Origin of the sequence: Thermoanaerobacterium sp. CMT5567-10 (assembly GCF_030534315.2) — a bacterium.
Taxonomy (GTDB): domain Bacteria; phylum Bacillota; class Thermoanaerobacteria; order Thermoanaerobacterales; family Thermoanaerobacteraceae; genus Thermoanaerobacterium.
The window spans coordinates 1890857-2006199 of record NZ_CP130558.2 but is presented as its reverse complement, the minus strand read 5'-3'; the positions used below and the strand labels follow the sequence as shown (position 1 = coordinate 2006199).

The window sequence follows — 115343 nt, the reverse complement described above, 5'->3', positions numbered from 1 at the left end:
GCTATAAATATTATGATGCACATTACAAGCGCCTGCATAACTGCAAGTCGTGCATTGTCTTCGTCCTCTTCACCTATAAGCCTCGCTACGATTACCGTACATCCAGTAGAAAGTCCTGCAAAGATCGATTGAAAGAAAAACACCAGCGTGTTAATCATGCCTACTGCTGCTATAGCTGCAGTGCTGATGTGTCCTACAAATATTGTAGATACCATGCCTACCATCATTATAAGCATCTGCTCAGTAATAGAAGGCCATGCCAACTCTAATATTTCCTTTTGAAGACTAAATTTATGTTCGCTTTTCTCCATTTTGACCCCCCTACATGTCGCTTCCTTTTTTCACAAAATATCCGCCAAGCTTTTTATTTACCTCATAGACTATCTTATCGATCTTTATGTTTTTTCTAATTTCTGAATCAAAAAGCGACAACTGCTTTATCTTAATTGTGCTTAAATTTGAGACAGATAGTCCAATAAGCCTTACAGGCTGACTAATATTTGATTCTTTTAAAATAGATGATGCTACATTGTAAATATCCTCAGGTGAATCTATATATTCATTTAATGTTCTACTTTTTGTGTGGACTGTAAAATTCCACGTCTTGATTTTTACCGTAACAGTTCTGCAATAAAGTTTTTCTTTTTTTAGTTCTAATGATATTGTCCTTGAAAATCCACCTAAATATTTTGATAATAGCTCAATATCATCAGTATCCTCTTTAAGTGTAGTCTCTTTGCCGATTGATTTCGTCTCCCTGTATGTTTCGACAGGTCTTAAGTCAATTCCTCTTATCCTGTCGTATATCTCTTTACCGTACTTTCCGAATATATTTGTAAGCTCTTCTTCGCTTAACTTCAGTAAATCATCGACTTTCTCTATGCCGATCTTTTTTAGCCTTTCAGAAGATTTCTCGCCGATGCCATATACTTTGGACACGTTAAGAGGTCTCAATATATCAGGCACCATATCTTCAGTTATAACCATAAGCCCATCCGGTTTATTCCAGTCTGATGCTATCTTTGCAAGAAATTTGTTATATGAAACACCTGCAGACACAGTAAGCCCTGTCGTCATATGCACTTTTTCTTTTATTTCCTTGGCAATATCTTCTGGATTTTTGTCGATATCTGTTACATCAAGGTATGCTTCATCAATTGAAAGAGGCTCCACAATATCAGTTACTTCATACAAAATATCAAATACTTTTTTAGACACTTCCCTGTACCGCTGAAACCTTACAGGCAAAAAAATGCCATTGGGGCATAGACTTTTTGCCATGTACATAGGCATTGCTGAATGGATTCCATATTTTCTGGCCTCATAAGAGCATGTAGACACAACGCCTCTACCAGATAATCCACCTACTATAACCGGCTTACCTTTAAGCTTTGGGTTATCATGTTGCTCCACAGATGCAAAAAAAGCATCCATATCGACATGGATTATTTTACGCATCATCTTTATCCCTCATAACTGAATTACTAAAATATATTATAGCACAGCATCACATTAAACCATAATGAGCATATGACACTCTCTATTTTATTTTCTCCTACTACTTGATAAAACGCAGTTGACATATTCTGAAATAAATTATAAAATATATATGAACAAATATTCATATATTCAATCATCGAGGTGTTTTTATGAAAGACAATAAGAGCAACAATGACGTATGTGAAATAACTGTAATACACGAAGATGTTGTTGACAAAGTAAAAAAATTAATGCCTGAAGAAGAAAAATTGTACGACCTTGCTGAGCTTTTTAAGATATTCGGCGACACAACAAGGATCAAAATTTTATGTGCTTTATTTGAGTCTGAAATGTGCGTATGCGATATTGCGGCGACACTTGGCATGAATCAATCTGCAGTATCTCATCAGCTAAGGATATTGAAGCAAAGCAAACTTGTAAAATACAGAAAAGAAGGCAAAGTCGTATACTATTCTCTTGCAGACGACCACGTCATAAAGATATTTGACCAGGGATTCAGCCATATAGAAGAATAGCCTTTATTTGGCTTAAATTTATATGAAAGAAGGGATAGTTTTGGAGGCAAATAACATGAAAGGCTCAAAGCAGACATTTCTGTTAGAAGGATTAGACTGTGCTGTATGTGCAGCAAAAATAGAAGACAATGTGAAAAAAATAGATGGTATATGCAATGCCAATGTAGATCTTATAAATACAAAATTGACTGTTGAATTAGAAGATATAAATAAGATAAATGATATAAATAAAACTATAAAGAAAGTTGTAAAAGATGTGGAGCCAAATATTCATATTTCTGATTTTGAAGGCAAGATCGTAAAAGACAAAGACAGCCATTTTAAGTGGAAAATCATGCAATTACTATCTGCAGCAGTTTTATTTGTTTTGCCTGTTATTTTTAAACTTCCGGAATACGCAAAGTTATCCTTTTTCTTCATAAGCTACATTATTTCAGGTGGAGAGATAATTACACTGTCCATCAAAAAAATCTTGAAAGGTCAATTGTTTGATGAAAATTTTCTCATGAGCATATCCACAATAGGTGCCTTTGCAATCGGCAAATATGAAGAAGGCGTATCCGTCATGCTTTTCTATCAAATAGGCACACTTATTGAGGATTACGCTGTAGACAATTCTAGAAAATCAATAAAAGATTTGATGGATATAAGGCCTGACTACGCAAACTTAAAGATTGAAAATAATATAAAAAGGGTACCGCCAGAAGCAGTAAATATAGGCGATATCATCTTAGTAAAACCAGGTGAAAAAATACCGCTGGATGGAAAAGTAATAGATGGTAAATCATTTGTGGATACATCATCACTGACAGGAGAATATTTGCCAATGGAAGTTACAATCGGTTCTGATGTATTAAGCGGCTTTATAAACAAAAACGGCCTTCTAACCGTTAAAGTCGAAAAGAACTTTAAAGAATCAACCGTATCAAAGATTCTTGATTTGATAGAAAATGCCGGCAATAAAAAAGCACAAGCCGAAAATTTTATAACGAAATTTGCAAAATACTATACACCAATCGTAACACTATCTGCATTATTTATAGCTACAATCCCTCCTCTACTTTTAAATGAGAACTTCTCAAATTGGATCTACAGAGCGCTGGTATTCCTAGTCATATCATGTCCATGTGCCCTTGTTATATCGATACCGTTAAGTTTCTTCAGCGGCATCGGATCTGCGTCAAAAAGCGGCATCCTTATAAAAGGCAGCAATTACTTAGAAGCTTTAAATGATGTTAAAACAATAGTTTTCGACAAAACCGGCACATTGACAGAAGGTACCTTCAAAGTGACAGAAATCAATGCAGAAAATCCTTTAAAAAGCGATGAGCTGCTTAAATATGCTGCATACGGAGAATACTACTCAAATCATCCTATAGCATCATCTATCATAAATGCTTACGGCAAAGAAATTGACGCAGGAAAAATAAAAGATTATGTTGAGCTTGCCGGCAATGGCATAAAAACTATTATCGATGATAAGGAAATCCTTATAGGAAATTCAAAATTGATGAAAAGTCATAATATAGCATTTAAGGATGTCAGACCGTACAGTGCTGTCCATATAGCAGTAGACGGAAAATATGCAGGATACATCGTCATATCTGATACAATAAAAAAAGACTCCAAAGATACTGTAAAAGCACTTAAAAGCTTAGGTGTAGAAAAACTCATAATGCTTACCGGAGATAAAAAAGAAATAAGCGAATATATATCAAATGAGTTAGGACTTGATGGTGTTTACTCAGAGCTTCTGCCTGATGAAAAAGTTAATGTCGTTGACGAACTGTGTAGCAATACTGATTTAAAAGGCAAAGTAGCTTTTGTTGGAGATGGAATAAATGATGCTCCCGCTTTAACAAGAGCAGACATCGGAATTGCAATGGGAAAAATCGGCACTGATGCTGCTATAGAAGCGGCAGACGTGGTGCTGATGACAGACGAGCCTTATAAATTGGTTGACGCCATAAAAATAGCAAAGAAAGCTCATAAAATTGTTTTAGAAAATATAATTTTTGCATTAGGCGTTAAATTATCTGTCCTCACCTTAGGAGCATTGGGTCTTGCAACAATGTGGGAAGCAGTATTTGCAGATGTGGGTGTAACTGTGCTGGCGGTGCTTAACTCCCTTAGAATCTTGGCAAAATAAACTTACACGCTTTTTCCTAGATTATTGCTCTTTTTCTGCTCTTACTGATATGCACAAAAATCTATTTTTATAAAAAATCTATAAAGGAAAATATATTCCAATATAAAGTTTGTATAAGAATGAGCGAATTTCATATTTTAAATAGCTTGATATTCTTAACTTTTTAAAAGATAAAAAAAGGAAGTTCACCCCAAATGTCGAATATATAAGTAGCAACCCAATTTTAACAAAAGAGGTGAACCTACTTATGTATATTCGACAAGAATGCTTATTTTCCTTCGACGAATTAATAAAATTTCAACCAGAGACAAAACTTGAAATGGTTTTTTCACAACTTGATTTCTCAAATGTTGTGCTTTCACTATCAAGATCTGAATATAAAAGAGGACCTAAAGGATATGATCCACTGCCTTTGCTTTATGCCTTAGTTGCTATGCAACTTGAGAAAATTCCCAATATAGCAAAGCTTGTAGATAGATTAAAATCAGACCCTGTATTTAGATATAACTGTGGCTTTAGTGTATTTGGTCCTACTCCATCTGCATCAACCTTTAGCAGATTTTTAAACCTAATATCAAAGTCGGAAGCTCTTGAGGAAGACTTTAAGCAATTAATACTTAAAGCTAAAGACCTCAACATAATTGATAGCACTAATATAGCTATTGATTCAACTAAATTGAACGCTTTTGAAAAACCAAAACCTAAATCCAAACTAAAGGATGATGGTAAATCTCCTAACTGGGGAAAGAAAAAAGATACTGATGGCAATGATATAAAATGGTTTGGATGGAAGCTACATATAATAGCCGACTGCAAAAGTGAACTTCCACTTGCCATAGAAATTACTCCTGCAAGCGTAAATGATAGTATTTTAGCAATACCCTTATTAAAGAAGCTAAAAGAGTTCTACGGCAATACATTTGATGTAAAACACTGTATTATGGATTCAGGCTATGATATAAAAGAAAATTACGATTATATTATGAACGAATTTCATGCACAACCAATCATAGCCTACAACAAAAGAGGAAGTTTTGCTCCACCAGAAGGATTAAATGAAAGGCTTCACCCAATTTGTTCTATGGGATATGAACTTGTATATTGGGGTAAGGACGGTGATTATTTAAAATTCAGATGTCCACATGTATTAGGAAAGATAGATTGTCCTCATGGTTCTTCTTGGTGCAGCAATTCAAACTATGGGTATTGCCTTAAAATCAATTACAAGAAAAATAACAGATATTTTAGCTTTCCAATAAGGAGTTCTGATGAGTGGCAAGAGATATATAACCTTAGAACTTCTATTGAAAGATGTAACAGCCGATTAAAAGACTATTTAAATACTGACAATCTGCGCTCAGCGGGTATTAAGAAAGCTAAAACCTTTGCTTTATTAAACTGTATTACACTTGTTGCAGGTACTATTGCTGTTAATGTTACTAAATCATTGCCAAAAGTAGCTTAATTAACTACCTGTGTTTAACCAGCTGTATAACCATGGGATGAAAATTATTTTATAAACTATTTTTGTTAAATTTTCAAAGTTCATAAGTTATCCACAGGCATTAATATGCTTAGCTTTGCTATTGCCTTTTTTGGTTCAAAAATTAAAAGCTTAATTGTGCAATTTCCTCGAATATTTAAAATTTTTAAAATTAACTTTAAGAGAAGTATAAAAAGGTTTTAAAAAAGTATAAAAAAAGAAATTGGCAATATTGACAGTATAGAATAAGTGAAATATAATATTTATAGAGATGTTGGAGTAAAGGTTAATGGATTACTTGGAAAAGAGCATTCCTGTGCAGAGGTTAATGCTCTTTTTTGTTTTGTCCGATTTCTATTTTAAATTCTAAATGGAAATTGTTGCGATTTAAAATTAGGGCGACGATTGCTAAAAGTGTTGATGCTACTATAGTTATTATCTTTGGTATATCCACCTCGCCCCACCCCCTTTTTTCCCTTTACCTCCAACATCTCACGATTTAGGGAGTGGCGCTCTTTCCAACCATCAACCTTAATGACATTATACCATAGATAATTATTCCATTACAACAAAAAACAGCAGATATCTACTGTTTTTGTCTATATTTGTCTATATTTTATTGCGTTATTACAGGAGCATCATCATACATAGAGCCAACAATGCGGTGCTTAACTTCCTTAGAATTTTGGCAAAATAAAGCAGCAAGTTTTGCTGCTTTATAGTTTTACGTATTCATCGTAAACCATCTTTGATATTTTCCCTATGGCCCTTCTACCATCTAAATTTGTACTCAAATTATTCGTCATTACACTTATTATGTATTGGCAATTTTTTAGAAACACTATCCCTACATCATGCTCTAAAAGCTTTAGCTCCCCTGGCTTATGTGCAATTAAGACGTCTTCTGGTAGATACAAATCAAGCCTTCCTAAATCCTGCTGCTTCTTTAATATATCAAGCATCATGTTGCTATACTCTTCATCTACAACTTCTCCATCATGTATAAGCTCTAGAAGATGCGTCATATCTTTCGGGCATGTGTAGTTATCTTTCCCGGATTTTGCTGCTTCAAAATCCATCATCTTTCTCTGTATCTTTGTATGTAACATTCCAAGATCCTCTGCCATCTTATTTATATTTTTCATGTCTGCTATGTCAATCAGGACATTTGCAGCTGTATTGTCGCTTATAATTATCATCAATGTTATAAGTTCTTCTATGGTAAATTTATGCTTGCTGTTAAGCTGATAAAGAATCCCGCTACCATTTGTTTTCATAAAGTCAGATAGAACGATATTATCAGTTAACCTTATGTAACCCTCTTTAGCCATTTTATATATCTGTGCCATGATGAGTATTTTTATCGTGCTGGCAGATGGAAACATCATCTCTTCATTTACATCTATTCTTTCACCTGTCTTTAGATTTTTTATTGAAACACCTATGTTTCCATCTGTATTATTGATAAACCTTTTGATGTCATCATACAAGCTCATGATCCAACACTTCCTTCTATATAAATTCATACGTTTTAATAATATCATTTTTTAAGAAAAAATCCAGTAACTTTTACTAGACAAAAAAATAAGGTGAAAGCGATCACCAAATTGATTCTGTTACTTTTCATATATGCCATGTTTAAGTATGTCTATACAATCTTTCAAATCATCAATAATTTTATCTTTATCTGCAACAAGTTTATCAATGTCATGCTTATACATCTCCAAATATTTGTTGCCAATGGCTTCAATGGATGTCATAATAAAGCTCAAAGCTCTATCAATATCTACATCTTTTCGAAATCGTGACAAATCCAAATTTTCCATAAATCTCTTCATGACTTCACTGCTTATTCTCTCATATCTTTTCAATATATCCTCTTTTAATTCTTCTGGTGAATCATAAATAGATACAGTCAAAAATCTATACTCTACTGGTTTTTTAAAATACAACTTGAACTTTATTATTGTCCAGTTCATAAGCCTTTCAAATATATCTGATGGCGAATCATCTATAAATTCATAAAAAGCAACAACAAATTCCTCTACAATGCGATCAAAAAGATATATAAATAAATTCTTTTTACTTTTAAAGTAGTGAAAAAGAAGACCTTTTGATATCCCGGCATTTTTCACGATGACATTTGTTGAAGCCCTCTCGTATCCCTTTTTAGCAAACTCCTCTAGGCTTGCTTCAATTATTTTGTTTCTTTTTTCATCGCTTAAATTCTCAAAGCTTTCGTACAAATGGATCCCTTCCTAATATTTCTATATTTCTAAATCTCTCTTTTTGTAAAATACATATGTTACACAAATAAACACTGAAATAATTAAAATAGATAATACAATGTATATTATCTCAAATCCTTTTCCGTATATTAAACTCTTTGCATCAAAATATTTAAACGGTGTAAAGTACTTAAGGCCTGAAAGATTACTATCTATGTCGATTGCCAATGACAAGACATATGTCACAAGCATAACTCCAACTGTAACTGGAGAAGCTAATTTTGAATTTTTAAATAAAGCTGATAGACCTATACCTATGGACATGAATATCATCTGCAGTATAAACATCCCAATCATCAACTTCAATATGTCATCTGTCACATTTTCTCCTTTGCTGTAGTAATTGACAAGAAACAAAGAAGATAACAATGTAACAATATTAAATATAGCTATATTCGTAAATGATGCAAGAAGCTTTGATGTGATTACATTGATTCTAGATACTGGCTTTGACATCAAAAATTCTGCCGTCTTGTCATCTTCTTCTTTTGAAATTATATTAGCCCCAATCATGGATGCGTGTATTGCAGCCATCAACACAACGTATATAAACATAGCACCGTAAAAGCCTATGGCCTTTGACAAGTCAAACGTGCCAGCTCCAAACATGGATTTTACTGCGTCAGGCATCTTTGAAATAATATCATTTAGGGATTGACCAGAAATATACGAACTTGCGGCGTACTTTCCCATCGATGCAGCTACGAATGCGATCATGATTATGCACCATATAAATAAGGACTTTCCATTTGCTTTTAGCTCTCTTAAATAAATATTCATATCTAATCCCCTCAAACAGCATGAATATCTCTTTTTAAGAATACAGCATAGCTTAGAAAAATTGATATAAGCACAATCAATATGGATATGATGACAAAGGTAATATCATAGGAGGAATTTTTAATGATGTACTGTGTGTCAAAGTACTTAAATGGCGTTATATACTTCATTGCTTTATCATTTAATGTAGCTTGAAGCATCCCAATGATATAAAAGGTAAATACTACACCCAAAGAAAGAGATATCGTTGACTTAATCTTTCCCACAACTGCTGATATTAATACGCTTATTGACATGAATATGACCTCAACAAAGAAAAGCGTAACAGAAACCATGAAAAAGAGTTTAATGTTAAACGATTCTTTTGTTACTGATTCTGCTGTAATGTATGCAGTAACCAAATAAATGATATCGGTTATAACTATTGATGTCAATGACGCTAGCAATTTTGATGTCAAAATTTCATTGCGTGGTATAGGCTTTGTCATGAGGAAATCCGCTGTCTTTAGCTTTATCTCCTTTGATATTGTAGATATACCATAATTCATTGATTGTATCGCACCGCCCAAAACAACAAAAGAAAATACATATGAATAGAATCCCAAAAACTTTGTAATGTCATCTATAGAAATCCCAAATGCTTTTCTGATGGGTTCAGGATACCCCTCTAAAATCTTTTTCACTAAAGATGCACTACTTGAAAATGAAGGATACATAGATAGAAAAAATATTATCAATGCAGCCATGGATATGGACCATATTATCGTAGATTTTCTGTAGGACTTTAACTCGTGTAAAAACACATTCATGTCTTTCTACCCCCTCATATAGTAGTGCATGAATATTTCTTCAAGACTTGGTTCTTCAATCGTAACATCAGTTATGCTTATTTCTGCTATCTTTTTCATTATCAAATTGATATCCCCCTTGAATAAAAAGCTCACCGTATTGTCTTTTATCTCTATATTGCTTACGCCATCTATCTTGAAATAATCACTTCTTACATCTGCCGCTGTTTCAACATTTATCCTTTTGTAGCTGTTCTCTCTAAGAGAGCTTATCTTTTCAAGGCTTATTATTCTGCCTTCCTTTATGATGGCAACTCTATTGCACAGTCTTTGAACTTCGCTTAATATGTGAGACGAAAACAGGATAGTAACGCCTTTCTTGTTTTCTTCTTTTAATAGATTGAAAAATCTCTGCTGCATCAGCGGGTCAAGTCCGCTTGTTGGCTCATCTAATATTAGAAGCTTAGGTTCATGCAAAAGTCCTTGAACGATTCCAACTTTCTTTCTATTTCCATATGAAAGATCATCAATCCTTTTATTTAAATCTAAATCCATCATCTCCGATAATTCCTTGATCCTCTTGCTGCAATCCTCTTTATAAAAACTTGCTGAATACTTTAAAAGGTCAATTACCTTCATGTTGTCGTAGTAAAACACTTCTGACGGCAGATATCCAATATCCTTCTTTATTTCAGGCCCATACTTTATACAGTCTTTGCCAAAGATTTTAGCACTGCCAGATGTAGGGTAAATAAGCGACAGAAGGGTCCTTATGGTGGTAGACTTTCCAGCACCGTTGGGTCCGATGAATCCAAATATCTCACCTTCTTCCACATCAAAGCTTACATCGATTATACCTCTCGACTTGCCGTAATACTTTGTAAGTTTATCCACCTCAATAACATTCATGATAAATACCTCCTTTTTGACCACTAGGTCAATTTCTTTTTAAATTGTAGCGTTTATTGACCATATAGTCAATATAGATTTAAAAAAATATGGAAAAATTTCAGAGGTACATAGATTTAATAAATTCATCCTGAAATATCGACACATTTGAAAGCTCAATGTACTTTATCTTATCCCTTACAATTTTTGCCCTATTTAGCTCATTGTCTGAAAGAAGCGCTAAAGATGCACCTAAACCTGCAGCATTTCCTATCTGTATCGTTCTATCTTTTAATTCACTTGGTATAAGCCCTATTGTAGCAGCGCTCTCTATACTTATGTAGCTGCCAAATCCACCTGCTAAGTAGACTCTTTTTATATCCGTTTCAGAAATACCCACCTCATTAATAAGTATATTGATTCCCGCTCTTATAGCTGCCTTTGCCAACTGTACCTGCCTTACGTCCTTTTGAGTCAAGAAAATCCCATTCTCATCATCTATCAAAAATGCTGGCATTTCATTGTACTGTACAATGCGATCTAAAAACTTTTTACCAACTGCGCTTGTCACTTCATCTTTATCCAATATCCTTCCAGTATTATCAACTATTCCGTGCTTAAAAAGCTCTGCTATCACATCGACAATGCCTGAACCGCATATGCCTTTTGCTATTTTCCCTCCAATTGTTGTAAAAATAGGATCTCTCTTTAAATCAACATGGTCAATGGCGCCTTCTACACCGCTCATACCAAACGTTATGTCAGCACCCTCAAAAGCAGGTCCTGCTGCAGCAGAACATGATATAAGAAAGTCTTTATTCCCCAAGACTATCTCGCCGTTTGTCCCTATGTCCACAAGCAAAGTAATATCGTCGCCTTTATACATGCGGCTATGTAAGACTGCCGCCACTGTATCTGCTCCAACGTACGATGCAACCATAGGAAGTGTCACAATGTATCCTTCTTTATTTATGTTTATCCCTAATGTATTAGCTTTTAGTTCCATCGTATATGTAAAGGCTGGTATGTAAGGCGAATTAGCGATATTTTTAACCGTAACACCTAGAGCTAAGTGAATCATTACAGTATTGCCAACTATGACAATTTCATATATATTTTCTTTAGATATAGCATTTCTTGTACAAAAAGCATTTACGATCTTATTTATCTCGTCAACTATAATTCTGTGCAATCTAAAAAGCCCGTCATCTTCAGTGATTGTATAGTTTATCCTTGATATGACGTCTGCTCCAAATGATTTCTGAGGGTTCACATCAGAAAAAACATCTATCCTTGTCCCTGTCTTAATGTTATATAGGTATGCCGCAATTGTCGTAGTGCCTATATCGATAGATATGCCGTAAACACTGTCAATTGAATCTGCGCCTTCTACTGAGATTACCTCATTATTCCTTAACGTAATAGCAACATTGTAATCATGACTTTCTAATATGTCAGGAAGCGCACTTAATACGCTTAAAGGCATCTTGGCATCAAACCCTAATGAATCACTTACTCTCCTAAGGTCATCCCTCTGGTCATCTAATGTCGGCAAGTCTAGCCTTACTATTTTCTTTTTAACTCTTGGACTTAAATCATCTAGATTAAATGTATCAATGCTGTCTGTGAGTATCAAAGCATCGCCTTCATCTAAAACTGTAACATTAAGGTCTCTGTCTATATTTAAAAAGCACGAAAGCCTTACGCCTTTTTCTAACTCAATATTACTAAGGTGCTGCCTTTCTTCATCAGTTATCGGAAGTCTTTCCTTAACAATGACTTTACACTTTCCGCATGTGTGATAACCGCCGCACGAATTAGGAACTGACACACCGTTTTCCACCAATGCTTTAAATAGATTTGCTCCATCGTAGACCTCAATTCCCTTGTATATTCCGCCGTAGTTGACTTTTACAATGTGCTTGTTCCTTTTCACCATGCGGTAGATGCATTGAGAAAAATCGCATTTGCTGCAGTCGTGATGCGATTCACTTGATCTTAAACCCTTGCCAACTCCTAAAACAAATGAAAGTGACTTCATAGGGCGCATCGTGTAATTCTCATCCAGTATGACACCTATTTTTGACGTATCGAGATTTTTAAATATTATTTTCTGCGCATTTATATTCCACTTGCTATCACCAGGGAATATCATCTCAGTTGCACCAAGCCCTTCTTTTTTTAGCTCATCTATCATATCGCAATAGAATTTCTGGCATAGATTCTCCAGCGCTGCGTTTCCTACAGCATCAAATATCATACCTTTCATGTACTTTCCATCGCCAAAAAAATGAGATGACATACTTTCAATTTTATCTTTTATCGTTGCAACAGCCATAATAACATATTTTGTACCTTTTAATTTATCCACTATATAATCGTCATCTAATGTATCTTCAGAAGGAACAATTATCTCATCCCTTATATCGTTGTACTTAATGGCAAACCTGTCAAAGCATACAGTAGGAACTACAAGCTGACGGACTTCATCTATTGCATTTCTCACTTCATTTAATAAATCTTCATCTACTCCGACATCTTTATATCCTAAATATCTCAAAACAGACCTTTCATCTATCTCCACATCGTAAGATTTTATAACCATCTTCTCCTCCTTTTCATCAATACAAAACTGATAAAATCCTCTTTTCTATATCATATATTACAGCACAACAAATTTCAATAATTTAAATTGATACAGTATTCTGAATTTTTATTGCACTATTGATTATCAATCAATTTAGTGCTATTATTTTTATAAAAGTAACACACAAGGAGATGATTTGTCTGGAAGAAATCACCCGCTTCGGAGTCTCAATGGAAGCAAGTCTGCTTTCACAGTTTGATAAATTGCTCGAATCAAAAAACTACAAAAACAGGTCTGAAGCTATAAGAGATTTGATAAGGAATTACATAGTCGAAAACCAGTGCAAGTCAGATGAGGCCGAATCAATTGGCACAGTTACGTATGTTTACAACCATGAAGTAAGGGAGATAAGCGATAAACTTGTTGACATACAGCATAGACACCATGAAAACATAATATCCAGCATGCACGTCCACCTTGATGAGCACAACTGCCTTGAAGTAATGGTTGTAAAAGGCACTTCAAAGATTATATCAGCTATAGCAGACAAGATAATAAGCACAAAAGGCGTAAAGCATGGAAAGCTTGTCATGACGACGACAGGCAAAAACTTATAAGGAGGAGTTTTTATGCATATACCAGATGGATATTTAAGTCCTTCCACATGTGCTGTAATGGGTGCTGCAATGGTGCCTGTACTAGCTGTGGCAACGAAGAAAGTAAATAAAACTTTTGACAAAAAAGATGTCCCTACAATGGCAATAGGCTCAGCCTTTGCTTTTACAATAATGATGTTTAACGTGCCAATACCTGGTGGCACAACAGCACACGCAGTAGGTGCAACGCTTTTAGCCATTGCTTTAGGTCCATGGGGCGCCACCATTTCACTGACGATTGCCCTTTTAATACAGTCGCTGTTTTTTGGCGATGGAGGAATTCTAGCTCTTGGAGCAAACAGTTTCAACATGGCTTTTTTAGCGCCTTTCGCAGGATACGGTGTATACGCGCTGCTTCAAAAGCTAAAGGTTGGAAAAGTCATATCATCTGCTGTCGGTGCATACATAGGCATAAATGCAGCAGCACTTGCAACTGCAATAGAATTAGGTCTGCAACCTGTGCTATTACATGCAGCAGACGGCCGTGCCTTGTACTTTCCCTACGGGCTCAGTCAATCGATACCTGCTATGATGATAGCGCATCTAACAGTGGCAGGATTAGTAGAAGCAGTTATAACTGGACTTGTAGTGTACTACTTAATGAGAGCCGGTGAAGACAACATACTTTACAAATTCTCTTACAGATTAAGAGGTGAAGCTAAGTGAAAAAATTTTTGATAGCTGCAATAGTTTTGATACTGCTTACACCAATAGGACTTTTGGCACCTGGATCTGCATGGGGCGAATGGGGCTTAGACGAGATAAAAAGCATGGTAGGATATATACCAAGCGGAATGAAGCATTTCTCAGATACAATAAAGGCTTTATTTCCTGATTACAGCATACCAGGCTTTGATAAGAACTTCCTTCAATTATCAATAGGGTATATATTTTCGGCTGTCGTAGGAATAGCCGTAATTGCTTTAGTATTCTTTATACTTAGCAAAATAATTGGTAAACCAGAGGAGAAAAATGAGTAATTTTATTGAGAAGACAGTTTTAGGTATACAAAGTACATTTCAAGATATGTTTGAATCAGATGAAATTGCAAACAAAAAAGGGTTGATGCAGTCACTTGACCCAAGAGTCAGACTTCTTTCTATCATGCTCCTAATAGTAATAGCCAATTTAGGCAACTCATTGTACTATATGGAAGTAATGCTGGTGTACTCACTTATACTAGCTGTGCTTTCAAAGATTCCTATGAAATCTTACATAGCAAGGATTTCAGCAGTGTCTATAGTATTTACAGGCATTGTCCTAATCCCTTCATTGTTTAACGTAGTAAGGCCTGGCAAACCGCTTATTTATATAACCGGAAGTCTCTACATCACAAGGGGTGGTACTTTAAGCGCATTGATTTTCATTATGCGCTCTTTTATTTCGCTGTCTTTTATATACATCTTAACTTTATCTACAAAATGGATCGAAATATTGAAAGCCCTAAGATATTTTAAGCTTCCAAAGGTATTTTCCGCTACACTTGATATATCACTAAGGTATATAACGCTGTTTCTTGATGTAGCATCAAATATGTTTCTGGCTAGAAAAAGCAGAAATGTAGGAAAGTCTAAAGGCAAAAGCGAGAGAAAATTTGTGGCGTCGTCAATGGGAAATCTCTTAATAAGATCTGAACATCTAAGCAGCGAAGTCTACAGTGCCATGATTTCTCGCGGATACAAAGGCGAATACAAGACAATAAGCAACTTCAAATTCGACATTTTTGACGTAGTCTGGATATTGTTCAACATATCATTTTTCACGGCAACTTTTCTTGTAAAAGGAGGAAAACTTTGGATATAATATTCGAACTTAAGAACGTCTCTTACTCGTATATAAAGTCAATACCTGCACTTATTGATATAAGTTTTAACGTAAATAAAGGGGAAAAGCTCATCATTTTAGGTGCAAATGGTTCAGGAAAGTCTACACTTTTAAAATTGATGGATGGCCTTATGAAACCTGATAGTGGCCACATCCAAGCTTTTGGCAGATCAATATTAAACATGAAAAATGATGAGGAATACGAATTTAGAAGAAAAGTTGGCTATCTGTTTCAAGACTCTGATGTTCAGCTTTTTAATACAAGCGTATTTGATGAAGTCGCATTTGCACCGCTTCAAATGGGACTAGAGATAAAAGACGTAAAATCAATGGTAGACAAAACATTGGAATCATTTGGACTTGAAAAATTGCGGGACAGACCTCCCCATAGACTTAGCGGCGGCGAAAAAAAGAAGGTAGCATTAGCATCAATAATGGTTACAAATCCGGATGTCTTGCTTTTAGATGAGCCTACAAATGGACTTGACCCAAGATCTAGGAAGTGGCTTATTAATGAGTTAAGCAATTTAAGCAATAAAGGCAAGACACTGGTAATATCAACACATGACTTGGACTTGGCAAGAAGCCTTGCTGATAGAATAGTCATAATAAATGAATCTCACACAATTGAAACTGTAGGAACTCCTGACAAAATACTTGATAATGTCAAGCTTCTTGAAAGTGTAAACTTAATATAAAGTCAAAACTCCCAAATACGGGAGTTTTTTATTGCGAATACGACTTTAAAGATGACGACAATACCTTCAGCATTACAATTACAAGCACCATGAAGATAACGATAAAAGAAAAACCTATAAAGACACCGAATATATCGCTTAGTTTTCCTATTATAAAATTGGCTACCATGTTTATAGATGAGCTTACAGTAACTATGACGCTTATGATAACGCCTGTATTTTCTTTGAAGCTCTTCATAGCTAATGCCATTGTTGTGGGATATATTATGGAGTAGAATAAGCCCGCAATCGACAGTAAAATAGACAAATTTTGATTCGCCATACTTAAAGCGACAGAAGAAGCTGCCAATGAAGCAAATATGAAAATACTTTTCACATAACCTATCCTTTCCACCACAAATCCGCCTAAAAGCCTGCCTATCGTAAACGCAGCAAAGAATAGAGATAAGTACATAGAGCTTTTTACGCTGTTCATGCCGTAAGCTCCTTTAAGATAAGTGACAGCCCAGTTTCCTATGCCAACCTCAGATGAAATGTAAAACCCCAACATAATTGAAAACAAAATAACATACTTATCTTTTAAAACATCTATAAACCTAACTTTATCTCTGTTTAAATACCTTGCGGCACCAGGAAATCTCGTTAAAAGCACCACAACCAACATTGCTGCAGTTATCATTCCGCCTAAAAGATATATATTTTGCCAAGGATATCTCATCTCAATAAGCCTTCCTACTGCGTTTGGTGATATCGTGGCGCCAGCTCCATAAAAGAAATGTAAAAGGTTCATCATTATCGCCTGATTTACAACAAACGTTACCGCGGCAGTGGCATTAATGCCTATCTCCAACATCCCTAAACCAAAATTCATAATGAAGAAAAAGACTGCAAAAACGAAGAAAAACGGCGACACAAAGTACCCAAGTATACCTAATATGATAAAAATGAGGCCTCCCGATAAAGCTGCCTTACTGCCGTACCTATTTACTATTATTCCGCCAATAAAAGAAGCTATGATAAAGCCGAGGCTTCCGATAAATAGCAAAAGACCTATATAAGTGTAATCAATGTGGTAGAAAGATTTTATCGGCGCTATTACAGGGCCTTTTATGTTGTCAACAAGACCTATAAAGAACATCAAAAAATAATTTAGAGCGACAATGAATATCTGCATTTTTTCCTCCCTTATCAATATGCTTATATAATTATATAGCATAGTGAACTATAATACAATGAAACTATAATTGCAGTAAACGAGTAGGAGCTGAATAATTATTTTATTCAGCGTCCTCGCATACCACCGTACATACCGTTCGGTATACTGAAGTTCATTAAGATTTAATGTTCAATAAGATATCTTTTTGATAAACTTTTATAACCTATGCCTTCGAGGTATTTATTTGTAAGAGTCATATTGAGTATTGGGCTATTAGATTATTCTCCAATAGCCTTTCCTCGTATTGACGTATTCCCAGGCTTTTTGTTTTTCTACTCTTAATTTATCAGATTGTTGTACTTTGTTTTTATCTTCTTACATTGCTTCCATATACATGCCATTAGTCTTCGCCTTATCCATTCGTCAAGGGTTTTCATTGTTCTTTTTGCATCTGCTAATCCAAAGTAGTTGACTATCCTGTTATTATTTGTTATACAGCAAATTATTTCAATATAAACAGTGAGATAAAAAGAAAAATAATTTAACCTTATCCATTATGTAAAACTAATTAATTTTCATATTCATGTATAAGATTGGTTAATCTTGCCTACAATTATAGCAAAAAAATAATGGGGCGGTAAAATTAATTACCGCCCCAAGAAAGGTATCATAATGATAATTATAACCTTTCCAGTTAAAAATATACATGAATATATCGAAAATGAATCATATTTGTACATAGATACATCATCTGGATGTCCTAACTGCACTTACGACGGTAAATTGCACAGGCATTGTTATTACTGCAGGGGTGTCTTTATCGATAATAATTGCGTAGATATTACCATAGCAAGAGTTATTTGTCCTGTATGTCATAAAACACATGCTTTAATACCGGATTTTCTTGTGCCATATTTATCCTTGAGACCTCCCCGAGTAAGGACGATAACTTTCCTCTCATATATCTGCCAGATTTACTGTATGAGATTCGGGTAGTGTTGGACTTCGTTTTGTTAAGCAAACTCGTCTGCCCCGATTCAGCCTCTTATCTGGTTTTTGTTCATCAGACCGAGATTTTGCCTGTCGCTTCCTTCAGATTCCACCTCACGATGGACACCCTTGCTTTTGGCTAGTGGTTCACACTACCAAGCTCACAACGGACTTTCACCGCCTAGCTATCGCCAATGCCGGGCGTACATGAAAAAGCCATGGTATATAACCATAGCTTTTTACATTTTCATAAATCTGTCTATATCAATAACTTTATGTTTAAGCCTCGACTCTTCAGCTGCAAATGCCATCACATGGCCCATTAAGGAATTTTCTGCTGACGTTAGCACATCTTCATCATTGTTTTCTATCTGCTTTATAAAATATTTCATAAGCCCAGTATCACCACCACTATGGCGTCCATTCATGCTTTTAACGACTATAACATCTTTTTCCCCATTATATTTATTTATCTCAATCCTGTTATCTGTCAAGTTTCCACTTAAATCGCCGAGTGTCCCCATTATCTTTACTTCTCTAGTCAAGTCATGTGTAAAAGCAGATAATGTAAAACTCGCTGTTTTTCCATCTTCAAATTCTATGTTCACAACTTGATGGTCACAGACATTATTGTTACATCTGTATACACATCTGCCATAAGGTCCCTCTTTAAGTGCTTTTAATCTACCTTCTATTGAGTGGTCAGTTGATATTACGCTAACTGGCCAATCAGTATTTTCACCTAAATATATTTTCTTTGCTGAATATGGGCAGTCATATTCCGCCGCGCAGTCTATGCATCTATCGGCAGAACCAATGGGAGCATTTTCTTTATTAAAATATTTCAAAGAACCAAATGATGATATCTTCTTCGGTCTTTCATTCATCAGCCAGTACAGTATATCCATATCATGAGAGCTCTTGGCAAGTATAATTGGTGATGAAGTATTAACATTTGCCCAATTTCCCCTTACATAACTATGTGCAAAATGCCAATATGCAATATTTTCATTTAGGTCAATATGAATAACATCGCCAATTTCATCTGAATCAATTATTTCCTTTATCTTCTTGAAGAAAGGCGCATACCTTAAAACATGTGCAACAGTCAATATCCTCTTATTCTTTTGAGCTGTTTCTGTAATCTCAAGGCATTCTTTAAGATTGTAGGACATCGGCTTTTCTAGAAGTACATTATAGCCCTTTTCAAGGGCGGCAATAGTCGCTTTATAATGCATTCTATCTTGTACACACACAAAAACTGCATCGCAAAGTTTCTCTTTATTTAGTAGATCCTCCCATGTCTCGAATGCCATTTCGTTTGATATAGCATGTTCTGTAACAAATTCTCTTCTTTTATCATCATTTGGTTCCGCAACAGCCACAAATTTTATCTCATCGGGATAATTTAGCGCATATTGTCCGTATACATCTTTTCCTCTATTACCAGCACCAATTAATGCTCCTGTTATCATAATTTCATCCCTTTCAAATTATTAAATACATTTATTATTTTTACGGAACGGAGATTTTTTACTTGTTCAGAAGACACTTTACAAAATTTATATATAATTAAGCCCGTGTGTCCAAACAAAATTGAGAGGAAGCACTTTATTTAAAAGTTCATTCTCTTTAACATCTTCTGTATCACAAAACATCAATTCAGTAAATTCTGGGGAATTTTGTTTATAACTTTTTACTAGATTTAGGAAATTATTATAATCATCATCTTTTAAATTTTCTTTAAGATATAAAGACATTTTCTCTAAAAATCTTTCTTTATTGATAATTTTTACAGTCCCTGGTAGACTTTCTTCTTTTGCATCAGATATGTTGAGAAGTCTAAAATCATCTTTAAAAAACCAAAATTCTAATTTATCAATATCATCATTTTTCATTATATACGATATTGCAGACATTACTCCATCTATATTTCCCACATACTCAATCATCTGCCCCTTTTTGTCATCAAGTCTCGAATATATTATATATGACACGGGAATATCATTCTTATATGCAATATATATCCTTTGTTCACCCATTATAACATTTGAAAAAGAAGCGGCTTTTAATAAATCTTCAAATTGCGTCAATGGCCTTACAAATCTTATTGGCTCATTTTCATATATTTTATGAATTATTCTAACGGAATCTTCGTTAATATCATCTATTTTTTTGATGTCATATCCGGAATCATTAAATTCACATTCTTTATTAAATGTCACGTGATACACCTTGCCAATCTTCTTATAGCCGTTATTTACATACAAGCCTCTGCCACCGGATATTATGCATATATCAATGTCATCATTGTCCATCTTATCTTCGCAGGCTTTAAGAAGCTTTGTCGCAAGACCATTACCTCTATACTCCGGATCTGTACAAACAGAGCCAAGACATGAAATTTTTAAATTGCATCCATAATAAATCATATCATAGTAATACATTGCCATCATTGAGGCAACGTTATTATTATCAAAAAAAGCCATTATATTTCCTGCATTATCCTTACTAAAAAGATGCGGAAACTCTAAATGCATTGTAGGCTTTCTACCAGCATTTATCCTAAAAACACTGTTAGACAAATTAATAGCACTGTTTAGCTCATTAAATTTTATCGTACGTGGACCTTCCATGTATAGTCATCCTTTCATACATATAATAAAGAAATAGTTGTTTAAACCCCCTTTCTTTGTCATACATACACTTTATCATATTTAGAATTTTTCTGAAAGCTAAACCGTATTAATAATGTTTTTCACTACATCTTTTGTTTCAGCTGCTTTATATGCTGAAAGTGTTATCTCAAGCGCTCTTAAACCATCTATACCCGTAACTTTTGGCTCTACATCTTTTTCAACTGATTCTACGAAAGATTTAATCATCTCATAATCAGAATTTGTACCCCAGAAATCCCATAATCCTTTCATCCTGTCGTTATTGTAAATTGAAAGACTTTGTGCAAATGCGTCAACATATATAATGCCTTTTGTCCCGACAATCCTCATAGTCACATCACCCCATGTAGGAAAGGACCTTGGTCTAGACCAACTTGCATCAAGTGTCGCAATAGCGCCATTATTAAACTGGAATGTGAGTAGACCGCAGTCCTCGACATCTATGTCTTTATAAATCAAGTTACCTATCTCAGCATATACCTCTGATACTTCATCATGAATAAACCACCTCATAAGATCTGCAACATGTACAGTATGGTCCATTACAGATCCGCCACCGGATTTCGTTTTATCGATAAACCAGCCACCTGGCATTGTACCATGATTTGTACCTGTTATTGACAAGATATCACCTAAATCACCACTGTCCACTATCTCCTTTGCCCTTATTACAGGCTCATTAAATCTTATTGGGAATGCCGTCATAAGATGTACTCCATTTTCACGGCAAGCCTTTATCATTTCAAGAGCATCGGCAGTATTTGTTGCAAGTGGTTTTTCGCTCAAAACATGGACCCTATTTTGCGCCGCTAATTTAGTGTATTTAGCATGTTCTATATTTATTGTACATAAGATTACAGCATCAAGTTTTGATAATAGTTTTCCAACCTCATCATAAAAATCAACGCCAAATTGTCTTGCTGCATCCTGCCCTCTTTTTAAGTCTTCATCAAATACGCCTAAAAAATTAACATTTGATAATTCTTTTAGAGCTTTTGCATAGCTATATGCATGCATATGCGCAAAACTTATAATACCAACATTAATCATAACTTTTCACCTACTTCAATAACTTTATTTTTTTCTGCTGACTTTATTGCTAAAAGAGCCAATTTTACATCCCATGCAGCATCATATGGACTTACAATTGGCGTTACACCATTATCAATTATATCTAAAAAGTGTTTTAATTCTGCTGCGTATGGCTCCAGCTTAAGAGGCGATTCTGGCACTTGAACGCCAGTATTTAATTCATTATTATTTGATATCTCTTTTAAAACTGGCATGGTTCTTTCAGAATTAAAATCTATCATACCATTAGTACCTACTATTTCAAAATTATATGTGAAACTTGATGGTCTAGCCCAGCTTCCCTCTATATGAACCATAACACCATTTTTCATCCTCATTGTAATTAATGCATGTTCTTTAAATTTTAGCTTTTGGTCTGTCAATGTCTTAGCATAAATTCTTTCAATATCGCCAAAACACCATCTTGCAAAATCTATATCGTGTATTGACATATCAAATATTAGCCCCTTACTTTTAGTAAAATCGGCATACCAATCGTTCCAACCATGTGGAAACTGTGATAACCTTTCAAATCTGGCAATTGCCGGATTTCCGATTTCCCCTCTTTCTATAGCTTTTTTGGCATTAGCATATTGTGGGAAAAATCTGACTACCTGCCCCACCATGAATTTTACATTATGTTTTTCGGCCGTCTTGATTATTTCAAGTGAATCTTCAACAGTTAATGATAGAGGTTTTTCGCAGAAAACATTCTTATGGGCTTTCATTGCGTCAATTGCATATCGTTTATGCAAATAAGTTGGAACACATACATCTACAATATCAACTTCATCATCCTTCAAAACATTTTCAAAATCATCTGGTACAATAATATTTCTACCATCAACTAATTGTTTTACAATATCCTTTCTAATATCATATTGATATTTTACATTTGCCGAATCAATAGATGTCCATGACAAAAGATGCCTTTTTCCCATTGTACCCGCACCAATTATAGCTACATTGTGCATTAATATCTCCTCCTCAGCTTTATTTTAGGGGTATCAAAAATTTTGATACCCCACTAAGTCATTATTTCTCTGATAACACTTGATTTACTTCATCATTAATTTTTTTGCCCGCATCTTGTGCTGACATCTGTCCTAGTCTTACTAAATCAAAGTATTTATTGTATATATCTAATACCTCTTGTAAATTTGGTAATGTTGGTATAGGAGTCATATACTTTGTTTGTTCAGCAAATACTTTATCATTCGGATCACTTGAATCTGCAAAGAGCTTTTTCTCGACAGATAATCTTGATGGAACACCAAAGCCTATTTTTACTGCCATTTCCTCCTGTATCTTTGCAGATGAAAGCCAGTTTACAAAATCCCATGCTTCTTTTGGATGTTTAGTCCCAGCAAATATTGTATAACCAGAACCACTTACAAAGGAATTTCTATTTACTTTTCCTTTAGGAAGCAGTGCTACACCCCAGTGGAAATTTTGTATAGATTTTAGGCTCGGCGCTAACCACCTTCCAAAAGTAGCCATTACAACCTGACCATTTTTAAACATTGTTGATGTTCCTTGATCTCTAATTGTCGATGGATCAGGTGATACCTTATATTTCGTTATTAAATCTGATAACCATTGCATCGCTTCAATTGTTTTTGGATTATCAAATTCTGCTTTTTTGCCATCACTCGATAGTATTTTACCGCCATTTTGCCATATAAACGGAAATGACACATAATCACCAACAGATAGAAAACCGTATTGATCAATCTTTCCGTCTCCATTTGTATCCTTTGTCAGTTTTTGTGCTGCCTGGAGTAGGTCATTCCATGTCCAATTCTCGTCAGGATATTTCAAATTCGCTTTGTCAAACATATCCTTATTATAATAAAGCACAACATAGTCCAAATCTCTTGCAATCCAATACACTTTATTATCATATGTCCCTGCTTTTAACAATACTGGATGAAAATCTCCTTTGTCAAAATCTTTATTATTAACATTTTTTGATAAATCTAACAAAACTCCCTTTGATGCGAATGCCGGAAACCACAGCTGACTCATATAGATAATATCAGGCGCTGCGCTGCCAGCAACCATTGTGTTAATTTTATCCTGATATCCATCCCATGGTACCTGTTGAATTTTTATATCTATATTAGGATTGTCTTTTTTATATTCACTTATTAAATCTTTATACATTTGCTCTTCTGCACCTGTTGCCCAGTTAACGAATGTGAGAGTAACCTTTTCGTCTTTACCACTTTTTTGCTTTGTCGCATTTCCATTATTAGAATTTGAGCACCCTGTTGTCAATACAGTAATCAACATAGCAATAATGATTACCGTTGACATTAACTTTTTCATTAATAACCACCCTTTCTAATTTTGATATTTAACCTACATAACCATAATGATTTAAATTTTTCTCATCACCTCACTCTTTTAAACCTGATAATGCTATACCTTCTATGAAGTATTTTTGAGCAATGATAAATATTAAGATAATAGGTAAAATACTAAGCAATGATGCCGCCATAAGCAATGTCCACTCTGTTTCATGGACACCTTTAAATAATGATAATCCTATTGTTAAAGTGAAATTTTTTTGACTCTGTAAAAATATCAGCGGACCCAGGAAGTCATTCCATGTACCAAGAACAGTAAATATTACCAGTGTTAATAAGGCAGATCTCGATAGTGGTAAAATAATTTTTGTGAAAATAGTCCATTTATTTGCTCCGTCTATAATTGCAGCTTCCTCTAATTCTACGGGTAATGTCATAAAAAATTGTCTTAAAAGAAATGTCCCAAAAGCAGATGTAGCACCCGTCAGTATTAAAGAATATAACGTGTCTATTAGCTTTAAATATCTCATCAATATAAATGTCGGAATAATCGTTACTTGATAAGGAATCATCATTGTTGAAAGATATAGTATAAACAGAGCATCTCTTCCAGGAAATTTTAGCCTTGAAAAAGCATATGCACCCATCGAACACGTAATAAGTCTGCCTATTGTGACAAATATAGTTATTTTTAGTGTATTAAGAAAGAATAATCCAAATGGAGTTTTTGTCAAAACATTAATGTAATTATTAAATGTTATTGGTTTTGGAATCCATTTCGGTGGAAATACAAATACTTCACTGGGCACTTTTAATGATGTTGATATCATCCACAAAAATGGAACCACCATTGTGACTGCGCCAAGGAATAAAATAATATATGAAAAAATTAACCCATAATTTATACTAAAAGATTTACTATTTGCATTTCTTTCAAACATAGTGTTCATCATTAATAACACTCCCTATCTACTGATAGTTGATTTTTCTACCGGAATATTTCCACTGTATTATTGTCAATATTAAGATTATTATAAACAAAGCCCAAGCAACAGCCGACGCATAGCCCATTTTATAATAACTAAATCCACTCCTATAAAGATAATAAACTATCGTCATTGTTTTATTAGCTGGTCCTCCATCTGTCATAACATATGCTTGATCAAATACTTGAAAAGAACTAATAAGAGATATTATTGTTACAAAAAATGTTGTTGGCGATAATAAGGGTATTGTAATATATCTAAAAAGCTGAAAACCACTAGCACCGTCAATTTTTGCAGCTTCGTAATATGAATTAGGAATCCCTTGTAAACCAGCTAAAAATATAACCATATCATAACCTAAGCTTTTCCATATGCTCATCAATATTATCGCAGGCATAGCCCATGTTGTTGAACTAAGCCAATTTACCGTTGGCAAATGAAGTTGTGATAACAATGAATTGAGTATACCATAATCATTGTTATACATCCATCTCCAAACAAGAGCTATTGCAACCATTGATGATACAACAGGCAGAAAATAAATTGTCCTAAATAATGTCAAGCCCTTTATTTTTTGGTTTAAAGCAACAGCTAAAATTAATGAAAGCACAATACTAAATGGAACACTTCCAATTGTGAAATAGATTGTATTAAATAAAGATTGCCAAAATGTATTGTCATGTAATATTTTAACATAATTTCCTACTCCCACAAAATTAGGAGTATTGAAGAGATTCCAGTCATAGAAGCTCAAAATTAAAGAAGCTAATGCCGGGCCTAATACAAATATAAGAAATCCTATTATATTTGGAAGTAAAAATAAATATCCAGCTACAATGTCTCCTTTTTTATTCATTATATACTCACCCCATTTCTATTGGCAGCTTAAAGCTTTCTTCAATAACAAGAATTGCTGCACCGGCTAATTCCGGATTTTCTACACGGCTACTTTCGAATTTGAGATTATTTGTAGATGTTTCAAGAGCATAATCATAGACTTTCTCTTTAAGTAAATTAAAATAAAAATTGCATTTCAATAAATTATTGGCACCTATAACTATCATTTCTGGATTGAATAGATTTAAAATATTTGCAATACCTATAGCAAGATTGTTTGTTGCTTCATTTATTGCTTCAATTGATACTTTATCACCTCCATTTGCTGCATCTATTATATTTTTTATATCTAAATTATCTTCCTTGATAATAGTCTTAAATCCCATTTTAATATGTTTTAACATATATGTTTCAATAAATGTCTCTGATGCATATGTATATAGGCAACCATAGTTACCGCAAACACATCTATCGCCATTTTTATTTATGCTTATATGCCCAAATTCACCCGCACTCCCATTAAAACCTGAATAAACTTTCCTATTAATAATAATGCCTGTACCAATACCTTTCCCTATCGATATATAAATTAGGTTATCAACTAAATTATTAAATCCTAAAACTTTCTCAGCTAATGCAGCTAAATTTGTATCATTTTCAATAAATACAGGATAACCATACTTATCTTCAATTATTTCCTTTAAGTTTATGTTATGCCAATTAAGATATGTTGAATACAGTACAGAACCTTTACTTTTATCAATAATACCTGGTATCGAAATGCCTACGCCTAATATTTCACTGGTTTTTGCATTCACGATTATTTCCTCAATCACTTCTTCAATGCTACTTATTGCATTAGTTGATTCAAGGTTTTTTAAATCCTCATGAATTTTATATTCCATAATCCCATTTAAATCATATAATGCACCATTTATAGCCGATCTATTAATCTCAATAGAAATCACATGTCTTCCCTTGGGATTAAATTCAATAAGTATTGGTTTTCTTCCACCACTTGAATCGCCAACACCAGTTTCTATTACAAAACCATCTTCCATAAGATTAGTTACAGCATAGCTAACAGTTGTAGGGCTCAAATTAGTCAATTTGGATATCTCCGCTCTTGAAATAGGTCCTTTGCATCTTATGATATCCAGCACTGTTAATCTATTTAATTTCTGTACCAACTTTAAATCTGCCGATGTAGTTATCATTGCTCATCCAACTTTCTTTAATTATTAGTTTAAGTTTAAAGTTTACATTATTATCTATTAGTTATTTTGTACGATATCATGTTATTAATTTTGGTCAATAATTTATACTTTATTTGTTCATTGGATTTATATTATAAATATTCGACATAAATTTGAATATTCCTTCTATGATCATAAAAATTTTTTTATTTTTTTCTGTATAAATTACTTTATTAGAATCTGGAGTTATGCCAAAGCATGCTAAATATATGCAATAGTTGGATTATATTGAAAAACTTTTCTCAAAATAGGAGTGGACATCAAAACCAAAAATATTATGATTTAATTGAAAAGGATGAAATGATTATGAATGATGTTATTAGAACATTTTCCGGTAGAGAATTCACTTCAGAAGATATAGAATGCATCAAATGGACGCGCAAAGCATTTGCTTTATGACAAACAATATTTAATTCATATTTCCATTATTTTGTTAATTCGGATAATTCAAATCTATACTTCAACCTGATTATTAGAAGGAAAAGAAAAATGGAATGGATGGATAAAAAAAGATTGGCTCTGCGAATGCTGTTATACCTTTACTCTTAGAAGCATTCGTAAACTTAGAGCATTTCCAAAGTATATGCTATAAAACCGCTAACTGGATTTATTGGGTAAAACAAAAAGAAACCTTTTAGTGGTAAGCAATTTTATGAGTAGATATGTCTATTATTACTTATAGTAATACCATTAATTGCTAATGATATTTTGCCAATAGATATTATGCCTTCTCCTACAAGTGTTTCGTTAAGCAACTTTGTAGTAATATTTGGATATTGATTCTTTTTACCGCGTATTTTCTCTGCAAGGACATGATCAATTTTTCTGTACTTGCCATGTCGTTCCTGTAACTCGGTTTTAATGCCTCTATACCGTCTTTTAAGTATGAACTTAGCCAATACTGGATTCTTTTCGGCGCATACTTCTTTGTTTCATAATTTTGTAAATAATCTTTGGTTAATGATATGGATAATCTCATTAATTTTGGGCATTATTGCTACTTCTTCTTCGGAAGGCGGTAATGGTTTGTAGTAAATACTTGTATGATTAATGCTGACAAATCTGCCTGTTCAGCAATTGAAAACTCTTTATTGTTTGATTCCAGTAAAGTCAATCGTTCTCACACTGGAGGGGTGATTCCAGATTTTTATTGAACCACTCCAGTAAAATGATTAACCATCCTATTCTTTGTAGAGTTCAACTTCCTATCTCTGTAAGAATTTTCTCTTTTCTTCGATCTTTTTGTCATTTTCCTAATTTATGAGTTCATTATAAACAACGCTATTTTACAATACGCTTTATATATATTGTAAGATATATTAATTCACCATTTGGAAGATTTATACCCATAGACTTAGTAATATATGATGCTATTTTTTTTGCACATTCATATTCTTTTTCATATTTATTTACAATTTGTGAAAATAAAAAGTCATCCTCAGATTCAATAAGTTTATTCTGGATTAAGCGGTGTGTAAAAAATCGCAAATGAGTAATAAACCTTGTATAATCTAAAGATTCTTCATCAATTTTATTGGGAAAATGATAGTTAACAATTGCTAAAATATCTTTAACCATTTTCACTTCTCTAATAGTATTGTTCATATTTTGTTCATCTGATTGAGCATTAACTAAATGAAATGCAATATTTCCTGCCTCCTCTTCAGGCAATTCTATCCCAAGTTTCTTATTAATATATTCAACTGCAGCTTTACCTATAGAAAACTCTTTAGGATAAAATTTTTTCACTTCCCATAACAAATGATTTTGTATTACTACTCCTTCTTTATACCTTTGAACTGCAAAACTAATATGGTCAATTAAAACAATAAAAACTTGATCATGCAGTTTTCCATGTAAAACTTCATTTGCCTTTTTAATGATTTTTTGTGTTATATCTACATAAATCTGAGGCGTTTTTTCTATTAATTTAATATACTCACTGGTATCCTTTTTATTGTCTAAAACGTAAATTTTTTCAATTTTTTCTTCTTTTATTTTTTGTCCAACTTTTCCTTCGTAACCAATAGCCTTGCCACCAACAATCACTTCATTTCCTTGATCATCTTTAGCTAATACTAAGTTATTATTTAATACTTTAACGATTTTCATACACCCTAGTACCCTCCCGTTCACTATACACATTATTCCATAGATAAACCCTTTCGTCAAATTATTTAATACAAAATATAATATTAAAAATGTGATATACAAATAGTGCAATAAATACTGCTATTATTAAAGCAATTCCGTCATCTAAGCCACTCATAAAATTTCCAACGCATTCGTTGCATTTAATTGTGTAAACAAATATCTCTACGGCTACAATTGGATCCACGCATTTTAAACATCTTACATAAATTTGTAATAAAAGTTAACAGTACTGTAATGGACACAATACATTATAACTGTCTTAAAACTTTTATCCCAATTGGGGTTGTTACTGATTTTGGAAATATAGATTTCTTACAACCCCAAATAAGGATAATAGGTCTACACCAGACGGAATAGCATTCATAAAATAATCATCTTTTAGCCAAATCTACTTATTATAGCTCTGCTCCATTTGTAGCGATTACTTTTTTATACCATTCAAAACTCTTTTTACGTGAACGTTTCAGTGTTCCATTGCCATAATCGTCCTGATCTACATATATAAACCCATATCTTTTGGACATTTCTGAAGTAGAATAGCTAATTGAATCAATTGGTGACCATGCTAAATATCCCATCATATCTGCACCGTCTGCAATTGCCAAACCCATTTGTTCAATATGTGATTTTAAATATATAATCCTGTAATCATCATTTATACTTCCATCTTCTTCTACAACATCTTCAGCACCTAAACCATTTTCTACACAGAACAAAGGAATGCGGTACCTATCATACATATCGTTGATTGCAATCCTAAGCCCCATAGGATCAATTTGCCAGCCCCAAGCCGTTGTTTTTAAATAGGGATTTTTTACTCCGCCTGTAAGATTTCCTCCAACCTTCTCCATCTTCTCTGAATTAATACTTGATACTAAAGACATATAGTAACTAAATGACAAGAAGTCAACTGTATGCTGTTTTAATATTTCATCATCGCCTTCAACCTTTTTAATTTCAATTCCCTTTTCTTTTAGTATTGACTTTATGAATAATGGATACTCTCCAAGTACTTGTACATCAGAAAAGAAATAGTTCATACGGTTTTCCTTTTGTGCCAATAAAACATCTTCTGGATTGGGAGTTGCCGGATAAGTTAAAGTTCTAGTTATCATACATCCAATTTTCGAATCAGGTATAATTTCATGACAATATTTAACAGCCAATGCACTAGCCACAAATTGATGATGTAAAGCTTGATAAATAACCCCTTCTAATTCTTCCTTTCTATACCTGTCCATAACAATTCCCGCTGATGAAAATGGATGTCTAATAATACTATCTATTTCATTAAAAGTAAGCCAATACTTCACTAAGCTCTTGTAACGTTCAAATACTACCTTAGCATACTTTACAAAGCAGTCAATAACTTCTCTTCCAAACCATCCTCCATAAGTATTTACCAAATATATAGGCATTTCATAATGAGAAAGTGTTACTAAAGGCTCTATTTTATTCCTATGCATTTCCTTGAATAAATCTTCATAAAATTTTAATCCTTCTTCATTTGGTTCATCTTCTACCCCGGTTGGAAATATACGAGTCCATGCAATAGACACACGTAAAACCTTAAATCCCATTTCTGCAAATAATGCTAAATCCTCTTTGTATCTGTGGTAAAAATCAATTCCTCTTCTTTTAGGATAATTTTTATTTGATGAAGGGTTCATTGCCTCTTTAATTTGTTCGCTGGTTATTTTATTATGGCCAGCATAATCATTTCTTTCTAAACGGTCATTAAAAATTGCCACGTCTGCTACGGATAATCCTTTTCCACCTACATTCCAAGCTCCTTCAACTTGATTTGCTGCAAGAGCACCTCCCCATAAAAAGTCCTTAGGAAAATTACTTTTTTTTATGCTTATATTACCAACTCCTTATTGATCAAAATATTTTTCATAGGTACATACCCATATGGCTTTTCATATTATTTAATTGCTTTGATTAACACTTGATCCTTAGTTACAGATGTAGCTTCTGTTTCCAATACATCTAAATATTGTTCACTATTTGTAATAATAACTATTGTTGTAATATCATAACCAGCTTCTTTGATTTTATCCTTTTCGAATGTGATAAGTAATTGTCCTTTTTTAACTTTATCTCCTTGTTTAATTTTTGCTTCAAAATACTTACCCTCTAATTGAATAGTGTCAATTCCAATATGAATCATAACCTCAGTTCCATCATTAGCAGTTAGCCCAACTGCATGCCCGGTTGGAAATAATGCTGTTACTACTCCATCAACCGGTGCATATATTCTTCCTTCCTCAGGAATAATTGCTACGCCTTTTCCTAAAGATCCTGTTGAAAAAACAGAATCATTTACATTTGCAAGTGGAATAACTTTTCCTTTTACAGGTGCCATAACTTCATATTGTTTGATCTCATCATGGCTTTGTACCTTTATATTTTGGTTTTTTTCTAATAAAGTTTCACTTCCGACAGTTTCATCCTTTTCATCAATTCCGAAAAAATAAGTAAGTACCGCTGTTAAGAAGAAAGCTACAGTAATACCAATAATATAATATATAAATGTATTAGTCATAAATGCCGGTAATGTAGTTAAAGCCGGAAAAACGTATACCATTACAGTTGTTTTCATTGCACCTACAAACCCACCGGCAATAACACCACTAATAACTGCTGCATACATCGGTTTTTTGTATTTCACAGAAATACCATATACTATCGGCTCTGTTATACCTCCTAAAAGAGCCGGCAACATAGCTGAAACTGCAAAGGATTTAGTTTTCTTATTTCTCGATTTCAAGAATACACCAAAAGCTGCACCTGCTTGCGCAAAGGTTGCTGTTGCAATAGCAGGACGAATTGTATCAAATCCATATAATGCAAGATTGTTAAGCATAATAGGTACAATTCCCCAATGCACGCCAAACATAACTAAGAAAGTCCAACCAGCACCAATGATTGCTCCTGTTAAAAATCCACTCTTGCTGCTCAAAAACTTGATTGCACTACCAAGCCCATTACCTATGTGAACACCAATTGGTCCGATTACAATTGCTGTAAGCGGAACCATAATCAAAATTGAAATAAAAGATATTGTAAATAATTCTATATTTTTAGGAATAACTCGTTTTAAAAACTTCTCTACATAAGAATAAACCCATATTGCTAAAATAGCGGGTATAACAGTTGAACTATAGGACATTAACACAACCGGAATATTAAAAAAATGCGTTACATCACCTGTAGCTTTCATCAAAGAAGTAAAGTTTGGTTCTAACAAAGCTCCCATTATAGCGGCCGCTGTAAATGTATTTACCCCAAAAGTCTTAGCTGCTGAAAAAGCAATGAAAATTGGAAAGAAATAAAATACACTATTACCTGTTGCCGTCAAAATTTTATAGGTACTGCCTGTATTACTCATGCCAGCATAAGTTGTTAGAATAACCAATAGCGCCTTTAACATACCGGAACCAGCTAATATCGGAATAATTGGTGTAAATACAGAAGACATTACATTGAATAACTTTCCAACTATATTGCCTTTTTTTGTTTGATCTTCTTGTTTTTCACTGATAGCACTCTGAATGTTGTAAAGGCTCAAAATGTTTTTAAATACCTCTTCAACATGATTTCCAATTACGACTTGAAATTGACCGTTGCTTTCAATAACACTGATTACACCATCAATAGCTTCTACCTCTTTTTTATTCGCTTTATTTATGTCCTTTAGCTTAAATCTTAATCTCGTCATACAGTGATAGAGGCTTAACACATTCTTCTCTCCACCAACTGCATCAATAATTTTTTTAGATAATTGATCATATTTCATATACTAAGCTCCTTTCTATATTTATTATTTTTCCTTACTAGTATCTGTAAAAATAAAAAAGGCCCGTTCTAAGAGATATACAATAACTCTTAGAATAGGCCTTGCCTGCATTACCAGTAACACACCTAAAATGATTCACTAATATTTAATTATTACACTTTTATTATATATTAAATTTAAAAATTATGCAAGACTTTTTTAGTTAATGCTTTTTGCTTTGTAGCACTTTTTTAAAAAATTTATTAAAAAACTGAGGCCTAAAGAACTAAACCCCTTTTAATTTTTTCACTCGGAGATATTTTCTCCTTCAAAAAATACATAAACTCAGAGTATATGTCCTCATCCTTTCTGAAAAAGACAATAACCCCCTAACCCTAACCCCGACATTAAATGACAGGAAAGAGTTTTTTCGCGTGTCACACCACATCCTCGGCAATGTTTCATTGCATTCCGCTGATGTTTCTTGTACCTTTTTTGTGGATCATTTATTCAAATCTCTGTAGATTTTTTATGCCGTTTTTACCAGGCTTCTCATTTTTTCCTGCTGCTTTTCTTTTATCCTGCCAACTGCCATAGCAAGCATTATACATAATGCAATCCCACATCTTACTGTCATTTTCTTTTTACCTCTTATGTAATGCTTCTCGAATCCGAATGTTTCATCTATTCTGCTATTTACTCTTTCTACTGATGTACGCTTGTTATAGTACTTTTCCCATTTGTAACTGGCACGGTCTATTGGTGTGAATATTCTCCGGTCTACATCCAGCTTGATTCGGATTCCTTTTTTCGCAGAACACCTATCTATGTATTTACATTTTAATCCATACTGTTTTGCAGGGCATAGTTTTTTTAATGTCTTCCTATCTTCTTCAAAACCTCCTACTGCCATTTCTCTCTTTTCGCCTGTATCAAGGCAATAACAGTATACATTGCCTTTATAGTTATATACTACGTTCTCATGTCCTTCTAACGGCCTTGTCCCGTCAGGATCTTTCCATTTGTTGCAGATATCTATTACAGGCTTTATTTTGTATTCATCCCATAGCTTTTTTATCAACTTTGTATCATCATAACCACGGTCTGCTTCCATCGTTTCACACGCTTCAAGTATTTCAGGTCTTTCTTCCGCTATTTTTTCAATTATCCTGTGTGCTTCTTTTACATCAGCTTGAGAAGCTTTTGTTACACTGAATGCCACCGGCAGTTCGTAGTTAGCATCCACTATTAGGTGCAGCTTATATCCAAACCATTTGACTATTTTTTCCCAAGCAGTTCCGTCTTCCCTGATTCCTCGATACTCCTTTTTGCCCCAGTCGGCATCTTTGTCCCTTCGTCCATCAGTTTTCCTATTTTTATTCTCTCTTTTCGCCAGTGATTTTATTGCCTTACTGTCTATAGCCAAATCCTTGCCAAAGTCCGGTAGAAGCCTTTTTAGCTCTTCTACAAGTTTTTCGAATATCTTGTTTATTTCTTCCTCATGTTCATAAAGCTTTTTTAAAAATCTTGTGAATACCCATGCTGGTGGTACTATTTCCGTCTTCTTCTCACCTCTATATTTTTTCGTTTTTGCAGTGTGAAATCCACACATAATCCTTAGTTGCCCATTCCGCGATAGCTCTCGTCTTAAGCTTTTCACGGATATATGTTGGTATACTACTCCTGCCAATATGGCATTCCACATTGCTCTCACGGGATAATCATCTCGACCGTTCTTGCGTTCTTTTTCAAGCTTTTCCATCAGTTCTTCATCGGGCATATACTCTATTACCAATCTTAATCTTTCCAGATCGCCTGAATTTTCAATTTCATTCCACACAAATAGTGTTTGTTGTGGTATAATAGCCATATGTGAAACCCCTTTGCTTTAGTGTTTATTTTTGTTTTCAACTACCATTTTACACTATAGAAAAGTGGGTTTCACACTTTTAGAGAAAATTTTTTGTTCCTGGGTGTAATTTTTACGTTTTTCATTCTTCATGCACTTCAAAGTTGCATTTCTTTACGTTTTTTTGGGGTAAAATTATTTTGTTGGCGTCTTAAAACATACTATTTTAGCACGTTCTTCAACATCGCAAATAACTCAGTTAACGATCGTGTCAAGTATTTTTAGGTTTTTTTGAAAAAAAGACCTCACTATCACTCTAAGGATGAGCATTGATAGCTAAATAACAAAAGTATTTTAATATTGAAGTTTCTTAACTTCTCGATAGCATAAAATCGCTACTCCTCATAATAATAACTAAAACTACAATCTTCACTATATAGTACTTTGTATATGTAATATGCATACTTTTAAATGGCACTTCTCAATAGTAATGATTTTATAGCCTGACTTGTTAATGTTTTTTTATTTTGCAATATTGGCAAGCTTATTATGTTTTCATAAGTTGATTTTATTTTCTTTAGTTGTTGTTTTGCTTTATATATTGTTTGCTTTGGTATTTCTATTGGTTTTAAGCATTCATATTGCTGCTTCAATATAACGTCTTTGAGCAATATGCCGCTTGCTTTTATTGCTCTTAATTTTGCCATTTTGTGAGCTCCAACCTTGCTCCATGAAATTGGTCTGCTTGATAGCCTCTCTGAAAGTACATGACTTACATGACTTTCTGCACTGCATCCTGTTATTTCTTTTTTGTAAAGGCTGTATGAATTTATTCCATCCCAATTGTTATTTATATAGGTTTGGCACTTCGTTACGGGATTTTCTGTGCCGTTTAATTCTAGTTCTTTGTATTTTTGTGTTAAAAGCTCATTGACTTTTTGTTTGTCTGCTTTAAATATGGCTTTCCATAATTCTCTCTTTGTTTTTTTATCTTCTTTTATTGCAGCTGTTATATATTTTTGTAGATGAAATAGGTCTAATACGTATACCGCGTTAGGCAGATATTTTACTCCGAATTTTATCCATTCTGCTCCATCTCCAGATACGTATATGCGTTTTATTTTGTCTTCGTTATATGTGCTTACAATGTACTCCCATACTTCTTTCCATAATTCTTCTACTTTTTCTCCTTCGTATACACCTGAAAAGTATACAGCATTTTTTAATTCATTTCTGCCTTTTGTTATTGTTTGTTTTCCTTCGTGTACGTATATTAATTTTACAATGTCTGGTTTGCCGTTTTGAAGATGTATATGGTCTTCATCAGCTTCTATGTATAAAGTTTCTATTTCTTTTTTAGTCTTTGGCTTTTCATATGTTTGAAGGTTGTCTATTTTTCTTAGTGTGTTCATTACTGTTTGCCGGCTTACATTGCAGTTAGCTCCATTTCTTTTAAGCTCCTGAGTGGTTTTTTGATATGAGAGTATTGTAGAAAGATCCGTTATATCAGCTTTAAGCTCATCATCTATTCTTTCATATTTTTGGATGCCAGCAGCTTTATCTACAAGATATGCCTTCTCTCCTGTTTCTTTGTTTTTATAGTACCGTCTTTTGTATGTGATATCTCCAAATACAGTTGTTATTGTCCTTTCACAATCTTTTTGGACTACCACCCAGTTTTTTCTTTTAGTTTTTTCTTTATATATGCTTTGATCAAGTTCATGAAGTACATCTGCACAAATCTCTTTTCCTAATTCATTTAGAATTTTTTTAAGTTCTCCTTCAAATTCCAAATAGGTATATTTTCCATCAAGTAATCCAATAATTTTTTCTACAACAAGCAGGAATTTTTGAAGTGTATGTTGAATTATTTTCATAAGACCTCACCTTCCTATTTATTTTCTAACTCATCCTTTTGGGAGGATGGTGAGGTCTTATTTCTACATATTATCGCTATTTTCCTGCTTTTTCATCTAAGAAAATTTTACACTAAGAAAATAAGTACATATCTACGGAAAAAGACGGGAAATGCACTCCCGTCTTTTTCTATTACTAATGTCCACCAACAAAGATTATTACCACACTTTTATTATAACACAAATTTATGGCTTGTAAACCAAAAGAAATAAAAAAAAGAAATAAAAAGCAGTCATGAAAGATGAGACTTCTTAAACAGATACTATAATCTGTACAATTAAGAAAAAGAGCGCCTTAATTACTCAAAAAAGGCGCTTATCTTACACCTATCTCACTATATAGCTTTCAACCATTCTTGATATAATTTCCTTCATCTCAGCCAAAAGATCAGTCTTTCCGTCTTTTAAGCACCAGTCAAAGATGACACCCCTTGCAACAACAAATAACTTTTCCGTAATTTCCTCACAGTCCAGAGTTTTGGGTATCTTGCCTTTTTCTTGCTCATTTTTTAATATTTGAATAAGCATATTCTGCATTAAACGGCCATGCGTCAAAAACATCTTATTTGTTGGGATATAGAGATTTTTTGCCATCTCCACCCCATCGTTTATTGAAAGCCGAGCGTACACTAGGAAATACTGCACTAAAATATCTTTACAGTCTTTATACTCATCCAAAATCTTCGGCACTTCCGCCTCAAAGAATTCATCGCCGTGTTTAAATATTTCCACCAAAAGGTCATATTTAGACTTAAAGTAATGGTAATAATTTCCTATAGAAACATTTGCCTTTTCTGCTATTTCTTTTACTGTTATGTTGTCGTATCCATATTTCTTAATAAGTTCTACTCCGCACCTGTATATCCTTTTTTTAGTAGCAATTGCCTGTTTTTCTCGAGAAGTCAAACTTTCCGGCACCAAATTTCTCTCCTATTCCCTATTTAGTCTATATTTTTTGCAACCTCAAAAGCATTCCATATTGCATACATGATGTTAGAAACATTGCGAGCATCACCAAGAAGATATATGTTTGAAATTTTATCTTTCACTTCTTGATAGATGGAATTAGACGGCGTATACCCAACAGCAAGTATCACAGTGTCTGCTGTAACTTCTATGTCACCATCAGGTGTACTTACTTTCAATACCCTGCCGTCGTATCCTGTAGCTTTTGCAGATGTTATAGTCTTTATTCCTTTAAAAGGTATTAATTCTTTCAGCATTTCACTATTTGCATGGCACAATGGTCCATTCACAGCTAAAAGCTTTGGAAGTGCCTCAACAATCGTCACATTCTTGCTCATATCTCTAAGCCACAGTGCTGTTTCGCACCCTACAAGTCCACCGCCAATTATGACCACATCATTTCCTATATCAACTTTGCCTAGCAAAGCATCTTGAGCAGTGTAAACCGGTCCTTCTCCCAGTGAAAATACTTTTGGCTTTGACCCTGTCGCAACTATTACGACATCTGCACCGAAATTAATAACATCATCAGCATCTAATTCTGTATTGAGATGGACCTCTACGTTTAACTTCTTAAGCTCATTCTCATACCAAGCTACAAGCGCATGATCATCTTCTTTAAACGACGGCACGCCGCCGGGAATCAGATTTCCACCTAACCTATCAGTTTTTTCATACACGATTGGCTCATGCCCGCGAAGTGCTAATACGCGAGCTGCTTCACAGCCTGCCACACCGCCACCTACTATCAGGACTTTCTTTTTGTGCTGTGTCGGTATAAGCCGTTCAGAACTTTCGCGGCAAGCCTGAGGGTTTACTGCGCAGTTTAATGCAGAATACTCCTGTATGCGTCCCATACATCCTTCGTGACATGATAAACACGGACGTATAGAAGCGGTATCTCCTGCCTTTAGCTTATTTACATAATCAGGATCTGCCAGAAGAGGACGACCTAATGAAACTATGTCACATGCTCCATCTCTTACAGCAGCTGATGCAAGGTCCGGGTTGTCCATACGTCCTGCGCAGATCACAGGGACGTCTACTGCATCTTTTACCATCTTTGCATATGGGATGTAAAGCCCTTTTTCTTGGTACATTGGCGGATGATTCCACCACCATGCATCATAGCTTCCAACATCTACATCCAAAGCATCGTATCCATATTTAACAAGCAGTTTGGCTGCCTCTATTCCTTCTTCAATATCTCTTCCTTTTTCTACAAACTCCTCACCCGGAAGGCCTCCTTCTCGCCAATCTTTAATGAAGCTTTTTACGCTGTATCTAAGCGTCACTGGGAAATCATCGCCGCACGTCTTCTTTATCTCCTCCAAGACTTCCCTTGCAAAACGCAGCCTGTTTTCAAGGCTTCCGCCGTATTCATCGGTGCGGCTGTTGAACATAGATATAGCAAACTGGTCTAGAAGATATCCCTCATGTACAGCGTGGATCTGTACGCCGTCAAATCCTGCTCGCTTCGCATTGTAGGCACCTTTGCCAAACTGCACTACTATCTCGCGAATTTCTTCTTTTGTAAGAGGACGGCATGTCTTGTCAAGCCAGCGATGTGGGATAGGAGACGGCGCTACAGGCGGATGCTCTCCTAAATTTGTAGGAATTGTGACTCTTCCAAATCCTGCTGACAATTGAAGAAATATCTTAGCATCGTATGCATGAATTTTCTCTGTCATCTCGCGAGCAGTTCGTATAAAGTGAACTGGATTGTGTGTGGAACAAGGGCAATTAGGCATGTCATGCTGTTCAACTTTGTTGTCAACAAATGTGACACCAGTAATGATTAATCCTGTGCCTCCTTTTGCCCGCTCAACGTAATAGTCAATGCCCCTTTGGTTGAAACCGCCTTCTGAATCACCAAGGCCTAATGGTCCCATAGGAGCCATGGCAAAGCGGTTCTTTATCTCGCAGCTTCCAATCGAAACCTTCTCAAATAGAATACCATATTTTTTGTCCATAAAAAGTCCCCTTCTTATTTAAATTTTATTGAACATGTTCACCGAATGCATTCTACGAAAATAGTATATCAGTATGTTAATTAATTGTCAAGAAGTTTTGTGATTTTAAATCATAATCTATAAAAAATTTATGCGAAATAAACACGATTGAATCATCATTTATATTTACTTGATAAAATAAATTTTAAAAGTTTGTATACATTTGTTTGTTCAGTTTGTTATATTAATGAAAGAACAAAAACGGCGCCGTTATATAGAATACATCTGATATTATACTGGGGAGGTCAGTCATGAAAGATGAGAGGTTTGAAGACTTCTTAATAAATAAGATGGCCATAATTTACAAATATCTCATTAAAATCGGTGCATCTTGTGAAGATGCAGAAGATATCGTACAAGAAACCATGTGTAAAGCTATTGAGTATGTTGATTCCCTAAACGTTGATAACATCTACCCATGGCTGTTTAAAGTATCATTGTACAGATATTATAATCTGTACAATAAGAAAAAGAAGGAGGAAGTCGGTATTGATGATAAAATTCTCTCAAGTCTGTATTCAGATGGAATTATAGAAGAACATGTGCTTCATGAAGAATTAAAGGCAAACGTTCATAAAGTCCTTGGTCTATTAAAAGAAAGCTACAGAACCCTCTTAATTTTCAAATATTTTATTGGATTATCTTATAAAGAAATAGGCGATATATTAAATCTGGATGAAAACAAAGTAAAGACATATCTTTACCGTGCAAGGACTAAATTTAAAGAATTGTGGGAGGTATCGAATTATGGCAGATGAAAAAAATATAAACGTAAACGACAATAATGATGAGAAGGAACTTGATGAAATTTTTGAAAGCGCTAAGAAAGATAAATTTGATAAAGCGGTTAAAAAAGCAAAATGGCGCTCTATTTTAAGAACTATAGTTATAAGTTTGATAGTCATAGTGATTGTTTCAATAAGCACTATCTTTATAGGAATCAAAGTAACACAGTCGGAAAGTTCTGATATAAATTTTGCCCTATCAGTATTCAATGATCTCACCGCTCCTGATATGTATATAGGTAAATCAATCAGGTATGAAGGAATTTTGGGAGGCAAAACAGTTTATTCAACTTACAAGATAATAGAAGGTAAGGTAGTTTATACGGGTCAGCAGGAATACAGCTATGGGCTTTTCAACACTGTCGATGTACAGGCTATCAATTCACCAGCTATAGTATGGGGAGAAAGTTTTGATGAAGACAGTTTAAAAAAGCCGACTTACAACGAACTTGGTCAGAGGGAAATGATTTTTTTCTATCCATATGTAAAATACAAGACATACAAGAGTGACTTAAATTTACTGGAGGACATAGGAAATGACAAATATATAGAGATGTCATTATCTTTTGATAAAGCGTACAGCATCGACGAAGTAAATAAAATGATGCCAAAAAACGTAACTTTAACGTGGTATTGGGTTGACGATCTAAATAGCAAAGAAAAAGAAGCACATAAACCAAATAAAAATAAGCAAAAGCTTCCCGATGGAAAGACAATTGATGTAGATAATCCAGCAGATGTATGTTCTGAAAAAGCGGCATACGGTATAAAGGTCTATGACAGCAACGGAGACAAATTAAAAAATCCAGAAGAACTTTTCATAGCCGTCATTGAAAATAATATAAATGAGATAGAAAAACTTAAAACAGATAATCATAAGGTAAATGGCATCAAATCGGAGGTTAAAAGAATTTACGATAATCTAAAAGACAAAAATGGAAAAATAAAAAAGGAAAACTTAAAGATACAAGGCGTCGTTGTAACAGGTACTGCAGAAACCTTAAAATCGCTTAGAGGTTTACCTTTTATAAAGGCATCATCATTAGGTGTTGTCACGGATAAGTATTGATAAAGATACCTCATATGTCAAATTTAAATTGAAAAACTTATAATTAAAACTAGACTCACAATATAGATAATTTAGGCTGAATAGAGTAAAAAATTCAGTAAGTAAGATGAAAACTAACTTTTAGAGAATCATATAGCGACTGTAGAACTACTTGTGATTTGTCAAGGATAAAGGCCTTCACTTCTTTATTCCTTGACAAATCCATACATACACTTAAATTCTTTAATTTGTACGTGATTTAGATTAAGTTAGCATTTCCTTACAATATTCAATATGATTCTTCACTAAGTGTAGAATTGCAATTCATGCTTATATACTATATCGTTTTTAATCCTCGTTAATCTCTTTAAATGTCCCGAATATTAATTTTCTATAATACAAGTCCAGCTCATAATATAAAGACATAATATCTTCTATATCTTTTTTCTAAAGCACACCTTTGCCTAAACATAATATTGAACCTAACATAACCGTGTCACTAACTTATATCATAAAATCTGTAATTGTAGACAACAGTAAAAATTAGCGCCTGTTTTCTCTTATATAGAAAAAACAGACACATCATATTTGGTTTGCAGTCTTATGGTAATAGTCATATTACTCCACTTTTTTCAATAATACACTATTTTCTATTTGAACTACCTAATATATCTATTTTATCTTCAATAACCTTCTGAACAGCAAAATTCGAAGGTATTAATAGATCTCTACAGGAGTCATTAACTTTTGCCTTCCCGAAATTTTCCTTTGCTGCAGTAACCCATGCCACATTTAGCTCAGTTCCTACATTAACCTTAGATATTCCACCTAAAATACATTTTTTTAAATCCTCATCAGAAACGCCAGTTCCTCCATGAAGTACTAGTGGAATATCTGTTGCATCATAGATTTCTTTTAATACATTGAAATTAAGCTTTGCTTTTGATTTATACTGTCCATGTGAAGTACCAATAGCTATAGCTAAAGCATCTATACCTGTTGCTTCTATAAATTTTATTGCATCTTGTGGACGTGTATATATAATTTTTCCATCATTAAGAGCTACCCCTTCTTCAGTACCTCCAATAGTTCCTAGTTCTGACTCCACTGATACACCACGTTTCGATGCATATTCCACTACTTCCTTCGTCTTCTCAATGTTTTCCTCTAAGGGCAGTGCTGAAGCATCAATCATTACTGAAGAAAACCCATTATCAACGGCTTCTTTAATTGTATTAAAATCCTTTGCATGATCCAAATGCAGTGTGACATTAATATCAGCTTTATTAGCTAAATATTTTACTAAATTGCTTAACAACGAAGCACCTATATATTTACATGTAGTTGGCGATACTTGTAATATAATTGGTGAATTTTTAGCTTTAGCAGCTTCTATCATCGCAGGAACCATTTCCAGGCAATGTATATTAAATGCACCTACTGCAAACTTATATTTTCTAGTATTTTTCAAAATTTCTTTTAGTGTTACATACATATTAAACAACTCCTTAATATTTTTTCTATCTTTAATTTAAATCCTTAATAAATACATAAGATCACTAATTTTAATCATGTATTTTCATTAGTAAATTGTATATTTCCCAAATTAAGGATAAGCTTAGCCAGATATGAAGATTTACTCCAAGCTTTGTCCAGTGTTGCACGATTATTTATTAGCACAATTTTATCAATTTAATGATATTTGTGTGCAAAAGAAGGTACTACCTCAGTTTATTTGAGGTAGCAAAACCATCTTCTGCACCGCCATATCCATATCTTCCCTACTAAGCAAAATATTGCATTGTACTAGATTTATATATTTATAATCTTAACCTCTTCCCCGAATTACATCCTTCGATAGTTGCAGTAAACGATCAATTTTCTCCATATATTGCTTCATGCTCTCATCATCTTTTTTGCTTATAGCTTCTTTTCGTTTGATATTATACAGCTTTACTAATTCTGTATATGCTTTGCCAAGAGATTTATTTTCGCTAATGCTAATTTCATAGTACTTTATAGCATCATCTATTTTATTTGCTTCAAAATACAAACTTCCAATCCTGTTTAATACTTCAATCCTCTCATCACCTGACACTGAATCGATAGTATTGATTAAATCTTCTGCTTCATCTATTAATTCCCTTTTATCTAATTTTCTAGTATCTTCTCCATTTGCCATTGATGAAGTTTCTTTTTTCTTATTTTTCTTAAAAAACATCAATATCCCCTTCTATATACTATAATGCTTTAAGAATTGGAGTGATAATCCATGCATAAAGTAGTGCTGCTGTTACAGTATCTACATCTGTTGCTGTTGCATTAATAAAGCCCATTTTATTAAAGCTTATCACTAATAATGCTGGAAGCAATGTTATAAAGAATCCATGAGCTATGGTAGAAATTATAGCCCCTCTTCTACCTCCAGCTGCATTAGCAAAGACACCCGCTGTACCACCGGCGAAAAAGTTTGTTAGCATTCCTGGTAATATCATTGCTAACCCAAACATAGGCAAAACGAACATTGCAATAACACTGCCTATTGTCGTCCCTACAAAGCCAATCGTTACAGCATTTGGTGCATACGGGAATAATACTGGGCAATCAAGTGCAGGCTTAGCGTCTGGTACAACTTTTAATGCAATTCCTCTAAACGCTGGAACAATTTCAGCTAACAAAAGTCTAACACCTGCTAATAACACATAAACTCCTACAATAAATTGAACTCCTTGTAAAAATGCATATACAACATAGTTGACATTTCCTGAAAGCTGAGAACCAAATTTAGCTCCTGCAAATAAAGCTGTTACAATGTAAAGAGGTATCATAACAAGTCCAACAGAAAGGTACGTATCTTGTAAGAATTCAAATCCTTTTGGTAATTGGATATCTTCAGTTGACTTAGTTTTATCACCAACCAGTTTGGACACTCCTGCTGCAAAAATATATCCAATTGTGCAAAAATGTCCTAATGCAATATCATCGCTACCAGTTATTTTGCGAACAATAGGTTGAGCGATAGCTGGCATCGCTACTGCAAAAATTCCTCCAACTATTCCACCGACAATTACTAATGGTGCTCCGCTTAATCCAGCAAATTTTCCGAATACAGTAGTCATCGTAGCCATCCACAGTATAGCTTGCCCAGTTAAGAATATATATTTCCATTTGGTAAATCTTGCAATGATTATATTAACAATGAATATTGCTAGAAACGTTAAAGCAATCTCATTTCCAAGATGTAAATTATTCATTGCTTGCCCATTAATTGCTTCGATAGATGGCACTATGCCTTGAAGTCCAAATCCCTTTGTAAATATTTTGCCAAAATAGATTAATGATTGTACTATTATCCCAGATCCGGCAGATAATACTAAGAAGCCTAACAATGTTTTAAATGTCCCAGATATAATTTCTCCTACTTTTTTCTTTTGTAGAATTAACCCAATTAATGATATTAATGCAATTGTAATAGATGCTTGTGTTAAAATGTTTTTAATTATGAAATTTACTATTACCATGATTATCCCCCTTATTAAATTTATAATTCGCCTTTTTCTTTTAAAACAGGAATCAGCTTCTCTTTTATTTCCCTTTTATCAACTAGCCCGTTTAAAAATATAACGGTAGCATCAGTGTTGTATCTTTTTACCTGTGGTTCAAAGTTTTTTGCAGAAATAATGATATCTGCATTTGAACCGCCAACTGAAGAAATATCAGCATGATCTAATATTGCAGAAACATTAAGCTCCTTTAATACAGATTCGACACTCATTTGGCAAGCAAAGCTACTTCCTAATCCTGCTCCACAAACCATTAGTATCTTTAACATTTTCTTACCTCCTCGTATAATTATCATTAAAGACAATAAATTTATCTTGCATCTTAAAATTTAATAAAATGCATTAATAATTCTACTTAATTTTAAATAATTATATTATTTTTCATTTATAAATTTACTAACACTTCCTTTAGCTCTTTAAATTTTTTTCAGTTTAATTAATTCCACTTCTCCTCTATATCTTTAATAATATTGTGATAAATCTGTAAACATTTAAATCTTAAATTGATTTTACAAGTGGTATTTCATCTTCAAAATTGCTGCCAAATCCATTCAATCTAAAATAAATAGTTCAAGCTACTTAATTTTCTTTCCAATTATCATTCCTTTTTCTAAAGCTATTTTTAACAAATTATTATCAAGTTCTTTTCTATTTGATACTACTTTAAATAGCGGAACCAAAACACACCTGCCACGATCCCATCCAACCATATATCCTGACTTTCCATTCTTGATACTTTCTATTGCAAAACTACCCATTTGTAATGCTAACAATGAATCAGCTGGATCCGGATCTCCTCCTCGTTGAAAATATCCTAACACTGAATGTCTTACCCTCATGCCTGTAAGTTCCTCTATTTTTTTGCCTATTTGCAAGGATATTCCTTGATCACCAGGAATATAATCTCTGGTATCATATACAGACTCTGAGCAAACTATTATTACATAATCATTTTTACTTTTTAGTATTTCATTGATCCTATTTACAATATCTTCAGGCCGTCTAGTCATTTCGGGAATTATAGCAATGTCTGCCCCACCCGCTAGTACACTGGCTAATGCAATGTGTCCTGAATTTCCACCAAAAACCTCTACCATAAAAATTCTTCCGGGCATATTATGAGCTGTCTGATGCAAACTATACAATACATCTGTGACTCTTTTAATTGCTGTATTATAGCCAATTGTGCATTCTGTTCCATATATATCATTATCAATAGTCAATGGAATTCCTAAGCATGGCATTCCTTGCTCAGTCAATAATTCGGCTGCTTTGAAAGAACCATCTCCACCACATACAATAAGTGTATTTATACCAAGAGATTTAAGACGTTTAATTATCTTTGCCCTGCCTTCTTCAGTTCTTGGTGCAGTACTTCTTGAAGTTTGTAAAATATAATTGCCACTTACATTAGCTTGTCTTAAATTAATATCTTTAAAATAAATTGGTTCTGAATTTAATATGCCATCATATCCGCCATTAAATCCACATATCTCAATGTCGGTATTTTTACTGATCATCCCAAATAATGCAGAATTAATACCTGGCGCATCTCCTCCACTAGTTATGACAGCAACTTTTTTAATAGGTTCCATATCTACAATCGCTCCTTGATTTAATCCTCATTAAAATTTTTATTGATTATAACACAGTTAGTACTTCTTCAATTTTTTTAGCTTTAATTATTTTTTCAATCATTTTGTCGTCGCCAATTAATTCTACCAATTCCGACAACGCTTTTAAATGTGCTGAATGGTCAACAGCACACAAACATACGACTATTTTAACTGGATCGTTTTCTTTATTTCCGAAATTTACTGGATTTTTAAGAGTAATCAAACTCATTCCTATTTTTTTAGCTCCCGCTTCTGGTCTTGCGTGAGGCATTGCTATTCCTGGGGCAATAACAATATATGGCCCTATCTCTTTTACAGAGTTTATCATAGCATCTATATATCTATGCTCAATTGCACCATTTTTTTCTAAAAGCTCACCTCCTACTTTAACAGCCTCTTCCCAATCCTTCACTTCAACATTTAGCTTAATAGTTCTTTCTGTCAAAAGGTCTTTTAACAATGGTTCTGCCACTCCTCTCTCTACATTGACATCTTCTAAATTCAAAAATTCTTTCAATTCATCGATTAATTCTTGCCTATTTACTATATTGCAATGTCTTTCGATAATCTCAATTATGTCATCAAGCCTCATTTCACACGGTCTTTTATTCCGCATAAATACCTTTAGCTTTTCAATATCATTTTCTGTTAGCAAAGGATTTACGATGACCGTTTTCATACCTTCTATATTTATGGGAACAGTTGATACGATCAAATCTACATGCTTTTCTTTTAAAAATTCTTTTACCTGATGGTATGCTGCAGTTCCTTTTATATTTACATCGAAGACTGATTGAAGCCTTGAAGACAACATCTTCGCTGTACCTATACCTGTTCCGCATACAACCAGCACATCCATCTTCCCACTGCTTGATGCTTTTTGTCTCTCAATTGCTGCACCGAAATGCATCACAAAATATCCAACTTCTTCATCATTAAGCCTATTTCCGGCATAATCTTCTAATGGTCTTAAACCTCTTTTTACGATTTCAAAAAGTTTACTGTAATTTCTCTTTATTTCATCAAGTATAGGATTTTTTAAATCAAGTCCATGTTTAAGCCTGTATATCGCTGGCCTAATATGCTCTATAAGTCCTTCGAAAAGCTGCCTATCTTTTGACAGATCTAATTTGGTTTCATTTTCTACATTTTTTATTATTTTTTCAGTTATTAGCTCTAATTCAAGCCAATTTTCCTCTTTGTTATTCTTTTTGTTCGTAACACTGCTCCCCAACAGATGTACTGTTATATAGCCAATTTCATCAATCGGTATATTAACCTTAAAATGTTTTTCAAGCATCTTAGCTATATTTGAAGCAACGCTGAATTCTTTTGTCATCTCCAATGATTTAAGCTCATCAGTTGGCATTACTATGTCTCTTCCAAGCTCTATTCTTTTTATTGCAATTGCAATGTGTATTACAAGCCCTGTAAAGGCTGCATCAGAAAATACTGTTTCAAGTTCGTTCTCTGCAGTCTTTATACAATCTTCGATGTATGATAAATCTATATTCTCAAAAAGTTTTTTAATCTCATTATCCATGCCAACATTGATTCTTGTGTACATAGGTATTTTTACTATATCAAGTGCCTTCTCAATATCAATAGTCTCTGTAAGAAGCTCTATCGCAGCTTTTCTAAGTTTCTTTTCGTCCCCTAAGACTTTGATTCCATACTTTGGTGCTGATTTTAGCTCAAGTCCATGATCAGAAAGCCATTTTCTTACTTTATCAAGGTCATTTATAATAGTGCTTCTAGATACCATAAGGTTATCTGCAAGCGAATTAATTGTTGTGTAATCCTTCTGACCAATTAGGTTGCTTAATATAATGTTTACTCTTTCCTTCTGTGATAGTGCATAATGATAAATGCTTACGTTATCTAAAAGTTCTAATACCTTATCTTTGTCTTCTAATGATTCAGAAAATTTCACACCTACATTAGGCTTTCTTATTAATTGTGGCAAATTATTGTACTTTAAGAATTCATCAATTTCATCAAGGTCGTATCTTATAGTCCTTGAGCTAACTTTAAATGAACTGGCCAGTTCATTAATTTTTATGGGAAGGCTTGTATTTACAAGCTTTGTCAATATTTTTGTGCATCTTTCATTGAGTATGATAATTATCACCTCTTTCATTATTAATTATATTATCATTTGTTGTATTTGAAAAGCTTAACATTTTTCACTTCAATTGTGGCAAAACTGTACTATAAGCAATGCCTTACTAATATATTTCCCCGAACTAAATTTATTTTTTCCTGTTATTTTCTATAAAATCTTTCGCTTTCGTATTTTTAAGCATAAAAATACCGCCTCGACTTTTAATCTTAGCGGTTTAGTTTATCTATGCAGTTTTAATGCTAATATTTTTAAGTTTTTCAAGATTTATTTTGACTTTATGATTTAATTCATCATCACCGATTAAATACTTGGTTTTTTCTCTGATGTTCTCATCCGACTCATAATATGCTATTGCTTCCCGTATATTATCTAATACATTATTTTTTATCATAATCATAGATAGCTTCTTCCGTTTCGTAGAAATATGACTCGAACTTCTCAGAAAATGATTTTGCATCTATCTCACCTATTAAATATTTATTAGCCAATTCAACTAAACACTCTACCGCTTTCATTCAATCTCACCCATAAACTTATCAAGTGTCTCTCTATCCGGCAATCCATCGTTGTCACCTGGTGACATAATTATTATTGCTCCTATTGCATTGCCTCTTTTTACTGCATCACTAAGTGTAAGCCCTTCTAACAACCCACTTATTACACCTGTTGCAAATCCATCTCCAGCCCCTACCGTGTCAACTATTTTTTCAACTTTATATCCGCTTACAGTAAAGCTCTCATCTTTTGTCTTAACATATGCTCCTTTATCTCCGATCTTGATTATGACAGTTTCTACGCCTCTACCTAAATAATAATCAGCTATATCGTCTGGATTTTCCGATCCTGTCAAAATCAGGCCTTCTTTTATGCCTGGCATGACTATGTCGCATTTAGATGCGATGTCGTTTAATGTAGACACCATCTCATCTTCGCTTTGCCAAAGGCTCTTTCGTATATTGGGGTCAAATGATATCCTTATGCCGTTTTCTTTTCCAATCTGAATCATTCTATATAACGTATCCAATGTGTCATTTGAAAGGGCCGCTGTTATGCCTGTAATGTGTATATGCTTAAGCTGACTTACATCACAATCAATGTCATTCGGTGTCACGTGTGATGCCGCTGAACCCTTTCTAAAGTAAAATATATCCGGATCTCCCTTTGATGTCTTTGATTTAAGCATGAACCCTGTTGGATATTCATCGATAAACTTTATAGATGAAACATCGATATTTTCTTCTAACAATTTTTCATAAATGTATCTTCCAAAAGGGTCATTGCCAAGCTTCGTAATGTACTTTACAGTATGCCCAAGCCTACTTAAGCCTATAGCCACATTTGCTTCTGCTCCTGCCAATGCCTTTGTAAACTTGCTAACCTTATCAAGTGTACCTTCTTCATCTGCTATAAATAATGCCATGGGTTCTCCAACCAATAAAACTTCTGCCAAAATATCACCTACTTATCCAATTTACTTTACAGCATTTACAAGCCTCTTAGCTCTTTCCTCTAAAAGGTCCAGATTGTCAAAATTTATTCCCTTTGTCAGATAACCTCCTACGCCAACTGCATATGCACCATTTTCAAACCATTCATTTATATTCTCGTCATTTACGCCGCCTGTGGGCATGAATTCAAGGAATGGGAAAGGTCCTTTAAAAGACTTTATAATCTTTGAATCTACAAATTCACCTGGAAAAAGCTTTATAACTTCTGAGCCCATCTTGTAAGCTTTAAACATCTCCGTAGTCGTTGCTGCTGCCATCGAGAAAAATACGTCATTTTTCTTGCAGTATGATGCTACTTCTTCAACAATACAAGGAGTAACAACAAAATCTGCTCCATTTCCAACCGCTTCTTCTGCCTGGCTCAATTCCAATACTGTTCCAGCACCTACGATTTTATCCGGGTATTTCTTCTTAAGCTCCTTTATTAATTTCCCGGCACCTTCAACGGTATATGTTATTTCTATTATGTTTATACCGCATTCTATTACCTTTTCTGCCATCTTCATTCCCAATTCATAGTCTTTACACCTTATAACTGAAAATATCCCTTTCTTTGTCTTTTCTTTTATCTCTTTAAAACTCATAAAACTCATCCTTTCATTTTAATATATTTATTTAATGAGATCTGGTAGATCCCCTTACTACTAGCTCTGCCCTAAGGACTAGCTTCTGCGGTTTAATCTCATCACCACCATTTATCCTTGCTATTAACCTTTTAGCGGATTCTTCCCCAACTTCGTATGACGGCTGCGATATAGTAGTAATACCCGGAGGTATAAGTGATGCCCAACCCCAATCATCATATCCGCACACAGCAATATCATCAGGTATCTTTAAATTCAGTTTATTTACAACTTGTAGCACATTTAAAAGCACAACTCCATTTACTGCAAATAAAGCAGTTTTACAACCTCTGCCATTTCCCAACATTGATTTTATTTTCTCTTCAATTTTGCTTAAATCATCGTCTACTTCAAATATCAAATTGCTTTCTTTTATGTGATATTCCCTGCAAACGTCAATAAAAGCTTGTTTTCTCTCAGTGCGAGTACTTATATCGCCTATCCTTTCAGTAAAAAAGCCTATTCTATTGTAGCCGTTTTTGATTAAGTGCAATATAAGCTCTGACGTTACTTCATAATTATTTACAACAACAGTATCAAAAACTGTATCTTTAATACTTCTATCAGCAAGGACTATTGGTAAACCCTTTTTTGAAAGATCCATTAAAAACTCGTCATTACCTCCAGCAGTGTTTATTATAAGCCCGTCTATATTGTTGTCTAAAAGGGATAAGATGTACTCTCGCTCCTTTGTGGCATCATTGTCTGTGCTGGCTATTATCAGATTATATCCATTTTCTTTTAAGACTTTCTCTATACCCTTCACAAGTATAGACGAAAAATGATTGCCTATGTCAGACACAAGGACGCCTATGAAATTTGACCTATTAAGCTTTAAACTTCTGGCTAAATTATTGGGTCTATAGTTAAGCTCTTCTATGACTTTTTTGATGTTTTCCCTTGTGGCATCTGACATGTACTCATAACGGCCATTTAAGAAGCGTGAAATAGTCGTCTTTGAGACGCCTGCTTTTTTTGCCACATAATCAATCGTAATTTTAAAATTATCATTACTCATGTAATCACCAACATTTAATTTTTAGAAACCAGTTTACGAAACCGGTATATATAATATATTCTACACAATATTTAAAAATCCTTCTTTTTATTATCAATTACAATAAAAAAATGCGCACTATGGCGCATAGTAATTAGCTAAACCTTCTTTTTAGCCTTGTCAAAACATCAGACAATGTTGCCAGATCCTCATTGACTTCTTTAACCTTTCCTCTATTTTGACTTATGATATCTTTAAGCCTTGACAGAATCTTATCGTTTTCCGCCCTCAATTCTTCTATCTGTCTTAATATCTCATCATCTGACGGCAATGCGATTTCTGCTACATTTACTTCATCAGACTCAAAGTCATACGTATCGTACTTTGATGGAATAACCGTTTCAATATTAAGCTCATGCTTTATCTTCTCCGAAAGCACCTTTTGAGCGCTGTCTTCACCGTGAACAATAAATACTTTTTTAGGCTTTTTCTTAAATGACGATATCCAATCCATAAGTCCCTTTTGATCGGCATGGCCTGAAAAGCTCTCTATATTTTCAATCACAGCATTTACCGTTATCTCTTCGCCAAAAATATTTACTGTCTTTTCGCCTTCTAATATTCTCCTGCCAAGTGTTCCTTTTGCCTGATAGCCTACAAAGACTATGGTGCTGTCAGCCCTCCAAAGATTATGCTTTAAGTGATGTTTTATGCGCCCAGCTTCACACATGCCGCTGGCTGAAATGATGATGACAGGTTCTTTAAGGTCATTCAATGCCTTCGATTCTTCTGCGGAATGAGTAAAGTGCAAATTGGGAAAATCTAATGGATAATCTCCATTTTCTACGTATTTCTTAGCTTCGTCGTCAAAATAATCAAGATGTTTTCTAAAAACACTGGTGACCGATGTAGCAAGAGGACTGTCAACATAAACAGGTACCTTGCTTATGTACTCTATCTCGTCCTTATAAAGTTCTTCATCAAGCTTATGTATTTCATATAAAAGTTCCTGTGTCCTTCCAACAGCAAATGATGGAATGACTACATTACCTCCTCTTGATATGGTCTTTTTTATTATCTCCATAAGCTTTTTGGCTTTATCTCCTACGTCTTCATGTAGCCTATCACCGTATGTGGATTCACATACAAGATAATCAGCTTCATCTATAATGGTGGGATCTCTCAAAATCGGTATATTTTTATTACCTAAATCACCGGAGAATACTATCTTTGTCTCTTTATCTCCCTCTTTTACCCAAATTTCAAGTATAGATGAACCCAGCATGTGTCCTGCATCATTAAATTTTACTTTTACATCCGATGATGGCTCTATTATCTCATCATAGTTTACACCGCAGAAAAGCTGCATAGCTGCTTTACCATCATCAGCCGTATATAAAGGCATCCTCAGCGGTTTTCCTGCTCTTTTCCTTTTGCGGTTTTTCCATTCATTCTCTATTTGCTGTATATGCCCGCTGTCCTGCAGCATGTATTCGCAAAGATCTACAGTACCTTTAGTCGCATAAATCTTCTTTCTATAACCTCGTTTATATAGAAGCGGAATCCTTCCACTATGATCTATATGTGCGTGTGTCAAAAGCATAAAGTCGATTTCATCTACATCAAATGCAAATTCCTGATAGTTGAATTCATCTTCTATCTCGCTTCCTTGAAACATACCACAATCAACCAGAAATTTTGTACTTTCAGTTTCTACAAGATAGCAAGAACCCGTTACTTCCTTTGCAGCACCTAAAAATGCAATCTTCATCGTATCTCTCCTCTCGTAAAAAAGCTTCAAATTGATAAAAATATTCATCCTTTTAATAATAGTCTTAATTATATTATACAATACTTTTTGTAAATCTTTTAATAAAAAAACAGATTTAAGCTTAAAAAGCCTAAATCTGCTTTTATAGACCGGGATATGAAAAAAGTTCTGATATTACTAATGTTACAGCACCTATAGCCCGGTCAAGCATTCCCAATTTTGATATTTCAACTGCAACGTCGTTGTATCTCGATACAAGGCATTTGCTATCTATATACTCTCTTATCGTCTTTAATAGATAGTCGCCAATTCCAGACAGCGTATTGCCTATTATGACCAAGTCCGGATTAAATGTATTTACAATATTTACTATGCCTATGCTTAAATTCCTTGATATTTCTTCAATTGAGATTTTTGCCAAGCTGCTGCCCATCTCTGCAAAGCCCACAATGTCGTTAATATCTAATCTGTCTATATTGTCAACATTTAAATACTCATCTTTTTCGCCAGATTCTAACTTTTCTTTTATGAAGTTAAACAATGATTTTTCTGACGCGTAATTTTCCCAGCATCCCCTATTGCCGCAACTGCATAGATGGTCGTTTATATCAATCGTCATGTGTCCCATCTCACCTGCTAGTCCGCCTGAACCTCTGTAAAGCTCATTATTGATTATGATTCCTGTGCCAATGCCTATACCTGCGCTTATATAGACGAAATTTCTAGCATTTTTACCTGCTCCAAACCACTTCTCACCGATTGCACCTGTATTAGCTTCGTTATCTATATATACTTTCAGATTAAACTTTTCCTCGATAATCTTTTTAAGCTCTACATTTTCCCATTTTAGATTTGGAGCTTTTAGCACAATTCCTCTCTTGTAGTCTGTAATGCCAGGTACACCAATACCTATTCCCAAAATGCCTTTTACAGTCTTTGGAGAATTCGATATAGCCTCATCTATGAGGTCAATTATCTTACATATGATGTCTTCCTTATTTTCTCCAATCTTTAGATTTATGCGCTTTTGCCACAATATATTTGCAAGTATGTCTGTCAGAATAACAAGTATATAGTTTACGTCTAAATCAATACCAATGATACAACCTGCAAGGCTGTTTATCATAAGCATTATAGGTTTTCTACCGCCTTTTGACTCACCGGGCCCCTCTTCTTCTACAAAGCCATCTTTTATAAGTTCATCTACTAGAGATGATATTGTAGATTTATTTAAACCTGTTATATTCGCCAAATCAGCTCTTGATATTATGCCTTTTTTGCGAATTGTATTAAGAACGATGGATTTATTAATTTGTTTAATTAATAACTGATCGCCTGTTATCATCAAATCACCTTGCAATACTTCGTTTTCAATTACAATCTAATTTTATATTATACCATATTGAAATGTGTTGTCTCAATGATTTTGCCTTAACATAATAATCGAAAATCGCAGTGAAAAGTTTAACAATTTGACGAAAATTTTCCTCTGTTCATACTTATATCGCTTTTCAAATTAATAAATAACTATCTATACTACTGGACACTAATAGTAATTTATCTCCCATCTGTAGATGATGGGAGGTAAATTATTCCTTATTTTTTGAAGCTGCATCTACATAAACAGCTAATAGTAATATTAATCCCTTAACAACATATTGCCAAAATGGTGCGGAATTAAGTAAACTCATACCGTTGTTTATACTTGACATTACAAGTGCACCAATTATAGCGCCAATAACTGAACCAACGCCACCGCTAAGACTTGCACCGCCAATAACACAAGCAGCAATAGCATCTAACTCAGCATTTTGACCTGCAGATGTTGAACCGGCATTTAATGTTGATGTAAGGACAACACCTGATACTGCTGCAAGCAGTCCATTAATTGCAAATAAAATAAGTGTTATCTTCTTAACATTGATACCTGATAATTTTGCAGCCTCGATATTACCACCTAATGCGTAAACTCTTCTGCCAAAAACTGTCTTTGAAGCAATATAAGTAAATATAGCAGCCAAAATCGCCAAAATTAATACTGAAAAAGGAATTCCATTGTAGGAATTTAGCGTAAATACAAATAGCCCAATCAATACAGCCATAAGTATTATTTTAGCAATATCTAAATAAGAAGGCGAAACTTCTAACCCATACTTAATTTTTGATTTCCTTTGTGAATATACAGTATAGACGCCTACTAGTAATACAATTATACCAAGCAAATAGCCACTTACTGGAGTTAAATAAGCTTGACCTATAAACTGAAAATCACTGCTTAATGGCGCTATAGTATAACCATTAGTTATACCAATCAATATTCCTCTAAATACCAGCATACCTGCTAACGTTACAATAAACGATGGAACATTTTTATAAGCTACCCACCAGCCATTCCACGCTCCCAAAATCAGGCCAATTGCTAATGCAATAATTATTGAAAGGATGCCATTAAAATGAAACCAGACATTAGCAATTGCAGCTATACCACCAGTCAAACCTAAAAGTGATCCAACTGAAAGATCAATCTGACCAGCTATTATTACAAAAACCATCCCTATGGCTAAAACCGCCGTAGAAACCATTTGTCTAAAAAGATTTGACATATTTCTAGAAGTTAAAAAGTCACCTTTTGTAGCAATTGCAAAAATAATCCAAATACCTACTAATGCTATTATCATCGTATATAATTTTAAATTAAATGTAAATTTTTTATTTGTCGATACATCATTTTCTTTAAAACCTTTCGAATTCACCATTATTATTTACCTCCTATCGCACATTCCATTATCATTTCTTGAGTGACATCCTTATTGACAAATTCACCCTTCTTTTTACCCTCATGCATTACGACAATTCTATCACTTAATCCTATTACCTCTGGTAATTCTGATGAAACCATTATTATTGAAATACCGCTTTTAACCAATTCATAAATCAATTTATATATCTCATATTTTGCACCGACATCAATTCCACGAGTAGGTTCATCTAATATCAATATTTTAGGATTTCTTAATAAATTTTTAGCCAAAACTACTTTCTGTTGATTTCCACCACTTAAATTTTTTACTGCTAAGTCAAAATGTGAAACTTTTATTTTCAACATTTCGATATATTTTTTAACATCCACTATTTCCCTATTTTCATCAACAGACCCAAAATTATTTTTATAACTTTCTATATTAGATAATGTCATATTATTTCTTACGGATAATATATTTATTAACCCTTGACCTTTTCTATCTTCTGGAACCATTGCAATTCCATAATTCAAAGCTTCATCAGGATTTCTTATATTAATTTTTTTACCTTCTAAATAGATTTCACCTTCATGCTTTCCTGGATATGATCCGAAAATGCTAGAAACAAGTTCAGTTCTTCCAGCTCCAATAAGACCTGCTATTCCTAATATCTCACCTTCTTTTAAAGTAAAACTGACATTGTCTACAATTTTTTTGCTAGAGGATTTCGAATCATAAACACTGAAATTTTTTACTTCCAATATTTCTTTCCCAATTTGATGTTCTTCTTTTGGGAAAAGATTCGTAAGTTCACGCCCAACCATCATTTTTATAATTTCACTCTCTGTAAGATTTTTTGTGTCTTCTGAACCTACCGTTTTCCCATCTCTCTGAACTGTTATCCGATCTGTTATTTCCATTACCTCATTTAATTTATGTGAAATGTATATGCATGTAACTCCATTATCCTTTAACTGCCTTAATATTTTAAACAATATCTCAACATCAGCATCTGTGAGAGATGATGTTGGCTCATCCAATATCAATAAACTAACATTTTTAGATAAAGCTTTGGCAATTTCAACTAATTGTTGCTGTCCAATTCCTAAATTCTTCACTGGTACATTAGGATTAATATTCAAATTCAATTTATCAAGTAAGATTTTAGTTTCATAATACATTCTGTCAAAATCAATTATCCCATTTTTATTAGGCTCATTCCCAATAAATATATTCTCGCTGACAGACAATTCTTTAACTAATGACAACTCCTGATAAATTATACCTATACCTGCATCTTCTGCATCTTTAATACTATTCAATCTTAATTCTCTTCCATTAAATAATATTTCTCCAGTAAAAGTGCCATGTGGATATACACCACTTAAAATTTTCATAAGTGTTGACTTTCCCGCACCATTTTCGCCACACAGTCCGTGTATTTCTCCTTTTCTTACCTTCAGATTAACATTGTCTAAAGCTTTAACACCGGAAAATTCCTTTGTTATATTTTTCATTTCTAGAATGAAATCACCCATATCCATCCCTACCTTTTTTGATTAGGGGAATGAGTTTTTCACTCCCCTAAAGAATTTTTTTAATAATTATTGTTTCGGCCACTGATCTTTAGGAATATTTTTATAAACTTCATCAAGACTATGGAATCCATCTTTTATGATAGTATCTACCATATTGTTCTTATCTACGGCTACAGGTGTAAGTAATACAGATGGTACATCGATTTTTCCATTATTGACCTTTCCATTTGCATTGATGTCTTCACCTTTTGCCAAAGCTATCGCTACATCAGCACCTTTTGTTGCTTCTTCTTTTACTGGCTTATATACAGTCATTGATTGTTTGCCTTCAACTATCAACTGGCAGTTTGCTAGATCTGCATCTTGACCAGATATTGCCACTTTACCTGCCAGATTCTGTTCTTGCAATGCCCTTACAGCACCCAAAGCTGTACTGTCATTAGCATCGACTACTGCATCGATCTTGTTATTATTTGCTGTTAAAGCATTTTGCATTATGTTGTAAGCATTTTGTGTAAGCCAATCTTGTGCCCATTGTTCACCTACGATTTTTATATCGCCTTTATCAACTAATGGTTGTAAAACCTTCTTTTGACCTTGTTCAAACAATTTAGCATTATTATCTGTAGGTGAGCCTTCAAGCAAGAAATAATTTCCTTTTGGTACCAATTTCGTTATATATTCAGCTTGTAGTTCACCGACTTTTTCATTGTCAAATGACACGTATGCATCAACGTCTGCGTTCATAATTAATCTGTCGTATGCTAAAACCTTTACTCCTGCTTTATGAGCTTCTTCAACGATTGGTGCTATTGCACTTCCATCATGCGGAATTATTACTAAGACTTTTATGCCTTGTGCTATTAAATTTTGACATTGTGAATATTGTGTTTGTGAATCACTATTAGCTGACTGTACCAATACATCAGCTCCTAACTCTTTAGCCCTTTGAACAAAATAGTCTCTATCATGTTGCCATCTCTCTAGATTTAGAGTATCAAAACTAAATCCTATTTTAATTTTACCTGAATTGTCAGAAGTTTTTGTCGTTTGGCTTGTTTGATTATTTGAACTAGATTGATTCGGATTTGTTGTAGCACATCCTGAGAACGTAAACAACATTGCAAATATAAGAATTAGAGACAATAAATTTTTCTTGAAATTTTTACTCATCTTTAATTTCCCCTTCCTATTGATATTTTTGCGGAAGTCAAACACTTTTAAGTCATTTTTAAATTGTACAAAGACATTAATCTACATTATCCATCTAGCACCCCCTTATATTGGACCTATTATAAAAAGATTAAATAAAGTTTTTAGATTTAACAATTATTTATTGTAAGTATTTACTAAATATAGAATTTTATTATTAGCTAAAATTACTTTTATTTATTAATTTTTTAAATAAACATAATAAAGGTAAGTACAAGGAACAGATAATTTAAGCTATTATTTTTTCTAACCAATATTAATTTGCTTTACTAGTAATGACTCAAAGCTAAATCTATCTAGCCATTATTAATGTCCCTTGTACTATGATGAATTTTTTCACTATCAAATTTCTTTTTTATTAATTTAACTTCGCTATCTCTTCAAATGTACCTTTTAATTTTGAATACAAGCTTACGTAAATCGGATAAAGCTTGTTGTATTTTTCAACATTTTCTTGTATCGGGTATACGCTGTCCGTTACTTTTATAAGTTTGCTACAAGCTTCATCCACATCTTCAAAAAGTCCATAACCTACTGATGCCATTATAGCGGCACCGTATGAGGGCCCTTCTGTAGCATTTATCATGTCTATCCTTACATTGAATATATCTGCAAGGATCTGCCTCCAAAGCTTGCTCTTTGCACCACCACCGCTTACTCTGACTTCATTAACAGGTATATTAAGATCTTTAATGAGCTCAAGAGAGTCTCTCAACCCAAATGCGACACCTTCCAATATGGACCTTGTCATGTGGCCTCTATTGTGTGTAATGCTTAATCCTACAAAGCTTCCTTTTGCATAAGGGTCGCTGTATGGTGTTCTTTCTCCCATTAGATAAGGCAAAAATACAAGTCCATCGCTTCCAGGATGCGCTTTTTCTGCTTCTTCAAGGAGTCCATCAAATGTCATAGCCTCACTGCTGTAATTATTTACATTGTCGACCCACCATTTAAGGCAAGATGCTGCTGACAGCATCACACCCATCACATGCCATTTGCCATTTGCGTGGCAAAATGAATGAAGTCTCAATTCTTCGTCTGCTGCATACTTGTCCTGTGATGCAAATACAACACCAGATGTGCCTAAAGCAACTGACACTATGCCGCTTTTCACCGTTCCAGTGCCAACAGCACCGCTAGCCTGATCGCCGCCTCCACCTACGACAATTGTACCTTCTTCAAGTCCTGTCAAATCTGACGCTTCTTTTGTCACATGACCCGTGACATCTGTTGACTCATAGCACTTAGGAAGGGCTTTTTCCGGTATTTCAAATATGTCTATCATTTCCTTTGACCATCTTCTGTTGCTTACATCGAAAAGAAGTGTTCCTGATGCATCAGAAACCTCTGTAGCGTACTCACCTGTTAATTTAAACCTTATATAGTCTTTTGGCAAAAGGATGTGAGCAATTTTTGCATATACATCCGGAAGGTGTTTTCTTACCCATAATATCTTTGGAGCAGTAAAGCCTGTCAATGCCTTATTACCTGTATACTTCAAAAGACCTTCTTTACCTATTTTTTCTGTGATGTAGTCACATTCTTCCTGTGTCCTCTGATCGCACCAAAGTATAGCAGGTGTGATGACATTATTGTCTCTATCGAGAAGCACAAGGCCATGCATCTGGCCGCTTAAACCGACGCCTTTTATGTCATCGCCATTTACACCGCTTTTTGCAATAATCTCTTTTATACCATCTTTCGTTGCATTCCACCAGTCCTCTGGATTTTGCTCTGCCCATCCAGGCTCTGGATAATACACAGGATATTCTTTTGAAACGCTAGATACAACGCTTCCGCTATCACTCATCAGTATTATCTTAACTGATGACGTACCTAAATCTATCCCTAAAAAATACATATATTTACCTCCATGAAATGTTATAGAGGGGGAATAATGAAACATTTATCCCCCCTCATGTTTCATTATTCTGCAAACAAATACTGATTGAGTATTGATTCAAGCATTTCTTGCCTACCTGATTTATTAACAATCTCGCTATGCTCTAATGCGTATTTCTCCAAGCTCTTGAAGTCAGCTTTACCGCTTACAATCTCAGCGCCAATGCCTTCTTTGTAGCTTGCATATCTCTCTTCAATGAACTTGTCAAATACTCCATCTTTTACAAGCTTATAAGCTACTTTGAATCCTTTTGCAAAAGCATCCATTCCTGCTATATGTCCTAAGAAAAGATCTTCTGGTTCAAATGAAGCTCTTCTTACTTTTGCATCGAAATTCAATCCACCTTTGTCAAATCCCCCCATCTTTATGACTTCATACATTGCAAGTGTTGTCATGCGTATATCTGTCGGGAACTGATCTGTATCCCATCCTAAAAGCATGTCACCTGTATTTGCATCTATTGATCCTAATGCTCCATTTATCCTTGCATATCTGAGCTCATGCTGGAAGTCATGTGCTGCTAATGTTGCATGATTAGCTTCGATATTTACTTTGAAATATTTATCAAGGTCGTATTTTCTCAAGAATGCTAATACATTTGCTACATCAAAGTCGTATTGGTGTTTCGTAGGCTCCTTCGGCTTTGGTTCAATCAAGAATTGTCCTTCAAATCCGATTTCCTTTGCGTAGTCAACAGCCATGTGCAAAAATCTTGCAAAATTGTCCAGCTCTAACTCCATATCTGTATTAAGGAGCGTCTCGTATCCTTCTCTTCCGCCCCAAAATACGTAGTTTTGTCCTCCAAGCTCTTTTGTAATTTCAAGTGCTTTCTTAACCTGTGCTGCAGAGTATGCAAAAACATCTGCATTGCAGGATGTTGATGCACCATGGACAAATCTCGGATTTGAGAATAGGTTTGCAGTGCCCCACAAAACTTTAGTCTTGCTAGTCTTCAAGTAATCCTTTATCATAGCAACAATAACATCCAAGTTTTTGTTTGTCTCTCTTAATGTATCACCTTCTGGTGCTATATCTCTGTCATGGAAGCAGAAGAAAGGCGCATTAATTTTGTCAAAAAATTCAAATGCCGCTTCTACTCTTGCCTTTGCTATATCCATAGGATCTGTAAGGTGATTCCACGGCCTTTGCATTGTTGCTTTTCCGAATTGGTCTGTCCCATCTGCTGTAAACGTGTGCCAGTAAGCTATAGAAAAGCGAAGATGTTCCTCCATCGTCTTTCCATCGATTACTTCCTCTGGATTGTAAAATTTAAATGCATAAGGATTATTTGATTTAGGTCCTTCATATTTAATTTTTGATACTTTTTCAAAATATTTGCTCATCTTATGTCCTCCTTTTTATTGTTTGTCTATCCAACAAACTTATATATTATATATTCTACACAAAATCAAAAAATCCTTCTTTAAAATAAAAAAATTTTTAAAAAAATAACCGCCCTGGTATAAGCTGACCCAAAGCGGCTTAAACTTTAAAAATGATTCTTATGGCAATCAATTTATTTCATAATTATTATTATATGCTTAATCTTGATTTAAAAACTTAATTAATTCATCAGTAAATACATCAGGCCTATCAAAGTAACAAGTATGACCTAGATCGTCAAATGTATACAGTTTTGCATTTTGTATATTTTGTTTTAGCATTGTCGCAAATTCATACGGTGCTATGTCATCTTTTTTACCCCAAATAATTAATGTATTAACCTTTATCTCTTTAAGTCTATCGACGTATTTATCGATGTTTATACTATCTACAATGATAAGGGATCTAATCATTTCCTGATACTTTAATGCAAATCTTATTAATATTTCTCCACTGAAGGATGGAGCAACAATATTAACTTTATTAATATTTAATATACTAACAAATTTCATTATGAAATCCTCGTACGATATATCTAGGATTTCCGATTTGCCATAACCAGGCAATTCCACAGCGATTACTCTATATCCTTCTTCTGCAATATTATCAACTATTCCAGATTTCACCCAATCATCTATAGTGAATCTTTTGCCATGAAGCAGAAGGACATCACCTTTATCACCATGTCCGCTGATTAAATAGTGAACCATCGCTCCATCGATATTGACATATTTATCATCTGCTGTCATAATCGTCACCTTCTTTTTTAAATTATCAATGACATTTCTGCCCCACCCCTTATTGCCTCTACTGCTGTTGCTATTTCCTTGCAATCGCCTATAAAAAAGTATTTGTCACTGCCACAATTTTTAAATGTTCCATCAGGAACATTACCTATTGCGACAACTACATCGTCTACAGCAATTTCATTTCCACCATTGTATAAAACTTTGCCATCCTTTATCTTACCAATTTTTACATTTGTAATAATTTCTACGTTAAGCTTCTTTAGCCTCTCCATCAAAAGTTTTTTATTCATGGCATAAATGTCTTTCCCTACTTCATCAAGTTCCTCTAAAACTACAACTTTTTTCCCCATATCTGCAAGGTATTCTGCTGTCTCAAGACCTGTCAAACCGCCACCTATTACAGCAATGCTTTGTCCTTGTGGTATTTTTCCATCTAAAACATCTATAGCTTTAAGCGGCGCTATATCCATTTCAATTTCTAATTTTTTCGGCATAGAACCTGTTGCAAATATTACCTTGTCATAATTCATATTTTTTAGTTCATCACATGTCACTTCATGATTTAGATTGACTTTTACACCATATTTTTTTAAATCAGTTTCAAGATAATGTATTACTTCACCTATTTCAAACTTGTGTGGCGGAACTTTTGCAACTTTTAGCTGTCCTCCAAGTGAATCTGACTTCTCAAATAGCTCCACATTGTGTCCTTTTCTTGCCAAGTATATAGCAGCAGACATGCCAGCAGGACCACCGCCTACTACAGCTACATTAAGCTTATCTTCTGCAATTACATCAAATTCTTTTTCCCTGCCTACAGTAGGGTTCATCATGCATGATACAGGAAGTCCTTTTTGTATATACGCAATACATGCTTGGTTGCAATGGATGCAGTATTTTATCTCATCAGCCTTTCCCTCTATATACTTACCAACACAGTCAGGATCTCCTATGAGTCCTCTTGCAATACCTATGAAATCAGCATAACCTTGTCTTACTATGCTCTCCCAGTCAGCTGCAACACCAAGTTTGTCAGCCGCTATCACAGGAATAGAAACACTATCTTTGATTTTCTTTACATGAGCTATAAGAGGCCTATCATCAATTCCCATTGGTGATATATGATACTCTGACGTAGAACCTACACCAGATGAAACATTTATTGCGTCTGCACCGTGTTCTTCCAAAAGACGAGAAAGTTTTATGCTTTCATTGATATCAAATCCGCCATCTGTATAGTCGCTTCCATTAATACGACATATCACAGCCATGTCCGGCACTTCACTTTTTACATTCTTTAATATCTCTAGTGCAAATCTTGCTCTTCCATCGAAATCTCCACCGTATTCATCGTCTCGCGTATTCACGTTTGGAGATAAAAATTGATTTACAAACCATCCATGTGCAAAGTGCAATTCTATTGCATCAAATCCTGCTTTTTTTGCTCTTTTAGCAGCATCTACAAAATCTTTTGCAAACCCCTTTATGTCTTCTACAGTAAAATCTGACGGCTTATACTTAGGGTTGTGCATAGCAAGTTGAACTGCAACCTTTGCACCATTTTTTTTGATGACATTCACTAATTTTTCAAGTCCTTCAATCTTATCATCGTCATCTATGCCCAATTGATTTTTAAAAAACTTGCCAAAGCTGTTTACGTAACTTGCTTCAACTATAACTAAAGCAACATCTTTTGACCTTCTGTCATAATAGACTATCTCTTTTTCGCTGACAAAACCATTGTTTGATAAATTTGTGACAGTTGGCAACATTACAAATCTGTTTTTTAATCTCATATTTCCTATTTTACCTTCATTTAAAAGCATAACAATGCACTTCCTTTTAATTTTAGTGAAAATTGTCGTTGCTATTTTCTACACTCTATTGTAATGCTTGTTTTTATATAAGTAAAATAATATAATATTATAAAATATATAAGTTAAAGCTTATGATTGGTGATGAATATGAATTTCAGAGAACTAAATATTTTTTTGTCAGTTTGCGAATTAGGCAGTATGTCAGAAGCTGCAAGACATCTTTATATGACTCAGCCTGCTATTAGCCAGGCAATTTCAGAGCTTGAAGGAGAGTACAACATAAAACTTTTTGACCGAATAGGTAAAAAGCTTGTATTGACACATGCAGGTGAAATTTTGCGAGACTACGGCAAGAAAATCAATCTTTTGCTAAATGAAGCAGAAAATACATTGCGGGATATTTCTGACATGAAAATGGGAAAACTTAAGTTAGGAGCCAGCAGGACTGTTGGAACATATCTACTGCCGCAACTTATAGGCGAATTTTTAAAAATCTATAAAAACATAGAATTACCGTTTTACATAGACAACACATCTGAAATAGTAAAGATGATACATGAAAATGAGATAGATCTTGGAATAGTAGAAGGTCCTATACACTCTGATAACATTGAAGTCAAGTACTTTTTAGATGATGAGCTGTACCTTATATGCTCCAAAGACCATAATTGGGCAAAAAAGAAAATCATCAATAAGGATGATTTATCTTTAGAAAATATCATAATTAGAGAAGTCGGCAGTGGAACAAGAGAAGTATTTGAAAACACAATGAAAGCACATAATATTGAGTTCAACATTAAACTTGAGCTTAATAGCACTGAAGCTATAAAGAGAGCAGTTGAAGCAAATCTAGGTGTTTCGGTAATATCAAAGCTAGCAATTAAAGAAGAATTAAAAAGTTCAAGGCTTGTTAAAGTAGGGATAGATGGAGTAAAATTTTTAAGGCAACTTAATATAATCTATCACAAAGATAAATACTTATCTGAACTGTGCAAAAAGTTTATAGACTTCCTCTATATCAGCACTAAAACATAACACTCGAACTGTCCCTAAGTTTTATTTTAATAGAAAATCATAGTATGTTCTGACATAATCCTTTATCTTTTCTGCTATTGCTCTATGCCCTTCTTCATTTGGATGTATGCCGTCTTCACATATAAGTTTTCTATAGTCAGGTCTATCTAAAAATGTACTTCTTATGTCTATTATTTTCGTTTCAGTACTTGATGCTATGCTTAATATGGCAGAATTGTACTTCTCCTGCCACCAGTAAATTTTTGTGACGCTTCCAAGCCATGTCAATATATTTTTTGCCATTTCTTTATTTCCTTTGCTTATCCAGTTAAAATATCTGTCTGCATCAAGAGGTGGAAGTGTAAGTAAAACTGGAACGATGTTTGCCTTTTTCAGCGAATCTATAAGATCTTTTAAAGTTTCTTTAAATACGTTAAAGTCTGTATTTGGAGCATGGTCTTTGTACGGGTCTTTAGCCACTTCATCCCAATTAAAGTCGCAGTCATTGCCTCCGAACTCTAAAAGCACAACATCAGGCTTTGTCTTGTCAAGCTCTCTTGTCAGTCTATCCTTTCCCTTGAGTATTGTGCTTCCAAATTTCGATATGTTTTCAACCGTCCCTTTTAAATAGCCATTCAACAAATTCGCGTAAGAGTCCCTTAAAAGCACATATTTATTTTTGATTTTATCAAGAACGACACCCCTCGATATAGAGTCGCCACAAACCAGAAAGTTGTAACTTTCTTTTATATTTAGCATCTCCATCGATGCACCTCCATAACCTTTTAGTCTATTATACCACAAATTAACAGCTTTTAATAGCAAAAAATGCCGAATAATCTCGGCATCATTGTAATTTCAAAATAACATCATTGTTATCGGTGTACATTATATAGTTTGTATTAACACCTGATATATCGCCACTTCCTGTTATGGTTTCACCACTATTTACATCGATGAGATTTTTTCCGTCAAATGTTACCGTCAAAGCATTGTCCTTTGGCAGTATAATCACTTGTTCAGGGTCAACTGCATGATTTAACTTTATATGATTCCAGTCTTTAAAACTTTTATCTATTGAACCATAATATATTTCCACAACTTTTTTGTTACTGTCTAACTTTCCTACATACACATTGTCATTGCTGTCAGTACCAACAAGCGAATATCCACTGCTTAAAAATGTGTATCCTCCACCATTTTTGATAGCTCTTATAATGCCATTTGAAGATTCATACAGAAGTACGTCTTTTCTTTGAAGTTCATACATTTTGGCTATTCTCTTTATTGGAAGCTTCAGATTTGCAATCTGCCCCATTATATCGACACGGTATAAATAGCTATATCCATTCGAATCCACAACATTTATATATATCATGTTTGTAAGAGGCGACAAAGTAACATCTTCTATATGGCTGTTTCTAGGCGCATATATAAGCTTGTCTATCTTTATCTTATTGTTTATATCAAGGTCATAAGCCTCTAACTGTATTGCCTCACTTCCGCGGCTATACGTCTTGTAGAAATAAATAATTCTATTTCTGTCATTGAGCCATGTATAGTATTCGATGTTATTGCTTGCTGCGATAACCTTCTTAATCCCTTGAGTCTTTGTATCTACTACAATTATCTGATGGTTTAAAAGATATGAAACATAGCTCCCATCGTAAGATGCCTCTACGCTGTCAATATCACTTGGTATATTGACTTTTATTGTTTTCTTTAATGTATTTATATCTGTCTCAGAATTAACTTTTGTTATGTGAAACGTAGTTGTTGTAGATAAATAAACGTTGTTTATATAGAAAAGCACTCCCATTTCTAATATCAATGGGAACACTAGCCATGTAAAAATTCTTCTTATAGCTTTCATAATACCTCCATCTTATTTTGCATAAAATATTGTAGGAACCATCCTCTCCCCTAAAGGATTTGATGGATTATTTATAACTTTTCCTTTGTAGTACATAGTAGTAGATGAACCACCATCGAGATTTGTAGCATTTACAGCACCATAATCCAGCATTATGTTTTGCACATCCTTAAGTGTCGCACCTACACTAGATATAGCTCTGCCGTCTATGACTAAAAATATCACAGTTCCATCGGCCTTCTGGCCTATGGCAGTCCTTGGTGCAATTCCCCAACCACCGTCTCCACTTTTTATCATAGGCTTTCCATTTACAACAAGGGCGGGGCCAAAGCTTACAGCTTCTTTTATGTCTAAATTCTTTATCTCATCTAAAGTGTATTTTCCTACCAATAGCTTACCATCGCTTGTAAATCCTGCAAGGTCAATTTTGCCATCTTTGCTGTATGCATTGTTGTAAATAAGTTTTCCATTGTGTATGATGATTCCACCGGGTGTTCCTCCATTTCCAGTCCACGCTCCATCTACATACCCGATAAATCCACCAGCATTTATAGCAGCTATTGCTCCATTTTCTTTCGCTATCTCGCTGACTGTTTCGCCTTCTTTTGGAAGCTTGCTGGATATGCCGACTTGTACCCTTGTGGGGTCATGTATAAGGATTACCTTCCCTTTAAATCTGCTGCTGCTTATGTCATTTACTTCGATCGTAGTGTCGTGATTGTTTTTAAAGTTTAAAAGATTGCTTTTACTGCTGTCTGTAGAAATACTTGTCATCTCTTTCATTATAGCGTCAATCTTGCTTTGTGGTAAAAAAAGCGTTGCGATGTATTTATGACTAAATGTAGTCATTGCAGTTGTTACCAAAGTGTTTCTGATATTCGTAAAAGGCCCGTAAAATATCGAAACTGGTATCACTATAGCAGCCAAAAACACTTGAAATATTACATAAGCTATTATCTTTTTCATAAAAAACTCTCTCCCATTTTAGTACCTTATAATTTTACACATATTCTATTATACAAGAAAATTATTAATATTTTATTAAAAAAATCGTAAATATATAAAAAAATATATCCTGACTAGCTATTTTTATGGCATAATCAGGATATATTTTACATATATTTATTTATCTTGCAATATTGTATATATTTATTATGTCATCTTTCCCCAGCTTAACAAATTGACCTACAGTTGCTGTTCCATTTGACGTGCATTTGTCTGCCATTTCCTCAAACCTGTCATAAGGTATATTAGCATCCTTCAATGTTACAGGAAGACCTATACTTCTGAAGAAAGTTTCAAGCCTTTTTATACCTTCCAGCGCTATCGCTTCTCTATCGGTAAACGTCAAATCCACATCCCAAACTTTAACAGCAAACTGGACAAACCTGTCTAAGTCGTGTTTATACACATATTTCATCCATGCAGGAAATATTATAGCAAGACCAGCACCGTGTGCTATATCGTAAATTGCACTTAATTCGTGCTCAATCCTGTGGGATGCCCAGTCGCCGATTCTTCCTGTGTCTAATAAACCATTATGAGCAATTGTACCAGCCCACATCACTTCGGCCCGTGCATCGTAGTTAGTTGGATCTTCAATAAGCTTCGGCACGTTATTTATGACGGTCTTAAGCGTCGCTTCACACAGCCTATCTGTAAGATCTACATTCCGCACATTTGTAAAATACCTCTCCATTATGTGGGCCATTATATCTGCTGCCCCTGCCGCCGTCTGATACGCAGGAAGTGTAAACAAAAGCTCTGGATTCATTATGGCAAATTGAGGCCTTATTAAATCCGAATGTATTCCCTTCTTGTACCAACCGTCCTCATTCGTTATGACTGCACTGTCGCTGGCTTCACTTCCTGTAGCAGCCAATGTCAATATTACACCTACCGGCAATGCTTTTTCGATCTCAGCTTTGCCTAAAAAGAAATTCCATACATCACCTTCGTACAAAGCACCTACAGCAATAGCCTTTGCAGTGTCTATTGCACTGCCTCCCCCAACAGCCAATATGAAGTCAATGCCATTTTCCTTGCATATTTTTATTCCTTCATAAACCAAGCTAAGCCTTGGATTCGGCTTGACACCGGATAGCTCTATGTAACCTATCTCGCTGTCCTTTAATGACTTTACGACTTTATCATAAAGTCCCGTCTTCTTTATGCTGCCACTGCCATAGACAAAAAGCACCTTTTTAGAATACTTTTTTGTCTCATCACCTACTCTATTTTCAGTCCCTTTGCCAAAGATGATCTTTGTTGGGCATACAAAATCAAAATTTATCACAATGAACACACCCCTTTATTAAAATGTTTTTACAAGATTATTATATCACTGCTTAGTGAAGCCTCCCCATCTAAACATGAAATGTTATAGATGAGGCTTCCTACTGTATTAACAATAGAACTGCCTGTCATAAATACAGTCTAATCACGCGATATAACCACATTGTGGCTGCATAGCTTTAACCAGACTAATTAATGTAGACAGGATCTGCTGCAGCTACTGTCTTCTGTTCAAAACAAAGCATTTTTAGAAAGCATATTAAATAACAAATGATTATAAGCATAACCTGGTATATTTATTATTGTTATATCAGGTTATGCCTATATAAACTATTTAAGCTATATTGACTTAAGCATATATTTGAAAATCATCAAGGCTTCGGCTTCTACCCATCTCATTAATAAAAGCGTCAATGGTGAATTGCTCTTTTAAAATATTGTAGTAGTACATCTCCTCCTTTGACTTTATCTCAAATCCATTAGCCAATTTCTTGTTTTTAGCAAAATATCTATCACTTATCTCTGACTCTGCTAATGAATTTAAAACTTCATTTGTGCCAGTACCAATCGAAAATTTTTCTTTCCTCCTCCAAACAATTGAATCAGGTAGATATTCTTCCGCAGTCTTTCTAAGAATCCACTTTTCTGTTTTGTCTTTTTCGCTTATTTTGTAAGATGGCTTTATTTTAAAAGCATAGTGAATCATTTCCGTATCTAAAAAAGGAACTCTTCCTTCTATAGAATTAGCCATCGTCATCCTGTCAACTCTTTGTAAATTACTGTTGTGCAAATTTCCTGTTATACTTCTAAGTTCTGTGTGCATTTCCCAATTATTTGAGTAATTTTTTAAATAATGATAACCACCAAATAGTTCATCTGCACCTTCACCAGATAAGACAACTTTTACATATCTGCTGGCAAGCTTAGATACAAAGTATGTCGCAACGGCACTCCGTACTAAAGCTGGATCACAGGATTCAAGATAATATATAACTTTTGGCAGTATTTTCTTCACATCGTCTTCTGTATAAATTAACTCGTGGTGAATTGTACCAATATAGTCTGCAACAATCCTTGCATTTTTTATATCATTACTGCCTTCCATGCCAACTGCAAAGGAATTTAAATTCTTTTTATACTTCGAAGCAATGGCCGCTATAAGGCTGCTATCAAGACCACCACTAAGAAATACTCCAACTGGAACATCAGCAACTAATCTTTTCCTCACTGAATCCTCTAATCTAAGCCTTAGTCCATCTACTATATCATCTGCATTTTTTATATTTATTGGATCTTGTTCTATAGAAAAATATTTTGAAAATCCATTTTTTGTCGTATATGTTTGTCCATTAGGAAATTCATTTATATCATCTGTGACAACTTGCAACGCCTTAATCTCCGATGCAAAAGCCAAATAACCTTCTTCTGTATAACCGTAATACAGTGGCTTTATGCCTAATGGATCCCTAGCCATAAATATTGTTTTTTCAATAGAATCATAAATAACCAGCGAAAACATGCCATCCAAGTAATTAACGCAATCCTCTTTTAATTCTTCGTATAAATGAATTATCACCTCACTATCTGTATTTGTGGCAAAATTATGATTTTTTAACTCAGTTCTTAATGATTTGTAATTGTAAATTTCACCATTAAATATCATCCAATATCTTCCGTCTTCATTTTTCATCGGTTGCCTACCATTATATAAGTCAATTATCGTCAATCTATTATGTCCTAATGTAATATTTGAGTCTGAAAATATACCATGATCGTCTGGTCCACGATGTACAATTTTCTCCAGCATCATCTTAACTCTATTTGTCTCATTTCCATGAAATATACCAGCTATTCCGCACAAAAGATAATCATCTCCTTATAATCAGAATTTTTTGATATAGAATAAAATTACATCAATACCATTATACAATATTATACAGTAAAAATCTAGGCAATGAAGATATTGGTTAGTATTTAATAGTTATAAAATTTAGAATTAAAGTGTATATTTTAATGAAATAGATAAAAAGAACAGGTCTATTTAATTGCCTGTTCTTTTTATAGTTTACTCTATTTTAAACATTTTAAGTGATTCCATGAGTTCTTCTGCATATCCTTTAAGCTCATTCGCTGTACTTGAAAGCTCTTCAATTATAGCTGTCTGCTCTTCTGAAGATGCCGAAACCTCCTCAGTTGATGCAGCAGTCTCCTCAGATACAGCAGCTATATCCTGTACAGCATCCACGATCTTATTTTTATTGGCTTCTATTTCTTTTAAAGAGTCGTTTAGACTGTTTATCATATCTGTCACAAACTTCAAAGCTTGTATTATGCCTTCGAATATTTCTTTAGTGTTATTGACGGAATTGCTTTGCTCAATGACTATACTATTGGCATTCTCTACTGTGGCAACTGTTTCATTTACGTCATTCTGTATCTCAGCTATAAGCTCTGATATGCTTTTAGCCGCAAGGCTTGATTCGTCAGCCAATTTTCTTACTTCGTCAGCGACGACAGCAAATCCTTTTCCAGCCTCTCCAGCTCTTGCAGCTTCGATAGCTGCATTTAAAGACAGCAAATTAGTTTGATCCGCTATCTGCCTTATGGTATCAACTATCTTTCCTATCTGGTTTGATTTATCCCTTAGGAAAAGGGTAGACTCTCTTACTTTGTTGTTGGATTCTATGCTTTGCTGCGTCTTTGCTAAAAGGCTTTCGATTATTTCATTACTGCTTTCCGAAATCATGTTTATGTTTGTAACCTCGTCCAAAATATTGTTAGAGTCATTCATAGCCGTATCTATAAGCTTTCCCAGCTCCAATGTTGCTTTAGCACTGCTTTGAGCACTTTCTGCCTGATTCGATGAACCTTCAGCTATCTGCTCTATTGCTTTTGCTACATCCTGCATAGTTGATGAAACCTGCTCTGATGACGATGCAATGTTATTGGAAATGTTGTTTACAGACTCAGCAACATTTTTTATTTTTGTAACCAACGACCGGATTCCTTCAATCATATCATTGTAGCTTTTTGAAAGCAAGCCCACTTCATCTCTGGATTTTATATCAGTGCTAAGTACAAGCTCTCCATTTGCTGCCCTTTCCATTGTCTTTGATATTTTCCGTATCCCATTAGTTATACTCGAAATAAATATAAGAGCTAATAACAAACCCAACACCAAGCAGATTATTATAACAGTAATCATGGTGTTTTTTATAGCATTTGTGTCTCCATCCAACTCTTGGATAGACGCAGCTACAACTCCAATCCACCCAAACTCATTTAACTTTTTGACGCTGGCAAATTTTTTTTGATTGTTAAGGGTATATTCAATCGTCTTGTTGTCAAGTGACAAAAGCTGTTTGCCAAAGCTGTACTTTGTCATCTTTGTGAACATCATATTTTTGTCTGGATGTGATATGACAGTGCCATCACTTGTCATCAAGTAAAAGTATCCTGAATTTCCTATCTTTATGCTGCTTACAGTATCAGAAAGCTTAGATAAGTCTATGTCAATGCCCACAACACCTGCTAAATTTTGGTTTTCGTCAAATATAGCTTTTGACATGGTTATCTCAGGTTTACCAGACAGGATATCCTTGTACGGCTCAGTAGAGGCGATTGCACCTCCTACATTTAAAGCAGCTTGATACCACGGTCTCTTTGTCATATCAACACCGCTGACGTCTTGAACAGGGTATATGATGGTCTTACCATCTTTAGCTGTAAAATACGCATTCAATATGATTGGATTGTTATCTCCAACGCCTTTTAATTTATCCAGCAAGCTACTTGAATCACCAGTTTTTATGTAATTTTTAATGTCGCTGGAATTGGCAATATCGTTAAGTGAAATCTCCGCGTTTTGCTTCACCATCTCAACGTAACTGTTAAGTACTGAAAGTGCCGCTTGATTTGATTTGTCTATCCTACTTTTTAAAATTGTCTGTGCTTCATTTACAGAAAAATAACCTGTAATGAGAAGTGGTACGACGATAAATATGGTAACCAATGCAAAAATCTTGATTCTTATGCTTTTCACTGCCTTATCACCTCATGTATTAATTTTGCTCATAATTATTTTATCGGCTATTCTAACAATAATATTAAGCGTTTTTTGTATTTTTCTCATATTAATTCCATAAATGCTGCCATGCTTCCGGTCTTTCCCTTGTCCCTTCTGTAAGAATAAAACTCATCAGAGCAACAAGAGGTGCAAAGCCCTGAAACGGTTATATTATCGTCTTTAAGACCACATTTTATAAGCTCAAGGTAATTTGTCATCTCAAGATTTAACATCCACTTCTCATTGCCATTATCTATTAGAACTTTATCTAAATCAATATCAAGTTTTGATACCTCATCTACCACGTCTTTGCCAACTTCATAGCAGCACACACCAATGGCTGGACCTATAGCTGCGAGTATATCTTTTTTATCGGAGCCAAAAGTATTTACCATAGCTTCTACCGTCTTAGGCCCTATCTCTTTCACCGTGCCTCTCCATCCGGCATGTGCTAATGCTATGACGTTTTTTACAGGATCTAAGAAATAAAGAGGTGTGCAGTCAGCATAAAATGTCACAATGGGTATGCCGCTTTCGTTTGTCATTAAAGCATCTGCATTTTTTATATCGCTTAAGCCAAAGTTTTTACCTTTATCACTGCTGGTTACCATTCTAATGCCATCTGAATGAACTTGATTTGAAAATACCATGTCATCGTAATTGATATTTGCAGCATGGCATATACGCCTAAAATTTTCATGCACATTTCCTTTATCATCGTACCTTGTAAGGCTTAAGTTAAGAGAACTGTAAGGTCCACCACTTATACCAGCTATTCTAGTTGAAAAAAGATGTCTAACCTTTCCTGTATTTTCAAAGGCAGGTATCGTATAAAAAACAACACCATCAATTTCATTTCTTTTAAATCCTCTATTCACCTTAATCATACCTTTCTATATTATTATTGTATAAAAAAAGGACATCAATGTCCTCAATTCAGCTTGTCTTCTTTTTTGTTTTTCTCTTCTTTTTTATTTATGTACTTGTCAGAAAACTTAATCATTGAAAGCATTATTAAAAAAAGCAACGCTACCGTCAGTACTCCTGCAATCGGTATTATAATAATGTATTTTTCCATCATTGACCTCTCCCTTTTTAACCTTATACATACATTATACTATAATCGTATACAAATTTCTTCTTTTTTAAAAAAAATAATACAGGTTTCCCTGCATTATTTTAATTCAACAAGCTCATAATCTGTAGTACCCATCCCCAACTCTTCACCGTATTCAAATTGTATGTCACCTCTGGTCTTAGGATGGACAGATACAAATTTATCATCACCTTCTTTGAGACCACGGCCTACATCCCCTAGTACAGAATGAGGATTTCCTGCTTGTCTATTTACAAGATCAAAGCTTGCCTTGTCTATAGCAACAGGATCAAATGATGCTAGTATACCTATATCTTGCACAATCGGCGCATCGCTCCACGGCGTACAATCACATAGTGGCGTCACATTCATCACGAAATTCATAAATGCTATTTTGCCTTTTTTATTGATGTATGCACCATAGGCATATTCTGTCATTCTTTCAACAAATTCATCCATATCTGTACCCCACTGTGGATTTATGGCATCGTACTGGCACATTGTTATACATTCGCCGCAGCCAATGCACTTATCAGGATCTATGTAAGCTTTGCCATCTACCAGTGATATGGCATCTTCTGGACAGTTTTTTATACAAGTCTGACAAGCAGTACAATTTTTGCCTACTTTAGGGCTTACCGTTGAGTGCTGCTGCTGTTTCCCTGCTCTTGGGGCACAACCCATTGCAAGGTTTTTTATGGCACCACCAAATCCAGCAATCTCATGTGCTTTAAAATGTGAAAGCACTATCATAGAATTAGCATTGCTTATATTAGAAGATATCTTAACTGTCTTGAAATGTTTTTTGTTTATCTCTACATCATCAGAGTCTTTGCTAAATATCCCATCTGCTATTACAAGAGGTGCGTTGACAACAGCATATGCAAATCCATTTTCTATAGCTGTAATCAAATGGTCAACGCCATTTGAACGGCTTCCTTTATAAAGAGTGTTAGAATCTGTCAAAAATGGTTTTCCGCCATTTGCCTTAACCTTGTCAACAATCTGCCTTACAAAAATCGGATTTATATACGCATTATTTCCCTTTTCTCCAAAGTGTAATTTTATCGCAACCAAATCATCTTTCGTAAAAATATTTTTAAATCCTGCAACGTCAAACAATCTGGCGACTTTTGAAGATAAACTTCCTGACTGTCTTGAAGCCCTCATATTGTAATAGTATACTTTCGATTTCAAAGTCATCACTCCTTATCATTCCTTGGCTAATTTCCCTTTAATTATACTTGCACCTTTTTTTACATAACTTACCATAGAATTATCAGTTAACAAAATAAATAGAAAGTATATAAAAGCACTTATAAGTACTGTTACAAAAAGTGATAAAGCATCATATATCTTCCCTCCAGTCACAAATTTAGAAAGCCCATTGTAGACAAAGTGTGCAAAAACTCCCATAATGGCTGAGCCTATTAAAGCTTTTACAAAAGAAGATGCTATTTCATTCCCTCCAATTCTACCAATCTTTTTTCTCAAGGAATACATAAGCATCAATGATGCAGCAGTGGCAGCAACTGAAGTAGATAATGCTAATCCGCCTAATGCAAGGTACCTGACGATAACTAAATTAAGCCCGATATTTATAAGTACTGCAATAGCACCGTTTATCATAGGAGTCCTTGTATCTTTCAAAGAGTAAAAGCCTCTGCTTAGCACATTTCTAAGTCCATTGGCAGTCATGCCTAAGCTGTAAAACATGAAAGCAATAGATGTAAGATAAGTAGACCTTTCATCAAAAGCTCCTCTTTCAAATAAAATCCTTACGATTGGAACTCTGAAGATAATGGCACCTACTGTAACTGGAATCATTATATAAAGTATCGCTTTTACCGCCATCTTAATTCCTTTTATAAACTCATCTATGTTGTTTGATGCAAAATACCTTGAAAGCATTGGATATATTACAATTGCTATTGCCATCGAAAATATGTCGAAACCTATGAGCCTGTTAGCATAGTTCAATGCTGCAATACTTCCTGCCGGTAAATATGATGCTATCATCCTGTCCACATATGTATTTATGACTTGTATGGACGTCCCTATAAGAACCGGTATTGCCAAAATTATTACTTTTTTTATGCTTTCATCCTTTAAATTTAACACAAATCTGTACTTAAATCCAAATTTGATAAGCACCGGAAGTTGTATCAACACCTGAATGATTGAGCCTACAACAGTTGCCAAAGCCACTCCATATATGCCGTACTTTGTACCGTACATCAGTGCCGTTCCTATTATAATAATGTTGTAGGGTATGCCTATCATGGCAGGTACAGCAAAGTGCTGAAGTGACTGCAAAACACCAGTTATGATATTTGACGCCGCAATAAATATCATAACTGGCAATAATATCATCGTAAGTTTCAATGTCTCATAGTAAGCATCGCCTTTAAATCCAGGAGCCATGATTTTGACTATCATAGGCGATGCAATTGCACCAATTATTGTAAATACTACCGTCATTAAAATTATGACGTTTAAAAGATTATTTATAAATTCAAACGCCTTATCCTTTCCTTTTTTGGCCAGATAATCGGAAAAAAGCGGTATAACTGTAGTACCGATGGATGCAGCAATTGCGGCAAACAAAACCATAGGTATGTTCTGGGCCATATTGTAAGCATCTACATCTTTCGTTGTTCCAAATTTTGAACCCAAAACTACCTCTCTTAAAAATCCAGTTATTTTGCTTATAAATGTTATAGCCATCACAAGCCCTGCAGCTTTAGCAGTTTTTCTGACTGTTGACATTTAATGCACCTTCGCTTTAATTTTTATCCACCAGCATAAATGATATTTCAGCCTCTGCTGCCAAATCACCATCAACTGTCGCAATGCCCTTCGCTTTCACAAGATTTAATTTTGATGAAATTATCTCAACTTCAATCATAAGCTGGTCTCCCGGCTTAACTACCCTTTTAAATTTGCACTTATTGATGCCTGTAAAAAGTCCTATCTTGTTATTGTTATCTTTTCCATACATCACAGTTATTCCACCAAGCTGTGCCATGGCCTCTACAATCAATACACCCGGCATAATAGGATTCCCCGGAAAATGCCCTTGAAAATATGGTTCATTTGCAGAAACGCTTTTTATGCCTACAGCTTTTTTGTTGTCTTCGATTTCCAATACCCTGTCAATCATCAAAAATGGATACCTGTGGGGTATGACCTCCCTGATTTCCTCATTATCTAACATCTAAGTCACTCCTACTTTTTTGCTTTTTACTATGATTATACCATAGTTAAATAAAATATGAAAATTGATAAGGTTTATAGTTTGTGTCAAGTAGTTGTTGGCAAATTTTTTTCTTCAAATTTTATCCGTATAATGTTTAATGTGTTGTGAATTTTCGTGCAATTATTTTTACTCCATTCTTATCTTCATATTCCGCCTTTTATATGACTTTTAATTCACTTAAACATTTGTATCTGAGTATTTCTCTTATTGTTTTTCTGCCGTTTGTCATTGCACAACCTTCAAACGGCATATCGCCTCTTTGCATATGATATGTTTTTGCTTTTTTCTGCTTTTTGTTTACATCCGCTGCTGATAATTTTATTTCTTCTTTTATCTCTGCTAATTTTTCTTCTGATATTATAACATTAAAGTATGTTTCTACAACACTATTAAGTTTTCCGCTTGTCTTTAAGGCTAGTATCTTTGCTAAATTGTTCGCACCTTTTTCTGTCCAACTCATTTTTCCCGCATTCATTCTGCGCGCCAATGTGTCAAATATATTGTTTTCCATTGTTCCTAAATGTTTGTATTCTATCCCTTCTGGGGCTTCTGGTATTTTTATTTCTTCTCTCTTTTGGTATGGTTTTATCCCTTCCTTATTGGCTACTAAATAGTTATATAGTTTTTCTAATTTCTTCATTTGCTTTTCATCATCTTTTTGCTCTATCATTAATTTCGCTATGTATTCTAGACTTTCTTCTGCTTTCCCTTCATCTAGCATTTTCATCAATTTGCAGGCATCTTTTTTGTTCTCTATATTCCTTATTACTGCTTGGCTTTTATGAAATGGATCTAATTGAAAATATACTCCTTCTTCTCCTAAACTTTCTTTAATCCAACTTGCTCCATCTCCATTTATTATCTTTATTTCTATTTCGTCTATGTTGTATTCTTTTGCTATCGTTGCATCTACTAATTCTTTAAATTCTTTGCTGCTTGCAAATCCTGCACATACTATTTTATTATGTGTTATATATTCATTACTTCCCGGGCTTCTTTTTACCCATCCGTCGTATGCTACTGCTAATTTTATTTCTTTTTTTCCCCTGCTTTTTTTGCCTTTTGGTCTGTCTTTGCCTTGCATTGATAACCATAATCCATCCATTTCTTGAAATAATATTTTTGTTTCTTTTTCTCCTCTTAATTTGTTTTCTTTGAATAGTTTTATATCTTGTTTTTCTAATTCTGCTATTTTTTCTCCAACCTTTTGTATTATATTCCATGCAGTTGTATGGCTTATGCTTTGATTTGTTAATGATTCTATATTTTTCGCTGCTTCTCTATATGACATTTCTGTTACATTTTCTACAACTTTTTCAATAAGATTTGTTGATATATGCCCTATTGTATCCATTTTTAAATACTCATCTAAAAGATAAACATATTCCTTTTTCCCTTCACTATTTATATGTTCATAAATTCTTTTATCAAATTCAACAGTGCCCATAATTGTTTTTATGTTTGTATGCTTTTTACCTTTACATCTATATTCTTTTTTGTCCCTTTTTTCTAGTAACATATCATCTATCTTCATGAGGATTTGAGCCATTATTTTACAAGCTTCTTCGCAAACTAATTTGTAAATTTCCGCTTCTAAATCCTTGAAATTTATTTCATTTTCGTTTAAACTTATATCTAGCATGTAATCACCTCTATAACGCTTTTTTTGTTTTTTCTATTTAAACATTATAGCGGATGATTCATGCGAATGGAAGGTATTTTTTGGATACCTTCCTTTTTCTATTTTTTACCGCCTACTAAAATTATACACTAAGAGGTTTATAAACAATAAATAACCGCCCTTAATACACAGAGCGGTTATGGTTTAAACCTTAACTTATCATAGAACCGCATTTTGCGGACGGTTGTCACTTTATCTCAATTTTTATATCTTTTTTGACAATTGGTTGTACATGGCATCAGCTATTCCTAAATTGGCGTTTTTCGCTATTTCCTGTGCATAGTTGTCGTACATCATTGTTGTAAATACATCTGTTGCAAAGTCATCGCCAGTAAGTGGATCTTTCGGTATTGTGTTTCTCATTTCAGTCAACATTTGATTTACAAATACCGCTTCCAAGTCTCGGCAAGCTTCTTTCAATTTCTCTTTGTCTTTGCTATTCATAGCGTCCTGTATGGCTTTTTGAAAATCATCGGTATTTGTATTAATATTTAACTGATTTATTTGATTCATCTCTTCTATGCTACTTACGGGATCTATGTTCATTTAAAACTTCCTCCAATTGAAAATTTATCTCCTTAAATTATTGGCAATGCTAAGCATATCATCTGCTGCTTGAATAGCCTTTGAATTTAATTCGTAAGCCCTTTGAGCTGATATCATGTTTACCATTTCATTTACAACTTGAACATTTGAAGTCTCTAAAAAGCCTTGGCGGACATTTCCCATTTTGCCCTGAAAATCGTCTCTTGTTCCAGGATCGCCAGATGCAGCTGTAGCTTCATAGAGATTGCTACCTTTATCTAATAGACCATCTGGATTTTGGAAATTGTAGATTCCCAAAGTCGCTACATCCTGCTGCGTTCCATCAGAATCTTTGACAGATATGACGCCGAGTGGCGATATAGATATATCTTTTTGGGTACTGTCAAATGTTATTGGGTTTCCTCCATCGTCTAAAACGGGATATCCATCAGCCGTAGTAAGTGTGGCTGTATTTTGATCTACGCTTAATTTAAAACTTCCATCCCTTGTGTAGTATGTATTCCCGTCAGGACCCAATACGGCAAAAAATCCCTCTCCATCTAACGCTACATCCAGTGGGTTATCAGTTTCTTGTAAACTCCCCTCAGTAAAATCCTTAACTATTGCTGAAGGCCTTACACCTACCCCAACTTGCATGTTTACAGGCCTTCCCTGTCCTGCATTTACATCTTCTGTCTGAAGAGTCTGGTACATCAAATCCTGAAATTCTGCTCTGTCCCTTTTAAAAGATGTCGTATTCACATTGGCAAGGTTATTTGAGATTACATCCACATTAAGCTGCTGCGCATTCATGCCTGATGCTGCAGACCACAATGCCCTTATCATATTTAACCACCTTTCTTATTTATATTCTTCCCACTTCATTTACAGCCTTATCAAGTGTTTCATCAAAGGCTGACACTGTCTTTTGATTTGCTTCATAAGTTCTCATGGCACTGATCATGGTCACCATCTCATCTACAGGATTCACGTTGGAACCTTCTAAATACCCCTGCTTAACTAACCCGCTAGCAGGTATAGCCTGTCCTCCACTTGTAAAGAACAGGTTACTACCTTCTTTCCTTAATGTACTGTAATTGCTGAAGTCAACAATATTCAGCTTGTCAACAGTTTGACCGTTCAAACTGATATTTCCAAAATCATCAACAGATATATCCCCGTTATTAAGCTGTATAGGCCCATTCTGCCCCATTACATAATAGCCATCCTTCGTCACAAGGTATCCATTGCTATTCAATGTAAAAGAACCATCCTTTGTGTACCTTATGCCATTTGGAGTACTGACAGTAAAAAATCCTGAACCATCTATGGCAAAGTCCAGCTTCCCACCAGTCTTTTCAATACTTCCTTCTGAGAAATTCGTATTAAAGGTCTCAACCAAAACACCATAATCCATATTGCCTATATTGCCATTATACGGTACATTGTCACCGCCGTTTCTTGTAACCATGAAATCAGGAAACGCCATTGTCGTTACAGTATCCTTCTTGTAACCTGTTGTATTTACATTTGCAATGTTATTTGAAAGCACATCTACTATTTTCTGCTGTGCTATCATTCCAGATGAGGCTGTATAAAGACCTCTTAGCATTTTATAACACCCTCTTACTTGATTTTAAATGCATCAACTACCGTTTCATGATCTTCCATCAAAGGTAAAGAATCCAGTGCTTTTCCTGTTCCCAAAGCTACACAAGATATAGGATCATTAGCTAGTATTACTGGCACATCCATCTTTTCCTCCAGCAGCTTGTCCAACCCATGTAGCAAAGAACCACCACCAGTAAGTACAATGCCACGATCGCATATATCTGCTGCTAATTCTGGAGGAGTCTTCTCTAATACATTATGAACTAGATCTATTATATTAGCTAATGGTTCTTGAAGTGCTTCAGTAACTTCTTTTGAGCTTATATCGAAACTCTTAGGTAGGCCAGATATCAAACTTCTTCCTTTAACGGTCATAAATTCTTCCTTATCTTTTTCATAAGCAGAACCTATATTTATTTTTATCTCTTCAGCAGTTCTGTCTCCGATTATGATATTGTATTTTCTACGTATGTACCTTATTATCGCATCGTCAAAATTATTCCCAGCTACTTTTATACTTTTAGACACCACTGCGTTACCAAGAGAAATAACAGCAACATCAGTGGTGCCTCCCCCAATATCAACTACCATATTCCCGCAAGGCTTTTCTATGTCAAGCCCTGCACCTATAGCTGCGGCTATAGGCTCTTCAATCAAAAAAGCTCTTCTGGCGCCTGCATGTACAGCAGCATCTATAACAGCCCTTTTTTGAACTTGCGTAACCTCACTGGGTATGCATATCATTATTCTGGGCCTCATTATAATTCCCCCGCCGCAGGCCTTTTGAATAAAATATTTAAGCATTTTCTCAGTTATATCGTAATCTGAAATAACACCAGCACTCATAGGCCTAACTGCTACAATATCCCCCGGCGTCCTGCCTACCATTCTCTTTGCTTCATCGCCTACTGCAAGTATCTTATCTGTATTCCTGTCAATTGCAACAACAGATGGTTCGTTTAAAACGATCCCCTCATCCTTCATATAGACAAGTACAGATGCCGTGCCAAGGTCAATTCCTATATCCCTTGATAGAGCAAACATTTAAACACACCCTTCTTATGTTTTTCGACATTATTGTGGCATCCATATTTTTTATCGACATATAAAATTAAATATTTAATAAATTAATTCGACATACCTTTTATAATTCCTCTTTTTTATATTAAATTTTATTTGCCTAACTTGTATTTTTTCTTGGTGGCATTTCCACCCCTTATATGCCTTTCTGCTTTGTTTTTCTCAAGTACTTCTTTAACCTCTTTGTAAAGCTTTGGGTTTATATTCTCAAGCCTCTCTGTAACGTCTTTATGAACAGTACTTTTGCTGACACCAAAAACTTTGGCAGCCTCTCTTACAGTTGATTTGTTTTTTATAATATATTTTCCTATCTCTAATGTTCTCTCTTCGATATAATCCTTCAATACAAAAACCCCCTTAAGTATAGACCTTTCAATATATTTATATGCGGGGATTGTATCAATAGAATTAAATGACAAGCATGAAAGCAAAAAAATAACAGGGTATTTCCCTGTTATTTTAAAAGTTAATTATTTAAAATATTGCATAGGGTCAATATAAGTGCCATCTTTCAGCAATTCAAAATGTACATGTGGATCTTCTGCGATTTCAAACTTTGCAGTATTTCCAACCTTACCTATGACACTTCCTTTTTCTACAGCCTGTCCAACTTTTACATCGATGTTTTCATCCAGATTGCTGTAACGGGTTATATATGTGCCATTTTTGATTTCTACAGTATTTCCCAACCTGCTGTCACTGTATACTTTAGTTACAACACCCCCCATGGCAGCAACAACTTCTGTACCAAGATCGGCTTTCAAATCTACTCCCTTATGTGTCGTCCACTCATCAAGGGTCTTTGAATATGTAAGTTTAGTTACTGCAAATTCCATAACTACATCGCCATTTACCGGTTTCATCAGTGATAATGTCGTATCATTCTCACTTTTTGCTTCTGTACTTACTGCTGTGTTGTTTGACATGGTATTTAAAGCATTGTTTTCCTGGGTTTTAGTTGATGCAGCTTTATCACTTACACTGGAAGCAACACTTTTATTTGAAGATGCCACACTTTGGGATTTTGTATTTTCCACTTTCGTCTTGCTTTCTTCTTTTACAGCACTGCTGCTATTATTAGTCGTAGGATATTCTGTTATTAAATTTTTTGAGCTTGAATTAGCGTTTGTTGTACTTAGCTTTTCCTGAGCTGTGTTTAACTCAGCCATTTTCTTTAAATTATTGTTAGTTACGTATACTGCTGTTACTGCAACGACAACAATGCACAAGAATAGAATTAAGTAGAAACCTTTTCTGTCGAAAAATCTTGCCAAATCGTCCCTATTTATTTTCATAAAATTCACCTCCTTCTGGTATTTTAACCAATATAACTTAATTTATACCAAAGGAGGTTTTATGCTATAAACAAAAAACCTAGTAAATTCTTTAATATGTTTAAGCTTTTGCACTTTTAATTTTCAAAAGTTCATCAATTCTCATTATTTCAACACCAGTATAATAGTGCTTTAATATATCTTCAAAATTTTTACCGCCTTTCGCCATTGCATTAGCGCCATACTGGCTCATTCCTACTCCATGTCCATATCCTATCACATTTATTACCACATTGTTTCCTCTCATGCTAAAACTAAAATTCGTTGAATTTAGCTGAAATAAATCTTGTATATCTGTGCCAGTAAAGTCTATACCACCGATATTTAGGGACAAGACATGTCCTGCCTCAGTCCTCTTGATATTTTTTATGTACCCTAAAAGATTTTTAGTACTGATCTTAGCTTTTGGGGCTCTGCTTTTTATGCGGTTTACAAATTCATCAGATGATACTGTCACAGTCGTCTTAAATTTCTGAGCCACTTCCTCGCCAGGAGATGGAACACTTTTCAAATACGGAAGGTTTTCTTGCCAGACATTTTTAGCATCTTCCGTCTCACCACCACTTATGGCGTGATATGCAGGTTCAATCAGTGCGTCATTGTACACTATTACAAGGCCTTTTGTGTCATTTACAGCTTTTACTATTTTATCGTGATATAAATTATATTTATCACCCCATCGTGATCTCATGACATCATCCGATATCCATGCCTGACAATGCTTGGAATCTGTACAAACATCGCTGCCAGGGTGAAGATCACAACCTTTTCCTCCTACAGATATCTCCTTTGAAAGTGCATAAGTCCTTGCTGCCACAGCTTGTGCCTTCAGCGCTTCCATCTCAAAATCTGCAGGCATCTCTGCAGCCACAACGCCAACAAGATAATCTTCCAAGTTCATCTTGACTTCTTTGTTCTGATCCACGACAAAAACATTTATCGTATTGTAGTCATTAGAAGTTTTCACCTCTGCTGTTTTGACATCTTTCATCTCACCATCTTTTATAAGCTTAACACTACTATGTTGTACAGTACTACTTCTTGCTGGGATAAAACCGACTACGATTATTGTAGGCAGCACCAATGTAGCAAAAATAATTAAAATTACCCCGTACGCAATATACTTCATTTTATCCTCCTTAAAATATGCTAATAAAGTATATGCAACGGGGTTTAATATTATGAATCAATAATTGATTACTTTTTGTACATAATCTATTGAAAGGTCTTTCATCATAAAATCAATCATTCGCGATATCATAGCAGCGGCTTCTTCTCTTGTCAATGTATCATTGGCATTGATATTTCCGTTGCCATCACCTTCTAATAGACCTATCTCATTCGCAACGTATATATCTCTTTTAGCCCATGAAGGTATGCTACTATCATCTCTAAATCCAGTATTAAAATATCCAGAAGGTGCTAGATTTGAAAGGCCTAGTGCTCTTACAAAAATTACTGCTGCTTCAGCTCTCGTAAGAGCTTTATCAGGGCTAAATTGGTTTGGGGCTGTTCCTGATATCAATCCTGCCTGGTTTGCAGCTTTTATATACCCGTAATCACTGTCTGTGGTAGAGACATCTATAAACGGTGATATTTCATTTGTCTTATTTTTTGTATATCCTATTGTCTTTGGAGCTGTGTATGGTGCTAAATTTATCGCCTTTGCTACTGCCACCGTAAAATCAGACCTTGTAATAGGAAGTTTCGGGCCAAAGTACTTTGATGTATTAGGGAAAATCTCCATGCTCATAAGTTTCAATATGTCATCATATCCCCATGTACCGTTTATGTCGTTAACATTTGGTACAACCAGCCTTTTCTCCTGTGGTACTTCATCTAAACTAGCACTGCTTGAGCCTGTATTTCTGCCTATTACATTTCCACTGCTATCAAATTCAGGTAAATCATAAGAGTACTTCATCACATCCTGTCCTGTTTGACTTAAAAGGTATCCGCCTCTGAAGCTTATGTAGTTAGGATCATTTGCAACATATTCTAAGTCAGAATTTACTGTAAATGATACATCCACATCAGCAGTTCCGCTCCATGATATATTTGTATTGTCAGCTACCGTATTACCTGTTATTATGTAATTAATCTGCTGTGTTTTAACATTGCCATAAGCATGATCAAATCCAACTGTTTTATCTGTAATCTCTACAATAATGGTACCTTTGCTATTGTTTAAAGTATAAACTTTCCTTCCTGCGAAATTGCCAGCAAAGTAATTTACACCAGGATTTAAAGATTTAATGTCAGAACCGTTGAATTCATACGATGACAGCTTGTATATATTTCCACCTTCTGTAATGGTCTCTGAATACCTGCTTAAAGTTGTCTTTGACTGAATTTGGTTGTACTGGTCCTTTGGCGTCTCAACAGTAGAAAATGTGAGAGTACGCGTCAGCTTACCACCATCGCTTGATGTCAATTGATACCTGTATGTAGCAGTTGTCGTACCAGATCTTGTAGACGTTGATACAGTAAGTTTACCATCAAAGACGACAGGGCTACCTGTTAGAAAGACTACTTCTTTATATTCATATTCATTTGCAATCCCGCCTTCATAACCTGCATCATTGGCAAAAGCATAAGCAGGAATCAAAATGGATATAAAAAGTGCAAGAATTAAAATCATCTTTTTCACCATACATCTCTCCTTTTACTGCTGGACTGTTATCACAATTCCCAAAGCACCATCTCTTATTATATAAAGATTATCTCCGCTCTTTAAATCATTTGCTGATACTACCTTGTTGTTTTTCACTATGACTGCTTTAGTAGCGTCGATAGAATCCAGTGATGTATTAAGCTCCCATTTATTATTAAGTTCATTCCAATCCATAACATTGTCAATAGTCAAGACATTTCCGCTGCTACTACTTAATACAGCCTTGCTTACCCTGTCAGTGCTGCTAAGAGGCCTTATATTTACTGCTATGGCATTGCTGTCACTAGCTACAATATATACCGAACTATAATTAGCAGCTCTGTACTTCTGTTTCAAGAACTCATCATATGGTACATTTACAGGACTAGTTCCAGTATTATCAACAATATAAGTTTTATCACCAACGTAGAAAGTTTCATCGCCGTTTGCTACCCACTCATTATTGTTTAATGATTCATCACCGTATTCATTTCCACTATAGTAATAATAATTGCCTACTGTTATTGAATCTGCTGTAACATTAATAATTTTCCCTTTTGCATAATAGTATCCAGATGGGGCATTTGCATCTAATATTGATATAAAGTTTGCTGCGCCACCTCTTGAAAATGAAACATACGCCTGACTGGCTTTTGACAACTGGCTTTTTGGCACCAAAAGCCCATTATCTAATATAATTGTACCATCATTTACGTTTACCTGTCGATTGTCATTTTCGTTATCAAACGTTACTAACATGATGTTTCCATCGTACGTAATGTCACCAACATAGCTCATATTAAATCCGCTTTGTATTGATACAAGTGTTGCAGTTTCAATACCATAATGATTTTCTAACATTATGTAAGCATCATAACCTTTATATTTGCTAATATCACTTACAGGTATTTTGCTGCCATCTAAATAGACGGAAGCACCATCTAAACTATACATAGCATAACTTGATGTGGCATTCCACTGTCCTTGCCTGTACATTTCAACATCATTAAGCTGTACCTTAGGATTAAAACCAGACACACCAGCAATGCTACCCCTTATTACAGCAACAGGCTTATTATAATCATCCTCCAAGAATATTTCATCAGGCATTTTAGTATTTATACTGCTGAAATAAAGCTTTATATACTCTCCTACTTTTAAATCGCTGGCACTTATGGATACACCCGTCCCCACAACAGGCATATCAACATTTACCGTATACGTACTTCCATTATCCAACGTTATTGAAACTTGGCTATTATCTGTCTCTATATCGACTATCTTTCCGCTGTCTTGCCTATCTCCAAGGCTAACCTGACCATTTCCACTTAAATCAGTGTAAACTACATCTATTCTCGTTGCTGTGCTACCATAAACAGTGACTTTCGCTGTCTCACCATACTTCAAGTCACTGATGGAAGCATCAACTGAATTCATCGTAACCTGTGTATTATTATTGTAGTATATTACATAACTATTTCCACTGTCGTCTACAAGCCGAAAGCTTCCTTGCCATATAGAATCAATTGTACCGCTTATGGTTTTTATGCTGCCATTAGCAGTTTCCGCAAAGATAACATTGCTTCCATTTGTGTAATACGTTAATCTATCTCCGTTTGAAATGAGTGATGATAATCCAGCCTTTCCATTTTTTAAAACAGCAAAATCATAATTTGCACTTTGTGAGTTTTCGGCAACTAATGCAACATCTTGTCCACTGTCATTTTTGATTTCATAAGTATATCTTGTTCCGCCGTTTACACTGTCTTTTTGTATTCTTTCAACATAGCCCATATCTTTCGTGTATCCCATCATCGTATATGCCACATTAAAAGCTCTGCTTAATACGGCTGCCATCTGCTCCCTTGTAATGCTGTCATTGGGACCGAAATAACCATTGTTGTATCCAGACATTATGGAGGATTCTATTGTAGCTTCAATGTAAGGCAATTTGTCAGCATCAAAAAGACCGCTGTCTTTATATGAATAAACGTATTGTGCGTCTTTTCCATAAACAGGCGATAAATTTATACCCTTCGCGATCCAATTAGCAACTTCCTGCCTTGTGGCATACTGCGTAAAATCTAAAGACTGATCCTGCTTTGATAAAAGTCCTGTGTTTTTGGCAACGGTTATCACACCTTGTGCCCAGCTATCTATCGCACCATTTGAACTAGTTCCCGCTGTAGGATTTGAATTGCGACTAGTCTGGGCCAATTGGACATCTTTTTCCTTTCCCATCAGTCTAAGTATCATAGCAAGAGCTTCTTCTCTTTTTAACTTGTTTGAAGGATAATAAAGTCCATTTCCATTGCCTCGTATTACAGACAATGCTGTCATTCTCATTATATCGTTTCGTGCAAAACTACTTCCAATATCAGTATATGACATATTTAAAAATACGGCTGATGCATTGCTTACCCCAGAATACATTGTTGAACCCGATGCAATACTGCTAAATGACGTAAAAATGAGTGAAAGTATTAAAAATGATACTATGTTGATTTTCTTCATTGTACATACCTCTTTATAAATTAGAATTTATAACCGCATATCTACCTGTATATAATACGTATGCCGATGCATAGTGCAGGACAGAGTCTACATACTGGTAGTACGTTGAGCTGCCGTCAAAATTTTTAATAGACAGTGTATTATTTTTTCCTACTCTATTGCTGTAGTAATTCATCTCAATATTTACAGCTTGCCTAAAGTTACTCATAGGACTAATGCTGCTACCATTTATTTCATCATAGCTTATCTGGTATACATCCGAAACGATATTGCCGGACTTTCCAAGTTTTTTGTTTAAATCATCTATTGACTTACCATCAAGTAATTTAACAGTAATTCTATCAATATCAGAAGTCAAATTAAGAGCCTGTGATGTAAAATCCATGCTGAAGCTGGGGGTCATAAGGCTTATCTTGACATTTTTACCATTAAAACTTTTTGGCACATTTAAAATCCAAGTATCTGTATTTTTGTACTTGTAATCTGTCAAATCTATTTGGTATGTGCTTTTACTTGCCGCATCATCTCCAAGTGTTATATAAACTACGTTACCTGATATATTCGTAGTTGTATTGCCTATCTCATCTGGCACACCAGTATCGTACTCAGAGTTGTCAGATGAATCCGTACAAGCACTATCGCTGGCTGTAAATTGGCTGTTTCCTTTATCATTGATAGCTCTCATTTTAAAATCATAAATTGTATCTGGACTTAGCCCATCCACATAGTACTCCAGTTTATCTGTTGATGCGATAAAAGAATAATTATCATCACTACGTTTTTTACCGTATATTTCATAAAGCTTTGCACCATTTACGGCACTCCAATGTAAATATATTGTATGATCATTTCCTGGAATTCTATCAGCATAAAACCCAGATGGATTGTCTGGGACTGTCTGAATATATGTAAATCCACCTGACAGCACCACATCAGCATAGTCAGGATTTAAAATTCTGACGTCTACTTTCCCTGCAGCATGCTGTGGGGTAATAACTGTTATTGTCTTATAATTATTAACAGTTACAGACGGCGCTATTGCATCTCCAAAATAAACTACGAGGCCACTTTTAAAATTATCTCCCACAATTGTTACAGTATCTCCTCCTCTGGTAGAACCAGTATTAGGAGTTATAGAAGTTATAACAGGGTTTGCCCCAGTCTTCACGTACGTAAATGCACCTTGCAATACAGCACTTGCTCCGTCATCTACATTGTAAACTGTAACGTCTATGGGCACATTTAGTAAACTCGGATCCCATGACGGTGTTTTAACTACTATTTCTGTGTCTGTATTTGATACAATTGTAGCTTTATTCCCTTCAAAATAAACTTCTACATTGCTTCTGAAATCACTTCCAGTGATTGTAACAGTAGTTCCTCCGTCTATGCTTCCCTTCGACGGATCAACACTTGTAATGACAGGGTTTGACACAGGTGATACATACTCAATATCCGACATTGCAGTACCACCATCAGGATTTACTATCTTTAAAGTCTTTTTGCCTATATCATTACTTAAAGGTGCTACAAACTTTATTTCACTACTGCTTACAACAGTGACATTTGTCACTTCCACATCATCTATGTAGACTTTAGAACCAGGCCTTACCAGCGTACCACCTTCGTATATAGGCACAGCAAAATTTGAACCTAATACGATGACATGTGTAGTACCATTCACATTTACCTTTGGTGGCACAATGCTATTTATTACAGGTTTAGATTGAATATATGTAAACCCATTGTCCAAATATCCTATGCCTGTATCATAATTTACAACAGAAACTCTTACAGGCCCCGGTACATTAGGAGGCGTCACAACCTTCAATGTGCCATAATCTACGTATATTACCTTTGTGGCTTTCACATTCCCAAAGTACACATCAGGTCCTATAGGATTTCCATCACTGTCTTTTAAGATATTTCCATTTTGATCCTTTGCAAGCCTGAAATCTTGTCCTATTATTGTAACAGTATCACCACCGTAAGTAGAACCTGTATTTGGTTCTATTTTTGTTATTACAGGTATGCTGTTTGGCACAACATATGTAAAGCCATCCTCCCCATCATGAAGACCATAAGTGTAGTTGCCACCATCGTAATTTATAACAGTAACATATGTCTTGCCTGGATTTCCTGGCGGTGTCATTGCCTGTATGGTACTACCATCGGAGCTTACTGTTATATTTGTAGCAAGTTTTCCACCGATATACACTTCCGCTCCTCTTCTAAAATCGCTTCCAGTTATAGTTATTGCTGTGCCGCCATTTACAGTCCCTTTATCAGGTGTTATGGCCGTTATAACAGGATTTGATTCAGGAACAAGGTAGTGAAATTTCTGCGGAGACTTTGCTGTGGCTGTATCAGGGTTTACTACGGTTATATCGTAAAGTCCAGCATACTGTAAATCGGGTACAACTGCTGTTATAGTATTCTCATCAATTACGTACACATCATCCATGACTGTATTACCTATATAAACCTTAGCCCCATCGCTATCTCCAATCTTCCTTGAAAAATCACTGCCAAATATGTAAACAAGTGTTCCTTTGCCGCCATAATCAGGCGAAATACTGGTGATTTTGGGTTTCGTCTCAACAAGCAGGTACTCAAAACCGTCAGTTAAGGATGCCGTACCACCATCAGATGGATTTATCACTTGCACAATCTTTTTACCTAAAGTCCCGGCAGGTGTTACTGCATTAATTACAGTATTTCCCGATGTGACGCTTGTCACATTAGCCTGCACACCATCAATCGTTACAATACTTCCACTTTCAAAGTTACTACCTATTATAGTTATCTGTGTGCCACCTTTTGTTGGACCTTTATTTGGATTTACAGACGTTATTGTAGGTGTCTTCTGTGTATCTTTTATTTCAAATCCATTTTTAAGTGTAACAGTACCGCCTTCTGTGCCATTCTGACCATCGTAGTTTGTTATTGTTATATCCTGCCAGCCTACAGGATAAGGATTTGAGGTTACAGGAACCATTGCCTTTATCTGTGTTCCAATATTTAACTTTTTACCGTCTATAATATTTCCGCTATTATCCTGTACACTTATAACTTCAAGATTTATATTCCCTATTGTAACTGTCGGGTATGAAGGCACATATACTCCATTCTGTACCGTCTGACCTACGTAAAAATCCGTTCCTGTAATTGTTATTAGATTCCCACCATATTTTGAACCAAAATTCGTAAATACACTTGTGATTGTAGGTGCTGTATAGTAGTAGTACCCATTTGTCATAGTTGTAAATCCACGGTTTTGATCCGCATCCTTGTTGACAACTTTCACATCAACATAACCCAGCACGCTGCTTTTTGGAGTTATTACTGTCACTATCGACCTGTTGCTGGAATCAATAGTCAGATCTTTTACTGTGGCTAAAGCGCCGCCAAAATAGATACTGACACCAGGCCTTATGTCAAAACCCTGTATTGTGACAGTATCTCCGCCCGCCCTGCTTCCGCTGTTGGGAGATATGCTTAAAATCTCCGGATTTGAAGGGAGCGGATTGTAAGTATATTTTTTTGGTGGTGAACTTTGCTCAGAGTACTGCATAACAACATTTCCGTCCGAATCCATAATTGTTGTTTCAACTGTTACAACAACATCAACAGGCATAGGCTGCCCTGGTGGATTTAAAGTAATACTAGGAGAAGATACCTTCAAAATTTCTTGACCTTCCGACGGCACAGAAATACTTTCAATCCTTGCTTTGTTTCCTCCAAAAGTTACATACAGTTTTCTTTCTCTTGTTCCTGTGGCATTTTGCCCAGTTACAGGATCAGTATATGTATAATTGCTGTTGACATAAGTTATTTCAGTGCTATCGGGATTAGCAGTATAAGTAGAAGGATCATCCTTCTTTTGAAAATTGTATCCCCAAATTGTCACATCTGTACTGCCATTTTCATAACCGCTGTAAGGATTCATATCTATAGCAACTAGACTGTCTTCAACAGCTAAATAGAAATAGCCGTTTTCTTTTGTTACAGTATAACCTGTAATTGGATCAACTATATCTACATTCACAGGCCCTGATTTTGAATAAGGTGGTGTTGTAACTTGTATTGCATCCATATTGTCTGTAAGTCCCGGCAAACTAACCATTTGAACATTTTGCCCTTGAACTCCACCAAATTTCACTACAAGATCCTGCCTCAAATTTTGACCGACTATGATGACTTTCGTACCGCCAGATACTGTGCCTGCATTAGGTGTTATGCTGTCAATAGTTATAATAGAGGGTGTCGGTATGATTTTTAGCGCATTCACCAGCGTGACAGTTGAACCATCATCTGCAACTATATCTATATTTTGATATGGAAGTGTAGTATCTTTTGGTGCAGGTACTTTTACAGTCATCTCTGTATCGCTTACCACTGTAACATCGCTGCTATTTACAAGGTTTTCTCCCACGTAAACCCTCATGCCACTTCCAAGTGTCGAAAAGCCATGACCATATATTGTTATCGTATCACCTACTATCGCAGTATATTTTGATAAACTTGTTATGTCCTGATTAACCGCTGATAGATTTGTGCTGTAAGTTTTTGATTGACCACCGTATATATTTGTCACGTATATATTGTAAGTTGTGCCAGGATCAATCCTTATGCTGGAAGGTATGTCTGAAATTAAGACAGATCCGCTTTGTGACACCACATTTGATGTCTCACCGTTTATATTGCCTAAAGCTATATCGCTTAAATTACTGCCTTCCATTCTTATAAATGATTGAGGCTGTGATATCCCTGTCACATTTCCACTGCTGTCCCTTGTCACAGTCTTATAATTATCTAAAGCTGCACTTTTTATATCAGGATTATCGAGATATGTAAATCCATTTGGAATTGCAGCACTTTGTCCATCGCTTCTATGTACTATAATCATATATGGCTTGTTTAGCATAAGCCCTGTAGTATCCATTGTAGGAACTTTTGCATATATTTTGCTTTCATTAACGCTTAGTATCGTAAGTTTCGTGCTGTCAGATATAGAATCAATGTAGGCCGCATCTACTTGTGATGTCATATTTCCTGAACTGTCAAATGTCATAAAAGCACTGCCGTCAATCTCTATATCTGTTGAAGAGTTGTAAGGCCCTTTTGCAGGCGATGCCATCGTCCCGTCATAACGCAATGACTTGACAGAAGTTATATTAGGGGCATTTGACGCATAAGCTTTCGACATATTTCCTGGGAAAAATGAAACCAATATGACAAATATCAACAACAGTGACAAATATCTTCTCACTCTCTACACCCTCTTTAGTCTATAAATATATTTTATATATAATAAGCATTAGCTTTTATGAATCAAAGTAAAAATTTCGATATTACAGCCAAAAATAATCTACCTCATTTTTTATATCGGCATTTTGCTTATCAATTTTAAGCAAATAAGCAAAAAAAAACGCTGCAAAAAATGCAGCACACCATATTGGGTTGGGGGTGCAGAATATAAATTAATTATGGGGAAAAGGGGAATCATTCTTACAAATTTTATTATATTACATTAAAATGTCAAAATAAATAGGACTTAAGACCTAAATTACCAAAATTTTATCAAGTATTTGTAATATTTTTCTTCTAAATACCTTGTTTTCAGCATTTTAATTCCGATGGATAAAAAATTATTTTTCGACAAAATATAATAGTATACTGCAAAATTTTTAAAATTTTCAATATAATGATTAACTAAGGAGGCATTCAAATGTCGATACTTGAAATAAACATCGTCCCTGTAGGAACCGGCAGCGCTTCATATTCAAGCTTCGTTCAAGATGCCATAAATCTTTTAAACAAAAGAGGACTAAAGTACACCGTAACACCTACATCTACAGTTATTGAAGGAAACACGCCAGAGCTTATGAAAGTAGCCGAAGAAATACACAATATTCCTTTTCAAGACGGCGCAATGAGAGTCGTAACAAATATCATGATTGATGAAAGACGGGATAAACCAGATAATATGGAAAAGAGGGTTAATGAAGTTTGTCAATAGCCAGAATAAGCGCAAAAGCGCTTATTCTATCTTTGTTATAGCTTTTGTCAGCTCATTTATGGAATTTGTAAGACTGTCTAATTTGCCTTCAATTCTAACCAAAAGGTAAATGCTTACTACTATTGGAAACCCCAGATTTGCGATGCCTGTAAATATCTCACTCATATCGATCCTCCTTTACATATTTACAACACCACACTTACATAAATTCTCATGGATCCGAATCTATCAAGACTATGGTATTGCACGGATAAATACTGAAAGCGGGGATGCCCCCGCCATCTTACTTGACTGTAAATTCTTTTTCTGTTGTGGATATAAGGCTGGCACTAACTGCTTCTACCAGCTCACCGCCGTTTGTGTCAAATATGTTTTTTGAGATTATAGTATCCATCGCTGTTTTTACTTGATCATCTGTCAATGTTTCAAGGGCATTATCCACATTGATTCTAAAATTGCTGCCAAGCTTATTTTTAAAATTCATCTGAAGTTGAACTGCCACACTAATACCTCCTTTCTTTCCCAATTAGTTTAGATTATTACTCCTGTGCTAGATCAACTTGATTTATGCGTGTCACAGATTTTACAGGATATGTTTGAAGTCCACTTAAAATTGCAGCTACGTCCATAACATCCTGATCTAAAGCTGAACTTTTGATATTGTTGTAAGTCCTGCTTCTTACGATGTCAACACCTCTTTCGTCTTTCCCAGTAATGTATGATATTGAAAGCCTTGAGCCCTGCGGAGTTGATATAACAGCCATCTTGACACCTCCTTTTTAATTTTTACACTTATAATATAGAAAAAGATTAAAAATCTTACCCATAAAAAAGCAGGAAATTATCTTAAAAGATAAAATCCTGCTTTTTAGGTAATATACCCTATTTCGCTAGCTCATATATGGCACGGGCATAAATTTTAGCATTTAAAATGAGGTCATCTATTTCAATATACTCATTTGCTTGATGATCAAGATCAGGTTTCCCTGGAAAAATCGGTCCAAAAGCCACCATATTTTTCATTTCTTTTGCATATGTCCCACCGCCTATTGAAAGAGGCTCATCTTTTCTTCCTGTCACATCTTCATAAACCTTCATAAGAGTTCTTATGAGAAAATGGCCCTTTGGAAAATAAAGTGGCGGCTGATGCATCATATTTTCAACCCTCATGCTGTATTCTCCTATTTTCTCATTAAATGGATTCATCATGTCTTCGTATTTAAATGTAACCGGATACCTTATATTTAGTCCGATGGCGCCTTTCTCCTCATTTAAATTAATTGTGCCGACATTAAATGAAAGCTCTCCTGTGTCATCTTTTAAATTTATTCCAAATGTCTTGCCATTTGTTTCGAGCCCTACATTTTTCGCAAAAAAGTCTATAAATTTCTTCACATCATCCTCTTGCTGATAAATAACATTTAAAAACAATATAAGCTGCATTATGGCATTCCTGCCAAGATGGGGAAGACTTCCATGTGCAGACACTCCGCGAGATTTGATGACAAGCATGTCATTTTCAATACCGCAATCTAAATCAAAGCCTGTCACATCTCTAAATCTTTTTACTTCATCTGGAATACTTTCTCTTCGCTTTTCGTCTTTTACAATTAGCCCACATTCACAATAGTCAGGAACCATGTTTGGCCTGTTACCGCCTTTTATGTACTTTATAACAATACTATCTGATTTTTTATCAAAATCTTTTACGACCTCAAACATAGTTATACCCTTTTCTGCGTATATAACTGGATAATTTGCATCTGGAGTAAAACCTATTGTAGGTGCTTCATCATGCTTTAGATAGTATTCTATCTCTCTTGAACCCGTTTCTTCATTTGTGCCAAACAATATCCTTACTCTCTTACTTAATTTAAGACCGGAATCTTTGATCGCCTTTAAAGCGTAAAGAGAAGCCATAATTGGGCCCTTATCATCTGTTGCTCCCCTGCCGTATATTTTCCCATCGTGTATTTCAGCACCATATGGAGGATAATCCCATCCATCACCTTCCGGGACAACGTCTAAATGTCCAAGAACTCCTACCATTTCATCTCCTTCACCGTACTCAGCATAGCCCACATATCCATCGACATTTTTCGTCTTAAATCCAAGGCTATCGGCAATCATGAGAGCTTTCTCTAAGGCTTTTCCTGGTCCTTCCCCATACGGCATACCAGGCTTCGGCTCTCCTTCAGTGCTCTTTATTTTAATAATCTCCTGTGTAGACTTCACCAACTCATCTTTTAAAATATCTACATACTGATCTAATATCATAAAAAGTCCTCCTACCACAATATTCTAATACCATTATAGTCTCTTTTTCTTACGAAATAAAGCAACAAAGACAGCATTCACCTTGGTAAAAAAATGAATGAGCTTTCTTTTGTAATAATTTCATTTTCACTTAATGTAAATATGCAATAATTTGTTCAAAGTACTTTCCTCTCTCTTTTTTATTATTAACAGTACCCACAACACTATCCTTTAAAAATAAAATATCTTTGCCAGTCCTAACTTTATAATGAAGGCAGGCTTTATACAGCATTTCTCTCTGGCTTTTTGTAAGCTTCAAATTATAAGATATTTCGTCTATCAAGCCCAATTCATCTTTTCTAAATATCTCATTTTCGTTTTTCATAAAGCCTTGAGCCCTTTTTATGAACACATCGATTTTATCTAAATTTTTCTCAATAAAGGATGAAACCATATTTTTATCAACAATATCAACACCTATCCTGTCAGAAACTATTTTAATCAAAAATATCTTGTGCTGTTCTACGTACTTCGATGCTGAAATGTAAAAACCGCTGGATTCCATATCACACAAAGCTTCTTCTAACTCACTCTCATCTTCTACTGGTCTATCAAAAGTTTCAATAGAATTCTCATAAAATTCATGTTTCAGCAGTACATCTGTATAGTAATCTTTCCCTGTAGAAGCATCCTTTATCTTATTTATAAGATATGGAGTACCAATTTGTACATCATCTTTTGCACCACATATACCTATGTTTATTACAATATCCTCATCAAAAAGAAGATTTTTGGATAAAATATGAGACGTAGCTGCAGCACAGGCGATTTTGCCAACACCGGTTATTATTAATGTCATATTATCGCTTTTAAAAATTTGATAAAATCTATCATCCATGTCTTTTTTTAAGTCATAATATTCTATAATAGGCTTTGCCTCAACATACAAAGATACAGCCATGTAAACCATAATTTAGTACATCTCCTTTTTTTGTAAGCTTCATGGAAAAATGCTTATAATATTATAATTCTTTTACGATGACTGCACAAATAAATTTTTATTTTATGTTATAATAAATATAGAAGCAATAAAAGTCAGGTGTCAATGGTAAAGAAAAAGGCGGGAAGTGCATTCCCGTCTTTTTCTTTTTCTGCAAATGTAAAATGTTTGTACTGTTTCCAAATACAATATCTTCCTTTAAAAAAAAGAAAGTGTACATAAGTACACTACGTTTTAATCAACTCTATATATAATTGCACCTAGATTTTTTAGCTTTTCCTCTATATTTACATAACCTCTATCTATATGATGCACATCATTAATAATCGTCTTTCCATCTGCTATGAGTCCTGCCAAAATCAGTGCAGCTCCAGCTCGTAAATCTGTAGCTTTAACCTCCGCACCTGACAAATGATCGATTCCTGTTACTACTGCAGTTCTTCCTTCAATCTTTATATCTGCTCCCATCCTCTTTAATTCGTCCACATGCATAAATCTATTTTCAAAGACCGTCTCTATAATTACACTCGTTCCTTTCGCCCCAGCCATCATTGCCATCATCTGCGCCTGCATATCTGTTGGAAATCCTGGATATGGAAGCGTCTTTACATCAACAGCCTTATAATTCCTCTTCCCTTTAACTCTCACACCTGTACCTTCCTCAAATACATCAATACCGCATTCAGTTAGTTTAGCAATAATAGGTTTTATATGATCTACTATGACATTTTCTATAAGTACATCACCACCTGTCATGGCTGCTGCAACCATATACGTGCCAGCTTCGATTCTGTCAGGTATAACTGTATGTTCTGTTCCTTTTAGTTCTTTTACACCTTCAATCCTTATTGTATCTGTACCAGCACCTTTTATATTTGCTCCCATCTTATTTAAGAAATTGGCAAGGTCTACTACTTCAGGCTCTTCTGCTGCATTTTCTATCGTCGTAATACCGTCAGCAAATACAGCAGCCATCATGATATTTTCCGTGGCACCAACGCTGGGAAAATCTAAATACACCTTTTTACCTACAAGCTTTTTGGCTCTTGCTTCTACATATCCATGCCCTATATCTATTTGAGCCCCGAGAGTTTGAAATCCTTTTAAGTGTAAATCAATCGGCCTTGTTCCTATTGCACATCCACCAGGCAGTGATATCTTTGCATGGCCTAGTCTTGCTAGGATGGGACCCATCACAAGAAAAGATGCTCTCATCCTTTTTACTAGTTCGTAAGGTGCCTCCACATCTTTTAAATTGACATTTATCTTTAATTTTCCGTCCTTAAAGGTACAATTGGCACCAAGAAATTTTATAAGTTCTATCATGACATTTACATCTTTAAGCCCTGGCACATCGTCTATAAACACCTCTCCATATGACAATAGCGATGCTGCAATGATTGGCAAAACAGAATTTTTCGCGCCACTTATCTTTACTGTACCTCTTAAAGCAGGACTATTCTCAACGATGATCTTCGTGTATACCACCCTCTAATGTTAATATTCTATTGCTATTATTGGTGTCGCAATCCAAATATAAGTTTTGTCATCAAAACTACTGTATCTTAATGCTACGTTTAAATTTATTTTTTCACTTCCCATCTCAATATATTCCTTAATTTTATTTGTGTGAGCAGAAACACTGACTAAATTTTCATCGTTTAAACCTTCCACTTTGACAGCGTTCGTGTCTTTCATCACTTCTTCTAATATACTACTAATCTTATCCTTATTCAACAGTCCTTTGTATGCACCTACAAGACATGTAGCAATTTCTGGCGTAAGGCTTAATTTGGAATACGCCTTTATAATTTTTTCGTTTTCACCAATCACGTCCTTATTGCCTTTCAACAAATATTCATCTATCAAAATATATGTTTCATCTGCTACATCATTTTTGACGCTTTGTACCACAATTGATATTTTTTTATTGCCTTCATCATATTCTGCATCACATTGTCTAAAATTAGCTTGATTTAATTTTGACACTTTTATTTTTTTATCGTCAATTCCCATTGATTTTATAATTTTTTCTACAATCATATTCATTTCACTTATAGACGTAAATTTTGAGTTCAACTTTGACCATGCATTAATGTTGGCATATTCATAAGATGCTCCACTTTTTTCAAAGCTATTTTCCAAAACAGCAATATCATTGCTTTTTGCTGAAAAAGCATCCATTTGAGAATTTAGCATAACAAACACGATTAATGTTGTTACAATAATCAATGATAACTTATTAAACATATTTATTCCTCCAGAATTATAGTAAATAAAAAGTGGGCGGTATTATACGGTAAATTCACAAGGGGGATAATAAATTTACCATATCTTCCGCCCAACCTATTATAATTATTGACCATTTTTAATTTTTTATACATGATGCTAGGAATAATCATATTGTTTCATTAATAAAAAAGCATCAAATATAAATACATTTTGGAGGAATTAATCTATAAAAAAGGCGGATTAGTGATCCACCTTAAAGACTATTTGTCTTGGTATCCCCATATAGTTCTTTCCAATCTTTTATAAATTGATTGACACTTTCAACTGTAGAAGGATGATATACCATATGTTCTAAAATATCATAGCTTATTGTGACACTATCTGACCCAGCTAAAAATGCTTTTTTCACTTGATCAACGTTTTTAAAGCTTGCTGCTAATATCTTAGTATCTAAACCAAACATTTTATACATTTTTGCTATCTCACTAACTACATCAATACCACTTGATGATATATTATCTATTCTGTTTATATACGGTGCAACAAACTTTGCTCCAGCTTTTGCTGCAATTATGGCCTGCTGCGATGTAAAAACAGCGGTTGCTGTTACTTTAATATTTTTTTCGCTTAAATATTTCATCGCTTTTATTCCCTCAGGCATTACCGGTATTTTTATATATACATTCCCACCAATATTTTCGCTAATATAGTAAGCCTCATCTATTATATCTTGATATTTCGTTCCTACTATCTGGACATGAATCATTCTTTCATTACCTATCAATGATTTTATTTCCTTTATATGATTTAAAAAATGTTTCTTCTCTTTAACTAATATGGTGGGATTTGTAGTTACTCCATCAATAGGATATAAATCAATAGCATTACATATTTCATCCAAATTTGCTGTATCTAATAATACCATCAATATAATCAACCCCTCATATATTAAACTATCTTCCTTATAATTATAATATCACCAATATTAATCTTTGGTATCTCTTTGTCTTCAACATAGAGACTACCTGGCAATTCAGCTTCTGTACTACCATCAAATTTTAAGCATATATGACCAAGAGCTTTTAAATTCTTATTTACCAAATCACCTACGGCAGTTATTTTAAATTCTTTTTCATTGATTCTAAGAATATCTCCTTCTTTTATTTCACCATACAGTTTATTTAAGCTATGAAGAATGCAATAATCTATTAATTCTGCGGGTGCATTATCTTTAAATAATATCAAAATTTTCTCATTATAAAAATCAAGAACATTTACTCCTATTTTTGTAACTTTTGTTTCGTAAATTTTGTTCATACTTTAATTTACCTCCTCGTATAATTATTTTCGTAGACAATAAATTTGTCTCACATCTTAAAATTTAATAAAGCACATTGATAATTGGAAATTACCTCTTTTTAAAATTATCATTTAGAAATCACATCTATTGCCATGTATCTAAAATATCAAATTAAGTACATGGCACAGGCCGCCACATCTTTTATTTTACGGCCTTTATGTTTACTTTTGAGATAACTTGTAGCATTATTATACTGTAAAGTTAATATGGGACAGGCTTTTGTCCTCCATGCGGTTTTTCCGCTCTTTAAAGTATGGTCCCTACACCAGATTTGCCTTTTCTCACGCGAAATCTGCTTTGTCGTATATAAACCCCTGGCAGCAGAGGATTCAGGTTTATATACTAATAGCTAATTGCGAGGTTGCTACATAATCTGGTTGCTAGGTTATCTCAAATTAACTTTCAATCTACACCATTACCTTTGAAAGGAGGTGCTATAGCTTTGAATAAACTTTTTCGTAGGCATGGATATAAGCTTGGATGATGTCAAGGTTCATATTCTCGACCAAGACGGTAATGATGCTTGCTCTCGTTTTTCTGTAGATAATAATCCTTCTGGTTGCGATATTTTAGTGTCTCATATCTTGAATTGTTGTAATAGATACAACATTCAGAAGGTTTTTATTGGTCTAGAATCTACTTCAGTCTATGGTTGGCATATTCAGTATTATTTAGCTGACCATACTTCCTTGAAGCCTTTTAATCCTTCTGTAACTACTTTTAATGCTAATACTGTCAAGGCTTTTAAAAAGTCTCTTGGTGATTTGCCTAAGAATGACTGGGTTGATGCTTTTGCTATTGCTGAAAAATTAAGGTTTGGAAGGCTTCCTAAATCTTGTCCTGTAGATTTTAGATACCTTGCTCTCCAAAGGCTTACCCGCCATCGCTTTCACATTGTTGATAGTATTGTCAGGGAGAAAAATTATTTCCTAAGTAATCTGTTTCTTAAATTTAGTGGCTTATGTCAGATTAAAGTTTTTAGTAATAATTTTGGTACGGCTGCTACTGAAATATTTAATGAGTTTTTAACTCTTGATGATATTGCGGCTCGACCGCTTGAAGATCTTATTGCCTTTTTAGTTGATAAAGGCAGAGACCATTTTAATGACCCTAATGCTACGGCTAAATTACTCCAAGATGCTGTACGCAAATCTTATAGAATCAACGCTAATGTAAATGACAGTATCTTGAAAAGCAGAAGAAAGCTTCTGAAAAGACCATTGCCAATGAAGTCAAAGGATTTAAGAATCAATTTCTTTGTCTTACTTCAGTAAATGGCATTGGTCCAACTATAGCAGCTGGCCTAATATCTGAGATAGGCGGAATATCAAGGTTTGATAATGATAATGCCCTAATTAACATATATTTCCATTGCTGTTTTTAGTGATGGTTAGCTTTGCTATGCTCTTTTTTAGCTATTTTTTTAAAGATTTTTTTTTAATTTTTTTAATCACCCCTTGACATATTACCGAAATACTATATTGGACGTAGGAGATTGGGTAAAACCAATCTCCTACATTTATTTTATTTTGCATATAAGCCAAAACTTGCAAGCCATGCTACAAAAACTGTTGTTGGTCCAGTCAAAAATCTGCTATAGAGAACTGATGGCACTCCAACTTCAACCGTCTCTGGCTCTGCTTCAGCTAGTCCTAAGCCTACAGGTATAAAGTCACATGCTGCTTGTGAATTAATAGCAAACAAAGCCGGTAAAGATAATTGTGGCGGTATATTGCCTTTTCCGATCTCTACACCAACTAATACACCTATTACTTGTGCAATAACTGCACCAGGTCCTAAAAAAGGTGATAAGAACGGAAATGAACATATGGCAGATATTAACAATAATCCTGGCAATGTTCCTGCTAAAGGAGTAAGTATATGTGCGAATGCGTTTCCTATCCCTGATTTAAGGATTATACCAATTAGCATACACACAAAAGCCATAAACGGCAAAATAGTCTTAAGAACAGTATCAATCGTATCTCTTCCTGCTTGATATAGAACACCTACAAGTGAACCCATTCCCTTTCCAATTCTCGCCATAACATTGCTTTTGTCAGTTTGTTCGCTTATTTTTTTTCTCGTATCATACTTTGTTCTATTAGCCGTAACTGCCGTTTCTTCTATCGAATTTTTTATTTCACTCTCTGCCTGCTCCACCAATTGTATATTTTCAGGTTTCACATCAGATACATATATATCAGCCTTTATATATTGTGAAAGTGGGCCACTAGGACCGGCTGGTGTTAAATTAATTGTTGGTATTCTTTTCTGTGGGTATATACCACATCTTAATGTACCACCACAATCTATTATGACACAAGCTATTTCATCATCTGGAACTCTGGTTTTAAAACCATCTACTAGTTCACATCCAGTTAAATCAGCTATTTTTTTCGCAACCGGAGAAATCACACCTCCAGTTATATTAACTACTTTATTCTTTTTTTCATTTGGTATGATAAATAAAGGCCCTCCAAATCCGCCATGACCAGCAGATATTTTAACAGCTTTATATTTACCCATTTAAAAGCCCTCCTTTATACATCAATTTGTGCTTTTAGCTTAACATTCTGCTGTTTTTCCACATATGCCGTTGTTATATCAGTTATCCAACCTCTAAAAAAGTTTGTAATTATCCCAACTAAAAAATATCTTACTGCAAGATCTGCTGTCGGTAAACCTAATTTTGTTATACCATTTGCTATACCCAGAAATACAAACAATTCACCAGGATTAATATGTGGAAATAAACCATTCATTGTGTGACACGAAAATGACGCTGCTGCATAATAACTAGGTTTATACTTTTCTGGTAAAAACTTTCCTAATGATAATGTCATAGGATTACAAAAGAAGAATGTTCCAATCACCGGCAAAACAAGATATCTAGTAAAAACATTAGCCGCAGATGCTTTTGCCAGTCTTTCTATCCTCTCTTGCCCAACAAATCTTATTATGGCATTAAACGCCACAAGAAGCATTATCAATGTAGGTACAATATTTGATACCATTCCTACAAACTGCTTTCCACCTTCCTGAAACAACCCAATAAACAATTTCGCTGCATTTGCTATAACATCCATAAACCTTCTCCTCCTTAATGTTTTAAATTAAAATATACTACGTTTACATGATTTTTATGGTTATCACCACCCCCTCAATTGAATTGTTTATAATTTTTTATTGCATCTTCAATGGCTTTAATAGTATATTTATCAAAGCCATTGAAATCTTTGTCACTAAGTTCTAACAGGCACTTATTATCTAACCCTTTTAGAGTCTTCATTCTTGCAAAAACAGATATGCCGTACATTCTTCTTATTTCTTTTATTCTGCAGTTATTGTCAAGCAACATCAAAATAATTGTTCCAGCTTTTAATTTTCCTTTTTCCTTCCCTATAACTACTTTTCCACGTTTTCTCATTTCGTTGAAATTATTATTAAAATCTTTAATTTGGATATAGCCTAATAAACTTTGTAATGTCCATGCAGCACCTAGCATTATCAACACTATCCACAACATTAATATCCCTCATTTTTTATTAATTAGTTAAATCCAATAACAATCTAGCCGTATCTTCCGTTGTAATAAAAACATTTATAAATCCTCCTTTTAAAGCTCCTAATATTGATGGAACTTTTTCAGAAGACTCTGCAATTCCAATTCGGTATTTTGCTTTTTTTAGCTTTTCAAGTTCAATGGATATAATCCTATCGTCAAGCTCTGATTTTATAATTTCGCCATTCATGTCATAAAATCTTGAACATATTTCACCTATTGCATTAACTTTTTTTAATAACTCTATATCCTCATTTCCAAAATAACCAGTCCATATTAGATTTGATGACTTTATTGGAGCACCTATACCTACAACCGCAATATCTAATTTATCCCACAAATCTAGTATTGGTTTTAAATTATTGTCAGACATAATCGCATTCTTAGTTTCTTTTTCTGCTGTTATAGCTGGTGCATATAAAAAGTGTCCTTTTGCACCAAAAGCTGCAGCAACTTTTGAAACTATTGTATTAACATGATACTCCCCAGCAACATTTCCAGAACCACCCACAAGTGGAATTATATTTGCTGTTATATGATTGCAATTATTTAATTCGTTCGCCAATGCCGCCATAGATGTTCCCCAAGCAAAACCAATTACGTCACCATCTTTTGCAATTCTTTTAAGATATTCAGCACCTGCATTACCCATCATTTTCTTAGACATCTGCTCTGTGAGAGCGTTCCTGGACGGAATAATTATAACTTCTTTTAAGCCAAACATATTTTCTATTTGTTTTTCCATTTGAAAGCACTCACTATCATTGTATTTAATGGAAATATTAACAATCCCTTCTTCTCTAGCTTTTTTCAACAAACGACTTATTGTAGTCCTATAAATTCCAAGACGCTCGGATATTTGGCTTTGTGTAAGTTCGTCAATGTAATACATTTGAGCTATTTTAGCAAGCATTCTAGTCTCATCCCATTTGCCCATTTCGCATTATCCTTTCTATTATTAAATTTTGTTTGCACATTAGTGCATCTACCTAATATATTATTCGACAATATTTGCAAATATCCTTCAAGTTTGTTCAAATTTATCACAAATGTGCAAATGGGATAATAAAAAATATGCATTTACCCTCTAGACTTTCCACCTGATATATTATATGTCACACCATGAATGTAACTTGCCCTATCAGAAGCAAGAAAACAAACCAGATTTGCAATTTCCTCTAATTTACCAACTCTCTTTAGAGGTATAGAAGAATTACTATATTCTTCTCTTAATTTTTCAACAGTTATTCCCCTAGTATATGCCAGTGATTTTTCATATTCATCTGTTCGTAATCCTGTTTCTTCAATAATACCTGGTGCAACGCCAACAACTCTAATTCCAAACTTGCCTAATTCTTTTGCCCATGACCTTGTCAGTGCATATATAGCACCTTTAGTTCCTGCATAGCAACTTTGACCTTCAGAGCCTTCTAGGCCACTTTCTGATGTTATATTCACAATAACACCTTTTCTATTTTTAATCATTTCCCTTGCAGCACACTGAGCACACAAATACGTGCCTTTTTGATTTATTGCTACCATTAAATCAAACTCATCTTCGTGTAATTCATACATACTACCGGGATTATTAGGATCAACCAACAACCGTGGAATATTAATACCTGCATTATTAATCAAAATATCTATCTTATCAAAGCGTTCAATAGTATTTTGAATTAAAAATCTAACATCATCAATTTTTGTAATATCAGTTTTTATAAAAATATTTTTAGGTGATATTTTATTAAGTTCCTGAATAATATCTAACCCTTCTGATTTGATATCCGCAATAATAACAATAGAACCATTATTAACAAGTTCTTTAGCGATAGCTTTTCCAATGCCTGAGGCACCACCCGTAACAATTGCAATTTTTCCTTCAAGTCCAAGCCAAGAATTCTTCATATTCATAACCTCCATGAATTTTAGTATTAGCACATTTGTGCAACTATATCACTTTTGTTGTATTTGTTATTATATATATTCGACGTTTTTATCAAAATTCCTTCTTCTTTTTAAAAATTTTTATATATTTTTTTATTTGATTACGGCATCAAATGTGAATATCAATGCAAAATTGTATGCTTTGACAACCCTACATAAGGAACAAACTAGCCTTGAATGTAAACAGTACATTAAGGAAAAGAATTGCTGTAAAGTATGTAATGCACGAACTAAAGCAGTGATGCTCTTAAAAAGTGAAAAAATTTTTTAATCATGCTATAATAATTTGAGAAAAAATATTTTTATGGCTTTAAAAGTGACATCATAATTTAATAATTTAGGGATGGCTAATTTGAAAATTGGCAAAATAAAGGCAAAAGATAAATCGCATGAGAAAAATGTTACAAGCAGATAACAATGGTGACATTACTACTTTTCTCCGCAATGGCAACTAACCGTTGGAAAGCTGTATGAGGCAAAAGTCTCACGTACATTTTGGAGTATGGAAAAAGGCAGAGATAACATTAAAACTCTACCTATCACTATCAATAAAATGCGCAGATATCATGTAGATATAATGCCCGTAAGGGGATTAGTGCGCTCAAAAATCTGGTTTTCATTCAAAATAGGAGCCATAAACTCAAAAAGAGTACTAAAAATGGCAGCAGAGATGGCTGCAACTTTGTATAATAAAATCAAATTTAATTTTGCTTTTACAAAATCAGGTAAATATCAAGTAGAGTTATTAATAATAGCTTAAAAATGTCGTTTATGACACTTTAATCAAGGCTTGAAGATTAATATAGAATCAAAGGGGATTTTTTGAATTATGGACATTTCCGGAGATAAAAAAATCAGAAATTTTATTAGTATGAAATTTTTATATAAGTTAAGAAATACGAGCTTAAAAATAAACTTATTTTTTATTTTATTGCAGCTATTATATTGCCTGTTTTTATATTGCAAACATTTTTTTACTATTATGTGACTAAGCAAGTTACTAGAAAGATTAACAATCTTGCGCAATTTAATTTATCTCAGACAAAGAGAATCATAGATGCTACTATAAGTTCATACAATGATTTAGTCTATCAGATATTTACTGATGATGAGATAATTAATTTAGTAAAGAAAATAGACTATAGCACAAATAGTGATGAAAAAAGTGAAGCTCTTAATGAACTCAATGGGAAATTAACGATATTGTCATATTCTAAAAATGATATTCGAAGTGTTGTAATTATATGTTCAAATGGGAAAATTGCTGGTTATGATAGGACAACAGGTTCCAGTAATATAACTCTTTGGAGTGATTATGACGATCCCAGAAGTATTAAAATTTATAAAGACGCCATGAACTATAATAGAAATATTATAATGCCTTCAATCCAGATGAAAATGAATGACAAAGACATTATTAATATTGCAAAAAAGATGTATGATCTAAATAATATTAATAGCGATGGGATAGGTGTCGTAATTGTTAGCTTTAATGAAAATTCATTATTGTCGGATGAGACAAACCAATATAATGTAAATAAAGATGGTAATAGTAAAAACGAATATAATTTTATTGTTGATGATAAAGGAAATATAATTTCGTTTCCTATTGAAAAATATATAGGATATAATCTTTTCAATTTGAGCAATGATGATTCAAAAATAAATTTAGAAGAGCTTATAAATAGATTTGTTGATATGTCATATATTCTTGATGGTAAACCGGAAATTATAAATAAAATTTATGATGAGAATACTGGTTGGACGATTGTAAATGTTATTGATAGGAATTATTTATTTAAAGATATATATGAACTTCATAAGATTATGATACTGTTTGGAATTATAATTATGGTATTTACTATACTTGTTATTATATATATTTCTGGAAATCTTACAAAATCAATAAAAGATATTGTAAAAGCAATGAAAGCAGTACAAAATAGAGAACTCACAGTCCAGTTAGACACAAATGTTAAAGATGAAGTGTCGATAATTGCATATACATTTAATAAAATGGTGATGGAAATAAATAAATTAATTGATGAAGTTAAATACAAAACAAATAAGCAAAAAGAGTCAGAAATAGCTGCATTAGAAGCTCAAATAAATCCACATTTTTTGTACAATACGCTGGATTCAATAAATTGGATTGCAATAGAACATGAGGAATATGAAATAAGCAGGATGCTAAAGAGTTTGGCTCAAATATTACGTTACAGTATCTATAGAAGTAATGAAATTGTAAGTATTAGAGAAGAAATTGAATGGTTAAGGAATTATGTATATTTACAAGCAAATAGATTTACAAATTGTTTTGATTATATAGAAGATGTTGATGAAAATATTTTAGATTTTAAGATACACAAGTTAATTTTACAACCATTTATTGAGAATTCTATAATACACGGTTTTGAAGGTATGCATAAAGGTGGAGTTTTAAAAGTACGAGGTGGTGTTTTTGAAAATGGCTTTATAAAAATAATTATTGAGGACAATGGGAAAGGAATTAGTATTGATAAATTGAACATTTTTCAAAATATAGATACTGATGATGATATTATTATAACGAGGAGTTTTGGTATAAAAAGCACATTGGTAAGATTGAAAATGTACTATGGTGATAAGTTTAAATTTAGTATAGATAGCAAGGTAGGCTATGGTACAAAAATAACTATAATCATTCCTATTATTCGTGATGAGGTGATGACATGAGAATAGTAGTCGTTGAAGATGAAATGCGCGCTAGAAAAGGAATAGTTAGTTTGATTAGTAAAATTACTCCATCTCATAAAGTTGTAGGGGAAGCTGAAAATGGTATTAGCGGAATAGAAATAATTAAAAAAACGAAACCTGATTTAGTAATTGTTGATATTCGCATGCCTCAAATGGATGGACTTGAAATGTTAGAGAAAATTAATGATTTAGGTATAAAACATAGAACTGTGATTTTAAGCGGGTACAGTGAGTTTGAATATGCCCGTAAAGCCATAAAAATTGGAGTTGATGAGTATTTATTGAAACCTATTACTGTTGACGATTTAGAAAAGGTATTAAATACAATAAATAATAAGATTGAAAGTGAAAGAAGTGACAAAATTTCAAGCTACAATGAAGAAATTTTTTCAAGTGACAAAGACAAAAAAGTGTATAGCCTAGTAATAAATAAGGCTTTACAAATTATAAGAGAAAATATTTATGATGAAATCACACTTGAAGAAATTGCAATGAAGCTTGGTATTACTCCGGAATATTTAAGTACTCTTTTTTATAGGGAAGTTGGTGTAAAATTTACAACTTATATAAGAAATTTGCGGTTAAATAAGGCAAAGGAATTATTGATAAATTCTGATTATAAGGTTTGCGAAATTGCTAGTTTTGTTGGTTATCCTAACGAGAAATATTTCAATCGAGTATTTAAAAAAGCTTTGGGCATTACACCGTTAGAATTTAAAAAACTTAATAGGTAATTTAGTTTAAATTTGTATACTTATTTAAGTTTTTTATAATTTAATTCAGTATATTATGCCGCTATAATTATCTTAAAGGTGCGTACGCATTAAAAAAATAACGTAGGAGGTATTCTATGAGAAAAATGAAAAGGTTTTTTGCATTGTTGTTTAGTTTTTTGCTGTTTGCTAGTGTTTTATCAGGGTGTGGAAGCAATAATAAACAAGGTACTTCAGCAGCAAAAAGCAGTAGTAATAGTAAAGCTGAATTAACTTTGTGGGCTTACTACACTGGCGCTGGTGCTACAGCATTGAAAAATCTGATTAATGAATTTAATAGTTCTCAAGATAAGGTTGAAGTTACGTTTCAATTTATACCAGACAGTGACTTAAAAAAGCAGTTGTCTATAGGTGCTGCTGCTAACAAATTGCCTGATATAGTTGCTATTGATAATCCGGATTTGGCAGCTTTTGCATCAATGGGAATTTTAGCCGATATTTCTGATAAAATGTTAAATTGGCCTGACAAAAATCAATATTTTGAAGGACCTTTAAAATCTACTATATACAACGGTAAAAATTATGGTTTGCCGTTTGTAAGTAACTGTCTTGCTTTGTACTATAATGTTGATATGCTAAATGCTGCAGGGATTAAGCCTCCACAGACTTGGGATGATTTACGTGCTGCTGCAAAAGCATTAACAAAGAATGGCGTTGAAGGATTGGCAATTGCAGCACCAAATAATGAAGAAGGTACATTTCAGTTCCTTCCATGGTTGTTATCAGCAGGTGGTGATATCAACAAGTTAGACAGTCCGGAATCAGAAAAAGCTTTTGGTTTTATCACAAATTTAATTAATGATGGTTCAATGTCTAGCGAAGTTATCAATTATAAACAAGACGATATTTCAAAATTATTTCAAGCAGGTAAAGTTGCTATGATGGTAAATGGTCCTTGGGAGATAAATAACATAAAGCAAAATGTTCCAAATCTTCACTGGGCTGTTACCAAGTTGCCTAAAGATGAAAAATATGCGTCTGTTTTAGGAGGAGAAGATCTAGCCATTATAAAAGGAAAAAATGTAGATGCGGCTTGGGAATTTTTAAAGTTTGTAGCAAGACCTGATATTATGAGGAAGTACATGCCTCAGTTTGGACAATTGCCTCCAAGAAAAGATGTTGCTACTGATAAAACATGGTCAGATGATCCCGTATTGAGTGTATTTATGGATGAGATGCAGTACGCTATGCCAAGAGGACCACATCCAAAATGGCCACAAATATCTGAAGCTATTTCAACTGGTTTACAGGAAGCTGTCACTAAAGTTAAGACACCAGAACAAATAGGAAAAGAGGCACAGGAAAAAATAGATCAGATTAATGCATCAAAATAAATAAAAGGAACCAGATTATAAAAAATTATAATCTGGTTCTTATAAAACTGGGTGGTGATAATATTGAATATAATAAGAAAATTAAAAAACGAAAATTTAACTGGCTATTATTTTGTAATACCAGCATTAGTATTTATGATAGCATTCGTTGGCTATCCTATAATTTACAATATCATATTAAGCTTTCAAAATGCAAGTGCCATAACGATTAATACTGGAGTAAGAGAATTTGTTGGACTTGACAATTATAAGCAAATTTTTGCGAATCCCATTTTTGCTATATCTATTAAAAATACATTTTTTTATACAATTATGAGTATGTTATTTCAGTTTGTCATTGGCTTTGCATTTGCGTTGTATTTTAATTTGAAATTTAAATTATCAGAGCCTATAAGAGGATTTTTAATGATATCTTGGCTTATTCCTGTTTCTATTAGCGGGCAACTTTTTAAGTACATGTTTAGTACCAGCAATGGTATTATAAATCATATACTTTTGACTGTACATTTGATAAATTCGCCAATTCAATGGTTAGAAAATCCAACTACAGCAATGTGGGCTCTTATAATTGCTAATACATGGATAGGAGTTCCTTTTAACATGATTTTACTTACAACTGGTTTAACTACCATACCAAATAATGTATATGAAAGTGCTGCAATCGATGGTGCGAATACTATTCAAAAATTCTTTTATATAACATTGCCTTTGCTTAAACCAGCAATAACAGCGATATTAATTCAGGGATTTATATTCACTTTTAAAGTGTTTGATTTAGTTTATATTGTTACTGGTGGAGGACCTGTAAATTCTACTGAAGTTCTTTCGACTCTTGCTTATAGATATTCATTTTCAGAGTTTAATTTTGGCAAAGGAGCAGCCGTTGCAAATATATTATTTGTTATTATGTTCTGTGTTGCGATATGGTATTTGAGACTTATAAAGGACGAAGAGGTGGCTTAAATGAAAGGTGAAATAAGAGAGTATTCTAAAAAATCCATTTATCTTACTATTGGTGGAATATTGATATGTATATTTTTCCTTTTTCCTCTTTATTGGATGCTGGTATCTTCGTTAAAAACTGATACAGAAATATTTAAAAATGCAACAGCTATTTTTCCATCTAAACTATATTTTGGTGCGTATTTAAACCAATTTCATACTAATAATTCATTAATAAAAGGTTTTGTAAATAGTACAATTATATCATTAGGGACAACGGTGTTGTCGACAATATTGGTTGTACCAGCCGCATACGGATTGGCTACATTTAAATTTGTTGGGCGAAAGATTATTATTTTGCTGTTTTTAATATCACAAATGCTTCCACCATCATTGATATTAACCCCACTTTTTGTCATATTTTATAGATTTGGATTGCTGGATAATTATTTAGCACCAATAATTGCAGTTTCGACAAATGCGGTGCCATTTGCAATATTGATATTGAGGACGTATTTTCTATCGATACCGCGAGAGCTTACTGAAGCAGCTAGAATTGATGGATGCAATACTTTTACAGCATTTGTGAGAATTATGATTCCTATCGCATATCCAGGAATAATTGTCGGTGCAGTATTTTCATTCTTATTTGCTTGGGGAGATTTGATGTATTCTTTAA

101 protein-coding genes and 2 pseudogenes (2 of these 103 running past the window's edge) are annotated in these 115343 nt (G+C 34.3%); 20 read left to right on the top strand and 83 right to left on the bottom strand.

Annotated features, from left to right (window positions below):
* Both Q2T46_RS10190 and Q2T46_RS10185 read right to left on the bottom strand, forming a co-directional pair.
* Positions 1–311: the 5' end (the start) of an MATE family efflux transporter gene (locus Q2T46_RS10190; protein ID WP_303265568.1), read on the bottom strand. 1057 nt of this gene lie to the left of the window's left edge; only the first 311 of its 1368 coding nucleotides appear in the window; the start codon lies at positions 309–311; the stop codon falls past the left edge of the window.
* Between the two features lie 10 nt (positions 312–321).
* The gene (locus Q2T46_RS10185; protein WP_303265569.1) at positions 322–1461 is read right to left on the bottom strand and encodes a DNA polymerase IV; all 1140 of its coding nucleotides are present in this window, start codon (positions 1459–1461) and stop codon (positions 322–324) included.
* Positions 1462–1649: 188 nt separating this feature from the next.
* Here Q2T46_RS10185 and Q2T46_RS10180 point away from each other — a divergent pair, with 188 nt between their 5' ends.
* The 3 genes from Q2T46_RS10180 (at position 1650) to Q2T46_RS10170 (ending at position 5629) form a co-directional block, all read left to right on the top strand.
* Positions 1650–2015, top strand: a complete 366-nt coding sequence (locus tag Q2T46_RS10180) for a helix-turn-helix transcriptional regulator (protein WP_013298861.1) — start codon at positions 1650–1652, stop codon at positions 2013–2015.
* A 55-nt stretch (positions 2016–2070) separates the two neighbouring features.
* A complete protein-coding gene (locus Q2T46_RS10175) occupies positions 2071–4164 on the top strand; it encodes a heavy metal translocating P-type ATPase (RefSeq protein ID WP_303265570.1) in 2094 nt (697 codons plus the stop codon).
* 247 nt (positions 4165–4411) lie between these two features.
* Positions 4412–5629 carry a transposase gene (locus Q2T46_RS10170; protein ID WP_303265413.1) on the top strand — a complete coding sequence of 406 codons (1218 nt, stop codon included), beginning with the start codon at positions 4412–4414 and terminating at the stop codon, positions 5627–5629.
* A 343-nt stretch (positions 5630–5972) separates the two neighbouring features.
* Here the strand turns inward: Q2T46_RS10170 and Q2T46_RS10165 are convergent, their stop codons facing one another.
* The 7 genes from Q2T46_RS10165 to Q2T46_RS10135 all read right to left on the bottom strand — a co-directional run bounded on the left by Q2T46_RS10165 (position 5973) and on the right by Q2T46_RS10135 (position 12996).
* Entirely contained in the window at positions 5973–6101 is a 129-nt protein-coding gene (locus Q2T46_RS10165; RefSeq protein WP_303265571.1) for a hypothetical protein, read from the bottom strand.
* Between the two features lie 262 nt (positions 6102–6363).
* Entirely contained in the window at positions 6364–7143 is a 780-nt protein-coding gene (locus Q2T46_RS10160) for a serine hydrolase (RefSeq protein WP_303265572.1), read from the bottom strand.
* A gap of 120 nt (positions 7144–7263) precedes the next feature.
* Positions 7264–7893 carry a TetR/AcrR family transcriptional regulator gene (locus Q2T46_RS10155; RefSeq protein WP_303265573.1) on the bottom strand — a complete coding sequence of 210 codons (630 nt, stop codon included), beginning with the start codon at positions 7891–7893 and terminating at the stop codon, positions 7264–7266.
* A gap of 21 nt (positions 7894–7914) precedes the next feature.
* Positions 7915–8715 carry an ABC transporter permease subunit gene (locus tag Q2T46_RS10150; RefSeq protein ID WP_303265574.1) on the bottom strand — a complete coding sequence of 267 codons (801 nt, stop codon included), beginning with the start codon at positions 8713–8715 and terminating at the stop codon, positions 7915–7917.
* An 11-nt stretch (positions 8716–8726) separates the two neighbouring features.
* Complete coding sequence (locus tag Q2T46_RS10145) at positions 8727–9524, bottom strand: ABC transporter permease subunit (RefSeq protein ID WP_303265575.1); 798 nt, start codon at positions 9522–9524, stop codon at positions 8727–8729.
* A gap of 6 nt (positions 9525–9530) precedes the next feature.
* Positions 9531–10412 carry an ABC transporter ATP-binding protein gene (locus Q2T46_RS10140; protein ID WP_303265576.1) on the bottom strand — a complete coding sequence of 294 codons (882 nt, stop codon included), beginning with the start codon at positions 10410–10412 and terminating at the stop codon, positions 9531–9533.
* 100 nt (positions 10413–10512) lie between these two features.
* On the bottom strand, positions 10513–12996 hold the full coding sequence (locus Q2T46_RS10135; RefSeq protein WP_303265577.1) for an ASKHA domain-containing protein: 2484 nt from the start codon (positions 12994–12996) through the stop codon (positions 10513–10515).
* A 182-nt stretch (positions 12997–13178) separates the two neighbouring features.
* On the opposite strand from Q2T46_RS10135, the gene nikR reads away from it, so the two are divergent.
* From nikR to Q2T46_RS10110, 5 genes are read left to right on the top strand one after another with little or no spacing between them, the layout of a single operon-like run.
* Complete coding sequence (gene nikR / locus Q2T46_RS10130; RefSeq protein ID WP_399388593.1) at positions 13179–13595, top strand: nickel-responsive transcriptional regulator NikR; 417 nt, start codon at positions 13179–13181, stop codon at positions 13593–13595.
* A 12-nt stretch (positions 13596–13607) separates the two neighbouring features.
* Complete coding sequence (gene cbiM, locus Q2T46_RS10125) at positions 13608–14300, top strand: cobalt transporter CbiM (protein ID WP_303265579.1); 693 nt, start codon at positions 13608–13610, stop codon at positions 14298–14300.
* A complete protein-coding gene (locus Q2T46_RS10120; RefSeq protein WP_303265580.1) occupies positions 14297–14614 on the top strand; it encodes a PDGLE domain-containing protein in 318 nt (105 codons plus the stop codon). Before cbiM ends, Q2T46_RS10120 begins: the two co-directional genes overlap by 4 nt.
* A complete protein-coding gene (gene cbiQ / locus Q2T46_RS10115; protein WP_303265581.1) occupies positions 14607–15437 on the top strand; it encodes a cobalt ECF transporter T component CbiQ in 831 nt (276 codons plus the stop codon). Before Q2T46_RS10120 ends, cbiQ begins: the two co-directional genes overlap by 8 nt.
* On the top strand, positions 15428–16156 hold the full coding sequence (locus Q2T46_RS10110) for an energy-coupling factor ABC transporter ATP-binding protein (RefSeq protein ID WP_303265582.1): 729 nt from the start codon (positions 15428–15430) through the stop codon (positions 16154–16156). Before cbiQ ends, Q2T46_RS10110 begins: the two co-directional genes overlap by 10 nt.
* 28 nt (positions 16157–16184) lie before the next feature.
* Here Q2T46_RS10110 and Q2T46_RS10105 read toward each other — a convergent pair whose 3' ends face one another.
* Entirely contained in the window at positions 16185–17330 is a 1146-nt protein-coding gene (locus Q2T46_RS10105; protein WP_303265583.1) for a sugar MFS transporter, read from the bottom strand.
* Between the two features lie 164 nt (positions 17331–17494).
* A pseudogene (locus Q2T46_RS10100) lies at positions 17495–17785 on the bottom strand (group II intron maturase-specific domain-containing protein); the annotation flags it as partial.
* 199 nt (positions 17786–17984) lie between these two features.
* Here Q2T46_RS10100 and Q2T46_RS10095 point away from each other — a divergent pair.
* Positions 17985–18308 (top strand): DUF6431 domain-containing protein, encoded by a 324-nt coding sequence (locus Q2T46_RS10095; RefSeq protein ID WP_303265584.1) that lies wholly within the window; start codon positions 17985–17987, stop codon positions 18306–18308.
* Between the two features lie 233 nt (positions 18309–18541).
* On the opposite strand, the gene Q2T46_RS10090 is transcribed toward Q2T46_RS10095, so the two are convergent.
* The 16 genes from Q2T46_RS10090 to Q2T46_RS10015 form a co-directional block, all read right to left on the bottom strand.
* Positions 18542–19777 (bottom strand): Gfo/Idh/MocA family protein, encoded by a 1236-nt coding sequence (locus Q2T46_RS10090; RefSeq protein ID WP_303265585.1) that lies wholly within the window; start codon positions 19775–19777, stop codon positions 18542–18544.
* Positions 19778–19864: 87 nt separating this feature from the next.
* Positions 19865–20938 (bottom strand): GNAT family N-acetyltransferase, encoded by a 1074-nt coding sequence (locus Q2T46_RS10085; RefSeq protein ID WP_303265586.1) that lies wholly within the window; start codon positions 20936–20938, stop codon positions 19865–19867.
* A 99-nt stretch (positions 20939–21037) separates the two neighbouring features.
* Positions 21038–22030 (bottom strand): Gfo/Idh/MocA family protein, encoded by a 993-nt coding sequence (locus Q2T46_RS10080; protein WP_303265587.1) that lies wholly within the window; start codon positions 22028–22030, stop codon positions 21038–21040.
* Entirely contained in the window at positions 22027–23025 is a 999-nt protein-coding gene (locus Q2T46_RS10075; protein ID WP_303265588.1) for a Gfo/Idh/MocA family protein, read from the bottom strand. Before Q2T46_RS10075 ends, Q2T46_RS10080 begins: the two co-directional genes overlap by 4 nt.
* A gap of 61 nt (positions 23026–23086) precedes the next feature.
* A complete protein-coding gene (locus tag Q2T46_RS10070) occupies positions 23087–24382 on the bottom strand; it encodes a sugar ABC transporter substrate-binding protein (RefSeq protein ID WP_303265589.1) in 1296 nt (431 codons plus the stop codon).
* 70 nt (positions 24383–24452) lie between these two features.
* Positions 24453–25316, bottom strand: a complete 864-nt coding sequence (locus tag Q2T46_RS10065; protein ID WP_303265590.1) for a carbohydrate ABC transporter permease — start codon at positions 25314–25316, stop codon at positions 24453–24455.
* Between the two features lie 16 nt (positions 25317–25332).
* Positions 25333–26205 (bottom strand): carbohydrate ABC transporter permease, encoded by an 873-nt coding sequence (locus Q2T46_RS10060; protein WP_303265591.1) that lies wholly within the window; start codon positions 26203–26205, stop codon positions 25333–25335.
* A 7-nt stretch (positions 26206–26212) separates the two neighbouring features.
* Positions 26213–27403, bottom strand: coding sequence for an ROK family transcriptional regulator (locus Q2T46_RS10055; protein WP_303265592.1), 1191 nt, complete (start codon positions 27401–27403; stop codon positions 26213–26215).
* Positions 27404–28092: 689 nt separating this feature from the next.
* Positions 28093–28341 carry a hypothetical protein gene (locus Q2T46_RS10050; RefSeq protein WP_303265593.1) on the bottom strand — a complete coding sequence of 83 codons (249 nt, stop codon included), beginning with the start codon at positions 28339–28341 and terminating at the stop codon, positions 28093–28095.
* 382 nt (positions 28342–28723) lie between these two features.
* Complete coding sequence (gene licT, locus Q2T46_RS10045) at positions 28724–29554, bottom strand: BglG family transcription antiterminator LicT (RefSeq protein WP_303265594.1); 831 nt, start codon at positions 29552–29554, stop codon at positions 28724–28726.
* 437 nt (positions 29555–29991) lie between these two features.
* Positions 29992–31455 (bottom strand): glycoside hydrolase family 1 protein, encoded by a 1464-nt coding sequence (locus Q2T46_RS10040; RefSeq protein WP_311062427.1) that lies wholly within the window; start codon positions 31453–31455, stop codon positions 29992–29994.
* Between the two features lie 68 nt (positions 31456–31523).
* Positions 31524–33398 carry a beta-glucoside-specific PTS transporter subunit IIABC gene (locus Q2T46_RS10035; protein ID WP_303265595.1) on the bottom strand — a complete coding sequence of 625 codons (1875 nt, stop codon included), beginning with the start codon at positions 33396–33398 and terminating at the stop codon, positions 31524–31526.
* 508 nt (positions 33399–33906) lie between these two features.
* Positions 33907–35247 carry a transposase gene (locus Q2T46_RS10030; RefSeq protein ID WP_303265596.1) on the bottom strand — a complete coding sequence of 447 codons (1341 nt, stop codon included), beginning with the start codon at positions 35245–35247 and terminating at the stop codon, positions 33907–33909.
* A gap of 446 nt (positions 35248–35693) precedes the next feature.
* The gene (locus Q2T46_RS10025; protein ID WP_303265597.1) at positions 35694–37103 is read right to left on the bottom strand and encodes an ISLre2 family transposase; all 1410 of its coding nucleotides are present in this window, start codon (positions 37101–37103) and stop codon (positions 35694–35696) included.
* A 366-nt stretch (positions 37104–37469) separates the two neighbouring features.
* The gene (locus Q2T46_RS10020; protein ID WP_303265598.1) at positions 37470–38060 is read right to left on the bottom strand and encodes a TetR/AcrR family transcriptional regulator; all 591 of its coding nucleotides are present in this window, start codon (positions 38058–38060) and stop codon (positions 37470–37472) included.
* A gap of 23 nt (positions 38061–38083) precedes the next feature.
* The gene (locus Q2T46_RS10015) at positions 38084–40081 is read right to left on the bottom strand and encodes an FAD-dependent oxidoreductase (protein WP_303265599.1); all 1998 of its coding nucleotides are present in this window, start codon (positions 40079–40081) and stop codon (positions 38084–38086) included.
* 290 nt (positions 40082–40371) lie between these two features.
* On the opposite strand from Q2T46_RS10015, the gene Q2T46_RS10010 reads away from it, so the two are divergent.
* Complete coding sequence (locus Q2T46_RS10010) at positions 40372–40878, top strand: RNA polymerase sigma factor (protein WP_303265600.1); 507 nt, start codon at positions 40372–40374, stop codon at positions 40876–40878.
* Positions 40868–41974, top strand: coding sequence for an anti sigma factor C-terminal domain-containing protein (locus Q2T46_RS10005; protein WP_303265601.1), 1107 nt, complete (start codon positions 40868–40870; stop codon positions 41972–41974). The genes Q2T46_RS10010 and Q2T46_RS10005 overlap by 11 nt, the downstream gene beginning before the upstream one ends.
* 622 nt (positions 41975–42596) lie before the next feature.
* Here Q2T46_RS10005 and Q2T46_RS10000 read toward each other — a convergent pair.
* The 20 genes from Q2T46_RS10000 to Q2T46_RS09905 all read right to left on the bottom strand — a co-directional run bounded on the left by Q2T46_RS10000 (position 42597) and on the right by Q2T46_RS09905 (position 65508).
* Positions 42597–43448, bottom strand: coding sequence for a class II fructose-bisphosphate aldolase (locus Q2T46_RS10000; protein WP_303265602.1), 852 nt, complete (start codon positions 43446–43448; stop codon positions 42597–42599).
* Between the two features lie 333 nt (positions 43449–43781).
* Positions 43782–44174: a tetratricopeptide repeat protein gene (locus Q2T46_RS09995; protein WP_303265603.1), complete on the bottom strand. Its 393-nt coding sequence runs from the start codon at positions 44172–44174 to the stop codon at positions 43782–43784.
* Between the two features lie 19 nt (positions 44175–44193).
* Entirely contained in the window at positions 44194–45474 is a 1281-nt protein-coding gene (locus Q2T46_RS09990) for a PTS sugar transporter subunit IIC (RefSeq protein WP_096230911.1), read from the bottom strand.
* Positions 45475–45494: 20 nt separating this feature from the next.
* Positions 45495–45785, bottom strand: a complete 291-nt coding sequence (locus Q2T46_RS09985) for a PTS sugar transporter subunit IIB (RefSeq protein WP_096230912.1) — start codon at positions 45783–45785, stop codon at positions 45495–45497.
* A 306-nt stretch (positions 45786–46091) separates the two neighbouring features.
* Positions 46092–47111: a 6-phosphofructokinase gene (locus tag Q2T46_RS09980; RefSeq protein ID WP_303265604.1), complete on the bottom strand. Its 1020-nt coding sequence runs from the start codon at positions 47109–47111 to the stop codon at positions 46092–46094.
* A 46-nt stretch (positions 47112–47157) separates the two neighbouring features.
* Positions 47158–49272 carry a BglG family transcription antiterminator gene (locus tag Q2T46_RS09975; protein ID WP_303265605.1) on the bottom strand — a complete coding sequence of 705 codons (2115 nt, stop codon included), beginning with the start codon at positions 49270–49272 and terminating at the stop codon, positions 47158–47160.
* A 208-nt stretch (positions 49273–49480) separates the two neighbouring features.
* Complete coding sequence (locus Q2T46_RS09970; RefSeq protein ID WP_303265606.1) at positions 49481–49654, bottom strand: hypothetical protein; 174 nt, start codon at positions 49652–49654, stop codon at positions 49481–49483.
* On the bottom strand, positions 49635–49772 hold the full coding sequence (locus Q2T46_RS09965; protein ID WP_303265607.1) for a hypothetical protein: 138 nt from the start codon (positions 49770–49772) through the stop codon (positions 49635–49637). Before Q2T46_RS09965 ends, Q2T46_RS09970 begins: the two co-directional genes overlap by 20 nt.
* Positions 49769–50707: a sugar kinase gene (locus Q2T46_RS09960; protein WP_303265608.1), complete on the bottom strand. Its 939-nt coding sequence runs from the start codon at positions 50705–50707 to the stop codon at positions 49769–49771. Before Q2T46_RS09960 ends, Q2T46_RS09965 begins: the two co-directional genes overlap by 4 nt.
* 21 nt (positions 50708–50728) lie before the next feature.
* Positions 50729–51349: a bifunctional 4-hydroxy-2-oxoglutarate aldolase/2-dehydro-3-deoxy-phosphogluconate aldolase gene (locus Q2T46_RS09955; RefSeq protein ID WP_303265609.1), complete on the bottom strand. Its 621-nt coding sequence runs from the start codon at positions 51347–51349 to the stop codon at positions 50729–50731.
* A gap of 31 nt (positions 51350–51380) precedes the next feature.
* Positions 51381–52406, bottom strand: coding sequence for a LacI family DNA-binding transcriptional regulator (locus Q2T46_RS09950; RefSeq protein ID WP_303265610.1), 1026 nt, complete (start codon positions 52404–52406; stop codon positions 51381–51383).
* A 133-nt stretch (positions 52407–52539) separates the two neighbouring features.
* Positions 52540–54156 carry an MBL fold metallo-hydrolase RNA specificity domain-containing protein gene (locus Q2T46_RS09945; protein ID WP_303265611.1) on the bottom strand — a complete coding sequence of 539 codons (1617 nt, stop codon included), beginning with the start codon at positions 54154–54156 and terminating at the stop codon, positions 52540–52542.
* Between the two features lie 142 nt (positions 54157–54298).
* Entirely contained in the window at positions 54299–55501 is a 1203-nt protein-coding gene (locus tag Q2T46_RS09940; RefSeq protein ID WP_303265612.1) for an ROK family transcriptional regulator, read from the bottom strand.
* A 244-nt stretch (positions 55502–55745) separates the two neighbouring features.
* On the bottom strand, positions 55746–56912 hold the full coding sequence (locus Q2T46_RS09935; RefSeq protein ID WP_303265613.1) for a sugar ABC transporter permease: 1167 nt from the start codon (positions 56910–56912) through the stop codon (positions 55746–55748).
* Between the two features lie 2 nt (positions 56913–56914).
* Positions 56915–58435: a xylose ABC transporter ATP-binding protein gene (locus tag Q2T46_RS09930; protein WP_303265614.1), complete on the bottom strand. Its 1521-nt coding sequence runs from the start codon at positions 58433–58435 to the stop codon at positions 56915–56917.
* Between the two features lie 66 nt (positions 58436–58501).
* Positions 58502–59608 carry a D-xylose ABC transporter substrate-binding protein gene (xylF, locus tag Q2T46_RS09925; RefSeq protein WP_303265615.1) on the bottom strand — a complete coding sequence of 369 codons (1107 nt, stop codon included), beginning with the start codon at positions 59606–59608 and terminating at the stop codon, positions 58502–58504.
* Between the two features lie 397 nt (positions 59609–60005).
* Entirely contained in the window at positions 60006–61508 is a 1503-nt protein-coding gene (gene xylB / locus Q2T46_RS09920) for a xylulokinase (protein ID WP_303265616.1), read from the bottom strand.
* 65 nt (positions 61509–61573) lie between these two features.
* On the bottom strand, positions 61574–62893 hold the full coding sequence (gene xylA / locus Q2T46_RS09915; RefSeq protein WP_303265617.1) for a xylose isomerase: 1320 nt from the start codon (positions 62891–62893) through the stop codon (positions 61574–61576).
* 198 nt (positions 62894–63091) lie between these two features.
* Complete coding sequence (locus Q2T46_RS09910) at positions 63092–63682, bottom strand: alpha/beta fold hydrolase (RefSeq protein ID WP_303265618.1); 591 nt, start codon at positions 63680–63682, stop codon at positions 63092–63094.
* Positions 63683–63699: 17 nt separating this feature from the next.
* Entirely contained in the window at positions 63700–65508 is a 1809-nt protein-coding gene (locus tag Q2T46_RS09905) for an NAD(P)/FAD-dependent oxidoreductase (RefSeq protein WP_303265619.1), read from the bottom strand.
* A gap of 138 nt (positions 65509–65646) precedes the next feature.
* Between Q2T46_RS09905 and Q2T46_RS09900 the strand changes: the two genes are divergently transcribed.
* Complete coding sequence (locus Q2T46_RS09900; RefSeq protein ID WP_303265620.1) at positions 65647–66534, top strand: LysR family transcriptional regulator; 888 nt, start codon at positions 65647–65649, stop codon at positions 66532–66534.
* A gap of 21 nt (positions 66535–66555) precedes the next feature.
* Here Q2T46_RS09900 and Q2T46_RS09895 read toward each other — a convergent pair whose 3' ends face one another.
* From Q2T46_RS09895 to Q2T46_RS09790, 22 genes are all read right to left on the bottom strand, one after another.
* The gene (locus tag Q2T46_RS09895) at positions 66556–67278 is read right to left on the bottom strand and encodes an SGNH/GDSL hydrolase family protein (RefSeq protein WP_303265621.1); all 723 of its coding nucleotides are present in this window, start codon (positions 67276–67278) and stop codon (positions 66556–66558) included.
* An 82-nt stretch (positions 67279–67360) separates the two neighbouring features.
* Positions 67361–68386: a hypothetical protein gene (locus tag Q2T46_RS09890; protein ID WP_303265622.1), complete on the bottom strand. Its 1026-nt coding sequence runs from the start codon at positions 68384–68386 to the stop codon at positions 67361–67363.
* 12 nt (positions 68387–68398) lie between these two features.
* Positions 68399–69352 (bottom strand): phosphodiester glycosidase family protein, encoded by a 954-nt coding sequence (locus Q2T46_RS09885; RefSeq protein WP_303265623.1) that lies wholly within the window; start codon positions 69350–69352, stop codon positions 68399–68401.
* A gap of 160 nt (positions 69353–69512) precedes the next feature.
* Entirely contained in the window at positions 69513–70682 is a 1170-nt protein-coding gene (locus Q2T46_RS09880) for an iron-containing alcohol dehydrogenase (protein WP_303265624.1), read from the bottom strand.
* Between the two features lie 348 nt (positions 70683–71030).
* On the bottom strand, positions 71031–72542 hold the full coding sequence (asnB, locus tag Q2T46_RS09875) for an asparagine synthase B (protein WP_303265625.1): 1512 nt from the start codon (positions 72540–72542) through the stop codon (positions 71031–71033).
* Between the two features lie 204 nt (positions 72543–72746).
* The gene (locus Q2T46_RS09870) at positions 72747–74723 is read right to left on the bottom strand and encodes a methyl-accepting chemotaxis protein (protein ID WP_303265626.1); all 1977 of its coding nucleotides are present in this window, start codon (positions 74721–74723) and stop codon (positions 72747–72749) included.
* A gap of 86 nt (positions 74724–74809) precedes the next feature.
* A complete protein-coding gene (gene pgeF, locus Q2T46_RS09865; RefSeq protein ID WP_399387115.1) occupies positions 74810–75634 on the bottom strand; it encodes a peptidoglycan editing factor PgeF in 825 nt (274 codons plus the stop codon).
* Positions 75635–75678: 44 nt separating this feature from the next.
* On the bottom strand, positions 75679–75825 hold the full coding sequence (locus Q2T46_RS09860) for a hypothetical protein (RefSeq protein ID WP_311062237.1): 147 nt from the start codon (positions 75823–75825) through the stop codon (positions 75679–75681).
* 96 nt (positions 75826–75921) lie between these two features.
* Positions 75922–77040: a DUF362 domain-containing protein gene (locus Q2T46_RS09855; protein ID WP_303265628.1), complete on the bottom strand. Its 1119-nt coding sequence runs from the start codon at positions 77038–77040 to the stop codon at positions 75922–75924.
* Between the two features lie 15 nt (positions 77041–77055).
* A complete protein-coding gene (murJ, locus tag Q2T46_RS09850; protein WP_303265629.1) occupies positions 77056–78612 on the bottom strand; it encodes a murein biosynthesis integral membrane protein MurJ in 1557 nt (518 codons plus the stop codon).
* A 16-nt stretch (positions 78613–78628) separates the two neighbouring features.
* A complete protein-coding gene (fabZ, locus tag Q2T46_RS09845) occupies positions 78629–79060 on the bottom strand; it encodes a 3-hydroxyacyl-ACP dehydratase FabZ (RefSeq protein ID WP_303265630.1) in 432 nt (143 codons plus the stop codon).
* 199 nt (positions 79061–79259) lie between these two features.
* Positions 79260–80744 carry an ISLre2 family transposase gene (locus Q2T46_RS09840; protein WP_303263777.1) on the bottom strand — a complete coding sequence of 495 codons (1485 nt, stop codon included), beginning with the start codon at positions 80742–80744 and terminating at the stop codon, positions 79260–79262.
* 243 nt (positions 80745–80987) lie between these two features.
* On the bottom strand, positions 80988–81329 hold the full coding sequence (locus tag Q2T46_RS09835; protein WP_303265631.1) for a rod-binding protein: 342 nt from the start codon (positions 81327–81329) through the stop codon (positions 80988–80990).
* Positions 81330–81353: 24 nt separating this feature from the next.
* Positions 81354–82154 carry a flagellar basal-body rod protein FlgG gene (flgG, locus tag Q2T46_RS09830; protein ID WP_303265632.1) on the bottom strand — a complete coding sequence of 267 codons (801 nt, stop codon included), beginning with the start codon at positions 82152–82154 and terminating at the stop codon, positions 81354–81356.
* Positions 82155–82173: 19 nt separating this feature from the next.
* Entirely contained in the window at positions 82174–82920 is a 747-nt protein-coding gene (gene flgF, locus Q2T46_RS09825; protein ID WP_303265633.1) for a flagellar basal-body rod protein FlgF, read from the bottom strand.
* 14 nt (positions 82921–82934) lie between these two features.
* Positions 82935–83963 (bottom strand): rod shape-determining protein, encoded by a 1029-nt coding sequence (locus Q2T46_RS09820; protein WP_303265634.1) that lies wholly within the window; start codon positions 83961–83963, stop codon positions 82935–82937.
* Positions 83964–84091: 128 nt separating this feature from the next.
* Positions 84092–84343 carry a sporulation transcriptional regulator SpoIIID gene (spoIIID, locus tag Q2T46_RS09815; RefSeq protein ID WP_013298924.1) on the bottom strand — a complete coding sequence of 84 codons (252 nt, stop codon included), beginning with the start codon at positions 84341–84343 and terminating at the stop codon, positions 84092–84094.
* Positions 84344–84469: 126 nt separating this feature from the next.
* Entirely contained in the window at positions 84470–85294 is an 825-nt protein-coding gene (locus Q2T46_RS09810) for a M23 family metallopeptidase (RefSeq protein WP_303265635.1), read from the bottom strand.
* Positions 85295–85394: 100 nt separating this feature from the next.
* Positions 85395–86462, bottom strand: a complete 1068-nt coding sequence (gene spoIID / locus Q2T46_RS09805) for a stage II sporulation protein D (protein ID WP_303265636.1) — start codon at positions 86460–86462, stop codon at positions 85395–85397.
* 57 nt (positions 86463–86519) lie between these two features.
* On the bottom strand, positions 86520–87986 hold the full coding sequence (locus Q2T46_RS09800) for an S-layer homology domain-containing protein (protein ID WP_303265637.1): 1467 nt from the start codon (positions 87984–87986) through the stop codon (positions 86520–86522).
* Between the two features lie 12 nt (positions 87987–87998).
* Positions 87999–90500 (bottom strand): S-layer homology domain-containing protein, encoded by a 2502-nt coding sequence (locus Q2T46_RS09795; protein WP_303265638.1) that lies wholly within the window; start codon positions 90498–90500, stop codon positions 87999–88001.
* Between the two features lie 13 nt (positions 90501–90513).
* Positions 90514–95772, bottom strand: a complete 5259-nt coding sequence (locus tag Q2T46_RS09790) for an IPT/TIG domain-containing protein (RefSeq protein ID WP_303265639.1) — start codon at positions 95770–95772, stop codon at positions 90514–90516.
* Positions 95773–96231: 459 nt separating this feature from the next.
* Between Q2T46_RS09790 and Q2T46_RS09785 the strand changes: the two genes are divergently transcribed.
* Positions 96232–96522 carry an MTH1187 family thiamine-binding protein gene (locus Q2T46_RS09785; protein WP_303265640.1) on the top strand — a complete coding sequence of 97 codons (291 nt, stop codon included), beginning with the start codon at positions 96232–96234 and terminating at the stop codon, positions 96520–96522.
* Between the two features lie 21 nt (positions 96523–96543).
* Here Q2T46_RS09785 and Q2T46_RS09780 read toward each other — a convergent pair whose 3' ends face one another.
* The 9 genes from Q2T46_RS09780 to Q2T46_RS09740 all read right to left on the bottom strand — a co-directional run bounded on the left by Q2T46_RS09780 (position 96544) and on the right by Q2T46_RS09740 (position 103327).
* The gene (locus tag Q2T46_RS09780; RefSeq protein WP_209454233.1) at positions 96544–96687 is read right to left on the bottom strand and encodes a YvrJ family protein; all 144 of its coding nucleotides are present in this window, start codon (positions 96685–96687) and stop codon (positions 96544–96546) included.
* A 118-nt stretch (positions 96688–96805) separates the two neighbouring features.
* Complete coding sequence (locus tag Q2T46_RS09775) at positions 96806–97024, bottom strand: DUF2922 domain-containing protein (RefSeq protein ID WP_209453465.1); 219 nt, start codon at positions 97022–97024, stop codon at positions 96806–96808.
* Between the two features lie 37 nt (positions 97025–97061).
* Positions 97062–97286 carry a DUF1659 domain-containing protein gene (locus Q2T46_RS09770; RefSeq protein WP_303265641.1) on the bottom strand — a complete coding sequence of 75 codons (225 nt, stop codon included), beginning with the start codon at positions 97284–97286 and terminating at the stop codon, positions 97062–97064.
* 118 nt (positions 97287–97404) lie between these two features.
* On the bottom strand, positions 97405–98799 hold the full coding sequence (pepV, locus tag Q2T46_RS09765) for a dipeptidase PepV (RefSeq protein WP_303265642.1): 1395 nt from the start codon (positions 98797–98799) through the stop codon (positions 97405–97407).
* 130 nt (positions 98800–98929) lie between these two features.
* Complete coding sequence (locus Q2T46_RS09760) at positions 98930–99748, bottom strand: nucleoside phosphorylase (RefSeq protein WP_303265643.1); 819 nt, start codon at positions 99746–99748, stop codon at positions 98930–98932.
* Positions 99749–100012: 264 nt separating this feature from the next.
* Positions 100013–101266 (bottom strand): UDP-N-acetylglucosamine 1-carboxyvinyltransferase, encoded by a 1254-nt coding sequence (gene murA / locus Q2T46_RS09755; RefSeq protein ID WP_303265644.1) that lies wholly within the window; start codon positions 101264–101266, stop codon positions 100013–100015.
* Positions 101267–101275: 9 nt separating this feature from the next.
* Positions 101276–102028, bottom strand: coding sequence for a YwmB family TATA-box binding protein (locus tag Q2T46_RS09750; protein ID WP_303265645.1), 753 nt, complete (start codon positions 102026–102028; stop codon positions 101276–101278).
* A gap of 235 nt (positions 102029–102263) precedes the next feature.
* On the bottom strand, positions 102264–102938 hold the full coding sequence (locus Q2T46_RS09745; protein ID WP_399387099.1) for a fructose-6-phosphate aldolase: 675 nt from the start codon (positions 102936–102938) through the stop codon (positions 102264–102266).
* A 20-nt stretch (positions 102939–102958) separates the two neighbouring features.
* On the bottom strand, positions 102959–103327 hold the full coding sequence (locus tag Q2T46_RS09740) for a PTS glucitol/sorbitol transporter subunit IIA (RefSeq protein WP_303265646.1): 369 nt from the start codon (positions 103325–103327) through the stop codon (positions 102959–102961).
* A 507-nt stretch (positions 103328–103834) separates the two neighbouring features.
* Between Q2T46_RS09740 and Q2T46_RS09735 the strand changes: the two are divergent.
* A pseudogene (locus Q2T46_RS09735) lies at positions 103835–104724 on the top strand (transposase); the annotation flags it as partial.
* A gap of 170 nt (positions 104725–104894) precedes the next feature.
* Here the strand turns inward: Q2T46_RS09735 and Q2T46_RS09730 are convergent.
* The 5 genes from Q2T46_RS09730 to Q2T46_RS09710 form a co-directional block, all read right to left on the bottom strand.
* Positions 104895–105899 (bottom strand): PTS glucitol/sorbitol transporter subunit IIB, encoded by a 1005-nt coding sequence (locus Q2T46_RS09730; RefSeq protein ID WP_303265647.1) that lies wholly within the window; start codon positions 105897–105899, stop codon positions 104895–104897.
* Positions 105900–105913: 14 nt separating this feature from the next.
* Positions 105914–106459 (bottom strand): PTS glucitol/sorbitol transporter subunit IIC, encoded by a 546-nt coding sequence (locus Q2T46_RS09725; RefSeq protein ID WP_303265648.1) that lies wholly within the window; start codon positions 106457–106459, stop codon positions 105914–105916.
* Positions 106460–106533: 74 nt separating this feature from the next.
* Positions 106534–106899, bottom strand: a complete 366-nt coding sequence (locus Q2T46_RS09720; protein ID WP_303265649.1) for a transcriptional regulator GutM — start codon at positions 106897–106899, stop codon at positions 106534–106536.
* 19 nt (positions 106900–106918) lie between these two features.
* Entirely contained in the window at positions 106919–107872 is a 954-nt protein-coding gene (locus Q2T46_RS09715) for a sugar-binding transcriptional regulator (RefSeq protein WP_303265650.1), read from the bottom strand.
* Positions 107873–108015: 143 nt separating this feature from the next.
* Positions 108016–108840, bottom strand: coding sequence for an SDR family oxidoreductase (locus Q2T46_RS09710; protein ID WP_303265651.1), 825 nt, complete (start codon positions 108838–108840; stop codon positions 108016–108018).
* A gap of 541 nt (positions 108841–109381) precedes the next feature.
* On the opposite strand from Q2T46_RS09710, the gene Q2T46_RS09705 reads away from it, so the two are divergent.
* The 6 genes from Q2T46_RS09705 to Q2T46_RS09680 form a co-directional block, all read left to right on the top strand.
* Positions 109382–109639 carry a hypothetical protein gene (locus tag Q2T46_RS09705; protein ID WP_303265652.1) on the top strand — a complete coding sequence of 86 codons (258 nt, stop codon included), beginning with the start codon at positions 109382–109384 and terminating at the stop codon, positions 109637–109639.
* 200 nt (positions 109640–109839) lie between these two features.
* The gene (locus Q2T46_RS09700; protein ID WP_311062236.1) at positions 109840–111594 is read left to right on the top strand and encodes a sensor histidine kinase; all 1755 of its coding nucleotides are present in this window, start codon (positions 109840–109842) and stop codon (positions 111592–111594) included.
* Positions 111591–112349, top strand: a complete 759-nt coding sequence (locus Q2T46_RS09695) for a response regulator (protein WP_303265654.1) — start codon at positions 111591–111593, stop codon at positions 112347–112349. The genes Q2T46_RS09700 and Q2T46_RS09695 overlap by 4 nt, the downstream gene beginning before the upstream one ends.
* 116 nt (positions 112350–112465) lie before the next feature.
* Positions 112466–113722, top strand: a complete 1257-nt coding sequence (locus Q2T46_RS09690; RefSeq protein WP_303265655.1) for an ABC transporter substrate-binding protein — start codon at positions 112466–112468, stop codon at positions 113720–113722.
* Between the two features lie 57 nt (positions 113723–113779).
* Positions 113780–114685 (top strand): carbohydrate ABC transporter permease, encoded by a 906-nt coding sequence (locus tag Q2T46_RS09685; RefSeq protein ID WP_399388589.1) that lies wholly within the window; start codon positions 113780–113782, stop codon positions 114683–114685.
* A protein-coding gene (locus Q2T46_RS09680; protein WP_303265657.1) for a carbohydrate ABC transporter permease crosses the window boundary here: on the top strand, positions 114686–115343 show its 5' portion. Its footprint extends 188 nt past the window's final position; only the first 658 of its 846 coding nucleotides appear in the window; its start codon is at positions 114686–114688; its stop codon lies beyond the right edge, outside the window.

Coding starts and splice junctions, on each gene's coding strand:
- Q2T46_RS09940 (WP_303265612.1), bottom strand. CDS start 55,501: ATGATAACAGGCGATCAGTTATTAATTAAACAAATTAATAAATCCATC.
- Q2T46_RS10170 (WP_303265413.1), top strand. CDS start 4,412: ATGTATATTCGACAAGAATGCTTATTTTCCTTCGACGAATTAATAAAA.
- Q2T46_RS09715 (WP_303265650.1), bottom strand. CDS start 107,872: ATGGGCAAATGGGATGAGACTAGAATGCTTGCTAAAATAGCTCAAATG.
- Q2T46_RS09760 (WP_303265643.1), bottom strand. CDS start 99,748: ATGGTTTACATGGCTGTATCTTTGTATGTTGAGGCAAAGCCTATTATA.
- Q2T46_RS09890 (WP_303265622.1), bottom strand. CDS start 68,386: ATGAAAGCTATAAGAAGAATTTTTACATGGCTAGTGTTCCCATTGATA.
- Q2T46_RS09900 (WP_303265620.1), top strand. CDS start 65,647: ATGAATTTCAGAGAACTAAATATTTTTTTGTCAGTTTGCGAATTAGGC.
- Q2T46_RS10065 (WP_303265590.1), bottom strand. CDS start 25,316: ATGATGAACACTATGTTTGAAAGAAATGCAAATAGTAAATCTTTTAGT.
- Q2T46_RS10010 (WP_303265600.1), top strand. CDS start 40,372: ATGAAAGATGAGAGGTTTGAAGACTTCTTAATAAATAAGATGGCCATA.
- Q2T46_RS10140 (WP_303265576.1), bottom strand. CDS start 10,412: ATGAATGTTATTGAGGTGGATAAACTTACAAAGTATTACGGCAAGTCG.
- Q2T46_RS09705 (WP_303265652.1), top strand. CDS start 109,382: ATGGAAAAAGGCAGAGATAACATTAAAACTCTACCTATCACTATCAAT.
- Q2T46_RS10105 (WP_303265583.1), bottom strand. CDS start 17,330: ATGCAGATATTCATTGTCGCTCTAAATTATTTTTTGATGTTCTTTATA.
- Q2T46_RS10160 (WP_303265572.1), bottom strand. CDS start 7,143: ATGAGCTTGTATGATGACATCAAAAGGTTTATCAATAATACAGATGGA.
- Q2T46_RS10175 (WP_303265570.1), top strand. CDS start 2,071: ATGAAAGGCTCAAAGCAGACATTTCTGTTAGAAGGATTAGACTGTGCT.
- Q2T46_RS10150 (WP_303265574.1), bottom strand. CDS start 8,715: ATGAATATTTATTTAAGAGAGCTAAAAGCAAATGGAAAGTCCTTATTT.
- Q2T46_RS10185 (WP_303265569.1), bottom strand. CDS start 1,461: ATGATGCGTAAAATAATCCATGTCGATATGGATGCTTTTTTTGCATCT.
- flgG (WP_303265632.1), bottom strand. CDS start 82,154: ATGATAAGGGCATTGTGGTCTGCAGCATCAGGCATGAATGCGCAGCAG.
- Q2T46_RS10135 (WP_303265577.1), bottom strand. CDS start 12,996: ATGGTTATAAAATCTTACGATGTGGAGATAGATGAAAGGTCTGTTTTG.
- Q2T46_RS10090 (WP_303265585.1), bottom strand. CDS start 19,777: ATGATAACAGGAGCATTAATTGGTGCTGGTAATAGAGGAAAAGATGTA.
- Q2T46_RS09995 (WP_303265603.1), bottom strand. CDS start 44,174: ATGTTTTTTAAGAAAAATAAGAAAAAAGAAACTTCATCAATGGCAAAT.
- spoIID (WP_303265636.1), bottom strand. CDS start 86,462: ATGAAGTATATTGCGTACGGGGTAATTTTAATTATTTTTGCTACATTG.
- Q2T46_RS09985 (WP_096230912.1), bottom strand. CDS start 45,785: ATGTTAAAGATACTAATGGTTTGTGGAGCAGGATTAGGAAGTAGCTTT.
- Q2T46_RS10000 (WP_303265602.1), bottom strand. CDS start 43,448: ATGTATGTAACACTAAAAGAAATTTTGAAAAATACTAGAAAATATAAG.
- Q2T46_RS10005 (WP_303265601.1), top strand. CDS start 40,868: ATGGCAGATGAAAAAAATATAAACGTAAACGACAATAATGATGAGAAG.
- Q2T46_RS10070 (WP_303265589.1), bottom strand. CDS start 24,382: ATGAAAAAGTTAATGTCAACGGTAATCATTATTGCTATGTTGATTACT.
- Q2T46_RS09975 (WP_303265605.1), bottom strand. CDS start 49,272: ATGAAAGAGGTGATAATTATCATACTCAATGAAAGATGCACAAAAATA.
- murJ (WP_303265629.1), bottom strand. CDS start 78,612: ATGTCAACAGTCAGAAAAACTGCTAAAGCTGCAGGGCTTGTGATGGCT.
- Q2T46_RS09750 (WP_303265645.1), bottom strand. CDS start 102,028: ATGTTTAATAAGTTATCATTGATTATTGTAACAACATTAATCGTGTTT.
- Q2T46_RS10095 (WP_303265584.1), top strand. CDS start 17,985: ATGATAATTATAACCTTTCCAGTTAAAAATATACATGAATATATCGAA.
- Q2T46_RS10055 (WP_303265592.1), bottom strand. CDS start 27,403: ATGATAACTACATCGGCAGATTTAAAGTTGGTACAGAAATTAAATAGA.
- Q2T46_RS10035 (WP_303265595.1), bottom strand. CDS start 33,398: ATGAAATATGATCAATTATCTAAAAAAATTATTGATGCAGTTGGTGGA.
- Q2T46_RS09990 (WP_096230911.1), bottom strand. CDS start 45,474: ATGGTAATAGTAAATTTCATAATTAAAAACATTTTAACACAAGCATCT.
- Q2T46_RS09840 (WP_303263777.1), bottom strand. CDS start 80,744: ATGCTAGATATAAGTTTAAACGAAAATGAAATAAATTTCAAGGATTTA.
- Q2T46_RS09730 (WP_303265647.1), bottom strand. CDS start 105,899: ATGGGTAAATATAAAGCTGTTAAAATATCTGCTGGTCATGGCGGATTT.
- cbiM (WP_303265579.1), top strand. CDS start 13,608: ATGCATATACCAGATGGATATTTAAGTCCTTCCACATGTGCTGTAATG.
- Q2T46_RS09885 (WP_303265623.1), bottom strand. CDS start 69,352: ATGAAAAAGATAATAGCTTATGTAATATTTCAAGTGTTTTTGGCTGCT.
- Q2T46_RS09905 (WP_303265619.1), bottom strand. CDS start 65,508: ATGCTTTTAAATGAAGGTAAAATAGGAAATATGAGATTAAAAAACAGA.
- Q2T46_RS09780 (WP_209454233.1), bottom strand. CDS start 96,687: ATGAGTGAGATATTTACAGGCATCGCAAATCTGGGGTTTCCAATAGTA.
- Q2T46_RS09935 (WP_303265613.1), bottom strand. CDS start 56,912: ATGGTGAATTCGAAAGGTTTTAAAGAAAATGATGTATCGACAAATAAA.
- licT (WP_303265594.1), bottom strand. CDS start 29,554: ATGAAAATCGTTAAAGTATTAAATAATAACTTAGTATTAGCTAAAGAT.
- Q2T46_RS09950 (WP_303265610.1), bottom strand. CDS start 52,406: ATGAGTAATGATAATTTTAAAATTACGATTGATTATGTGGCAAAAAAA.
- Q2T46_RS09965 (WP_303265607.1), bottom strand. CDS start 49,772: ATGAAAGCGGTAGAGTGTTTAGTTGAATTGGCTAATAAATATTTAATA.
- Q2T46_RS09820 (WP_303265634.1), bottom strand. CDS start 83,963: ATGTTTGCTCTATCAAGGGATATAGGAATTGACCTTGGCACGGCATCT.
- Q2T46_RS09740 (WP_303265646.1), bottom strand. CDS start 103,327: ATGAACAAAATTTACGAAACAAAAGTTACAAAAATAGGAGTAAATGTT.
- Q2T46_RS09910 (WP_303265618.1), bottom strand. CDS start 63,682: ATGACAGCAGATGATAAATATGTCAATATCGATGGAGCGATGGTTCAC.
- Q2T46_RS09695 (WP_303265654.1), top strand. CDS start 111,591: ATGAGAATAGTAGTCGTTGAAGATGAAATGCGCGCTAGAAAAGGAATA.
- Q2T46_RS10060 (WP_303265591.1), bottom strand. CDS start 26,205: ATGAATAAAAAAGGAGACATTGTAGCTGGATATTTATTTTTACTTCCA.
- Q2T46_RS09720 (WP_303265649.1), bottom strand. CDS start 106,899: ATGTTGTGGATAGTGTTGATAATGCTAGGTGCTGCATGGACATTACAA.
- Q2T46_RS09710 (WP_303265651.1), bottom strand. CDS start 108,840: ATGAAGAATTCTTGGCTTGGACTTGAAGGAAAAATTGCAATTGTTACG.
- Q2T46_RS10030 (WP_303265596.1), bottom strand. CDS start 35,247: ATGGCTATTATACCACAACAAACACTATTTGTGTGGAATGAAATTGAA.
- xylF (WP_303265615.1), bottom strand. CDS start 59,608: ATGAGTAAAAATTTCAAGAAAAATTTATTGTCTCTAATTCTTATATTT.
- Q2T46_RS09980 (WP_303265604.1), bottom strand. CDS start 47,111: ATGGAACCTATTAAAAAAGTTGCTGTCATAACTAGTGGAGGAGATGCG.
- fabZ (WP_303265630.1), bottom strand. CDS start 79,060: ATGTTAGATAATGAGGAAATCAGGGAGGTCATACCCCACAGGTATCCA.
- Q2T46_RS09895 (WP_303265621.1), bottom strand. CDS start 67,278: ATGGAGATGCTAAATATAAAAGAAAGTTACAACTTTCTGGTTTGTGGC.
- Q2T46_RS09690 (WP_303265655.1), top strand. CDS start 112,466: ATGAGAAAAATGAAAAGGTTTTTTGCATTGTTGTTTAGTTTTTTGCTG.
- Q2T46_RS10015 (WP_303265599.1), bottom strand. CDS start 40,081: ATGGACAAAAAATATGGTATTCTATTTGAGAAGGTTTCGATTGGAAGC.
- Q2T46_RS09970 (WP_303265606.1), bottom strand. CDS start 49,654: ATGATTATGATAAAAAATAATGTATTAGATAATATACGGGAAGCAATA.
- Q2T46_RS10180 (WP_013298861.1), top strand. CDS start 1,650: ATGAAAGACAATAAGAGCAACAATGACGTATGTGAAATAACTGTAATA.
- Q2T46_RS10145 (WP_303265575.1), bottom strand. CDS start 9,524: ATGAATGTGTTTTTACACGAGTTAAAGTCCTACAGAAAATCTACGATA.
- xylB (WP_303265616.1), bottom strand. CDS start 61,508: ATGTATTTTTTAGGGATAGATTTAGGTACGTCATCAGTTAAGATAATA.
- flgF (WP_303265633.1), bottom strand. CDS start 82,920: ATGCTAAGAGGTCTTTATACAGCCTCATCTGGAATGATAGCACAGCAG.
- Q2T46_RS09945 (WP_303265611.1), bottom strand. CDS start 54,156: ATGAAGATTGCATTTTTAGGTGCTGCAAAGGAAGTAACGGGTTCTTGC.
- Q2T46_RS09810 (WP_303265635.1), bottom strand. CDS start 85,294: ATGAAAATAAATAGGGACGATTTGGCAAGATTTTTCGACAGAAAAGGT.
- xylA (WP_303265617.1), bottom strand. CDS start 62,893: ATGAGCAAATATTTTGAAAAAGTATCAAAAATTAAATATGAAGGACCT.
- Q2T46_RS09955 (WP_303265609.1), bottom strand. CDS start 51,349: ATGAGTTTTAAAGAGATAAAAGAAAAGACAAAGAAAGGGATATTTTCA.
- Q2T46_RS10080 (WP_303265587.1), bottom strand. CDS start 22,030: ATGATTAATGTTGGTATTATAAGTTTTGCGCATATGCATGCATATAGC.
- Q2T46_RS09800 (WP_303265637.1), bottom strand. CDS start 87,986: ATGGTGAAAAAGATGATTTTAATTCTTGCACTTTTTATATCCATTTTG.
- Q2T46_RS09785 (WP_303265640.1), top strand. CDS start 96,232: ATGTCGATACTTGAAATAAACATCGTCCCTGTAGGAACCGGCAGCGCT.
- Q2T46_RS09930 (WP_303265614.1), bottom strand. CDS start 58,435: ATGGGTGATTTCATTCTAGAAATGAAAAATATAACAAAGGAATTTTCC.
- pgeF (WP_399387115.1), bottom strand. CDS start 75,634: ATGATTAAGGTGAATAGAGGATTTAAAAGAAATGAAATTGATGGTGTT.
- Q2T46_RS09770 (WP_303265641.1), bottom strand. CDS start 97,286: ATGGCTGTTATATCAACTCCGCAGGGCTCAAGGCTTTCAATATCATAC.
- Q2T46_RS10025 (WP_303265597.1), bottom strand. CDS start 37,103: ATGAAAATAATTCAACATACACTTCAAAAATTCCTGCTTGTTGTAGAA.
- Q2T46_RS09860 (WP_311062237.1), bottom strand. CDS start 75,825: ATGGAAAAATACATTATTATAATACCGATTGCAGGAGTACTGACGGTA.
- Q2T46_RS10085 (WP_303265586.1), bottom strand. CDS start 20,938: ATGGAAGGTCCACGTACGATAAAATTTAATGAGCTAAACAGTGCTATT.
- cbiQ (WP_303265581.1), top strand. CDS start 14,607: ATGAGTAATTTTATTGAGAAGACAGTTTTAGGTATACAAAGTACATTT.
- pepV (WP_303265642.1), bottom strand. CDS start 98,799: ATGATATTAGATCAGTATGTAGATATTTTAAAAGATGAGTTGGTGAAG.
- Q2T46_RS09725 (WP_303265648.1), bottom strand. CDS start 106,459: ATGGATGTTATAGCAAATGCAGCGAAATTGTTTATTGGGTTGTTTCAG.
- Q2T46_RS10075 (WP_303265588.1), bottom strand. CDS start 23,025: ATGCACAATGTAGCTATAATTGGTGCGGGTACAATGGGAAAAAGGCAT.
- Q2T46_RS09795 (WP_303265638.1), bottom strand. CDS start 90,500: ATGAAGAAAATCAACATAGTATCATTTTTAATACTTTCACTCATTTTT.
- Q2T46_RS09835 (WP_303265631.1), bottom strand. CDS start 81,329: ATGAACATAGATCCCGTAAGTAGCATAGAAGAGATGAATCAAATAAAT.